The organism is Sinomicrobium soli (genome assembly GCF_003285545.1).
Classification (GTDB): Bacteria; Bacteroidota; Bacteroidia; order Flavobacteriales; family Flavobacteriaceae; genus Sinomicrobium.
The window spans coordinates 115,344-230,686 of record NZ_QLNV01000006.1 but is presented as its reverse complement, the minus strand read 5'-3'; the positions used below and the strand labels follow the sequence as shown (position 1 = coordinate 230,686).

96 protein-coding genes (1 of these 96 only partly in view) are annotated in these 115,343 nt (G+C 44.3%); 39 read left to right on the top strand and 57 right to left on the bottom strand.

Going from position 1 to position 115,343, the window contains the following annotated elements:
- The 6 genes from DN748_RS09875 to DN748_RS18975 form a co-directional block, all read left to right on the top strand.
- Positions 1-136, top strand: the 3' portion of a protein-coding gene (locus DN748_RS09875; protein WP_146746592.1) for a tetratricopeptide repeat-containing sensor histidine kinase. 1,877 nt of this gene lie to the left of the window's left edge; the window shows 136 of its 2,013 coding nt (coding positions 1,878-2,013); its start codon lies beyond the left edge, outside the window; the stop codon is at positions 134-136.
- A 20-nt stretch (positions 137-156) separates the two neighbouring features.
- Complete coding sequence (locus tag DN748_RS09870) at positions 157-837, top strand: response regulator transcription factor (RefSeq protein ID WP_112371623.1); 681 nt, start codon at positions 157-159, stop codon at positions 835-837.
- A 270-nt stretch (positions 838-1,107) separates the two neighbouring features.
- On the top strand, positions 1,108-1,818 hold the full coding sequence (locus DN748_RS09865) for a response regulator (protein WP_112371622.1): 711 nt from the start codon (positions 1,108-1,110) through the stop codon (positions 1,816-1,818).
- A gap of 249 nt (positions 1,819-2,067) precedes the next feature.
- Positions 2,068-2,544 (top strand): MauE/DoxX family redox-associated membrane protein, encoded by a 477-nt coding sequence (locus tag DN748_RS09860; protein ID WP_112371621.1) that lies wholly within the window; start codon positions 2,068-2,070, stop codon positions 2,542-2,544.
- Between the two features lie 7 nt (positions 2,545-2,551).
- Entirely contained in the window at positions 2,552-3,604 is a 1,053-nt protein-coding gene (locus DN748_RS09855) for a hypothetical protein (RefSeq protein WP_112371620.1), read from the top strand.
- 100 nt (positions 3,605-3,704) lie between these two features.
- The gene (locus DN748_RS18975; RefSeq protein ID WP_146746591.1) at positions 3,705-3,983 is read left to right on the top strand and encodes a DUF6520 family protein; all 279 of its coding nucleotides are present in this window, start codon (positions 3,705-3,707) and stop codon (positions 3,981-3,983) included.
- A gap of 93 nt (positions 3,984-4,076) precedes the next feature.
- Here the strand turns inward: DN748_RS18975 and DN748_RS09850 are convergent, their stop codons facing one another.
- The 6 genes from DN748_RS09850 to DN748_RS19425 form a co-directional block, all read right to left on the bottom strand.
- Positions 4,077-6,938 carry a M16 family metallopeptidase gene (locus DN748_RS09850; RefSeq protein WP_112371619.1) on the bottom strand — a complete coding sequence of 954 codons (2,862 nt, stop codon included), beginning with the start codon at positions 6,936-6,938 and terminating at the stop codon, positions 4,077-4,079.
- The gene (locus DN748_RS09845; RefSeq protein WP_112371618.1) at positions 6,928-8,316 is read right to left on the bottom strand and encodes a RagB/SusD family nutrient uptake outer membrane protein; all 1,389 of its coding nucleotides are present in this window, start codon (positions 8,314-8,316) and stop codon (positions 6,928-6,930) included. Before DN748_RS09845 ends, DN748_RS09850 begins: the two co-directional genes overlap by 11 nt.
- 6 nt (positions 8,317-8,322) lie before the next feature.
- The gene (locus tag DN748_RS09840; RefSeq protein WP_236636832.1) at positions 8,323-11,604 is read right to left on the bottom strand and encodes a SusC/RagA family TonB-linked outer membrane protein; all 3,282 of its coding nucleotides are present in this window, start codon (positions 11,602-11,604) and stop codon (positions 8,323-8,325) included.
- 229 nt (positions 11,605-11,833) lie between these two features.
- Positions 11,834-13,075, bottom strand: a complete 1,242-nt coding sequence (locus DN748_RS09835) for a FecR family protein (RefSeq protein ID WP_112371617.1) — start codon at positions 13,073-13,075, stop codon at positions 11,834-11,836.
- Positions 13,076-13,239: 164 nt separating this feature from the next.
- Complete coding sequence (locus DN748_RS09830; protein ID WP_112371616.1) at positions 13,240-13,842, bottom strand: DUF6088 family protein; 603 nt, start codon at positions 13,840-13,842, stop codon at positions 13,240-13,242.
- 105 nt (positions 13,843-13,947) lie between these two features.
- Positions 13,948-14,247: an RNA polymerase sigma factor gene (locus DN748_RS19425; RefSeq protein WP_410528311.1), complete on the bottom strand. Its 300-nt coding sequence runs from the start codon at positions 14,245-14,247 to the stop codon at positions 13,948-13,950.
- On the opposite strand from DN748_RS19425, the gene DN748_RS09820 reads away from it, so the two are divergent.
- Together DN748_RS09820 and DN748_RS09815 are read left to right on the top strand one after the other, a co-directional pair.
- Positions 14,183-14,425, top strand: coding sequence for a hypothetical protein (locus tag DN748_RS09820; protein ID WP_112371614.1), 243 nt, complete (start codon positions 14,183-14,185; stop codon positions 14,423-14,425). The genes DN748_RS19425 and DN748_RS09820 overlap by 65 nt on opposite strands.
- The gene (locus DN748_RS09815) at positions 14,416-14,721 is read left to right on the top strand and encodes a type II toxin-antitoxin system RelE/ParE family toxin (protein WP_112371613.1); all 306 of its coding nucleotides are present in this window, start codon (positions 14,416-14,418) and stop codon (positions 14,719-14,721) included. The genes DN748_RS09820 and DN748_RS09815 overlap by 10 nt, the downstream gene beginning before the upstream one ends.
- Positions 14,722-14,775: 54 nt before the next feature.
- Here DN748_RS09815 and DN748_RS09810 read toward each other — a convergent pair whose 3' ends face one another.
- From DN748_RS09810 to DN748_RS09800, 3 genes are all read right to left on the bottom strand, one after another.
- The gene (locus tag DN748_RS09810; protein ID WP_112371612.1) at positions 14,776-15,390 is read right to left on the bottom strand and encodes an RNA polymerase sigma factor; all 615 of its coding nucleotides are present in this window, start codon (positions 15,388-15,390) and stop codon (positions 14,776-14,778) included.
- A gap of 411 nt (positions 15,391-15,801) precedes the next feature.
- Entirely contained in the window at positions 15,802-16,365 is a 564-nt protein-coding gene (locus DN748_RS09805) for a PIN domain-containing protein (RefSeq protein ID WP_112371611.1), read from the bottom strand.
- Positions 16,355-16,810, bottom strand: a complete 456-nt coding sequence (locus tag DN748_RS09800; RefSeq protein ID WP_112371610.1) for an excisionase family DNA-binding protein — start codon at positions 16,808-16,810, stop codon at positions 16,355-16,357. Before DN748_RS09800 ends, DN748_RS09805 begins: the two co-directional genes overlap by 11 nt.
- A gap of 211 nt (positions 16,811-17,021) precedes the next feature.
- Between DN748_RS09800 and DN748_RS09795 the strand changes: the two genes are divergently transcribed.
- The 7 genes from DN748_RS09795 (at position 17,022) to DN748_RS09765 (ending at position 22,376) form a co-directional block, all read left to right on the top strand.
- The gene (locus tag DN748_RS09795) at positions 17,022-17,231 is read left to right on the top strand and encodes a hypothetical protein (protein ID WP_146746590.1); all 210 of its coding nucleotides are present in this window, start codon (positions 17,022-17,024) and stop codon (positions 17,229-17,231) included.
- Positions 17,232-17,656: 425 nt separating this feature from the next.
- Positions 17,657-18,202, top strand: coding sequence for a sigma-70 family RNA polymerase sigma factor (locus DN748_RS09790; RefSeq protein ID WP_161554531.1), 546 nt, complete (start codon positions 17,657-17,659; stop codon positions 18,200-18,202).
- Positions 18,203-18,601: 399 nt separating this feature from the next.
- A complete protein-coding gene (locus DN748_RS09785; protein WP_161554530.1) occupies positions 18,602-19,483 on the top strand; it encodes a helix-turn-helix domain-containing protein in 882 nt (293 codons plus the stop codon).
- Positions 19,484-19,932: 449 nt separating this feature from the next.
- Positions 19,933-20,409, top strand: a complete 477-nt coding sequence (locus tag DN748_RS09780) for a MauE/DoxX family redox-associated membrane protein (protein WP_112371606.1) — start codon at positions 19,933-19,935, stop codon at positions 20,407-20,409.
- Between the two features lie 37 nt (positions 20,410-20,446).
- Positions 20,447-21,565, top strand: coding sequence for a hypothetical protein (locus DN748_RS09775; RefSeq protein WP_112371605.1), 1,119 nt, complete (start codon positions 20,447-20,449; stop codon positions 21,563-21,565).
- A 38-nt stretch (positions 21,566-21,603) separates the two neighbouring features.
- Complete coding sequence (locus tag DN748_RS09770; protein WP_112371604.1) at positions 21,604-21,933, top strand: hypothetical protein; 330 nt, start codon at positions 21,604-21,606, stop codon at positions 21,931-21,933.
- Positions 21,934-22,043: 110 nt separating this feature from the next.
- Positions 22,044-22,376, top strand: coding sequence for a DUF6520 family protein (locus tag DN748_RS09765; RefSeq protein WP_112371603.1), 333 nt, complete (start codon positions 22,044-22,046; stop codon positions 22,374-22,376).
- 128 nt (positions 22,377-22,504) lie between these two features.
- Here DN748_RS09765 and DN748_RS09760 read toward each other — a convergent pair whose 3' ends face one another.
- The 5 genes from DN748_RS09760 to DN748_RS09740 all read right to left on the bottom strand — a co-directional run bounded on the left by DN748_RS09760 (position 22,505) and on the right by DN748_RS09740 (position 32,281).
- Entirely contained in the window at positions 22,505-25,381 is a 2,877-nt protein-coding gene (locus DN748_RS09760; RefSeq protein WP_112371602.1) for a M16 family metallopeptidase, read from the bottom strand.
- Between the two features lie 37 nt (positions 25,382-25,418).
- On the bottom strand, positions 25,419-26,837 hold the full coding sequence (locus tag DN748_RS09755; protein WP_112371601.1) for a RagB/SusD family nutrient uptake outer membrane protein: 1,419 nt from the start codon (positions 26,835-26,837) through the stop codon (positions 25,419-25,421).
- Positions 26,838-26,847: 10 nt separating this feature from the next.
- Positions 26,848-30,174 (bottom strand): SusC/RagA family TonB-linked outer membrane protein, encoded by a 3,327-nt coding sequence (locus DN748_RS09750; protein ID WP_161554529.1) that lies wholly within the window; start codon positions 30,172-30,174, stop codon positions 26,848-26,850.
- Positions 30,175-30,413: 239 nt separating this feature from the next.
- On the bottom strand, positions 30,414-31,514 hold the full coding sequence (locus DN748_RS09745; protein ID WP_112371599.1) for a FecR family protein: 1,101 nt from the start codon (positions 31,512-31,514) through the stop codon (positions 30,414-30,416).
- 206 nt (positions 31,515-31,720) lie between these two features.
- Positions 31,721-32,281, bottom strand: a complete 561-nt coding sequence (locus DN748_RS09740; protein WP_161554528.1) for an RNA polymerase sigma factor — start codon at positions 32,279-32,281, stop codon at positions 31,721-31,723.
- A gap of 722 nt (positions 32,282-33,003) precedes the next feature.
- On the opposite strand from DN748_RS09740, the gene DN748_RS09735 reads away from it, so the two are divergent.
- Positions 33,004-33,495 carry a hypothetical protein gene (locus DN748_RS09735; RefSeq protein ID WP_112371597.1) on the top strand — a complete coding sequence of 164 codons (492 nt, stop codon included), beginning with the start codon at positions 33,004-33,006 and terminating at the stop codon, positions 33,493-33,495.
- Positions 33,496-33,510: 15 nt separating this feature from the next.
- Here DN748_RS09735 and DN748_RS09730 read toward each other — a convergent pair whose 3' ends face one another.
- The 30 genes from DN748_RS09730 to DN748_RS09580 all read right to left on the bottom strand — a co-directional run bounded on the left by DN748_RS09730 (position 33,511) and on the right by DN748_RS09580 (position 71,422).
- On the bottom strand, positions 33,511-33,906 hold the full coding sequence (locus DN748_RS09730) for a hypothetical protein (protein WP_112371596.1): 396 nt from the start codon (positions 33,904-33,906) through the stop codon (positions 33,511-33,513).
- Positions 33,907-33,909: 3 nt separating this feature from the next.
- A complete protein-coding gene (locus DN748_RS09725; protein ID WP_112371595.1) occupies positions 33,910-35,445 on the bottom strand; it encodes a hypothetical protein in 1,536 nt (511 codons plus the stop codon).
- Between the two features lie 4 nt (positions 35,446-35,449).
- Entirely contained in the window at positions 35,450-35,728 is a 279-nt protein-coding gene (locus tag DN748_RS09720; RefSeq protein WP_112371594.1) for a hypothetical protein, read from the bottom strand.
- A 20-nt stretch (positions 35,729-35,748) separates the two neighbouring features.
- Complete coding sequence (locus DN748_RS09715; RefSeq protein ID WP_112371593.1) at positions 35,749-36,651, bottom strand: hypothetical protein; 903 nt, start codon at positions 36,649-36,651, stop codon at positions 35,749-35,751.
- Positions 36,652-36,661: 10 nt separating this feature from the next.
- Complete coding sequence (locus tag DN748_RS09710; protein WP_112371592.1) at positions 36,662-38,419, bottom strand: type VI secretion system Vgr family protein; 1,758 nt, start codon at positions 38,417-38,419, stop codon at positions 36,662-36,664.
- A gap of 25 nt (positions 38,420-38,444) precedes the next feature.
- Positions 38,445-38,744: a hypothetical protein gene (locus DN748_RS09705; protein ID WP_146746589.1), complete on the bottom strand. Its 300-nt coding sequence runs from the start codon at positions 38,742-38,744 to the stop codon at positions 38,445-38,447.
- A gap of 109 nt (positions 38,745-38,853) precedes the next feature.
- Positions 38,854-39,489, bottom strand: a complete 636-nt coding sequence (locus DN748_RS09700) for an exonuclease/endonuclease/phosphatase family protein (RefSeq protein ID WP_112371590.1) — start codon at positions 39,487-39,489, stop codon at positions 38,854-38,856.
- Positions 39,490-39,512: 23 nt separating this feature from the next.
- Complete coding sequence (tssD, locus tag DN748_RS09695; RefSeq protein ID WP_112371589.1) at positions 39,513-39,908, bottom strand: type VI secretion system tube protein TssD; 396 nt, start codon at positions 39,906-39,908, stop codon at positions 39,513-39,515.
- Between the two features lie 344 nt (positions 39,909-40,252).
- Entirely contained in the window at positions 40,253-40,639 is a 387-nt protein-coding gene (gene tssD, locus DN748_RS09690) for a type VI secretion system tube protein TssD (RefSeq protein WP_112371588.1), read from the bottom strand.
- A gap of 481 nt (positions 40,640-41,120) precedes the next feature.
- Entirely contained in the window at positions 41,121-42,197 is a 1,077-nt protein-coding gene (locus DN748_RS09685) for a CNNM domain-containing protein (RefSeq protein ID WP_112371587.1), read from the bottom strand.
- Between the two features lie 248 nt (positions 42,198-42,445).
- A complete protein-coding gene (locus DN748_RS09680; RefSeq protein WP_112371586.1) occupies positions 42,446-43,912 on the bottom strand; it encodes a potassium/proton antiporter in 1,467 nt (488 codons plus the stop codon).
- A gap of 32 nt (positions 43,913-43,944) precedes the next feature.
- Complete coding sequence (locus DN748_RS09675; RefSeq protein ID WP_112371585.1) at positions 43,945-45,372, bottom strand: MFS transporter; 1,428 nt, start codon at positions 45,370-45,372, stop codon at positions 43,945-43,947.
- 12 nt (positions 45,373-45,384) lie between these two features.
- Positions 45,385-46,050 (bottom strand): VTT domain-containing protein, encoded by a 666-nt coding sequence (locus DN748_RS09670; RefSeq protein WP_112371743.1) that lies wholly within the window; start codon positions 46,048-46,050, stop codon positions 45,385-45,387.
- A gap of 68 nt (positions 46,051-46,118) precedes the next feature.
- The gene (locus DN748_RS09665; protein ID WP_236636830.1) at positions 46,119-47,744 is read right to left on the bottom strand and encodes an alanine/glycine:cation symporter family protein; all 1,626 of its coding nucleotides are present in this window, start codon (positions 47,742-47,744) and stop codon (positions 46,119-46,121) included.
- Positions 47,745-47,904: 160 nt separating this feature from the next.
- Complete coding sequence (locus DN748_RS09660; protein WP_146746588.1) at positions 47,905-48,399, bottom strand: hypothetical protein; 495 nt, start codon at positions 48,397-48,399, stop codon at positions 47,905-47,907.
- A gap of 99 nt (positions 48,400-48,498) precedes the next feature.
- On the bottom strand, positions 48,499-48,888 hold the full coding sequence (locus DN748_RS09655; protein ID WP_112371582.1) for a hypothetical protein: 390 nt from the start codon (positions 48,886-48,888) through the stop codon (positions 48,499-48,501).
- 43 nt (positions 48,889-48,931) lie between these two features.
- Positions 48,932-49,891, bottom strand: coding sequence for a calcium/sodium antiporter (locus tag DN748_RS09650; protein WP_112371581.1), 960 nt, complete (start codon positions 49,889-49,891; stop codon positions 48,932-48,934).
- A 1,103-nt stretch (positions 49,892-50,994) separates the two neighbouring features.
- Positions 50,995-51,906, bottom strand: coding sequence for a helix-turn-helix domain-containing protein (locus DN748_RS09640; RefSeq protein ID WP_112371579.1), 912 nt, complete (start codon positions 51,904-51,906; stop codon positions 50,995-50,997).
- A gap of 11 nt (positions 51,907-51,917) precedes the next feature.
- On the bottom strand, positions 51,918-52,751 hold the full coding sequence (locus tag DN748_RS09635) for an SDR family NAD(P)-dependent oxidoreductase (protein ID WP_236636829.1): 834 nt from the start codon (positions 52,749-52,751) through the stop codon (positions 51,918-51,920).
- Positions 52,752-52,938: 187 nt separating this feature from the next.
- Positions 52,939-55,449 carry a cation-translocating P-type ATPase gene (locus DN748_RS09630; protein ID WP_112371578.1) on the bottom strand — a complete coding sequence of 837 codons (2,511 nt, stop codon included), beginning with the start codon at positions 55,447-55,449 and terminating at the stop codon, positions 52,939-52,941.
- A gap of 28 nt (positions 55,450-55,477) precedes the next feature.
- The gene (cls, locus tag DN748_RS09625) at positions 55,478-56,902 is read right to left on the bottom strand and encodes a cardiolipin synthase (RefSeq protein WP_236636828.1); all 1,425 of its coding nucleotides are present in this window, start codon (positions 56,900-56,902) and stop codon (positions 55,478-55,480) included.
- Between the two features lie 10 nt (positions 56,903-56,912).
- The gene (locus DN748_RS09620; RefSeq protein ID WP_112371577.1) at positions 56,913-58,286 is read right to left on the bottom strand and encodes an MBL fold metallo-hydrolase RNA specificity domain-containing protein; all 1,374 of its coding nucleotides are present in this window, start codon (positions 58,284-58,286) and stop codon (positions 56,913-56,915) included.
- Entirely contained in the window at positions 58,270-59,139 is an 870-nt protein-coding gene (locus DN748_RS09615; protein ID WP_112371576.1) for a restriction endonuclease, read from the bottom strand. Before DN748_RS09615 ends, DN748_RS09620 begins: the two co-directional genes overlap by 17 nt.
- A gap of 43 nt (positions 59,140-59,182) precedes the next feature.
- A complete protein-coding gene (locus DN748_RS09610; protein WP_112371575.1) occupies positions 59,183-59,599 on the bottom strand; it encodes a hypothetical protein in 417 nt (138 codons plus the stop codon).
- Between the two features lie 115 nt (positions 59,600-59,714).
- Complete coding sequence (locus DN748_RS09605) at positions 59,715-60,530, bottom strand: universal stress protein (protein WP_161554527.1); 816 nt, start codon at positions 60,528-60,530, stop codon at positions 59,715-59,717.
- A 337-nt stretch (positions 60,531-60,867) separates the two neighbouring features.
- On the bottom strand, positions 60,868-63,651 hold the full coding sequence (locus DN748_RS09600) for a glycoside hydrolase family 2 TIM barrel-domain containing protein (protein ID WP_201741458.1): 2,784 nt from the start codon (positions 63,649-63,651) through the stop codon (positions 60,868-60,870).
- 94 nt (positions 63,652-63,745) lie between these two features.
- On the bottom strand, positions 63,746-65,734 hold the full coding sequence (locus tag DN748_RS09595; RefSeq protein WP_112371572.1) for a RagB/SusD family nutrient uptake outer membrane protein: 1,989 nt from the start codon (positions 65,732-65,734) through the stop codon (positions 63,746-63,748).
- 17 nt (positions 65,735-65,751) lie between these two features.
- On the bottom strand, positions 65,752-69,243 hold the full coding sequence (locus DN748_RS09590; protein WP_236636827.1) for a SusC/RagA family TonB-linked outer membrane protein: 3,492 nt from the start codon (positions 69,241-69,243) through the stop codon (positions 65,752-65,754).
- 377 nt (positions 69,244-69,620) lie between these two features.
- Positions 69,621-70,784 (bottom strand): FecR domain-containing protein, encoded by a 1,164-nt coding sequence (locus tag DN748_RS09585; RefSeq protein WP_112371571.1) that lies wholly within the window; start codon positions 70,782-70,784, stop codon positions 69,621-69,623.
- Between the two features lie 113 nt (positions 70,785-70,897).
- Positions 70,898-71,422 carry a sigma-70 family RNA polymerase sigma factor gene (locus tag DN748_RS09580; protein WP_112371570.1) on the bottom strand — a complete coding sequence of 175 codons (525 nt, stop codon included), beginning with the start codon at positions 71,420-71,422 and terminating at the stop codon, positions 70,898-70,900.
- Between the two features lie 421 nt (positions 71,423-71,843).
- On the opposite strand from DN748_RS09580, the gene DN748_RS09575 reads away from it, so the two are divergent.
- The 4 genes from DN748_RS09575 (at position 71,844) to DN748_RS09560 (ending at position 77,426) form a co-directional block, all read left to right on the top strand.
- Positions 71,844-72,377, top strand: coding sequence for a sigma-70 family RNA polymerase sigma factor (locus DN748_RS09575; RefSeq protein ID WP_112371569.1), 534 nt, complete (start codon positions 71,844-71,846; stop codon positions 72,375-72,377).
- Positions 72,378-72,496: 119 nt separating this feature from the next.
- A complete protein-coding gene (locus DN748_RS09570) occupies positions 72,497-73,435 on the top strand; it encodes a FecR family protein (protein WP_161554526.1) in 939 nt (312 codons plus the stop codon).
- Between the two features lie 185 nt (positions 73,436-73,620).
- Positions 73,621-76,146 (top strand): TonB-dependent receptor, encoded by a 2,526-nt coding sequence (locus DN748_RS09565; RefSeq protein ID WP_161554525.1) that lies wholly within the window; start codon positions 73,621-73,623, stop codon positions 76,144-76,146.
- Between the two features lie 68 nt (positions 76,147-76,214).
- The gene (locus DN748_RS09560; protein ID WP_112371566.1) at positions 76,215-77,426 is read left to right on the top strand and encodes a PepSY-associated TM helix domain-containing protein; all 1,212 of its coding nucleotides are present in this window, start codon (positions 76,215-76,217) and stop codon (positions 77,424-77,426) included.
- Between the two features lie 23 nt (positions 77,427-77,449).
- Here the strand turns inward: DN748_RS09560 and DN748_RS09555 are convergent, their stop codons facing one another.
- The 3 genes from DN748_RS09555 to DN748_RS09545 form a co-directional block, all read right to left on the bottom strand.
- A complete protein-coding gene (locus DN748_RS09555; RefSeq protein ID WP_112371565.1) occupies positions 77,450-77,830 on the bottom strand; it encodes a hypothetical protein in 381 nt (126 codons plus the stop codon).
- Positions 77,831-77,984: 154 nt separating this feature from the next.
- Entirely contained in the window at positions 77,985-79,265 is a 1,281-nt protein-coding gene (locus tag DN748_RS09550) for a DUF4374 domain-containing protein (RefSeq protein WP_112371564.1), read from the bottom strand.
- 28 nt (positions 79,266-79,293) lie between these two features.
- Positions 79,294-81,456: a TonB-dependent receptor plug domain-containing protein gene (locus DN748_RS09545; protein ID WP_112371563.1), complete on the bottom strand. Its 2,163-nt coding sequence runs from the start codon at positions 81,454-81,456 to the stop codon at positions 79,294-79,296.
- A 229-nt stretch (positions 81,457-81,685) separates the two neighbouring features.
- On the opposite strand from DN748_RS09545, the gene DN748_RS09540 reads away from it, so the two are divergent.
- The 3 genes from DN748_RS09540 to DN748_RS09530 all read left to right on the top strand — a co-directional run bounded on the left by DN748_RS09540 (position 81,686) and on the right by DN748_RS09530 (position 85,274).
- Complete coding sequence (locus DN748_RS09540) at positions 81,686-82,660, top strand: alpha/beta fold hydrolase (protein WP_112371562.1); 975 nt, start codon at positions 81,686-81,688, stop codon at positions 82,658-82,660.
- 66 nt (positions 82,661-82,726) lie between these two features.
- Positions 82,727-83,041 (top strand): hypothetical protein, encoded by a 315-nt coding sequence (locus DN748_RS09535; RefSeq protein ID WP_112371561.1) that lies wholly within the window; start codon positions 82,727-82,729, stop codon positions 83,039-83,041.
- Positions 83,042-83,102: 61 nt separating this feature from the next.
- On the top strand, positions 83,103-85,274 hold the full coding sequence (locus DN748_RS09530) for a TonB-dependent receptor (protein ID WP_112371560.1): 2,172 nt from the start codon (positions 83,103-83,105) through the stop codon (positions 85,272-85,274).
- Positions 85,275-85,375: 101 nt separating this feature from the next.
- On the opposite strand, the gene DN748_RS09525 is transcribed toward DN748_RS09530, so the two are convergent.
- The 4 genes from DN748_RS09525 to DN748_RS09510 all read right to left on the bottom strand — a co-directional run bounded on the left by DN748_RS09525 (position 85,376) and on the right by DN748_RS09510 (position 91,313).
- Positions 85,376-85,852: a thioredoxin fold domain-containing protein gene (locus DN748_RS09525; protein ID WP_112371559.1), complete on the bottom strand. Its 477-nt coding sequence runs from the start codon at positions 85,850-85,852 to the stop codon at positions 85,376-85,378.
- 118 nt (positions 85,853-85,970) lie between these two features.
- Positions 85,971-88,334 carry a TonB-dependent receptor gene (locus DN748_RS09520; RefSeq protein ID WP_112371558.1) on the bottom strand — a complete coding sequence of 788 codons (2,364 nt, stop codon included), beginning with the start codon at positions 88,332-88,334 and terminating at the stop codon, positions 85,971-85,973.
- A gap of 512 nt (positions 88,335-88,846) precedes the next feature.
- Positions 88,847-90,088 (bottom strand): beta-ketoacyl-ACP synthase II, encoded by a 1,242-nt coding sequence (gene fabF / locus DN748_RS09515; protein WP_112371739.1) that lies wholly within the window; start codon positions 90,086-90,088, stop codon positions 88,847-88,849.
- 106 nt (positions 90,089-90,194) lie between these two features.
- Positions 90,195-91,313 (bottom strand): Gfo/Idh/MocA family protein, encoded by a 1,119-nt coding sequence (locus DN748_RS09510; protein WP_112371557.1) that lies wholly within the window; start codon positions 91,311-91,313, stop codon positions 90,195-90,197.
- A 320-nt stretch (positions 91,314-91,633) separates the two neighbouring features.
- Between DN748_RS09510 and DN748_RS09505 the strand changes: the two genes are divergently transcribed.
- The gene (locus DN748_RS09505) at positions 91,634-92,461 is read left to right on the top strand and encodes an OmpA/MotB family protein (RefSeq protein WP_112371738.1); all 828 of its coding nucleotides are present in this window, start codon (positions 91,634-91,636) and stop codon (positions 92,459-92,461) included.
- A gap of 160 nt (positions 92,462-92,621) precedes the next feature.
- Positions 92,622-93,899 (top strand): mechanosensitive ion channel family protein, encoded by a 1,278-nt coding sequence (locus DN748_RS09500; RefSeq protein ID WP_112371737.1) that lies wholly within the window; start codon positions 92,622-92,624, stop codon positions 93,897-93,899.
- 142 nt (positions 93,900-94,041) lie between these two features.
- Here DN748_RS09500 and DN748_RS09495 read toward each other — a convergent pair whose 3' ends face one another.
- The 6 genes from DN748_RS09495 to pdxR form a co-directional block, all read right to left on the bottom strand.
- The gene (locus DN748_RS09495) at positions 94,042-95,595 is read right to left on the bottom strand and encodes a helix-turn-helix domain-containing protein (RefSeq protein WP_161554524.1); all 1,554 of its coding nucleotides are present in this window, start codon (positions 95,593-95,595) and stop codon (positions 94,042-94,044) included.
- 196 nt (positions 95,596-95,791) lie between these two features.
- On the bottom strand, positions 95,792-96,133 hold the full coding sequence (locus DN748_RS09490; RefSeq protein ID WP_112371555.1) for a DUF2853 family protein: 342 nt from the start codon (positions 96,131-96,133) through the stop codon (positions 95,792-95,794).
- A gap of 79 nt (positions 96,134-96,212) precedes the next feature.
- Positions 96,213-97,892, bottom strand: coding sequence for a 2-succinyl-5-enolpyruvyl-6-hydroxy-3-cyclohexene-1-carboxylic-acid synthase (gene menD / locus DN748_RS09485; protein WP_112371554.1), 1,680 nt, complete (start codon positions 97,890-97,892; stop codon positions 96,213-96,215).
- Between the two features lie 153 nt (positions 97,893-98,045).
- Positions 98,046-99,176: an isochorismate synthase gene (locus DN748_RS09480; RefSeq protein WP_236636826.1), complete on the bottom strand. Its 1,131-nt coding sequence runs from the start codon at positions 99,174-99,176 to the stop codon at positions 98,046-98,048.
- Between the two features lie 16 nt (positions 99,177-99,192).
- Positions 99,193-99,615, bottom strand: coding sequence for a hotdog fold thioesterase (locus DN748_RS09475; protein ID WP_112371553.1), 423 nt, complete (start codon positions 99,613-99,615; stop codon positions 99,193-99,195).
- Between the two features lie 467 nt (positions 99,616-100,082).
- Positions 100,083-101,594 carry a MocR-like pyridoxine biosynthesis transcription factor PdxR gene (pdxR, locus tag DN748_RS09470; protein ID WP_161554523.1) on the bottom strand — a complete coding sequence of 504 codons (1,512 nt, stop codon included), beginning with the start codon at positions 101,592-101,594 and terminating at the stop codon, positions 100,083-100,085.
- A 273-nt stretch (positions 101,595-101,867) separates the two neighbouring features.
- On the opposite strand from pdxR, the gene DN748_RS09465 reads away from it, so the two are divergent.
- From DN748_RS09465 to DN748_RS09400, 14 genes are all read left to right on the top strand, one after another.
- A complete protein-coding gene (locus DN748_RS09465) occupies positions 101,868-103,169 on the top strand; it encodes a lamin tail domain-containing protein (protein WP_112371551.1) in 1,302 nt (433 codons plus the stop codon).
- Between the two features lie 10 nt (positions 103,170-103,179).
- On the top strand, positions 103,180-104,544 hold the full coding sequence (gene dcuC, locus DN748_RS09460; protein ID WP_112371550.1) for a C4-dicarboxylate transporter DcuC: 1,365 nt from the start codon (positions 103,180-103,182) through the stop codon (positions 104,542-104,544).
- 11 nt (positions 104,545-104,555) lie between these two features.
- Entirely contained in the window at positions 104,556-105,698 is a 1,143-nt protein-coding gene (gene iadA / locus DN748_RS09455; protein WP_112371549.1) for a beta-aspartyl-peptidase, read from the top strand.
- 16 nt (positions 105,699-105,714) lie between these two features.
- A complete protein-coding gene (locus DN748_RS09450) occupies positions 105,715-107,025 on the top strand; it encodes a porin (protein ID WP_112371548.1) in 1,311 nt (436 codons plus the stop codon).
- Positions 107,026-107,036: 11 nt separating this feature from the next.
- Complete coding sequence (locus tag DN748_RS09445; protein WP_161554522.1) at positions 107,037-108,587, top strand: M14 family metallopeptidase; 1,551 nt, start codon at positions 107,037-107,039, stop codon at positions 108,585-108,587.
- 19 nt (positions 108,588-108,606) lie between these two features.
- Positions 108,607-109,830, top strand: a complete 1,224-nt coding sequence (locus DN748_RS09440) for a porin (RefSeq protein WP_112371546.1) — start codon at positions 108,607-108,609, stop codon at positions 109,828-109,830.
- A 97-nt stretch (positions 109,831-109,927) separates the two neighbouring features.
- Positions 109,928-111,427, top strand: coding sequence for an SLC13 family permease (locus DN748_RS09435; RefSeq protein ID WP_112371545.1), 1,500 nt, complete (start codon positions 109,928-109,930; stop codon positions 111,425-111,427).
- A 359-nt stretch (positions 111,428-111,786) separates the two neighbouring features.
- The gene (locus DN748_RS09430; RefSeq protein WP_112371544.1) at positions 111,787-112,101 is read left to right on the top strand and encodes an ArsR/SmtB family transcription factor; all 315 of its coding nucleotides are present in this window, start codon (positions 111,787-111,789) and stop codon (positions 112,099-112,101) included.
- A 3-nt stretch (positions 112,102-112,104) separates the two neighbouring features.
- On the top strand, positions 112,105-112,551 hold the full coding sequence (locus DN748_RS09425; RefSeq protein ID WP_112371543.1) for an SRPBCC domain-containing protein: 447 nt from the start codon (positions 112,105-112,107) through the stop codon (positions 112,549-112,551).
- Positions 112,548-113,105 carry a dihydrofolate reductase family protein gene (locus DN748_RS09420; RefSeq protein ID WP_112371542.1) on the top strand — a complete coding sequence of 186 codons (558 nt, stop codon included), beginning with the start codon at positions 112,548-112,550 and terminating at the stop codon, positions 113,103-113,105. Before DN748_RS09425 ends, DN748_RS09420 begins: the two co-directional genes overlap by 4 nt.
- Before the next feature lie 4 nt (positions 113,106-113,109).
- Entirely contained in the window at positions 113,110-113,613 is a 504-nt protein-coding gene (locus DN748_RS09415) for an SRPBCC family protein (protein ID WP_112371541.1), read from the top strand.
- A gap of 93 nt (positions 113,614-113,706) precedes the next feature.
- Entirely contained in the window at positions 113,707-114,213 is a 507-nt protein-coding gene (locus DN748_RS09410) for an SRPBCC family protein (RefSeq protein ID WP_112371540.1), read from the top strand.
- A gap of 1 nt (position 114,214) precedes the next feature.
- The gene (locus DN748_RS09405; protein ID WP_112371539.1) at positions 114,215-114,589 is read left to right on the top strand and encodes a DoxX family protein; all 375 of its coding nucleotides are present in this window, start codon (positions 114,215-114,217) and stop codon (positions 114,587-114,589) included.
- Between the two features lie 81 nt (positions 114,590-114,670).
- The gene (locus tag DN748_RS09400) at positions 114,671-115,156 is read left to right on the top strand and encodes a hypothetical protein (RefSeq protein WP_112371538.1); all 486 of its coding nucleotides are present in this window, start codon (positions 114,671-114,673) and stop codon (positions 115,154-115,156) included.
- The last annotated feature ends 187 nt before the right edge of the window (positions 115,157-115,343 follow it).

The window sequence follows — 115,343 nt, the reverse complement described above, 5'->3', positions numbered from 1 at the left end:
CATGCGGAAACATCAAAAAGGCATCGGGTTACAGCAGCTCAAAAACAGGGTCCGGCGATTGAACGGTTCCCTGAAAATCCATTCTTCCCCCGGAAACGGAACTACGATCACCGTCATCACCGAATTAAACAGCTAACCATAATACATGAATATTCTATGAAAGATCTAAAAACACATTTAAGTATTCTGCTGATCGACGACCACCCCATTGTACTTAAAGCTTACCGCGATGCGCTGGACTATACCACCAGGCAAAAGGGATGGACTTTTGATATTACCGAAGCCCGTAACAGCAATGAAGCCCTGCGGCACCTGGAAAGGATCTCGCCCGTGTATCAAATAGACCTCGTGTTCCTCGACATTCAGTTACCACCTTCGGATAATGGCACCGTTATTTCAGGCGATGATCTCGGCCTTAAGATCCGGCAGCGATCACCGCAAACCAGGATTGCCGTGCTTACCACTTATAACGATCCGTATCGCATACATTGTATCCTGCAAAACCTCCAACCCGAAGGGTTTATCGTGAAAAACGATCTCGAAGGGGACGAAATGTTCTTTATTATCCGCAATATCATGTGCAACCCTCCTTACCACAGTGCTACGGTAAGCCAGGCGTTGCGCTCCGTGATCTCGGGGCCCGTACTGGACAAGGTAGATCGCCGGCTGCTTTATGAGCTTTCCCAGGGCGCTACCCTGGAACAAGTGGAAAAGGTGGTCCCCCTGGGACGTTCGGGCATCATTAAGCGTAAAAACAAACTGAAATTTAAATTCGGTATCCCGGACGGTGACGATAAAGCGCTGCTGAAAGTGGCCAGGGAGAAAGGGTTTATCTGATACCCATACGAAAAAAAATTGAAATAACTGTACTATAAAAGTACCCTATGTGGGTACTTTTAGTACCCTCTTTTTTATAGTAATGTAGTTAACTTTACCGCGTGAAAACGGATAACGGGATCATCCTCCCGGCATTTAACCGTATAGCATAAGATTAGAGGTGTGGGTAACCCATTATCCCCGACACGCTGACCCCCGTAACGCCGGTAGAAACACCGGAGTTAAAAAAGAAACGATCGCTGACCAATCCAATAACCTGCTTACCCCGCAATGAAACCATTTACTGTTAAATCTCATGATACCAATCGCAACAATTATGCTGTGATTCTCATTGACGATAATCGATTGGCTACCTGGATGCTTCGCAAGATACTACATCGCATCGGAAAAAGGGAAAATATTTCCTTTCAAATCCGGGAAGCCACAAGCATAGCAATGGCTTTGCTGCTCATTGAGCAGATTTCCTGTTCCCATAATGTCAGCTATATATTTTTAAACCTGCAAATGCCTTCCATTTCAGATGGTACTATAATCTCTGGGGAAAGACTCGCCCGCACCATCCAACAGAAATACCCGGACAGCAAGCTGGTCCTGTCTACCTCATACCATAGTCCCTATCATATCTATGCCCTGCTGGATGAGGTTTCGCCCGAAGGTCTGCTTATTAAAAAGGATATGGACTATTACAGGTCCATATTGATACTGAGAGCTATTCTTCTATGCCCTCCGTACCTAAGCCCTACGGCGGCCAGGATCATAGAAGAAGGTGGAAGAGACCGCTATACCTTGCAAAAATGGGATCGTAACATCCTGTATGAACTCTCGCAAGGGGCTACCTTATCTGACCTGGAGGCCGAAATTCCTATGGGAAGATCTACCATTGTACGGCACAGAAATAATTTGAAACTGCATTTGGGCCTTACCGTTGAAGCCACTGATCGCACCCTGGTCATTGCTGCCCGGAAGAAAGGAATTATTTGAGCGCGACATACACCGTTCTTTACTGCAAAAACTATTTCACAGTATGTTGTGAATACATTGATTACTCCTTAGTCATAACAAAAAAAATTCCAGTTCCGCTTAGCCTGTTACAGATTAGTCATGTTGTGACAAAATGAGCTGAAAATGAACCGATTGTTCCGCAAGATGAACCGATCGTGTTCACTATTTAACATTTGGAACTCCTAATTTTAATTCATCAAAAAAAGTAAAACCAAAAAGCTGCCTGTTATGAAAACATATACAATCCGTTATAAGAAACTTTTGGTAGAGATCATCTGCTTGTTGTTTATTCTGTTGTTTGTGTATGCCGCCTGTACTAAACTCATGGAATACGACAAGTTCCAGGTACAGTTGGGGCAGTCCCCTATACTAACGTCCATCGGTTCATGGTTGGTTTGGACAGTGCCTGCCGCAGAGCTGGTCATTGCCGGGATGCTGGTGGTGTCCCGCCTGCGGCTTATGGCATTGTACGCTGCCTTTAGCCTGATGACCATGTTTACCGCCTATATTTTTATCATCCTTACCTATAGCCCGTTTGTGCCCTGCTCCTGTGGGGGCATCCTGGAAAAAATGGGTTGGGAAGAACACCTGGTGTTTAACAGTGTATTTGTCCTGCTGGCCCTTACCGGTATATTGCTTCTTTCCCGCAAGCAACACGATGATGTTACCAGGCATTCCCAACAATTCATCCCTCACCATAACTAACTTTACCATGAAAACAACCGTCCTGAAAATAAGTAGCTGTTTTATCCTGAGTATACTGGTGGTAGCCGGACTATTTGCTTGGTCGCGGCAAAAAACCCGGAAGGACAATGGCTTTTACCGGCTACTGCCACCTCACCCGGCTATTAAGCTAAAGGCTATGGATTTGGAGTATAATTCCTATTATGTAACCGGAACGGACAAAGAAGTGGTGTACCTGAGTAATTATACCGCTCCGTTACACCTTGTGAAGGTAAGTTTACCTGACCTGGACACCACCCAAATTCAACTTCGGGTGGATACCCCGGACATGAGATTCCGGAAAAATACCGAGGTGGCTGTACGCCCTCCTTATTTTTATCTGATGGACGGGGTAACACCCATGCTTAAAAGAGGAAAACTGGGGGAATGGACGGCCCGTGACTTTATGTATAACGAAGCCTATTTCTCTACAGCCGTACCTTTTGGCAGTGCTTCCCTATTTATTGATGCCCTGAGCAATAAGACCAAAGAGCGCAGCCTGGGCATAGAGACCGATACCGAATCCCATGTACGACTGGTGCCCGAAGTGTTGGAAAAGCAGTTGGATGGGATTTTCTGTACCAACGGAAAAATGCTGTATAACCGGGAGCTGCACCAAATGGTATATGTGTATTATTACCGCAACCAGTATATCGTTACTGACACCACTTTAGCGGTACAGTACCGTGCCCATACCATAGACACCATATCCCGGGTACGGATAAAGACCGGGACTATCAATGACGGCAAGACCAAAAAACTGGCCTCCCCACCGTATGTAGTAAACAACAACGGAGCTACCTCCGGGAACTTTTTATATGTGCAGTCTAACCTGATGGCCAAAAACGAAAAGCCGGAAGACTTTGAACATAAAACGGTTATCGATGTCTATGACCTGGTACGGCAGAGCTATGCCTTTAGCTTTTACCTGCCGCCCTACCGGGAGCAACGGGTCTCCCGCTTTTATGTGACCGGGGAGTACCTGCTGGCAATACATGGACAACACCTGGTGCTTTATAGGCTATACAACGAATTTACATAACAGAACCAACAATATTTGCGCGCGTGAAGACAGGGTTACAGGCCTCTGTATAAATAACTGCCTGTACTCACTGATTTTATTAATTTTAATCTTAATTATTATGAAACATGTTAAGTTTATTTTACCAGTAATGGTATTTGTAATGGCTATTGGAATCTCGTTTGCTTCCATTGGCCTGGAAAAAGAAGTGCAATCCGGTCAATTTGTTGGCTCACCATCATGTCCGGAACTTGCTGAACCGGAATGTAGTGAAACAGGCGAGTTTGATTGTCAAGTTGAATCTCTCTCATTAGAAATGACTTTTGATGTCTACGAAAATGCTACCTGTTCTGGAAATATTCACAAAAACGTTACTCCTGAGCCGATAGAGATTCCTTAAAATTTTTCTTTAAGGGATAGTAAATTAAGGGATTGATTCATAAAGATTCAATCCCTTTCAATATCGAGTAAAACAATGAATTTAAAATAATATTTATTTGATTTTCATAATCTCAGAAACCTGTCTTAGTACGAAAGGAAAGTAATTTTTCTTTTGAAGTGTTCTTTTAGCCAGCTGATCTATCTCATAAGGCTTTATTTCTTTTATGTATTGATTTTGCAGAGCAAAGGTATTTACCACAGCTTCCTTATTTTTATACTGCTGCACCAATTCATCTAAAACACGCTGGTTACTCGTTTCTGTACCCATATAGAAATAACTTTGAGTTAAGTCTACGGCTTGTTCAAATTCAATCTCGGAAATACCCTTATCTCTAAAATGAACCAGTTCTTCCCAAACCATTGCAATTAATCTGTCAATGTTTTCTGCAGCACATTCAAATTTAATATCCAGACGATGCCAATTTGGACCTTTATCTATTGGAGTAACAGTAGTAATGAAAGTATTCGCTTCATCCTGATACCGCAATCTTCTTTGTAAAATATTTTTCAAAGCTCGAGCCATTACAAATTGGATAACCTTGCCACGTGTAGATAAGGGGTAATTATCTACAAAACATAATTTTACGATGGCTCCAGTATAATCCTTTCTTTGAACTATTACTTTTTCATGGGGACCTTTAGACATTTCGTATTCTTTCATTTTAAACTTATCACGCCTTTCGGTATCCGGAAGTGAACCTAAATATTTACTGATTTGTGGCAGTATTTCCTCCAACTTAAAATCACCGGTAAACACAAAAGTAAAATCTCCAGCATTGGCAAAACGCTCTTTATAGATTTGATAAGCCCTTTCAAAATTAGTTTTATCCAGGTATTTTAATCGTTTTAGAAAACTTATATGGTTGCTGTTGCCGAATGTGCTTGCTATAGTATCTGAAAGCCTTTGATAATTATTCAGAAACCTGGAATAATACGCAGGATACCTCAATTTCCAGTCCTCGAAGGCTCTTTTATCTTTGTTGGGTGTAGTAAAATAGAGATGAATTAGTTGTAACACATCCTCTAAACGTTCTTTGTCACACCGCCCTTTTATCCCTTCTTCATGATTGTTAATATAAGGTTGTACTCGGTTTTCCTCCCAAGGGAGAAAACCTTCTATATTAAACTTATTCATCCCGTTTACCCCACTGTGGCTAATAATTTCGCCTGCATTAATGGCGGAATAGTAATCTCCTTTAGCATAAATGGTTGCTCCTCCAGGACTAAAACCGTGAAACATGATCTTGTCCGCATATAATCCTTTAGGCTGAAATTTTTTGAGTACAACTTTTACACCATTATCAAAGGTGACTTCCGTAATTCCTGCCTGTTTTACTTCTTTAAGTTGGTATGGTTGTTCCTTCAAACTATTTTTTTTAACCTCTCCCATCAAGCTGCTAATTTTCTCAGTATGTTTCTTGAAAGGATGTACTTTGGACTGCCAGGCCTCGGCTATCCACTCGTCTACCATGTCCCCGTTATATTGATCCACTTGGCCCGGGCTTAGAAATACAAAATCCAGAGCCTCAGCGGGTGTAAATAACTGGGCAAACTTCTTACGTATAAAGCTCATATCCATTGTGTCTATAATACCTAAAAGCATGCTTGTTTTGTCTTCCGGAAAAGCAGCCCCCGTTAAAAAGTGATTTTTACATTCTTCTATTAGGGTAGCTTGGTGAACCTTCTTCTTCGCTAAGATCTCCTGCTTTAGTTGCTTCTTTACCTGTTCAAATTCTTTTGGTGAAAATCCGTATTGCTGTGCTATTTTTATCTCTTTTATCACCTCCTTTACAGCCACATTCAGCATATTCTGAGTATCAATTTGCATCCCTATTGCAAATACGGGATAATCTTCATGTAATTTGGTGTGAATGCCCCTTGCGATAGGCATATAGCCATCTCCCAATTGCATGATGCGATTATGCAATAATTCTATAATGACACGTTTGTACATGTCTTCCTGAAAATCTGCTTTACTTACGAGTCTATTAGATCGGGGCAGACGAAAATAAAGCCGTACTTCTGGTGTGCTTATGTTGCTACTCCTTATAAAGATTCGCTTTTCTTCCTGGTTCAAATATTCACTGGCAAAATCCCTTTTTTGCCGTAGTGAAAAAACCTTTTCTAAATCAGAAAAATGTGACTTAACTTGCTTTATGATCTCATCTTTGTCCATGAATATGTTTCCAACAATAAAAACAGCCATATTCTCCGGACGGTACCAATCGTTATAAAAACGCTGGAATACCTCCGGGGTATGTTCTTTTAAAGATTTATCTAAATCGGATAATTTCTTTACTCCAGGGAAAATTCTTGACCTATAACTATTCCCACTGGGGGCCATTTTACCTTTGGTACGGTATCGAACTTCTTCAAAGACTTCATCCGTCACATGATTAATAATTTCCAGATCGAACCTTAGGTTAGCGGCAATTTCCCTAAACCATAACAGAGCTTCCTTAAAAGAATCTGTGTTCTCCTTTTGGAAATTAAAATAGTACCGAGTATAATCATATGGAGTATTTGCACTTACATTAGCCTTATTAATTCCCAATTTGCTTTTGTTCTCTGCCTCCCAGATTCCCTTAGGATATTGCTTTGTTTTATAAAATGGAACATGCTCAATGGCATGTGCCACTTGTTTTTGATCTATATCCTCATCACGAGTTCCTCCCTTTACAAGGAACTCCATAAGCACCTCGTCACCATCCGTATCTCTTTTACAGATATAATAGGTAAAGCCATTATCCAGCTTTCCATAGGTGATCTCCGGGTTTAAGGGTAAAGAGTCTAACATGGGAAAGTCTTCTGGACCCTGGGGTACTACTTCCACCCGGAAAAACAGCCCGACCACCAGGGCCAGGATAAGCGATCTTGCATTTTTTTTGATATGTATGCTGAGTTTAATAACCATCGTTATTGGGTTTTAGGTTCGGGTTTCTGATCATTTCGTTTTCCGGGATGGGGAATAAAACATCCGTAGCTTGCCAGGTGGGTTTTAATGTCCCTAAAATGGCATCTGCGGTGTGGGTTCGTTTCAGGTCCAGCCAACGGTGCCCCCATTCGGTAAATAATTCTCTTCGGCGCTCCTGAAGAATGGTGTCGAGTAATGCCGTTTTTCCAATTCCTGGTTGCACATCGGCAATAAGCGGTATTGCTGCCCGTCCCCGTATTTTATCCAAGTCGGCAATGGCCTCTCCCAGCTTATCCTGTTGCGCCCGGGCTTCTGCCTGGATCAGAAATTGTTCGGCATAACGCAACACCATAGAATACTCAGTTGGGGGATCTGTTGAAGTCTTTATTTTATATTTATACGGATAATAGTATCGACGGCCATTTTCATCCTCAAAAAAACTTATCCAATGCTGCGTCCTTTCATCTTCCGGGGAAAAGTCACTTAACAATTGTTCTGTCAGGGCTACCCGGGGTGGAGTCGCTTGTATGATAAAAAGATTTCCTTCATTGGTATTCCCTCCCACATCCGGCATAATTTGCCATAAGGCTTCACGGCTATTGGCCAGAAACACATGATCCAAATCCTGTAATAACTCATATGTCTGTGTTGCTTCAATCACTTCACTGGCCATAGTTTCCGCCTTTTGCCACTCTTCCTGGTATAGGTAAACGCGGGCCAGTAAAGCCGTAGCCGTATAATGATTGGGACGGGTTCTGTCGGAATCGACATATTCTATGGAAAGTAATTCCCTGGCTTCTTCCAAGTCGATTATAATTTGGGTGTATACTTCTGTTTTTGCCTCTCTCGGCAATAGGGCATTTTTTCGGTAATCCGTAGTCAACACCAAGGGCACATCACCATAGAGATTGACCAGGTAGAAGAGCGAAAAAGCCCGGACAAACAGTGCTTCTCCCCGTAATTGTTTTTTAAGTTCCCTGGTGACCCCATCGGAGGTTTCCAAGCCTTCCAGGATAGCATTCGCCATATAGATGGTATTGTAGGCTGAAGACCAGATACTGGCATTCCCGGAGTTGTTTAAGGTGATCTCGTTTTCGTAAAATTCGAAATCCGCCGTTGCAGCAATATTATGAGAAACTAATTCATCAGCCACCAACCCCCCAATAGCCGTTACAGAATATATATGCCCACTGGCAAAATTGTTATTGTCCATACTGTAATACATTCCTTTTAGAGCGGAAATTGCGGTCTGGTCGTCTCCAAAAACAGCTTTATCTACAATCATGGAACTGGGCAGATCGATATCTACAAATTCCCGGCACCCTGCCAAACAAAAACAAAGGGTCAGGACTCCTATTAGTCTATAATGTACTTTCATAATAGCTCAAAATTTAAGTTGAATTCCACCAGTAAACATCCGTAAGGAAGGCAATGCAGTGATACCACTACCTGGATATTGTGGATCTAAACCAAGGTAGTGGGTTAACGTAAAAAGATTTTGGGCATGCAGGTATACTTTACAAGCCTTCATCCCTATTTTCGATATCCATCCCCCAGGAAAGGTATAGGATAATGAAAGTGTTTTTAAACGCATAAATGAAGCATCACTATTATACGCTATGTCACTATTTTTGGCATACGTATATTGTCGGTTGCTGGCGGTTGTTGTTGTATATTTTTGAATTTTGGTGCCATCTCCGGGTGCCTGCCAGCGATTTAATGCCAAGGTAGAGACATTAGCATAGGAAGCCATTGATGCTCTTCCGGGAGTATGGTTAAAGATAAATTGATTGCTTACTCCTGTTTGTCTGACAAATTCCAGTAAAACATCCAACTGGAAATTTTTATAGCGAATACTGTTATTTATGCCCCCGTAGTATTTTCGCCCTAAAGTTTTGGTCAAAATACGATCGTCATAATCATATCGGCCGTCTTCATTCACATCACGAACCTGATATAAGCCGGTTTCCGGGTCTATCCCTGTATATTCATACACTAAGGCAATATTAAGCGGCTTACCCACCCTATATTGATTAGCATAGGAGGATTGTTCTATACCATCATACTTTACGAGAGTATTCTGGGGCCAGGTAATATTAAAGGAAGTATCCCAGCTAAAATTAGCTGTCTTGATGTTTTGGGTATATACTTCCAGTTCCCAGCCTGTATTGCGTACGGTAGCGGGCATATTGGCCTGTACCGAACTAAAGCCCGTAATACCCGGTAAAGCATAGCCGATAAGCTGGTTGGAAGAGCGGTTGTAATACCAGCCCACCCCGGTACGGATACGGTCGTTAAGAAGCCCGATATCCAGGGCCATTTCCAGTTTTTTATTCACCTCCCAGCCATAATCCGGGTTAGCCAATTGAGAGGGATACAATTCCCCTGTCCCTCGATAAGGCTGATAAATCGCATAATAGCCATAATCAGGAATCTGGTCATTACCTGTTGTTCCATAACTTCCCCGCAATTTCCCAAAGTTGATAAAGGGAAGAGATTTTTTAAAGAAATCTTCTTCAGAAAAAATCCATGCCGCACCAACAGCCCCAAAATTCCCGAAACGGTTTTCCGGGCCAAAACGGGACGATCCGTCCCGCCGCCCGGTAAGGTTTATAAAATACTTCTGTTTCCAGTTATAGCCTATTCGTCCAAAAATGGCAGTATAGGCATAATCTGTGTTATCCTGTTGTGAAACATTAACCAAATCCGCCGCTGTTAAATTTCCTATTAAATCCTTGTTTACATATCCAGTTCCTACAAGTAATAAAGTTTCCGAAGTATTTTTTTGGAATGTGGTTCCCAATAAAGCATCCAGTTTTCCTTTTCCTAAGTTTTTAGAATACAGGATTTGTGGCTCTACAATCCAAGAATTTCTTTTAGTTGTACGGTATTGGGATCTATGTTGAAGAGAAGGTCTATAAATAGGGGCATATGAATCTATAGGTTCTTTGATAAAATCCTCTGTATTCATATCGGTATAGCCAGCACTTACCTTTAGATCTAAATCTTTCAACAGATTATAATTTAAAACAGTGTTTACCACCATATTTTTTGAAGAAAGGTCTTGAGGCATTAACTGTCCTGCAAGGGGATTAGCCCAGGCAGAGTTTTCCCACCAACGTAGATCCCCATGTTCGTCATAAAGTGAAGGAGCATTAGGAGGTAACCAAATAGCTTCACTTATAATTTTCGAATTATTAAACAGCTTATGTTTATCGACACCATAATTAATAGAAAGCGTAGCCCGAAAACGATTATCCTTAGACCTATGGTTTAAGTTTAAATTCCCGGTAAGTTTATGATAGCCAAAATCTCCGGGAAATACGGTGGTTTCTTTATGGTACGAACCTCCTAAAAGGAAGGACGTACGGGCACTTCCCCCGGACACACTCCCATCCAGATGAGTAATATTAGCCGTGCCGCCTATAAGTTCCTTTTGCCAATCGGTATACCGGTTTTGATCCCAGGTACCATTGACATCATAAGCGGTTGCCGGGTAATTTTCGATCCCATCATTAGCAAAGGCTTCCCTGCGCATTTCCAGGTACTGCTCCGTATTGAGCATATCCATAGTATTGGATACCTTACCAACTCCCGTATAGAGGTTAAAGTCATACATTGTTTCGTCCGCACCTTTTCCCTTTTTAGTGGTAATAAGTACCACCCCGTTGGCCCCACGAGAACCGTAAATAGCCGTGGCATCGGCATCCTTTAGCACTTCTATACTTTCAATATTGTTAAGGTTTAGCGTGTTTAACGGGTCTAACCCAAGAGGAGTTGGTAAGCTGGAAAGGGTTCCTAATTCTGTAGAAGCCACTGGAACACCATCTATAATATACAATGGGTAGTTACCATCCCCTCTCATACTATTTTGTCCACGTATCCGTATCCGTGTCCATGCTCCCGGAACACCGCTTAATTGGGTAACTTCAACCCCGGCCATACGGCCTTGTAAAGACTGTAATGGTGTAGAAACCGGTTGCATCTCAATGTCTTTGGCGGTAACGCGCACTATACTCCCCGTCCGTTCCCGTTCCTTTACGGAGTAGTACCCTGCGTTTACCACCACTTCCCCGAGGGAGGTAACGTCTTCTTCGAGGGTAACGTTAATCACAGGCGTATTGCCTACGGCACGCTCCAACCGTTTAAAGCCCACATAAGTAAACATCAGCGTATCTACGGCCGTGGCGCGGATGCTGTAGTGGCCCTCTTCGTTGCTAAAGGTGCCTTGTCGTTTGCCTTTGAGCAGGACATTTACCCCCGGCAACGGGAAGCCGTTGCTGTCGCTTACGGTGCCGTTGATGTGTTGCTGGGGTTCAGGGGGCGATGTGGTGGTATCTGGTGGTGATGTTTTCTGTGTAGCCTGGGGTTTGGGTTTTAGCACAATATGGTTACCCGTAATTTCATAGGTCACTGTATCGTCTCCAAACAAAGATTGCATGACTTCACGGATGTCTTTTTTCCGTGCCTTTATGCTTACTTTCCGGCTCAGGTCTATTTCGCGTTTTTGATAATGAAACCTGAAATCGGTAGTGCGTTCTATGGTTTCCAGGACTTCCAATATGGTAGCCCCGTGCATGTCCAGGGTTATTTTGGCTTGTGCGTAGCCGTCATTGGCATGCAGGGTAGAAAGGGCGACCAGGAAAAACAGGATAAAGAGTTTCATCTTCAGGTCAAATTTCAGGGAAAGGGGTATCCTTTCGCCCGGGTTCGTGGTGAATTTCATAACTTTGTCATGATTTAGTTAGTTTGTAATTAAATCGATCCTGTCTTCGGAGCTTGTTTGCCGCATCCTCCGAAGATTTTTTTTGCCCGGTACTTCCCTTTACGGTACAGCCAACCCGGCAGTGCTTCTGGTATTACTGCTTCATAAATCTTATATATTTGGTGTTACACTACGGTGCAGTGTGTTTTTCCTGGGGTGTCTCCAGGGCCTGTATGGTTATTCTACTCCCTTCCCGGTGGTACCGGAACGGTTTTAATTTTGCGAGAATGCGCATTACCAGTTCAAGGGAATCTTCCTCGTGGAAGGAAGATGTTAGTTGTTCGGTGTCCAGCGCGGTGTAAGTGTTCTTTATCGTCACATTATAATGGCGTTCCAGTTTGCGAAGGATAAGGGCAAAAGGATCGTCCATAAAATATAACTCCCCGCTGGTCCAGGCGGTGTACTTATGCACATTCACGGCAGCTATGGTCATACTATCCTTATCCAGGGTGGCCATTTGTCCGGGGGTGATCTTCCGGATATCTTCCGCCCCGCTGCGGTACACTCCTACACTCCCCTCTACGAGTACGGTATACGGGCTGGCTTCGTTATGGTAACTCGTTACATTAAACCGGGTGCCATAGACTACCGTGTTCATATCGCGGGTAGCCACGGTAAAGGTGCGGGTGGTATCGCGGGTTACTTCGAAGAAGGCTTCCCCATCGAGGTAGACTTCGCGGGGCTTTCCGGGCAGAAACTGCCGCGGGTAGCGCAACGTAGAGCCGGCGTTCAAATATACATGAGAACTATCAGACAATACTAATTCAAATTGCCGGCCATAAGGCACCGAAAGCTTATTATACGCCGGCCCCGTTGTTGCATTGCTCACCCTATTGTTATAGACCAAAATATGCTTGTCCTGTTGGCCCACCGTCTTACCGTCTTTGGTGGTGATGGTTCCCGTAGCGTCATTATCAATGACGTGCAGGGTGCCGTCTTCCAGTTGCAGGGTAATTTGTGGTGCTGTTGGTGTCCCCTCCCGTTGCCATAATCCAAACTGGAATACCCCCCATAAAGCAAGCCCGGCAAGACCTGTAAAACCAGCAGCGACCTTTAGCCAGGTACTACCCTCCCATCCCTTTTGGGTAGCTCTTGTACTTACAGGTTTGGCTTCCGTACCGTGTTTGATATTCCGGAAGACTTCTTCAAAATCCTGGTGTACGTACCTACTTGCAGCGTTAGCCTTTTCGTTTATGGCCCTGTTCCATCCCCGGACCATTTCGGCGGCTTCGGCTACCGTCTCTTTCTGCCAGGGATGCTCTCCCAGGAAAGCTTCCCAAAATTGCTGTGAGTCTTCATCGGGGTGTAGCACCCATTGCTGGAAGTACTCGTCCTGGCAAAAATCTACCGTTTTGTAATGCTTGTATTTCATACGAACCGGAAATTGAAGAACCCTTTTTATGGGTCTCTATGATAAGAGAGGAAGAAAATGGCGGTTCGTGTAGGGTAAAATATGAAAAAAAAAAATGAAATTAACACATAAAACACTGTTTTTCAATGTGTTTATCTTCATCAGGGAGTGTGTAAAATCCTATTTTATTCATGGTCCAGAGCCTTTTTCATAACCTTCTGAATCCATACCGGGGCCAAGGCTATATCGTAAAGAAGATGTTTTTTATTTTCTTCTTTGAGCAGGGCTATAATCTTTCTCTCTTCCTTTGCTGTTAATTGTTGTTGTCCTATCTCGCGGAGGGCCTGGATAACCAACCCACTTATTTCGCCTTTAGCAGACAGGTTTTTTGGCGTGGTTTTTTTTAGCTTAATGGTTCGCTTTCCCAATTTTATTTCACGAGGAGCCCCATCAGTTAGAAAAACCAATTTCATGGGTACTTGCGTACTAAGCCCCAGTGCACTCATGGCATATACCCCAGTAGGTACTAACCTGATTTTGTCCCGCTTAGCAATGGCTTTAGCGATTTCTTCTGCCGTTGGTATTACTTCGCCCACATATTTGCTTATTTTGGGACGAACATATATACCTTGCGCTATTCGTCGTATGTATCCTTCTTTTTCCATACGATGCAATGCCAATCGTACGGCATCTGACGACCCGAATTGCCTGAAATCATCGGGAAATAGTAATACCCCCCGACCCTTTCCGGATATATGTTTTTTCATTTTGAATGCTATACTTTCCATTATTAACACTTCTTTATTTGTAACAAATTTAGCAAATATTTGTTACAAAACAAGGAACGGTATACAAATTAAAACAAGATCATGGCATCTACTGGTTTTGGGTTATTACCTTCCCATCACCTGCCTAAGCTTTTCAAAAGCCTGCCGAATATGGTAAGAGACATTATCCTTTTTAAGGTTCAATACTTCGGCAATCTGGCTATAGGATAGCCCGGCATAAAATTTAAGGTGTAATACTTCCTGTTGCCGTTGGCTAAGTTGTGCTCCCGTCTTTGAAAACCGATCATATCCATTATATACCAATGTATTAATTTTGTATCTTTGAAAAAAGGTTACTATTATGGATCTGGAAGCACGTAAAATATCTTTTGTACAGGAATTTTTAAGACTGCAAAATGAAGACATTGTTAGCGGACTTGAAAAACTGTTGCGCAAAAGAAAAGCGGAACTCATAGAAAATAATATGGCTCCTATGACTCAGGAACAGTATGAGGCTGAAATAGACCAGGCTATGGATGATTCTAAAAACGGAAGAATGATTAAGGCCACCGATCTTAAAGCTAAAATCAACAAATGGGGTTAGAAGTTTACTGGTTGCAACTTGCCGAAGATAAACTTAATTATTACAGTGTAAGAGCGGGAAAACGTGTCGCCAGGAAATTGGTAAATGAAATTGTGGATGCTACCATTGGTATCGAAAAACAGCCTGAAATAGGCCAGATAGAGCATATCCTCAAGCACAAAGAAAAAGATTTTCGTTACCTGGTCTGTAAAAACTATAAAATTTTGTATTGGATAAATTATCCATATAACCGGATCGAAGTAGCCAACGTGTTCGACACCCGTCAAAACCCTGCCAAAATGAATGAAACTCTTTGAAGGGATGCTTAAGATGCTTCTTTTCGGTAGCATTACCTCTCCCGGGCAGGGTTATTACGTTCCCATCACCTCCCTAAGCTTTTCAAAAGCCTGCCGAATATGGTAAGACACGTTATCTTTTTTAAGGTTCAATACCTCGGCAATCTGGCTATAGGATAGCCCGGCATGAAATTTAAGGTGCAATACTTCCTGTTGCCGCTGGCTAAGTTGGGATAATGCTGCTTGTAGTTCCCGGTGGGTTTCCCGGGTCTCCCATGCCAGGTGTACATTAGGCTCTTCGGTGGCTATCTCAGGCCATTTATCGTCTTCATCTATGGTGTGAAGCAGCTTTCCCGCTTCCCGGGCTTGTCGGATCATCGTTCTTCGCAAACCCACCAATAGATAGGCTTTTAATACTTGAACTTTACCAAGCCCTTCCCGGTGCTCCCACAGGTAGATAAAAAAATTCTGAATGGCATCTTTCACTAATTCACGATCGCGTACCATTTGTAATCCGTAATGATAAAGCACGGAAAAATGCCGGGCATACATGGCACAAAAAGCCTCCCGGTCCCCGGCCTGGAAACGCTGCCATAATTGCATGTCATCGGTGAATTGGTCCCTGGTTATACGATCCCCGTTCCGGTTGGTATCCGACACATGCTGCCTCAAAATAAAATCGGCTTTCATGTCATACTGTTTTGTGTAAATCACCGGGTATGAATATACCGGGCCAACATTAGCTACCAGGGATGGAAAAGATAGCTACATAAGGTTCTTTTTGTTTATACATGATCCGAATAATAAGATCACTATAACGCTTCTCTGTAGGCCGCACCTTACCGGGCAGCCGGGAACTTGGTTTCCGGGATTTGGGCTTTTTAAGGGGATGGGATGGCTGTTACATACCGTAACAGCTTAGGGCTAAATTATGAATTATTTTTATAAAACAACAATTATTCATTAAAATTCGTTATAGTACGAAGGCCGGAAAGGCTGTTTTATAGTAGCCTACCAGTGTGCCTAAGATTAAAGAATTCCGTAGATGTTCTTCTTATTAATACGCTTTACAACCAATGGGGTATAATCGTCTTTGAAAAATTACAACTGCGAGTGTAGAAAATCAGCAGTATCATTCAACCCTTGTTTCCTTAAAATATCAAGAACTTCAAATTCGTTTAAATCCGGATTTCGCCGATTCAAAACTAATTGTTTGAAAGCCTTAACGGCTTGATCTGTATTTAAATCAATAATATCAGTTAAAAAATCATCAGCCGTTTTAGCCGTTAAACCAAAGGATGCCAGGTAATCCTGGGGGAAATCTTTAGTATTATTAGTGACAATTACATTAGCATTGGTCTTTATGGCGGCTGCTAAAACATGGCAGTCTTTTGGATCTGGTAACCTTAAATGAGTAATCAGTCCCGTATAATTCGTGACCAAAGCATCAGGAAAAGCCAGATTCGCTTTTTCTACTCTTTTTAAAGCCTCTTGTTCACTTACGCCTTTGCGCTGCATCACATCTTTCCATTCATCAAAGATATGCTGACTCCATTTTGGGGTATACATTTCATAGTATGCAAACCAAAAAAGCAGATCTCTTGTCTCTATAGGATAAATAACGTTGGTGTCCAGAACACATTTGAATCTTACACTATGAATCATATAATCCCAATTCTTCGTCAGCCTTCATCATGTCAATGATATGTTGTTTCTGACTCTTTTTCATTTTTCTTTTGTAGCGCATAACATCCTCAAACCTGACTCTCCTGTGCTTACCGACTTTGGTGTACTCAATCGCACCGTCTTCGAGTAGTTTAACTAAATGAGGTCTTGAACATCCCAAAATTTCGGCAGCTTTTTGGGTCGTTACTTCTGTAGCCACCGGAACAAGAGAAAACGGCTTACCCTGGCTCATAGCCTTTAAAATTTCGCCCAGAAGTTTTAATGCACGCAACGGGATTCTGATGCTTTCATGGGTCTCTTCAATTTCAATTTCCGGATTTTCCGACTTTAATTGTTCTATAACAGCGGCTAACGCTTCATAGGACTCTATGGCTAACTTTTGTTCGTCCTTTGAAGGTCTGTTTATTTTTTTTATTGGTTCCATGATGGTTGTGAATTGCTTTCCAGTTTTACAAAAATAAACGAAATAAACGAAACATCGTTGTAAACTAACGTTAATAAAAAAATAATATCTTTAAGTAAACGTTACTGCGATAATATTCATTAGACATTTATTAAGCTGTTCGTCAATTGGCTTTTCTGAGAATTAAGCTGTTTGGGGTTAGATTCTCATAGCTATTACAATTTAAATCACAATGACCCGAATACAAAAAATGATCATCCGGAAAATGGCCCAGGGCTATACACAGGCCGAGGTGTCTGGCTATCTCAAAAACCGGGACATTCGCCCGTGTAGTTTAAGCACTATAGAAAAGGAGCTCAGTAAACTCAAAAAAGAGTTTAAGGCACAGACCATCATACACCTGTTCGTGCTACTGGCCCGAAAGGGCCATATCAAGATATAAACATTGGTTTTTGTTAAAGTACTCATATTCTTTCCGGTAAGAACCGTATTTGGATATCTTTGTCTTTGCTAATCTAACTACCTATTCTAAGAACACCGGCATCCGGATGAGAGTTCCGCACTTCGAAAAATATTCATTTTTTAGGGGAAAGTGACCGGTGTTTTCCCTTTTTCTACACTTTATTACGGCAAGCCTCAAAAGGTTTACAAATCGCGTACAGACCTGATAAGGACCATCGAATTTCTGAAAAACTGCTTGAGCCCCCAAGCAGCATAAAACAATAATTTTAAAAATTAGCAAGGCATTTGAAATATTCTAAAAAGTGTTATCAGATAAGTCTGTCTTCAATTTCACCCTCAATTATTGTCAACAATTCCTACATTTTTTTATCTCTTTTAAAAGTGTGCCATCAATATCTCATAGCCTTGGAAAAATCGCAAAAAATCACCAGTGAGGTGGTGGAAAAACTGTTTGTTAAATACTATACCCCTTTGGTATATTTTGCGCGCACGTTTATGGCAGATACAGCACGGAGTGAAGATATCGTTCAGGAAGCCTTCATTCAATTATGGGAGAAAAGCGATAAAATAGTAATAAAATCCTCACTCAAATCTTATTTGTACATGATGGTCAAAAACGGTTGTCTCCTTGCGCTAAAGAAGGTAAACATCGAGGATATACGCGATATCTCTTCCTTACAAGCGGCCTTATTCCTTGCCGATAAGGATGACTATGTGGCACATGCAGAACATCATAATCGGCTTATTCATCAAATACATAGCGCCATGGAGCGCTTTTCAGATCAGAAAAAAAAGATATTCATTATGCGCTATTTTGAGCAAATGAAATATGAAGAAATTGCAGAAGCCCTGGCCATATCTGTAGGTTCTGTGAAAAAGCAGTTGTACAGAGCGAAAGAAGATATCATAAAGCTCACCATGTATTTTTTCAAACCCTTTCTATCCTTGTAACAACGACATGGTACGACGCTAAACCAGGATTTGGAATTTCCCCTAATGTAACCAGATTAAAGTGTTTTTTTTTAATCCTATTGTACCATGTAGCTCCCTTTTGATATCAGATCAGAAGGGAGTTTTTTATTTCTATATTCTAAAAAATCCCTCTTAGATAAGAATTAATCCCTCTTAGATAAGTTCTATTGCTTCATAATACGTAATTTCCTACTTTAAAGAAATGCGTTCATTTTATAACCCTCAAGATGAAACACCCCTCAACATCGCACCGATCCCCCAAACTATATGTTACAGGGAGTATGCAACACCCCAGTTGAGTAGATTGACAAACAACTCACCCTTAATTTAAACCACCTCAAAATGTACTTACCCAACCAAACCCAAACCTACTATCTGATGCAAATATTGAGTTTGATCTTTACCGGGAATTTCAGTTACCGGCTCAACCTCTCTACAGATGATCCCATATTTAATACCGTAATCCGGAATATTAACCACATGTCTGAGCTTATGGAGCAGAAATTAACTGGCCGCGAAGGCGATATACTTGCCGACACTCCAGGAGACACACTCGCTTTCACGCTTGATCATGCATTTCGTATACAAAAATTTAACCGGTTTGCCGAGTTGTGTTTAGGTACCTCTCCAGGCACATTAACTGGAACCGACTTTTCCTCACTACTTTCCGAAGGCAACCTGGATAACTGGGAATATGCCGTACTACAGCTCACTACCCGTACCCGTCACTTTTTTACCAATTTAATCTACAAAACCCATCACGGCGAGTACCCTACCTTCTCCTTTCTATTTCGGGCCCCCGATGACGGAACCTTATACCTTACCTCACAGCGACATTCCTTTACAGAACAGGAACTCGATCAAAAATTATCCCGGGCCATGAAAGACATAGAACATCATATGCCCTCCTCACCTGGTACACCACAACCACAAAATAGTGAAGAAGAGCTTATCCATAACATCGCGGCCTATATACGAGAACATATACAGGAGCCCTGGCTTACCGTAAAAGGACTTGCTACGAAGTTTGGGATCAACGAGAAAAAACTGAAATCGGGATTTCATACGTATTACGAAACCTCCGTTTATCATTATTATACCAATATAAGAATGGAACAGGCACTACACCTGCTTAAAACCACAGACCAGTCTATAGTGCAAATCGCCGATAGCACCGGGTATAAGGTGCTATCGAGTTTCTACCGCTCCTTTAAACAATACTTTGGTTGCAGCCCGGGAAGCATCAGGAAAAACCGCTAAGCGACCAAGTGAGCAATTTCACACATTATATAGCCTGCTGGTCGTTACTATTTGCAAAAACGACTGGAAGGTTCCCGGAATTAGGAAGAAAAAGTACGGAATTGCGAATAAAATAGTACGGAATTAGGAAAGATTAGTTTATTTATTTACAGAACTTTACATCAGCGAAAAACCTAAAATAAATTTGAACTATCATGATTTTTAAATTTTTCGTTTAAACATGTCAGAAGCCCGGGGCAAAGTGAACGTGCAGACCGGTAAAAAGAAAACCTGCTGCTCCGGGCTTTAAAAATTTAAACTAATTAACCAACACCTATATAATGTTAGGCTTAGGGAGTTATGTGTAGTTTTAAGAACCTGGTCGGAACACGTCATAATTTCTACTACTCCTTAGCTCCCTCAGTCCTGACAAGAATTAATAATGTAAACAACCTAAATCTACCCCAAAGATGAAAAATGTTGTATTAACCCTACCTCGTTTTGTGCTCAGGCATCGAAATATCATTTTGGAAATTATCTGTTACCTCTTTATTTTCCTGTTCCTTTATGCTGCATTCAGTAAACTGATGGACGTACAGAAATTTCAGGTCCAGATGACGAAAAGTCCATTAATTACCAGTTTTGCACCACTTTTAGCCTGGGGTGTTCCTATCCTGGAAATTATTTTAGCCTTTTTTCTTTTTATGCCACGGTTACGTATTTACGGTTTATATGCAGCATTCTCCCTCATGTTCGTGTTTACCGGATACATTTTTATTATCCTAAATTATAGCCCCTATGTACCCTGCTCCTGCGGGGGGATATTAAGTAGTATGGGTTGGGGAGAGCACCTCGTATTTAATAGCGCTTTTACATTACTGGCCATTTTTGGAATATTAATAAATAACAGACCTCAAACCAAAACACAGGCTTATGTTATAGCTTAACCAAAAAAAATATCTATATACCTTAACCACCCCAACCATGAAAAGAACCGACAAAAAATCACTCCTCCTCATAGGGCTTTGCGCCGTCGCAATGATAGCCGTACTGGCGGGATTATATGCACTTTCACCTCTTAGCAGTTATGAAATTTACAGAGGCAGTTTTGATCGTAAATTTTTACCTGAGGGCAGCGTGGAGCGTACCGCTGTCTTAGATTTAGGCCTTAATTCATTCTACTTATCAGGAATTACTGACGATGCCATTTATGTGAGTAATTACACCGCTCCGGCCTATTTAATGCGGGCAGATCATGAACTTAAAGATACTGCGGTGCTACCCATCAATATTCAATTGGAAAAAGTAGATAATCCAAGACAGTTCAGGGCCAGGGTACAACCACCATATATTTATCTTTTTCATGGCATAAAACCCGCTATTTTACGTGCGAACCTAAAAGAAAGAGTTGCACGACAATTTATGCAGGATAGCGCTTATTTTGTGGATGCCATCCCTATTGATACGACCAAATTTGCAATCAAATTTCACAGCAAAATTCAACAAGCTTACCAACTTGCTCTGGAGACGAGTTATGAACCCTATTTCAAACCCAACTACAATATCTTGGAAAAGCAAAAGGACGGTTTGTTTTCTGTAGACGGAATTATGCATTACAGTAAAGAACTACAAAGGCTTGTTTATATCTATCGTTACAGGAATCAATATAATGTTATAGATCAAGACCTTAATCTCGTCAACAGGTTTAACACTCTGGACACTATAAGCTGGGCACGTTTTGAAACGGCGCGAATTGAATCTGACAACTCTTTTACCCTAACCTCACAACCCTCCGTTACTCAGCGCTCCAGTGCACTTGATGGGCAATATTTATATAACATTTCAGGTATTATGTCCAAAAATGAAAATGAAGACAACTTTGCAGCAAACTCTGTCGTAGATGTTTATAATATAACCAATGGTAATTATTTGTATAGTTTTTACATCCCAGCCTACAAAGAGCATAGAATGATAAAATTTAAAGTACTCGGGGATTATCTGGTAGGGATACAAGAACAATATCTGGTAAGTTATCACATCCCCAAACCTGAGAAAAGTTTATCTAATACCTCATACCATAACAACCAGTTGGGGCAAAAATAAATTTTAAAAAAATAGTTGAACCATAAATTACTTAAAAGATGAAAAGAAGAAGAATGCTGTTTGGAATAGTATTCCTGGTTGGTATCACCTATTCCACAACTAAAGAATTGATCCCCGAATATACTCATGTAAAGGCATATATCACCGAAAATGATTATTTCGAAAATGTCCTTTACTGTTTGCCCCTAACGGTGACTTGCGAAAGTGCAGGAGATTATGTCTGTTCTGCCAAATTAAATGTATCAGAAGGAAATGATATTACTAATAGGGTATACCGGGATATTAATTGCACCCTCCAATCAAATCATTCCAATCAAACGGCTATTGTTTCAAATATGCCGGTTTATAAATTGGTGGAACCTGAATAGAAAATAAACTCTTAAGACAATACCCTTATTACCGGTAATATAAGGCCGGGAAGAAGCCATGCCTGGTAAACCAAAGTTGGCCCTAATATTAATCATTAAACCAAATTATCATGAAAACAAAAAAAGTTTTTTTCGGAATGCTGATAGCTGTTTTTGCTATTGGAAGCGCAGTAGCTTCTGCTTTTGCACCAGAACTCGTACGTGTTAAGGTTTATCAAACAGAGTCGGATGCAGACAATAATATTGTTACTTGTCAGCCAGTAAACACTACATGTGAAAGTACTGGTGACCAACCGTGTACTGTTATTCTTGATGTTGAGGAAGGGAATAATACAACCTCTGCAGCTTATCAGGATAACAACTGTACACAGTCTTTGATGAACGATAATGCAATACCTTTTGATAGCGGAGTATCCGTCTATCAGCTGGTTGAACCCAATTAATTTTATTTAATAAGGGTTGTCGAAACATTTCGACAGCCCTTATTTAATTAACATAGGTGAAACCTTATAATAAAGTCCCATCATTAACACAACAATCTCCCTTATACCTTATATCATCCCAACATATTTTACTTAATTTCATGTTCGGGTATTAGCCTTAGTATACTCGCACAATGATCGGCCAGATATCTCCGTGCCGCCTGTTGGATATCTGCGGGGGTAATAGTATCAAGTACTTCCAGTTCTTTCCAGAGCATATCCAGAGGGAGGTTAGTTTGGCTCTGACTCAACAAGTAATCACTCATTAACTTGGGCTCGTTAAGTAATCTCGTCAACTGCATACGAACAGTGTCAACTGCGTTCCGAAAAATCACATCCTCAATATTTCCATCCAGAACAGCCTTAACTTCCTCTTTAACCAACTGTTCCACTACATCCAGATCAGCTACACTGGTCATTCCTCCTGACCGCCCATTGGTGATACTGATACAAAAAGTAGATGGGTCTAAGGTAAGTCGCGTATTGAGCCCCCAATAACTACCCTCATTTCTTGATCTTAAGTAGATTATTCTATCAATCAGTTTTCCCAGGACTTTTATTCTCACACGGTTTGTTGGAGTATCCGAAAAAACCCCCGCATAAATTAGTGCAATCTTATATTGATTTCCAGGGTCCGCAAAAGATTTAAAAATTCCGGATTTCGGATCGGCTGTCTGCGCCTCCGGTCTTTCACCTTTAACCGGCAAGTTCCCCAAGTAGCGACTAACCAAGGGTTCAATAACATCTACATCAAAATCACCACTGATTACAAACGTCAGATCTTTTGCACGCCTAAATATTTCCATATAAAACTCTAATGTCTTTTCTAAAGACATAGCCTCGATATCTGCCATACTAAGGTTATCTTTTTTTTGAGGTGTCTGCCCCATAATTTCACTTTTAACCACGGTATAAATTGAAGAAGATTTTTCCATGTGGTCTGTTTTCACTCGTTTTTTAGCACGGTTCACCCAATCAACAAACGCCATTTTATTTCGATTCGGGGCTGTAGCATATAAATAGACCAGTTGCAACATGCCCTCTATATGAGAAGCACCCGTCTTTCCGTTAATCGAAATACCATCTTCTAAAACTTTGGTAGATACCTGTACCCCGGTGTTTTTTTCGTACCGGGCCAGATCAAATTTATCCCAACCGCCTACACCTCCATGGGCTACAATGCTTCCAGCCTGCAACGCTGTCGTTTTATCCTCCCCATAAAATAAGTCAGCTCCTCCCCACCCCTTTCCATATAAGGTGACTCCCAGATTTTTAGGGTTGGCCACAGGGTATAACAATACCGAAATACCATTATTGAGTAGTAATTGGGTAATACCAGTACTCTTGATACCAGACGATGTATACGAAACTTCATTAAGTGCGGCAAGTTCCTTATCGGATAATAAATTGGATAGTCCTCTTGTTTTGCCTTCGGTATAAGAAGCAAGATCAGATTCTTTTATTGCAGCAATCCAGTCTGAAATTTGTTTATCATTGGGTAGGGTTGACGCATCAATGCCTTCAGGCAGCAAAATAACCACGTCCCGGTCCGGGGCATCCAACCAATGCTGGGCGTACTGTTGTACATCCTTAGCTGTGATAGTATTCAATAATTGAATTGCCACACGCTGTTCATCTTCCGGGTCCAATGGTATTCCCCCAAAAAGAAAATGATTGATGTATTGCTGAGATAATCGTCTATGGGTTTTTAATTCGACCTTCAAATGTTTTATCACCAATTTTTTCGCTTTTTGCAATTCTTCCGGGCTAAAGCCATGTTGATATACCCGTTGAAGTTCTGTCATGATTTGGTCAAATGCCGGCTTAAATAAAGTGATATCTTGAAGCCTCCAGCTTGTTTTCAAGGCTTCAATTTGTATTGTGCGGGGAAATGGCTCTTCATATTGAAATACATTACCGGTGATGGGTGCATTATACTGTTCATGAAGGTGTGCTAACCGGGGTTTTATCATGGTTTCATAGAGCGATGCCAATAGTTTTTCCCGGTATTGTTCCTTATCGGCAATACGATCATTTATTCTATCCGTATTGCGTTTGTAGTAAAGTTCAACCTCCACATCCTGATTTTTTGAGGGTAAAACAACTACCTGGCTGCTGCCAGGAAGTGAAATCCGTCGTTGTTTTTGAAATTTTGGGAGAGACTTTTCCTTTGGTATATTTTTCATAGGAAGGTCACTAAAATAGGCTCGAACCTGCTTTTCTACACTATCTACATCAACATTCCCAACAATAATTAACGCCTCTTGATCCGGACGGTACCAATCCCGGTAAAACTTAACAAGGGATTCTAGTTCGAATGAACGGATATTTTGGATCTCTAACTGTTTTGCTTGGGGATCTATGTTTCGATGTCCCTTTGGTCGATTTAACAGGATAAAACGTTTTTTTTTCGTAAGTGCTCCCGTTATACCCTTCGTTTCTAATTCCTCAAGAACTGTGGTCCGTCCAAGTTTTGCGACCAAAGCAGAATCCATCAGAGCCCGTTCAATTTGATCATATCGGGCATATATCCGAAGTCGTTTCAGGCTTTGCTCAAATAATTCCGAATGCCCTTCGGGTATACACCATTGATATTTTACGCGATAATCTCCTGTATTCATTATCCAACCTGATAATTGATTATCTGAATAATACTGAGCCATGTCTCCAATTTCCGAAATTTCCATCAAAACCAGCATGTGTTCTATAAGATGCGCAAGACCGAGCTGATCCGAATCTTCTAATCGTGATCCAGGTCCTATTAACTGGAACTGGATACCTGGCTTTTCACCCATTGAGATATCCTCAAAATGCCGTATGTAATAGGTGAAACCATTTTCTAACTTCCCCCTTCTTAAATGGGGGTCCATGGGAAGGGTATCCAGGTCATGGTTTTGTCCATTAAGAACTGACACCCCCCATGTAAATATTAAAACCGTATATAATAATAGGCTTATTTTCATCATCTGAATATTTTGTTTGGCAAATTTGCCTGTGACACACCTAATAACCTGGATTTTGATGTCCCCTTAAAGCAGGGTTATTGTTGATCTCCTGTTGAGGAATAGGCCATAACAAATCATCCTGCATAATTTCAGGTTTAATGGAGCTTAAGACCTCCACAGCCCTCCCCGTACGTTTAAGATCATGCCAGCGATGTCCCCATTCAGTAAATAGCTCTACCTGTCTTTCATGCATAATAATTTCCAAGAGGTCAGTTTGTGATATAGTGGGGTTTGTCTCTGAAATCATGGGTAAATTGGCCCGCGACCGAATAACATCTACATCGTCAATAGCCAGTGCTAATTCTCCCAAATGAGTATGGCATTCCGCTCGTATTAAATATTGTTCCGCTAAGCGGAATATGGTTTGGTATTCAATTCTGCTGTTTCCCGTATTATTAACTTTATACTTATAAGGGGCATACAGCCCCGAAGGATCAAGTCTTATCCATTCACTCTCTCTTAAATCTCCGGGTTCAAAATTGTTGAGAAAATCACTTTTCAGTGTGCTGAAATAGTTCAAGTAAAAAGAAGTCCCAAAAAAGATACCTTCACCAGTAGCTAAATTATTTCCACTTCTTGATAACCAAGGGGGTAATTGCCAGATGGATTCCCTATTGTTGGCAACCGTAATATTATTCAGTTCAACTAATTCATATAACTCATCGCTAATGACCTCATTGGCCATTACGACTCCTTTTTCCCATTTTTCCTGATACAGGTATACTCTTGCCAATAGAGCTTTGACTACACTATTATTTGCTCGTATTCGTTGCCCATTCCCGGGATAGACATTCGGTAGTAGATCCAGGGATTTGATAAGGTCGGTCTCGACCTGGATATATATGTCTTCCACAGGTGTCCGGGGTATATTGGCATTTAGGGTATAGTCTGATGTAGTTACCAGGGGAACAGCCCCAAATAAATTCAACAAATCAAAATGTGATTTAGCCCTGATAAAAAGGGCTTCGCCTACCAATTGATTTTTTAAATCATTGGAGAGGGTATTTGAATTTTCTGTGTTTTCCATTAAAACATTCGCTTGATAAATCAAAGAGTATAAACTCTGCCATATCCCTTGGACGTAACTATTATCCGCAAGAATATTGTTTTCTTCATATTGAAGTAGAATGGCATTATTAGCCTGCGGATGGTATAATTCCCCAGAAGCCAACCCCAGTGCGGCTTGAGATCCGTTAAACCCACCTTCGTAGAATAAATTGGACGTGCGTTGCATACTCTCATATACCCCTCTCAATGCAGCCTCAGCTGTCCCTGCATCTTCATAAACTGTTGCTCTATCCATAAATGTGGTTGAAGGCATATCCACATCAACAAGATCTTCACAAGAGAGGGATAAGAATGCTATACTAAAACCCCATAATAGTTTTTTAGTAGTATTATATATATTGTAAATCATAATATCGTATTTAGAAAGTGATATGAAACCCAGTGGTAATCATTCGCAACGGAGGCAATCCATACCTGGTTTCCGGGTCAGGACCGCTGTAACCGGTAAACGTCAAAAGATTTTGCCCCTGAACAAAAAGTCTTAAATTTTTAAGATTAAATTTATTTATCAAGCCTTTGGAAAAGGTATAGGATAAGTTCAAGGATTTTAACCGTATAAAAGAAGCATCTTCCAGGTTGCCAGTACTTGACCTGAATTGTGAAAAGCTAGTTCCCATGGTACCCTGCGTAGAATACCGTTGTACATTGGTCATATCACCAGGCTCCTGCCAACGATCAAGAACGTAATCCGGTTGGTTAAAGTTATAGCCAGGAGTTCTACTCTCAATAAATCGTGCATTCTGTCTCGAAAACTGGAAAAGGAAAGAAAGCCCTAAGCCTTTATAACTTAATTCCTGAGTAATGCCCCCATAAAAGTCGCGGTCTAAAGCATTATTAAACACTTTGTCTTCGTCATTAATAATCCCGTTATCGTCTTTATCCAGGAACTGGTGTTCCCCAGTTTCGGGATCTACCCCTTCCCACACATACAACCGTTGTATAGAGAGTGATTCTCCTACTTTAAAAATGGTGCTATAGGGTGAGTCCTCTATCCCTTCAAAAGAAACCAGCTTATTTCGGTTGACAGATAAATTAAAGGACATGGACCAGGTAAAATCAGGATTTTGAATGAGGGTACCCCTTAGTAAAAATTCCCACCCGGAGTTTTGTATTAGTGCTTCAGAAAAATTATCGGTGATAGAAGTAAAACCAGTAGAATAGGGCAAAACCCGGGCGATCAACTGGTTTTTCGACCGATTCTGATACCAATTGGTCTGTATAGAAACCCTATCTTTAAGAAAGGATAATTCTAAAGCCAGTTCTAACTTGTCGGTTTTTTCCCAGCGGAAATCAGGGTTATATAATCCATTGGGGATTAAGGTCATATTTCCCATAAAAGGGATACTCAAGGTGTATAGATCAAGATATTTATAATTTCCAATCTGGTCGTTCCCTGTAGTGCCATAACTTCCTCTTAGCTTACCAAAACTTATAAAGGAGAGTTTTTCTCGAATAAAAGTTTCATCAGAAAAGATATAGGCTGCCCCAATGGCCCCAAAATTACCAAACCGTTTTCCCGGGCCAAAACGTGACGAACCATCTCGTCTACCGGTTAAATTTAAAAGATACTTATTTTTAAAGGTATACCCTACCCTTCCGAAAAGAGCTGCATACTTATAGATCTCTTCTCGGTCTATTGGGATATTTATTATAGTAGCGCCCTGTAAAGACCCCAAAAAAGCATCTTGGTCATATTCCTCTCCCTCAATCAAAGTTCGTTGATTATTTTCCTTTTGATAGGTAGCTCCTATCAATACGTCAAAATGATGATCCGCAATATCATAAGACCATTCCAACTGCGGCTCTATCAACGTAGATCTTCTCATATTGGTGTGGAAGTTTGCGGATGCTTTTTCCCCCCTACCCGTTTCTATATTAAATCGTCGTTCCGGGGCTATGGAGGTTAATGGACTTTTTCTAATTTCATCTACTTTTAACTCAGTATATCCCGCATTTAACTTGATACGGAACTGGCTAAAAATCTCGTAACTCAGTCCTAGATTACCAACCAGGTTCCTACTATCCGTTTCTGTAGTCACCTTTGTACCCGCCAATGGATTGACCCAACTCGATACACCTGTTAACGGATCAATAGCCCAATTCAGTTCACCATTCTCATCAAAGAGATCCGGCGCATTCGGAGGTAATTCCAAAGCATTTGACACCGAGGAACCACCTGAAATATCATGCATACCAATACCATAGGTTGCCGAGACATTAGCCGTAAAACGATTATCTTTAGATCGGTGGTTTATATTAATATTGCCGGAAGCTCTGTTGTAATTAGATTTTCCGGGGGTTATCAAACTTTCCTTGTGATATGCCCCTCCAAAGCGGTAATAAGTATAACCGTTTCCTCCGGAGATATTACCTTGAATATCCGTAATGTCCGCGGTTCCTCCTAAAAGTACCTTCTGCCAATCGGTATACCTGTCCTGGTCCCAGAAATAGAGGTCGGGATCTCTTCGCCTAAGATCCTCAATAGGGATATTCAAATCAATTTCATCATTGGCCAGGGCTTCACGCCGCATTGCTAAATACTGTTCGGTATTCAATAAATTGGCCCGGGTTGTATATTTTCCAAGCCCCTTGTACATACTCAGTTGAAAATCCGTCCCTTCACGCCCGCCCAATTGGCCTCTCTTTGTTGTAATAAGGATCACCCCATTTGCCCCCCTGGAGCCATATATGGAGGTAGCATCGGCATCTTTTAATACTTCAATACTTTCTATGTTCTCCGGATTAATAGTCGCCAGAGGATCTATGCCTCCTATAAAAGCCGTACCTCCAACGCTGGATATTGATTCGGAACTTACAGGTACACCGTCAATAATATACATAGGTCGTCCTCCCTCAGAGAGCCCGGCCATGAGTTTTCCAGGTACTCTTAAGCTATTTTCACCCCTAACCCTGATTTTTGCAGCTATTCCCGGTGTTCCGCTGGATGGTGAAATCTCTAACCCGGTTACCCTGCCCTGTAATGCCATTAATGGATTGGTTACCGGTTGGTCCTGTATTTCTTTTGAGGTAACCCGCGAAATACTGCCGGTTCTGTTTCTTTCAGATATTTTATAATATCCGGCATTTACAACAACTTCATCTAAAGAAGTAATTTCTTCTTCCATTTGTACATCCAGTATATCCTGACCACTAAAAGTAATTTCAATTTTTCTGAATCCTACATAAGAAAAAACCAATACGTCCTGGGGATTTACCTTTAACTGATAATAACCATCAATATCCGATAAGGTTCCTCTCTGAGAATTCTTAATCATTACGGTTACTCCAACTAAGACTTCTCCTTTGGAACCAGTAATTGTACCGTTTACCTGAAATTGTTGTGGCTTTAAGTCGCCCGAAGTTTTAATATCGGGATTTGAAGGATCTTTAAACAATAGTATCTGATTATTCTCTTTAATCTCATACCTTATTTGTCCTGGGGACAAACTCTTATCTAACAGTAATTTGGCGTTAGTTTTTCCTTTTTTTAATGTTACTTGGGGTAATCCTTTAATAATATCATCTTCAAATAGAAAAAAATAGTCACTCTGGACCATTATCAGGTCAAAAACCTGATGCACCGTCATTGTTGTATCGTTCTCGATAATAATAGTACTCTGGGAAAGTCCGCTTTTTGGAGTCATCCCCATGGATACTATGCAGAATAAGCCTATTAGCCCCCTCATAAGATATCGTATTAGCCATTTTCCACAAGGGAACAGGCCTTTTATACTTAGAAAATTCATAAATTTGAAGTCAGATTAGTTATGTTTTTAGCTATTCGATCTTGTAAAAGGAAGAGTTGATATTGTGAGAGATGGAAACTTTTCCTTTTCTTCTTTAATCCATGATGGGGCTCATGTGAAGTTTTATACTGTTACAGGTGCTTCATATATTGTACGTTTTTTATGGTTAGTTTTCTATTCTATTCTATAATCACGGTCTTTCCTTGTTTTCTAAATTGAATAGAGCTTGAAATCATGCTAAGCACTTCATCTATACTTTGATTTCGGTCTACAACACCACTAAACCGGGTTTTTGGGCTCTTTTCGGTTTTATATATCACATCGATATCATACCACCGTGCCAGGTCTTTCATCACATCCCGGAGCGGTGTACTCCTGAAGGCAAACAGCCCCTTTTTCCAAGCGGTATATGAAAAAGGACTTACCTGGTGTATGGCTATTGGTTTACCCGGGGTTACAATGGCCTGATCTCCGGGGGCGAGCTTCTCACGAATACTTTCGTTGGTGATGGCTATGGCGCCCTCCACTAAGGTGGTTGTAATGTGTTCGGTATCCTGAAATGCCGAAATATTAAACTGTGTTCCCAAAACCTCGATTTCCTGATCTTTAGTTATCACATGAAAAGTACTGCCTCCATACTTAGCAGCCGGTGATACTTCGAAATAGGCTTCTCCATAGACTAACTCTACTTGACGAGGAAGACCTTTTGCAAACTTTTCAGGATATTTTATTTTAGTCTCATTATTAAGCCAGACTTTGGTACCGTCTGCCAATTGAAGAAAATACTCGCCACCTCGTGGCACACTGAGTTCATTATAAGGTATTGCACCATCGGTAGGAGCCTCCGAAGTATACACAATTTGAGATCCGTTACTGTGCGCATGATTTGAATTATACTCATTTCCTTCAGCAAGTGGAACTTGAGACCCGTCTTCCAACGTAAGGATAGCTTTACTGCTTCCGGCAAAAATAATATCCTCTTCAAGATCACTCTTCCTTTGGTCCGCATACCATACCCCTGCGATACCAAGCAGCACTACAACACCGGCCGCAACGCCATAGCTCCAGTACCTATGTCTAAGTTTCTTTTCAGGTGGTGAAATAAGCTGATGCACCTGATTCCACGCCAAATCCTCATCTGCACGGTTATATATTTCTTTTCGCCTCTCAAAGTATACCTCATGTTCAGGATCTTCCTGGAGCCATTGTTTAAACTTCTGTTCTTCGTCGGAAGCCAGAAGTCCTCGTATTTTTTTTATTAAAAGTTGAAAATTGATCATTCTAACTATGCATTAATCTTTTTATACCATCACGCTATTATGTACAGGAGCTTACCACAGATCAACAGTAATACTAACAAAGGATTTTTATACATGATTACAAACATTGCCCTGAGAATGAAAACATAAGCTTAACAGATACCGCTTTTATTAATGTTTTCTTAATAGTAAGACGTACATACTTTAACATCGGGTGTCATAAAAAATCAATTATTTCTGAAATTATTTGGGGGTGTAGACCGAATTATCTTCTCCTTTCCCCTTTTGAGATATCCTTTAACCGTATTTAAGGAAATTCCGAGTTCATCGGCAATTTGCTGATATCCATAGTTTTGAATAAACTTTAACTGAAATACCATTTGCATCTGTGGAGGGAAATCTTTGATAATTTCCATGATGTGCAAATACAGTTTATATTGTTCCTTTTGAAGTGATACGTCTGCACCGGTATCCTCATGAACATGATAAATACCATAAAATTCTGTCCAGCTGGCCATGTTTGTCTTTTTTTGCTTGCGCCAGTAGTCCAAACAGCGATAGCGTACCATTGCATACAGGTATGCTCTCATGGAGGATTTTATATTAATCTTTTCCGCATCATTCCAGATCGTTATAAAGACGTTTTGTACAATATCTTCACTCTCAGGAAAATTGCTGATAATCGTTTCTGCATACACTACCAGTTCTCGATAATGATCAGAAAAAAGTTTCTTAAAGACTATCTGGTTGCGCTTCCGGATCTCGGTAAGAATAAAATTCTCCTCCATAAACATTCTTAAGTAATAATTACAATGACTATCGACATCAGCACTAATCATGAAACATAGCCCATCGCTTCCATGGATTAGCTAATGGAATCAAACGGTTTAGGTTTCTTCAATAAATGATGCATTATCTGTCTGTCTCAAACAATGCCATTTGTAATCATGTATAAAAAATGTTCACAGCGCAGCGAGTTACCCCGCTCTAACCAGCCGTAAATATAGTGTGCAAACCTACACACCTTATAATGCTTACTCGTTAGATCATTCTATGTTAAAAAGCTATAAATGATTTGTGGGGGCAGATTACGGTGGGGTTACCGTAAGAACGTCTAAATTCTTAACTAAGAATTTACTTTAGGGAAGTTGGATTGAATTTTCAAATATAAAAATATCTAACAATATACCATTAAAAACCAAGTTATTTCCTTCTTTTTCACATAAAAATTTAATATAATTTACAATTAACTATTGAATACATACTATGTCATAATTACAAATGTAGCGCTAAAGCTTTGGTTCTTTGGAAACTAAAGTATTTACGTAAAAAGTATAATAAGGGTTTTTCAGGAAGTTGGATTTTTTTAAACCAATGTAAATAATACCGGTTTTAGGGATGTGAAATTTTAATTAAAATACCATATATCAAATATACAAACAACTTTTAAATGACAAAATATGTATTATAGGTTATTTATTGTTCTTAATCTTATTATTCACTTTGGCTTATGGCCAGATATAAAGACACCAGAGCACTAAAAGAAATAGGTAAGCGTCTCAAAGCAAAAAGACTTAAGGAGAATCTTAATATCGAAGATGTGATCGAAATGACTGGATTCACCTATAAGAAAATATCAGATATGGAAAATGGCCATGAAACCTCACTATCCTATTTCATTCAGGTATGTTTGGCCATCAGGATACATCCCTGTGACCTATTAAAATTTGATATAGGAGACCAACCCCGATTTAAACTTTCCCCTACCCGGAGGGAAAAATCCCGGCTTACCCCACGAATCATGGAATATATGGATAAAGGTTACTTTAACCAGCCGAGAACAGCGCGGGACGTAGTAGAAAAATTAGCAGATGACTTTGGCCTGAAAACTGACTCCTCCACAGTATCATCGATTTTAAGAAGAATTGCACTTGAAGAACAACAACTACTACGTATCACGAAATCTGGTAGAAATAATCAATATCAAACGAAATCACTATAGTTTTACGTCAAAAATTTAGAAAATAAGACAATTTCTAACTTCTCCCAAAAACACTCTTTTATTAAGAAACTTTATCCTACTATTCTCTATTTTGTACAACAATCCATAAGAGTAACCTGAATCTTCATCTTCATCATACAATTGAGAAATTATGGCTTTAAAACTACCATCGTTAAGTTTTACTATATCATGAAAAACTAATACAACTGTTTTACTATTCATATTTTCAATCTCATCTTCCGCAATATCAATTGCTTCCTCCAAATTGTTTGAAACGATTCTTTTTATTTTCTTTTCATCATAAAAAATATAGGGAGAAAATTCCGAACCACTCTGGATACTCTCGATGGCCAATTCCTCTGCCTGTTCAATAACCAATTGCAGTCTTTTGTCTAGATTTGTATATTCCATATACTATTTATTTAAACGTTTGATTTTAATTGGCGGCGGGTCATTTAATGCGTCTTCCAAAGGCTTGGAAGGGCCTTTATCCTTAAATACCCATTCAACATCCCATCCTTCTTCAGCCAATTTTTTATCGAAATTCATTTCCGCCTTAATTTCTTTATTTAAAGGTACGTTTTGTCTTGAATAATCCTTTACTTCTACTGCTTTTTTTGCCTCAGTATCTGCAATATCAAGTTTTCTTACAACGTTACCATTTTCATCTTTCATCGGTACTTCTCTTTCTCCCCATCCTATTTCCTTCTGATATTCATCAGCTGCCCTATTACCACGCTTGGCATTTTTCATATTAGCTTCATATCGATTACTCCACTCTTCATAAGACATCTCACTATCGGGCTTTTTCTTTTTATATGCTTCCCATCTGGCGGCTTTGTGCTCTGGTGTTCCTGGTTTGGGTTTAGGATTTTTATCTTTTGCCTCAAAAGCATCATGCTCCCCATCTTTCTTCGTATTTTCAACATCTAAATCCTTTGTTTTTATTGTGGTGTCTTCATCAGCCTTATGGGCATCTGCATCATCCGCCTTATTTCCGGCACCGCCGTCTTCCTTAGGTTTGTTTTTCTGATCCAAAAGATCACGTTTCCCCTGTCCTACCGGGGCCACCATCATGGCCATTCCAACATAGTCCTGCCAGGTTCCGTGCCCCGATAAGATATTACCTGCAGATTCGTAGACTCCTATCTCCATTCCAAAAATTCCCTTCCCCACATCTCCAATACTTGTCGATCCGGTTTCTCCGTAAGTAGCCGCAGCATTCTGAGCGCCCAGGACTCCACGAATTGCCAAACCTACCTTACTTACACTTTCTATCGCATTAACCGCAAAGTTACGGGGCATACTTTTCACGAAATTAAGGCTGACCTGCCCCAAACCTCTGATACCGCCTCCTGCAAGGGCGCTGGCACCACCGCTTAAAGCGGCTCCTCCCATTCCAACAGCCGCTCCAGCCATCATCCCCTCCATAAGTCCGCCAATGTAATTGGCACTTCCCAGAGCTATAGCCTGTCCCCAGTTTTTAATCTGTGGAGCAAACGAAACTGTTCCTCCGGCAGCACAAACCATGGTATGATCTCCGGTAATGGTAGCAGAACCCTGGGAAATAAAATTTGATTTACTCCCGGACCATTCCCTTTTAGAAGCTATCTTCTGACCACACATCAATCCGCCCGCAACAGCCCCAATAGCGGCTCCAACAAGGCCAGCTACAGCTCCTAAAGCAATTAAAGCGGCTCCTCCGGTGGCTACGGTGAGTACACCTATTACTGCCAAAGCTACAACAGCTGCCGCGGCTGCCAAAGCCATTAATAACATTAATTTTTTACATCCGAAATCTATCCAACTGCTCGTAGAGGTATCCTCCACGGTAATGTAAATCTCTCCACTCGCCTTTTTGGTTCCTTTTCGGGTACCCTGCATTTGAGCGGGGACATTCCCCATGGAACACATCCAGAAATCCTTTTCGGTAATGATCTTGTTCCCCATAGCTCTATACCTTTTGCAAGATTTGCTTACGTTTTATGTAACCAATCTTTGTCCCCAAAGGGCTGCGGATCGCTTGTAAACCGAAACTCCATATTTTTATCTTTTGCCCCGCCGTAAACGGAAGCCCTTCCTGGATACGGACAATCAAATTCGTTATGCGGGTACCGTTTTCCGGCGAATGTTTCTCCAAACCAAAAGCGATGCTTTTCTTTCCAAGACGAATGACCCTGACATCTACATCTTTGGGAGCATACTTATATTTTTTAAGTTCCTTATACATCATGGCTTTGGTAACATGTTTTCTTAAACTGTCTGGAATACGGGTTTATTTCGCAGGTTATTTTTTTCGGCTAAGGAGGTATCACTAATGAATCGATAGTGCATTTTGGTGTATAATAAATCGTGATTGGCAATTTCTTCTTTGGACAGAATCGCATCCATTAATTTCCCGGTACGAGGCTGGATCAAATACGTGCTTTCTTCCTTCAAAATGGGGTCCAGGGTAGCTATATCCAACTGATTGGCAAACTGGTTATACGCCCGGTTATTAAAACCCGGGGTTAATGACGAAGGTTCCGCTTTGGAGTATACTTTAATCGTATTACCATCATATTTCATATTCTTCTCTCCAAATATGGAATAGGCCCAGTGTATATTCGCAGTATTGAAAAAATTCGTTTTGGCCACTTTTTTTTGTGTGCTGGGAAGATATTCACCGTAGACTTCGCCAAAATAAATACTGAAAAATTCACTGGCCTGAATACCGGCCTTAAGCTTATCGGTATCCTGAAAGATACTGTCATTTAAACTTATAGCATTCTGAATATCCGGGGAACTTCCCATTGCTTCCTTCATTTCTGCCTTTGTATGCTTCCATTTGCCCAGGATCAAGTCCATGTTTAAAACCTCCAGAATCTTTCCTTTACGGTCTATGATTAAATGTAATTCACTGTACATTTTGCCGAACACCCGGCTCACGGCAGCCATTTCTTTTATCAATGGATTATTGGCTTCCAGCAGAACGTTATCCAACTGGATCAATTCGATTTCCATTTGGTCCTGTACTTCATCTATACGGATAACCCTGAAATCCCAGCGTATCTGTATCTTAGACACCATGTGAACACTCACTCCAAGCATATCAGAATCAATGGTTAATGTATATTTTTCCTGAAAGGGTTCTTTTATTACTATACGGTAATCCATCCCGAATACATTAATTTATAAATACCTCTCCTCCATCCATCTTGGTTTGCCCTGCGATGTGGTTATTCTTTGCAGTTATTAAAGTATTGGCCGTTCCTGTTACCTTAATATCTTTGCCATTAATCTCAATAACTCCATCTTTTTTAAGAATGAGAGAGCTCTCTCCTACCGTAATGGCAAACTGTTCGTTACCAGAAAAATTAATAACGCCATTCTTATCCATATTCAAAGTACTCGCACCTTCACCAATATTTATATTCTTGGAAGTACTCCCATTAATATTAATATTACCGGCTCCATCCATAACCAACAGGGCAGCTCCTTTATCCGTAATGGTTATACTACCATCCTTGTCATTCATAATAATTTTATTCCCGCTTTTACTTTGTATGGCTTTGAGATTATTGTCGGAGTCGGCATAGCCACTCTTGGCCTGGTTGTGCTGTACACTACCGGTTACATAGGGCATCTCGGCATTACCACTTTGGAAATCGACCATCACGCTTTCCCCGATCTCCGGGATAAAGTGAAAACCCTTGCCCGAACCTCCGTTTGGTGTGGAAAGGGGGATCCAGTCTGTGGTGAGTGCGTTTTCCTGCTGCCAGGCCATTTGTACTTTTACCCTGCCCAATCCCTTCGGATCATTATTTTCCTTGACTATGGCAGCCTGGCTTTCGCAGCGGGGGTATTCGCCAGGAATGCTATAGGGGGATACCTGCACCGAGGCCGGAACGGCGCGGAAGGTGTTGTTGTAATCGCCGGTATCCATACAACGGTGTACCACATCAATCACTTTATACAATCCCTGCGAGCTGCCGTCTTCATCCAGAATACGCACTGTTACTCCCGGGCGCAAGGCCGGGTTTTCACTGCTGGCATTCAAAAAGACCATATTGGCCACATGACGCTTAAAGCTCATCTCGGCAAAAGCATCCATATCGGCCTTGCCGGTACCTTCGTTAACGAGCTGGTTGTGCTGCACGGTGGTCTCTTTGGAAAATACCCTTCCTGAGGATTTGACCAGTTCGGCAGCTATTCCATTAGCCGTACTTTCATAATCCCGGGTTGTACTTTTCAAGCGCTCTCCCTCGGAAAGATCATTACCATTGTACTTGAACCGTGTGGGGCGTAGGCTCATTTCGAAGTCGAACCGGCTCAGGTTAAACCCGTAATGCAGGGCTATCTCCTCTCCGATATTTTCCTGCCCTATAATCACTTCTGTCCCGTTGTAGTAAAACCACTCCCCCTGCCGGGAGCAAAGGCGTTTCAGAAAGTGGAAATCACTTTCGTTATACTGTACCACATAAGGATAAGGGGTATCTTTTAAGGGTTGGGTCCTGATTTTCAATAATTGGGTATCGTATTCGCGGGTGCTTTCATGCACCACATCGCTTAAACTTTTTTGCAGAAAGGACATGGATTCCGGACCGTTGTCCATCAGTATGGTGGGGCTATAGGCCCTGAATTGTAACAGCCGGCCAGTGCTGTCGTTGATATTACGGGTCTTTATCCGGGTTACTATTCCTTTAAAATATCCTGTATCGGAAGAGAACATGCCTCCGGTACTCTGCATGGAGACCAGGATGGTTTCCCCGATAAGCTGGTGGTAATTGCCCTTTAATCCCGGATTGCGCAGGTATACTTCCTCTTCCCGGCATTCAATGGTCAGCTCGTGGTGACGGTCTATGCCCTGGCTTAATTCAAAATCGACAAAAGTGGTGATATCCAGCCCTCCGATCTTTACCCTAACATCTGTTTGTAGTGTCATAACACGTATTTTTACCTTTCTTTACTTAGAATTCAGAACCTTTTTTCCATTCCATGGCATGCACCAAAACCCATTGACGGTCTTTCTCCCGGTACCAGGCTGTAATATTGGTCTTATTGTCTTTTTCCCAAACCGTTTCTTTCAGCGTAATGGATGCCTTTTGTCGCTCCTCTTTGGAGAAATGATTAAGGAGCTCTATTCTGGATTCCGGAAGGGCATCATCCAGTATAAAGGTTTCAACATGCAACGGCGCTCCGTATTCGTCCATTGCCACCTTAAGGCTCTTCCTTTTTAATGCTTCTATAGTTACCGGCAAATACTTCATGGGTTTCTCCTGGTTTTGAATAGTTTCACTTTGGGCAGCTTTCTGTACCACAGGTTCCTTACATGCTAATAAAACACAACACCCTATAATAAGACCTATATTTTTCATTTCAGTGTACATTGTAAATACTAAAAGAGGTTTCCGGAACCATTTTGTCCAGTTCCTGTATCAAATAGTCAGCATGCCTTTTTCTTAACTCACTACCTACGTTCATTATACTCGATCTGTCCTCATAATATGGGCTACTACTTCCGTATTCATCTCCGTGAGTAGTAGCATAAATTGAATTGCCTGCTGCATGTCCGAATTCATGGGCTACAGGATATTGATGATAACTATTCCCGTTTTTTGTCCGCGCTACCACTACCAGGTCTTCCGTATCCAATTGAATTTGCCGGGCTCCCCATCGCACACTACTGGTATGAAAATCGCCAGGAGGAATTTTACGCACGAAAACTTCCCAATGCGGATTGGACAGTACCCATTTGATATCAAAATTAACGGTAAAGTCTTTGTGAGTGTAGCTTTGGGCAAAATCAGATTTTCCTTCTACCCTGACCTTAAAATGGCCGCTCCAATTTTGCCAGATCAATTGGTCGGCCTTATTGTGGAAAGTTCTTTTTTCATCATAACTCCAGGAAGTATCTGTATTCCACTGATACATCCAGCGTTGCTGTACCAATATGGTTTGCCGGTAAGGCTCTATGATGATATCCATACGGTCTGTCTTCCTGGTGTAATCCATATTAACAGGGTTTCTGTGAGTGACTATAGCGTTGCAGGCCATTTCTTTTTATAGGGGGTGTTCCCGATCTGTATCTCCTGGGCAGAGATTACAATTTCCGTGGTCATGGGCTCGTCTCCATTGGCACGAAACCTCTCTTTATAACGAATACAATAGCCCTTGGTAAAACCTATAGATTTCATCCTGCTCAATCCGTCCCGTTTATAAAAGGTCAGTTTGCCATCCTTGACCTGGGTACTGCTGATAGCCCAATCGGAAAAGTGGTCTTTCATGTCGGTCTCTACCACCACACGGATTTCCCCACCTTTGGCATTAGTAGCCGGTTTGCTGTTGTGGTCAGTCCCTTTTTCTACTAGAATATCATATTCCAGAATAGTATAGGACATATTGTCAATTTCTAACTTCGCCAGGAAACTCATAGGCTTATAACTATTAAAATATCATACTTTCTCTTGATTATTCCACACCATACTGAATAACTGACTATTAAACAAAATTGTTAATCCATACATGGACCTGACATCAATTAGAATCAGTGAAACATTTAAATACACAACTAATGCTCCCAATCGCTGAACGCAACGTAAGAGCACTATATAAATATGTAGTATCTATCATTTCCCCGTTAAATCTCGGTCAGGGATACTCAGGATAGGTTTAGGCTTATAGGGGAGAACAGTACAGGAAATACAGATATCCCCTGCACTGTTATAAATTTATATCCCGAAGGATTATAGCAATCTCATTTTAATGTTGGGTTATATTATACCCATTCATTTAAATGTTCACCTCCGCCGGTGTTGAGTACACGGCAAGATATGGTAAAGGTCTCCGTAAGGGGATTATTGCCGGAGGCATCAAAATTCTCCTTGTACTTCACCAAATACCCTTCGGTGAAATTGACTTCTTTAAGTTTCGCATCGGTATCGCGCTTCAGATAGGTGATGGTTCCGTTTTTGCGCTCGAAATTGTTGGTCATCCACTCAAAAAAGAAAGAGTCTCCGGTGGATTCTACAGTAAGGTAAATTCTACCTCCACGTGTTACCGAAGAAGGACGCCCAGTGGCATCGACTTCCTGGGCCAGGTCGTAATTTGCGTTCAGAATATTCACTTTCTTCCCGCCAACGATTAATGTTGCTTTAAATGACATAATACTTAAAATTTAAGGTTAACAAATAAAATACCTACTAAAAATTGATTTATATATAGCATGCAAGATATTAAATCTCACCATTATATGCAAAATTTTGAATATTAAGAAAATGTTTTTCTTCTCAAATGGAGAAATAAAATCGAATACATTCATCATTCTTTACTTACATTTAATAGTGAGAATATTAGAGGAAGTGAAAATAAATATAGCAGATATTTACCGTAATCCGGGATTATAAGTACATCTATACGAATTCGTCAATACCTTTAAGTATCTGACGGAAAAAATCCAGTACCTACAACAGTTAATGGAATACTATTCCAAACCGGATGCCAAAAAGGAGCAACTGCAAAAAGTGCTTCTCGGAAGTGATTGTCGGAACCATTCCTCTTTTAAGACATGAACATGCGAGGCGAGATACGGTTGTCATTTCCTGATATCCGGGTTGAACCCAGCGGAATTGTCACGATGGCGGTTTTCACAGTTCGTCGGTATTGTCATTAATGATGCCCAGCCTTTTGGCACGCAACTGCCAGTTGCGCCGTGCCAGCACCTGCAGGTCTTCCACACTGTCGCTTTCGTCTACGATCTCCAGTCCCAGCAGGGTTTCGATAACATCTTCCATGGTCACTACCCCGCTTACCGCCCCGTATTCGTCCACCACCAGAGCGATGTGTTCTTTTTGTACAATAAAACTCTCGAAAAGGTCGGGCATGGGCATACCTCTCTGAATGACCCTAATGTTACGTCGAATGTCAGAAAGCCTATGATCTCCATTGCCGTCTATGATCTCCTCCATCACCTCATCCTTGAGTATAAACCCCGTAACATTGTCAGGATTACCCTTATAAACCGGAATCCGGGAAAAACGCAGTTTAGGGTTGCTCTTAAAGAATTCCTCTATAGTCAGGTCTTCCGAGGCCGTTTTTATGACCACCCGCGGGGTCATGATATCCTTGGCGTGTATTTCTCCGAACTGGAGCAGGTTTTTGATCAACTTGCTCTCACCTTGGTCAAATACCCCTTCCTGCTCGGCAATATCAGCCATGGCGGTAAAGTCTTCACGGCTGAACACTGATCCGTGAGACTGTGATCCGCCGATGAGCCTGGTGGTCAGGCGAAGCAGCCATAACATGCCAGTGTAGTGCAGTGGAAATATCATGACTCTAAGCATTCCGGTAGTAATACCCGTCAGCTGTTTCCAATAGGTGGCCCCTATGGTCTTCGGGATGATCTCTGAAAGAATAAGTATCAGGGCAGTCATTACTGCCGAAACGATACCCACTGCATTATTGCCGCTTCCGTATATCTTTTCGGCCTGGACCCCAACCAGGATAGCCCCTACCGTATGAGCTATGGTGTTAAGCGTCAGGATGGTGATAAGAGGTTTGTCAATATCGCTTTTCAGTTCTTCCAGCCGGTATGCAAAACTCTTTTTTTCTTGTTTCTTAAGGTTTATATAGGTAGGAGAAACACTAAGTAAAACCGCTTCGAGTACAGAGCATACAAATGACAACAGGAGGGCACCCAATCCATAAATGATCAATAATCCCATGAGAGGTTATTAGTATTATAGAGTAAATTTAGCAAATAATAGGGTAAGGTCACCATTTAATTGAGGGGAGACTGTCTTTAAATATTATTGTCAAACCCAAATATTTCACAATATACTCTTTGTTTTTCCTGGTAATTTAAAAGCAATTTTCATCATAAAAACACCGTATTTAACACACTACCTTTGCTGAAATTTTCAATAACTAATGAATCTATTTATCATCTTACCACGAGAACTGCATTCCTTTATTAATGTTTATCCTGAAACAAATCGGATACCGTATTCAACGACGTCTTATTTTCGGCCAATACAACAAGGATATCCCCAACTTTAAGGATGGTACTGCCATCGGGAGTGAAGAATTTATCCTTTCTCATAATCATGGCTATAATGGTTCCTTTAGGAAAACCTATATCTACAATAGCGTGTTCTGCAAAAGGATTACCGGATTTAATTTCGATCTCTTTCATAATAGATTTCATATGTTCGTCCATCAATTCCTGGACAGACAAACGTTCTGTTTCGTTCTGTTGCCTGGATACGCCTAACCAATGTGCCACTATGGATAATGTGGTTCCCTGCATTAATACCGAGATCAGGGAAACAAAAAAAACAATATTAAAAATGAGGTCTGCCTTTTCTATGCCTGCCAGCAAGGGATAGGTGGCAAATACAATAGGAACTGCCCCCCGTAAGCCTACCCAAGAAATATACAACCGCCTTCTAAGCTTCATCTTAAAAAAAGCCAAGCTGATAAAAACCCCAACAGGGCGTGCGATAAAGATCAAAAACAAGGACACCAGAATTCCGATGCCCATAACCGGAATCATCTTCGATGGAGTAACCAAGAGTCCCAAGGTAAGAAACATGGCTATTTGCATTAACCAGGCCAATCCGTCAAACATACTCACAATAGTCTTTTTGTGAATCAGGTTCCGGTTACCGAGATACAAGCCGCAAAGATATACAGCCAGAAAACCGTTACCTCCCAAAAAATCAGTAGCAGAGAAGGTTATAAACACCAAAGCAATGACCAGGACAGGATAAAGCCCTTCGAAATCAAGCCTAATTTTATTAATGGTAATTCGACTGATATATCCGAAGACAAACCCCAGGAGCACGCCAAGAGCTATTTGCTGGAAAAACATCGGTACAATGTTCCACAGGCTTCCCGAAGGTTCCTGTACCATTCCCAGCATGGCCACGGTGAGAAAGTAAGCCATCGGATCATTACTACCGCTCTCCAGCTCCAGGGTGGGTCTTAAATTGCTTTTCAAAGCGAGATTTTTGGAACGCAATATCGAGAAGACCGCAGCGGCATCGGTTGAGGATACTATGGCTCCTAATAACAAGCCTTCGTACAAACCGAAATCTGTAAATATATACACAATGACTCCTGTGGTTACACAAGTAATAAGCACACCGAATGTAGATAACATTATGCCCTGTCCCAAAATAGGTTTAATCGTACTCCAGCGCGTGTCCAGTCCTCCTGAAAACAGAATAAAATTCAGGGCGATAATCCCCACGAACTGAGCGACCTGACTGTTTTCGAACTCAATTTTTCCGAAACCCTCGCTACCGGCAAGCATTCCTACCGACAAAAAAAGCACCAGGGTCGGAACCCCGAAACGGTACGATGTTTTACCTACAAGAATACTGATAAATAGCAGAAGAGATCCGATCAGTAAAATATTTTCTATAGTGATAGACATTTGAAAAAATAATTATTGGATTACGAATACATTCATATCACTGTCACTTCTTTGTACCGTGGCAAGATCATTTTCATCATTGTCCAGGCCAGCAGGTAAGCAACAGCACATATGGCAAACACGATAAAATACCCGGCTTCCTCTCCTTTAAATCCCATAAGCCCAAGTTGCGTTGTCCTGGAATAATCGAAAAGGACCCCGGACCCCTTATTGATCAGAAAAGAACCGACTCCACCGGCCATGCCTCCGATCCCCGTTACCGTAGCAATAGCTTTTCTGGGAAACAGATCACCGACAATGGAAAATATATTTGCGGACCAGGACTGATGTGCAGCACCGGCAATTCCTATGATCACCACCGGAATCCAGTAACTGATGTGCCCGAGTGGCTGTGCAAACAAAGTGAGTAGAGGAAACAGCGCAAATATAAACATGGACTTCAGACGCGCCTTATAAGGATGTATCCCTGTGGAAACAAAATAGCCGGGTAGCCATCCTCCTATTATGGATAATAGTGTTATACTGTACAATACGAAAAGAGGAACCGCAGCTTCTGTGGTATCCATTTGGTATATAGCACTGAGATAGGCCGGTGTCCAGAACAGGAAAAACCACCACACTCCATCGGTCATCAACTTACCCACCACAAAAACCCAGGTTTGTCTGTATCCGAAATACCTTAATATGGTAGTCTTCTTATGCTCCTTCCCGATGTCTTTCTCTTCGGTGGCCTGGTCATTGTCCTGCCGGATATAACGGAGCTCATCTTCGGATATCCTATGATGTTCTTCCGGTTTTTTGTATAAAAACAGCCAGCAGCCCATCCATAAAAAACCCAGAACACCGATAATGATAAAAGACATCTCCCAGCCCCAGGCCTCAGCTATAAAAGGTACAGACAATGGTGCGGCAAGAGCGCCGACAGTAGCCCCGGCATTAAAAATACTGGTAGCCAATGCACGATCCCGTTTGGGGAAAAATTCGGCTGTAGTCTTAATAGCAGCCGGAAAATTACCTGCTTCTCCAAAAGCCAGAACAAGACGGGCGAAAATAAAAAAACTGACACTTACTGATATCACCAGGCCCGTGTTTTCTGCTATGGCAATAGATGCTCGTGCCGCCTCAAAACCAAACACCTTAGTGCCCGTAACCACAAAAGCCGTGAATATCCCGGAAAAGGCATGCAGGCAAGCACCGAGAGACCAGATCCCTATGGCCCATAAAAAACCTCGCCGGGTGTCCAGCCAATCTATCAGGCGACCGGCAAAAAGCATGCTAATCGCATAAAAAATGGAAAAAAGAGCAGTAATATTTCCGTAATCATTATTGGTCCAGTGAAACTCCGGAGCAATAAAATCTTTCCAGGTAAGAGATAATACCTGCCTGTCCAGGTAATTGATCGTCGTGGCCATAAACAGCATCGTACAAATGGTCCATCTGAAATTTGTTTTGGTTTTCATAAATTAAATTAATTACGGATTACGGTTTCCAGTTTTGGTTTTGGTTTTAAAGAAAAAATTAGTGATAAATTTGATAAACAAAGGGGTCATGGACAGTATGCTGATCAGGATGAGCACCAGGCTGTAGTGCTCCTTGACAATAGGAAGGTTTCCAAAAAAATAGCCCAGCAAAAGCAGGGATATTATCCATAATGCCCCTCCGGCCAGGTTATATACCATAAAACGTTTTTTATTCATGGAAGAAGCCCCCGCGACAAAAGGCGCATAAGTACGTATGAAGGGAACAAACCGTGCTATAATAAGTGTTTTCCCCCCGTATTTATCAAAAAAAGCCCGGGTTCTGATCAGGTGTTTTTCATTAAATATCCTGGAATCCTCTCGAAACACTTTCAATCCCAGGTAATTTCCTATCCTGTAATTAATATTATCGCCCAGAACAGCAGCAATAAATAGTAATACCATGAGGTACACCACGTTCATACTTCCTGTTGCACAAAGCATCCCGGAAGTAAACAAAAGGGAATCTCCCGGTAAGAAGGGCATAATCACCAGGCCGGTCTCCACAAAAATGATGACAAAAAGAACAAGGTACACCCATACTCCGTATTCCTCGATAATCCATATCAGATACTGATCAATATGGATGATAATATCTATAATTGTTTCTAATAAATCCATATAATAATAACCTGTCATTTAAAGAGTGTATTCAAAAAATTCCTTCACATAGCCCAAAAGCCCCTCACCTACCTGGCACGATGTCTTTTCAGGTCTTCTTTATCTACTTCAGCATCCATTGCGGACAGACGTATAGCATTCAGGTACCGGGCCAGTTCCTTCCTGACCTGTGGTGACAGGAAAAGCAGTCCGAGGATATTCGGGAACACCATGGCAAAAATCATGGCGTCCGAAAACCCGACGACAGCATCAAGACTTGACGAAGCTCCTATGATCAGAAATATCAGGAATAATACCTTATAAGTACTGTCGGAGAGCTTTCCCTTCCCGAAAAGATATTTCCAGGCTTGTAACCCGTAATACGACCAGGAAATCATGGTGGAGATGGCAAACAGGATCACGGCTATAGCCAATACGATAGAAAAATGAGGAATCGCAGCATCAAAAGCCACGGAAGTCAGGTCTACCCCTCCGATTGCTTCCCCGCTGTTATTCAGAATAACATTGCTGCTGCTGTCCAGATGACCGTAAGTAAATAACTGGTGTTTGGCATTGGTGATAATGATCACTATGGCCGTCATGGTACATATAATGACAGTATCCACGAACGGTCCCAATAGTGCTACCAATCCTTCACTGGCCGGATAGCGCGTTTTTACTGCGGAGTGTGCTATCGCCGAAGATCCGACTCCCGCTTCATTAGAGAATGCTGCCCTTTGAAACCCTACGATCAGCACCCCTATAAAACCTCCGAAAACGGCATCGGGGTCAAAAGCCCCTTCAAATATCTGTCGAGCGGCAAAGGGAATCATATCATAGTTCAACCCGATAATAACAAAACCGGCCCCAACGTAAACCAATGCCATAAACGGCACCAGTTTTTCGGTGACGGCACCGATTCTTTTAATACCTCCTATAATCACCAATCCCACTACTACGGCAAGCCCCATACCGGTATAAAGACCTGCATTGGCAGCATGCCAATCGAAAATATCGATGAGCTGTGCTGCTGCCTGGTTGGACTGAAACATGTTCCCTCCGCCAAAGGAGCCGCCAATACACATCACGGCAAATACGGCAGCTAAAAACTTTCCGAGTCTGGCCCATCCGAGCTCCTTGAATCCTGAGGAGAGATAATACATGGGGCCCCCATAGGTCTTTCCCTGTTCATCTACTTCCCGGTATTTGACTCCGAGTGTACACTCTACGAATTTGGAGGACATACCGAGTATACCGGCCAGGACCATCCAGACCGTTGCTCCCGGACCTCCCAGGGCTATGGCCACGGAAACTCCGGCTATATTCCCAAGGCCTACGGTGGCAGAGAGCGATGCCGCAAGTGCCTGAAAATGGGTGACTTCTCCTGGAACTTCTCCCTCGATCTGTATTACCCCCTTTATCTTGCCATCCTCCACTTCAAAATCACTACCGGGAGGAATATGCTGGTTGAGATGATCATATTTACCGGTGATGGTACGAAAACATGTTTTGAGGTATCTAAAATTAACCCCCTTAAAATATATCGTAAAAAACAGGGCTCCTAAAAGCAATATCATCACCACAACGGGTATTTGCTGCCCCGATAATTCAACGGGATAAAAAATTAAATCTACAATAGGTTGTGTATAACGTTTGAAGGACTCGTTGATAACCTCACCCAAACTGCTGGAAGTTTCGGCTATCGAAAAGTTCATAGACCTAAAAAATATTTCTTTCATAAATAAATCGAATTCCCGGGTTATACCTGAATTTCAGGATACCCACATTAATAATTGATATCGGAATTAGTGAAGAGCGTACAGGACTGCTCCTTCCAATGGAATACACAGCCCCTGCTCCTCCTGATAATTATCCTTATCGCTGTTTTATCTTTTGTATTTGTTTATTGATCAGGGTATTCCATTTTTCAATGGATTGTAATTCACCGATAAGCGGATAACTCACCTCATGATTGTAAAATTCCAGTACAACAGCGGTCTGTTTTACATCAGTGGCTGTAAAATGTAAGTTCAATCCTTCGATAACTAACTTATTCTTTTGTAAATACTTACTAATGTTCTCCACTTCACACTGCTCCATGACAGAAAGATCTATACACTTTGTTTCTATGTCTTCTCCGGTTTTCAACTGGAAAAAAACATGGTTGTTCTTTTCATCCATTCCTATGGCATAATTGCCACAGACCTCGTGCTGTGTGATTTCGCAGTGCTGCTGCTTCGCTGAGTTTTGAAGGGCAAGCAACAAACCTTTTTCTTTTTTTCTCCGGATATTACTGGTCCATATAAAAGGTACTGCGCAGATAAGTACACATATAATCCCGATTAGGGTTGCGCCTAAATTCATTTTCAATAATCTTTAGTATTAACAATAGAGTTCATGCGAGGTGAATATCACAACGCATTATAAACTGATTTTCAACGATATAAAATAGTTACTCTTAAAAATGAATTACCAAAAATTATGAAATGGAAAGATAAGATCAGACTTTCTATGCCTGATCAAAATGGTTTTGAAGTAATTTTGATATTGTCTGAATTCCGAGTGGAATAATAATTCGCATACCAAAGAGATAAAGCCAAAACCGGCAAAAAAAGGTTTAATGCCGGGCACAGGGTATTCGGATACCCCGGCTAACAGGGTTTCAGACGGTGGATTATGAAAATACAGCGTTTTTGATACCGAAGAAAAATAGCCAGACTGCCCGTGATCCCGGTAGGTATGCTGTTTGTCGGAAAGCAGGTGGGCGTGAACCGAAAAACCAATCCCAAAGCCATATACGCACAGGAAGAGTAAGGTACTCCCCAGTAAATAGCTGTATCTGTTTCCTGTTTTTTTCATTCGTTTTTTATAAAACTTTACCCGTTTTTATCAAAGTGCATTCTTACAACTCCTTAGTTACCAAATAAACAGTGTAGAACGTATAGAAGAGAAACAAAAGAGCGGCTTCCCAGCGATCGATCCTCTTTTTCTTCCCGGTAAGCATAAACAACAGTAGCAAAACCGTTCCGCCGATTAAGATATAGATATCCTGGTCAAACCCGGATGTATAGGCCACAGGGGTAACCAGGCTACTTACGGATAAGATCAGGAGTATGTTAAAGATATTTGAACCGATCACATTGCCTATGGCTATATCGCTGTTCTTTTTCCATGCGGCAACAACAGAGGTTACCAGTTCGGGCAGTGAGGTGCCGGCGGCAACTATGGTAAGCCCGATAATCTTTTCACTGACTCCGAGTTCCGTAGCTATGGATACACTATGGGTTACTACGAGTTTTCCACCTGCAACCAATCCCGCCAAACCGATAATAATCAATCCCAGGATCTGCCACATGGGCTTCTGTGTAGAGGTGATATGCTCCGAGGTATGGTCAGACCTGAGCTGTGTAAATACATAATATAGGAACAGCACAAACAGCACCAGCATAATAATCCCATCAATCCTGCTAAGTTGCGGCACCGAATTTTGAACATAGAAATTATTAGCCAATAACAAAAGAAGCACAGCGACGAAGAGCGAAACCGGGATCTCTCTCCATGAGGTCGATGTTTTAACCGTTATAGGCATGATCATTCCGGTAATTCCCAGAATAATAAACAGGTTAAAATTATTGCTCCCGATGATATTACCCAAAATAATATCGGAATACCCGTTCGTTGAGGCTATCAGGTTAACCACCAGTTCAGGTGCGGAAGTACCGAAAGCTATGATCGTCAAACCAATGGCCAGGTCGGAAACCCGGTATTTTTTCGCTAACAGGGAGCCCCCGTCAACCAGCCAGTTTGCGCCAAAGATCAGTAGCACAAATCCCACGGCAACCAATAAAAGAGATAAAACCATAATATAGCGTATCCAAGTAAAGAGTCTTGCCTAAATAAAAAGTGTTCCGTATAGTATTACCACACACCTTAAAACATCAGGTATGGTAGTACTCAAGATCACCAGAAATTGTGGAAGGGAAAAATAATTTTGGATTGTCGGTCGTGGAAAGCAAAACATTCAGGCACATTCGGGCTTTTTCCAAAAACAGCGCTAATAGTATTTCCATCGATAGCCAATAAAGTGGAAAGTCCATCAAATACCTTGAATTTCAAAAAAGAAAAAGAAGTGTGATAACCTCCCGAAACCGAGCTTTTAGTACGGATAAAATGATTTAGGATAGCTCCGGAATTAATTTCGGAATACAGTTCCTGTTTATCCTGGTGTACGCTTTCCGAACACCTCGAATCATCAATTTCCCCCAATGCAAGACTGCAGATGGCGGCAAGAAGAATGATTCCCGAAATTTTAATCATATCTATCACATCACAAATGTAATAAATTAAATGGCTTCTTTCCCGGATGGATATTTTATTCGCTGTTGCGGATAAAAAACTGCACTCTTTACAGATTCTCCTGCTTTTCTACTGGTAATACGTCCTGGCTCCATCTCCTTACCCGAATTATTATAACCTTTATTTTTTCAATGACGAGCTCAATAAACCAAACCCAGGAAAGGGCTGTAGTTAAAAAGACCAACGAAACTACAGCAATCAAAGAAGTGAAAAAATACCCAATCGGTACTAAGAAGCATACCAATACTTTTAAATCCTAATGGAAAAAATCCAGCATTCAGATAGAATTAAGTCTATTTTGTATTTAAATTCCAATGTTTGGAATTATTTCTCTAAATTTAGAGTACAGAAAGCGTAAAACGTTCTCGTTGATGTCTAAATTGATGTCCTATTCTTGAAAATTGGATTTTAAAATACTGGTATGAAGCGGGTTGCATCTGGGGTTCGAATCCTGCTCTCCCCACATAGAACCGTAGGGTTAATGAAGTCACCTACACTATCTACCACATTAACAGGTTCTTATACCTAAACAAAAAACGGGACAAAGAGGAAAAATTCCTTTTTGTCCCGTCAAGTGAACGATATGGTGCAAAATTCGAACCAATTAATTCAATTAAACGAAGCCCTGTATTGCAGCGGAGTTTGCTGCGTCTTTTTCCTGAACATTGTACTGAATGATTGCGGGTATTCAAATCCCAAATCGTAAGCTATTTCCTTTACGCTTAAAGTGGTAGTTGAGAGCAGTTCCTTAGCTCTGGCGATTACAAATTCCTGAATATATGTTTGAGCATTTTTGCCTGTAACATTCTTCAATAGATCACTCAAATAACTGGGAGTTACATTGAGCTTTTCAGCAAAAAACTGAACGGTTGGTAATCCCGAAAGTGTGGCATCGCTATTTAGATACGTATCAATCAATTCTTCCATTTTAGCCACTAAATCATTATTTACAGCGTTTCGTGTAAGAAACTGTCTATTATGAAAACGCTTTGCATAACGAAGAAGCAGATCAATATGTGAAACAATTAGCTCCTGACTATAATGGTCAATATTGTTTTTTAGTTCATCCTGCATTTGATGCATAAGAGACATAACTACGCTGTCTTCTTTTTCAGAAAGGTGAAGAGCTTCCGAAGTGGAATAGGAGAAGAACCCATAATTATTAATGAGCTTTCCCAATTCATAATGCCGAATTAGGTCGGGTTTAAAGATGAGCATATACCCTGATACAGGGTCATCTGTAGGATCCGTGACAGAAAAAACTTGACCTGGTTTTGTAAAACTCATAACTCCCTCGTCGAAATCATAAGTGCCTTGTCCGTATTTAAACTTTCCCGAAGACCCTTTTTTACAGGCAACGCAATAGAAATTGTAGAAAAAGCTGCTCCAAATCTTGTTATTATCAAATTTCAGAAGTTCAAAGTCGATCACACTTATCAACGGATGATCCGGCTTTGTCAGACCGAATAAATGGTGAAGTTCGGAAATAGATTCAATGCTATATGGAGCCGCTTTTTTCATACTATAATTATTTAAAAATCAGTAGATAAAGATAAGGATTTCCATTTTTCCATTTCTTCCTTTTCATTTTTACGAACTTCTATAATAGCATTGTAGCTATCAGAACCTAATGGAAGATGCAATGGCGGATTAGATAGTTCAGTAATTTTGAGTATTACTTCTGCTAATTTTTTAGGATCACCTAATTGTTTACCGTTAAACCCCGTAAACTGTTCAACCTGTTTATCTAAATTATAGGCGTCAATTCTATTTTTCGCAACATTCAGACTGTCCTCATTCATAAAATTTGTACGAAATGTTCCCGGTGCAAGAATGGTTACTTTTATGCCGAAAGGAGCGACTTCCTGAGCAAGTGCTTCTGATAGTCCAATAACCGCATATTTAGATGCACTATAGCTTCCGTTAGCGGGATAACTCATATAACCCATCATAGACGCAGTATTGATGATATGCCCCGATTTTTGCTTGCGTAAATGTGGGAGGACATTTCTAATAATATTGGTCATCGCAAAAACATTGACATTCATCGTTTTTCTAAACTCGGTATCACTTAGTTCTTCGATATTTCCCAATAGGTTATAACCTGCGTTATTAACTACAATATCTATTTTACCGAATTTCTCTATGCCTTTAGAAATAACGCTTTCAATGGCTGTTTCATTCGTGATGTCCAACTTTACAGGTAGTAGATTATCCTTATAATCCACAATTTTTTCTAAAAGCGTTTCCGTATTTCTGGAGGTTGCAATTACTTTCCCTCCATTATTTAATACCGCTTTTGTAATTTCAAGCCCCATTCCTTTAGAGGCTCCGGTAATCAACCAAACTTTCTGTGTACTCATCATATTTGTTTTTTACAAAACTATAGTGTACATAGAGTTACAAAGTTTTCAAATCAAGGATAAACGTATTCAAATAGAAGGTTCCAGTTGATTGTATTATTACCGCTAACCAGTTACCTGGGGTTTGAATCCTGCTCTCTAAACAACAGATCACCCGAAATTTTCTGTAAACCGACAATAAGAAGTTCCCTTAACCCGTTCTATTGATCCTTTTTAACAACTTATAGATCTCAAACCATAACACTGATATGACCGCTATCAGAAAACTTACAGCGATTTCGGTAAGGCTCAACCCTGTTACTTTAAAAAACAAGGAAACCGGTTTGACATACAGGATTGTAAAAAGCATAAGCAGCACCAGAAAAGTAATTCCGGCAAGCAGGGAATTTCGGTTTTTAAAACTGTCGAAGACACTGTAGAAAAAGGAACGGTTGGTGAAACTCAAAAAAATATTTGCCAAAATCAGGGTACAGAAAACCATAGCCCTTGTTTTTTCCTCACTGCCGCCATTCTGAAAAGCAAATTGATAGGCCAGCAGCACTCCGGCAGTAATTATTATTCCCTGAATAATACTGATGGTTAATTCCTTAAAGCTTAAAAACGTATGAGATATTTTCCTGGGAGGTTGCTGCATTACATTTTTTTCAATGGGTTCATTCTCATACACAATGGAACAGGTCGGCCCCATGACCAGCTCGAGAAATATGACATGGACCGGCGTAAATATCTGTGGAAAGGCCCACCCCAGGAACAAGGGTAAGGAAACGGTGAGAATAACCGGAATATGAATGGAAATAATATACTGTATGGCTTTTTTTAAATTCAAATAAATCCTCCTCCCGGCGGCAATTCCCGTGATAAGCTTTCCCAGGTCATCGTTAGTGATCACCAACCCTGCCGCAGATTTGGCTATATCGGTACCTTTATTTCCCATGGCAACACCTATGTGGGCCGCCTTTAAGGCCGGGCCGTCATTTACCCCATCACCCAGCATGGCAACCTCTTCGCCCCTTTTCTTCAAGGCATGAATAACAGCAACTTTGGCATCGGGAAACATCCTTGTAAACAAGGTATTATGTGCTACAACTTCTACCAATTCTTTCTCTTCGTATGTCATTATTTCCGTACCGTTTACGGCAGTATCCGTTTGCCTGATCCCCGCAAGTGATGCAATTGCTTTTGTAGTATCCGCATTATCACCTGTAATTACCTTGACCTTAATTCCCGCTTCATAAATGTGCTGAAAAACTTCCTTAATTCCCTTTTTAGGAGGGTCGTAAAAGACCGTCAATCCCAAAAAATCAAACCTGAATTCCTGTTGCCTGGTAGGAAAATCACTTCCCTCAAACTGGCATCCGGCCACTCCCAGAACGCGGTATCCCTCGTGTCCGAACTTTTCAGTGAGGGTCTGTATCCTGCTTTTCTCACTCTCCGGAAGCGTACAAACCTTCAGAATAGCCTCGGGCGCACCCTTGGCAGCAATGATCCGCTCTTTATTGTGATTTTCAAAGAGATGAGTCATCATGGGAGGTCTTCCTTCCAGCGGGTATTCGTGAAATAACCGATAACTCTTTCTCAGGTCATGAGGCTGTGTCTCCTCATAAATGCGGTGCAGTGTTCTCTCCATGGGATCAAACGGGACAGGTTCACTGCTCCACATGGCATAACTGATCAATAAAGACAGCCGGCTATCGGCAAATTCATCCCTGTCAAATGTTTTGTCGGACCGGTATTCATAGAAATATTCCAGCTGCATGGAGTTCTCGGTAATCGTACCGGTCTTATCAGTACAAATAACAGTGGTACTCCCCAGGGTTTCTACAATGCTGCTGCGTTTAACAATGATCCCTTCCCTCATGAGCTTCCATGCACCCAGTGCCATGAAAGTCGTAAAAGCGACCGGTATTTCTTCAGGAAGCACCGACATGGCCAGGGTGAGCCCGTTCAACAGGCTGTCCACAAAATTCCCCGTATTGTAAAAACTGACAACACACACCAACAGAAAAATAATGATTCCCACTATAGCCATCATCCTTACAAACCTGCCTATTTGAACCTGAAGGGGTGATTTTTCTTCCCGGATATTTAAAACAGATAAGCCTATCTTTCCCATACGGGTGGCTTCTCCTATCCTTTCTACTTTAAAAACAGCTAAACCGGAAACGGCAATGGTGCCGCTGTAAATATAATTATCGACGGAGTCCTTATCTTTGAAGATCGAAAAGCTTTCTCCCGTCAGTGCAGATTCATTCACAGAAAAATCATTGCTGTGCAAGATGCTTCCATCCGCATTGATCATTTCTCCCTCTTCGGTTATACACAGATCGCCAACAGCTATTTCCCGGGTCGGGATTTGTTTTACCTGTGAATTGCGAATGACCTTGCTGAGCGGTTCATTAAGTTTTTTCAATGCCTCCAATGCTTTCCTGCTCCGGTTGTTCTGGTACAATGAAATCCCGGAAACAGCTATAAGGGCTACGAACATAAAGACCGCTTCTCCATAGTTCCCCGTTGCAACATAAATAACGGCAATGAAAATGAGGAGGATCAACATGGGTTCTTTTAAAATGTCCAGAAGCACATCTGCTGAGGTAGCTTTGTGCGCCTTACGGATCTCATTAAAACCAAATTTTTCCCGGGATGTTCTCAGCTCTTCTTCAGTCAGGCCCCTGAGGTCTTCGGGAATATTGAATGGTGACATATAATAGTTTTTCGGGTATTTTATTCGATTATAACAGGGGACTGAATATCCTCGCAATGCCCTCCAGCAGTTTATGGATTAACGGCCTTTTCACAAATTCGCTCAGGACCAGTTTATCAGCCTCCCGGCAGTCCTGTTCAAAATCTTCCCTGAGGGTTACCGCTATGGCAGTATCGAAAATCAGGGTATTCAGTTCAAAATTCTGGTCAAAACTCCGGTTGTCAAAGTTACCGGAACCTACCGAGGATATTTCATCGTCAATAATGATCATTTTGCTGTGCAGGAATTTTACAGGATGTTCGAAGATCATAACCCCGGCAGACAGCAATTCCTCAAAATAAGAGAACATGCCGTACCTTACTACCGACCTGTCCGATTTTTTCGGGACCAGGAGCTTTACCTCCACGCCACTCAGGGCTGCCATTTTCAGATTTTCCAGGATCGTAATACTGGGAATAAAATAGGGATTTGCTATACAGATATATTTTTCAGCGTGGTTGATCAGGGTGGCATACTGGTACATAATAGAAGCGTAATCGGAATCCGGTCCTCCGGATACGATCTGCGCCGTGGTATGTCCTTCCTCTTTGTTTTCAGGAAAATATTCCGGCTGCCATAGATTTTCCCCGTTACTGGCAAAATAATAATCTTTTATAAACACCCGGTGCAGACTTTCCGTAACAGGACCGCGGAGACAGAGGTGCATGTCATCCCATATACCTGAATTTTCAGACGGTTTGATATATTTATCTGAAATATTGACCCCCCCGGTAAAACCTGTCTTTCCGTCAATAACAATGATCTTCCTGTGATTTCTGTAGTTTATGGTAAAGAGAATACTCCCGAACCGCAGTGGCATGGCAGCATAGACTTTTACCCCGATCTCCCTGAAACGCTTTATATGTTTTCTGCCCAGGAAAAAACTCCCTATGGCATCATAAATAACACGTATTTCCACCCCTTCCCTTATCTTTTCCGCAAACAAGCGGTAAAGTCTTTCCATTAGCTCGCCCTCCTCTATGATATAGAACTGTATATGGATGAATTTCTCCGCCCTCTCCAGGGCGGCAAAAATGGCTTCCATGGTCTTCCGCCCGTCATCCAGGATGATAATTTTATTTCCCGTATCGGGAAAAGTACCCGTACTGTTTGCTATCAGGGAGGCAATCTTTTTCTGCTGTTCAGAACCGGATTGTATGGAAAGCGGAGGAGCAGCTTCGGAGTGAAGTAATGCGTATTCCCTCATTTCATCAATCTTTTTAAGCTTAAAGAACTTGATCTTTCTCCGGTTTATTCCAAAAAAGACATACAAAAGAACCCCTGCGAAAGGCAGGGCTGTGATCACCAGTAACCAGCTCAACGACTTGGATGGCCTGGACCCGAAAAGTATAAGGGACACCAGGGCGGTGAGCGTAATTGTAATATAAAAAACAAAAATTACCGTTGCCATCATCCGAAAGTTATTAAAGCCATAAGGTTATACTACCGTTGTATTCCGGAATACAGTTATCCCAGGAATACCTCTCTTTAATCTTTTCTCCGAAAATACGGGCGCTTTCCGGTTCTCCGTGGATCAGGAAGACCTTTTCCGGGACACCCCTGATTTCAGAAAGCCAGTCCAGTAATTCTCTCTGGTCTGCGTGGGCGGAAAGAGAATCCAGGCATTCTATTCTGGCGCGCACCGGATAATATTTCCCGAAAAACTTAATCTCCCCTGCCCCTTCCTTTAAATCTCTTCCCCGGGTACCTTCGGCCTGAAAACCGACCAGAAGTACGGTTGTATTTTCCTCATCTATCAACTGACTCAAATAGGTAAGCACCCTGCCCCCGGATACCATACCGCTTCCGGCGATAACTATTTTGGGCTGTGCATTGTCTATTACATTCCAGGTTTCCCTGTACGAAGCGACGATCTCTACATGGTTCAACGCCGCCCTGAATTCCTCCTGTTTTACCTTCTGCCAGTCCGGATAATCTGAAAAGACCTGTAACACCTGCTCTCCCATAGGGCTGTCTATAAATACCGGGATATGTGGTATCCTGTTTTTTTTATACATCTTCCACAAGAGGTATATCAGCACCTGCGCCCTTTCAACTGCAAAGCTGGGAATAATCAGGTTTCCCCTTTTATGTATGGCTTCCCTGATCAGCTGTGCCAATACCTCCTGAACATCTTCCCCGGGATGGATTCTGTCACCGTATGTAGATTCCACAAACAAATATTCCGCCCGTTCCGGTTTCACGGGATCGAATAAAAGCGGGTCTCCCGGCCTGCCGATATCTCCGGAAAATACAAACCGCTTGCCATAAATATCCATTTCGATAAACACCGCCCCCAGAATATGTCCGTTATACCGGAAACGGAAAGAAATATCTGCCGACAGGGACGTCCACCGGTCGCGGGGCAGTGCTTCTGTATACTGCAAGGTTTGGTCCACATCGTCTCCGGTGTATAACGGCAGGGCCGGATGATGCCGGGAAAACCCTTCCTTATTGGCGCGTTCGGCATCTTCTTCCTGTATTTTGGCACTGTCCCTTAATACGATCCCGGCGATGGCCAGTGTAGGCGCTGTCCCGTATATCTTTCCTTCAAACCCCTGTTTTACCAGCCTGGGCAAATATCCTACGTGATCCAGATGACCATGAGTTAAAAGTACAACATCCAGTGCTGTCACATCAAAGGCCATGTCTTTCCAGTTCTGTTCCCGCCATTCTTTTGCTCCCTGGAATAACCCGCAGTCGATCAGAACCTTCTGGTACGGAGTCTCTATCAGGAATTTAGAACCCGTAACCGTCCCGGAGGCTCCGAGAAAATATATTTTAACCTTTTTTTTCACGTAGATAATTTTCTGAACTGCATAACTGGCCTATCTCCTCAAGTATTCTGGTCTTCCTTTTTTCGGAGACACCAATATGGTCGAGCATAAAGGGTTCTTCGCATAAATCCCGGCAAAGCACGATACCTTTATCCAGTAAAAATTGTTTTTCCCGCTTTGTCATCAGCGTAGAAGACGTTACGGGATGCAGCCCGAGCCGGTCTATCCTTTCCTTCAGGCTGTCTCCTTCGGGATGGTCCCAGCTCAACAGGTAAAGTCCGGCACACCTACCGTATTTCCGGGCATCGGAGGTAAACCGGGTATTGGTCACCACCCAGGGTTCCGACAGATTATTCCCGTAGTTTTTCTTCCATGCACTGCTTATATCCAGGAACCTGGAATGGATATACAAAGGTATTTTGACATCGCATTTCCTCCCCTGTTCACTGTGAAATTTACACTCCACAAGAGTTATTATTCCGTTTTTCCTTGCAAATACATCTATCTCATGGTCTACACAGGTTCCCGGAACCACCTTTCCCGTTTCCTTCTCATAGCCCGAATATTGCAATACACTCCCCACAAACTTTTCAAAAGGAAAGCCTGTAGGTCCCAGTTCGAAGATCGCCTTTTTGAGCTTATATCTGGAGGCAAAGACGGGCGTATCTTTCCGGAGCATCGCAAAAGCCCGGTTGTATATTTCCCTGGTGGAAATACCGGGGTAAAGTTCGTTGCGCACGGTCCGGATGATCTGTTCTATAAGCGGGTCTCCCGCTCCGGTATGTTTCAGGGAGGCGCGGAGTTTTCCATAGGAAAAGGCAGCCTGCTCACCCGAGGCTTTTATAATCGTAAACGGGGAATCATCATTCATCATTCCGCCCGGGTATTTGTTGTCATTCCTCTTTTTAATCATTGTATCAGTCACGATCGATGGAAGTAAAAAAATCACGGATCAATGCCCTGACCTGGTTTTCCGTCATACTGTCTGCCTTTTCTATGCATCTTACCCTCCCTCTCAGAAGCCTGTGATTTTTTTCCAGGTATTCCCCGAATTTTTGCCCGACAGCTGCCGGCCCGTAAATGGCTATGGCCCCTGCATCACCGATCCTGGCCGCCAGGTCTTCGAAATACTTTTTCATCTGGTGCTTTCTCCTTTCCGTATACTTGCTGTCCTGAACCACGTCCTGGGGGCCCCACCTCGTTTTGGACCGCGATCCTCCAACCGGCCTGTAGTCTTCTATCTTTGAGACCACCGTTTCCATTTTTTCATCATCATTTTCCAGAATGACGATGTGCGCTTCTTTCCTGTCCATCCAGATACCGATATTTTTCATAAGACCTCAATTTTGAATTAAACTTTTGTATCCCTGATCCCTGACCGGGTTATATATTTAAGAACGACTGCTCCGGGGTCGTATACCTGCACGCGACATATGGCAGGAATAACCCCTATTCCGGCGGAGTTCCCTGCAGTACCAGGAAAGGTATTTCCAGGTTAAACCCGATATCCTCGATTTTCTGCTTCAGCAACAGCCTCCCCAGGAAGGAGTGTTTTCTGTGCATCATGGCCAACATATCATAATGATGCCGGTGTAAATAATCCTGTATGGCCGCAGGTATGTCCGTATCCCTGACCACCGTAAATTCCATATCGGTCCCCGATAAAAGACCACTTAGTTTTTCCTTGTTTTCCCGCTCATTTTCCATCAGTTCCGGGTCTTCTTCCACATGAAGAACCGTAATTCCCGCCCCGAACTTTTTCGCCATGTTCACCAGGGGTTGCAATTCGTCCTTTCCGAAAGATCCCAGGTAATCCGTGGGAAACAATATCCTTTCCGTTTTCGTATATGCATACCGGTCGGGAATGGCCAGTACCGGAACGGCGGCTTTTCGCATTACCCTGACCGTATTGCTCCCGAACAAAATACGTTTGGCCCCCGTGGCCCCCCTGGTACCCATAATGATCATTTCTATTTCCCTGTCCCTGACAATATTTCCGATCTCATCAGTGAGTGCGGCGATAGCCGAATGCAGATAAAATTTATGCTTTTTATTGTGATGCTCCTGTTGAACCCGGTCCAGTGTTGCTTGTAATTCAGACGAGGTCTTGTCTATCACGCCCTGATAATCTGCTTCATAAAAACCGGGTACCTGAGTATGCAGCATATAAAATTCACATTCCTCATCTGCAAACATTTTTAAGGCATATACAATGGCATTCCAGGAATTATCCGAAAAATCCGTGGGCAAGAGTATTTTTTTCATCGGTGTTGTTTTTTTGCCTGCAGCAAACCCGCAAAACATTTATGGATAAGTAACTTACATAATTTTATTTTAATATCCTCCCTATAACCGCTTTTTGGTCAAAAAAAAATGTATTCCCGTACTGGTTCCGCATGAATAAAGGTAAGCAGCCCCAAGAACAAAAAACATGATATATGTCACCGGCAACTTCCTGTTACAACCGGCAATGGTCGTCCCGCACACGATGGACGCCGTATCATCAACGCAAAATCCCATGAGCGGATGCGTACTCATGGGATTTCTTCCGGTTCCTGAAGGAACTGTTTCGTTTGGGCGGCCCGATGACTTCCTGCTTATACTATCTGAAATCGAAATACAGCGTTATCCCTTCAAGCCGGTCTCCCCAATGGCCTACATTCCGGGGGTTACCGGATTCGGGGCCCATAAATTCCGCGGCGTGGAATTTAGTGCCGATGGGGGGGATTTTCTGGAGAAAGGACAGGTCTCCCGGAGGAAAGGAAACCTTTAAACCATCGGTGATATACGGCGATTCATCCGGGGTAAAGAGACGGAAAAACAGCCCGGAGGTTTCCGTGTATACACTGAAGTCTCCCTTTTGGGTACTCAGCCGGTAAGCATACAGTCCGGCATGATATCCTTTGAATTCCGGATATTCCAGTTTTCCTTTCGTACTATAGCCTGTAATGGTGTTGTTGTAATCCTTTTGCCAGAACCCGAACCTGGCACCCCGCAAACGGTTTTGCCATACCCGGTACGGACCGTTTCCGAACCATTTAATGCCCCTGACCTGTTCTTCCGGAAAATCAAAATGAATCCCTATATAATCTTTTCCGTCCGTTCTGCCGCGAAAGGCTGCAGCCTCCAGTTTGACAATCCCGTTTTTAAATAATGTCCATGTCACGGAATCCGGATACCCGTCATAATTCAGCGCTATCACGTGGTTTCCTGCTTCGTCTTCCCGGATATTCACCTTTTCCAGGCGGAGGTTTTTCATAAAGACAGGACCGGAAAGCGGAAAGACCCAGCCCGCATGCTCTGCTTTTTCGAGTACATAATTATTCTTGTCAAAATACACCTTGACCTCCCCGGTCCGGAATACCAGCTTGTCTCCCTCCGTTCCCATTTCCGGCCGCTCTTCCGGGGCGGGAGCCGTAATATTCCTTTCTGCGAATGCAAATGGAGTATGTACGGGCCAGGACCAGGTATTTACTACCCTGCCATGATGATCGGTAACCTGGACCTCCAGCCAGTCTGCCCGGGCAAAATCTTCCGGCAGGTTCAGCTCAATGCGGGAACTCTCGCCCGGCAGCGTACTCTTGAGCACGATATCTCCGGACTGCATAATATGTTCTTCCCAATCATTCACAGCCTTCAGTTTCCAGTTCAGTTCCATACCTTCGAGATCGGTATAGAGATAATCGTTCCCGAGGATCAGTTGCCCGTCGAAAAGGGAGTTGACCACCAACGGTTTTATCTTCACCGGAGACCAGATATCCCTGATGGTATAAAAGCTGCCCTCTTTCTCCCGGAAAGGTCCCACAATCCCGTCAGGACCGTGATTGCCATCGGCATCCAGGCTATCCGACCGGTCTGTCCGTACCACTGCTTCATCGGCAAAGGCCCATAAGAATCCTCCTGCCGCACGGGGATTTTTCATATAATCTGTCCAGAAATCGTCCAGACCGGCCCCGTGCCCCCCGTCGTATAGGCCATGAATCATTTCTGTGGGCATAAAAACATCCTGCCCGTTCGATAGGCGGTTTATCCCGGCCTTGTAAACAGGATAGTGAAACGTATCTACCCCGTTCCTGTTGAGCCAGGGATAGATTACCGGCCGCTTCTGTATATCCCAGCGGTGGAACCATTTTTCATTGGCGAAAGTCCAACCTCCCTCATTACCGTGGTCCCAGATCACTACCGATGGATGGTTTTCGTCTTTCAGGATGGTTTCCCTGATCAGTTTCGGGCCTGCAATGGTATCGTATCCGTCCTGCCAGCCCGTCACTTCATCCAGGACAAAAAGCCCTAATGAATCGCACAGTTCCAGAAAACGTTCGTCCGGAGGATAATGGCTCATTCTCACCGCATTCATGTTCATTTCCTTGATAAGGCGAATGTCTTCCAGGTGATTGGCCTCACTAAGGGCTCTCCCGGTAGTAGGGTAAAACGAATGCCTGTTCACTCCTTTGAACACCACCCTGGTACCATTGACATAAAACCCGTCGTTTTCCCGAAGCGCTACCGTTCTGAATCCTATATGCTCCACTTTTGTATACACCGGTTTACCATTTGCAAGAAGCGTAAACTCCGCATCGTAGAGTCTGGGGTTTTCCGGGTTCCAGCTTACCGTATGCTCCACATGTTCCTCAATAACCGATGCCGCAGCGTCAAGAGGAGCGGTAAACTCCTTCACCTGCCCGCCTGTATCCCGATCCGTGATCCTGACCCTTACTTCGGCAGATTCCACAGGTTTGCTCAATTCCAACAGAGCCCTGAATTTCCCGGATGCCCGGGCATCGACAGCGATCCGTGAAAAATGGGCTTCAGGCAGTATTTCCAGGTAAACCGGCCTGAAAATACCGCCGAATATCCAGAAATCGGCCTGTCTTTCAGCCCTGTTTACAGAGGCATTTTCCGAATGTTTCGCTACTTTTACCTCGAGAAGGTTTTTCTTTCCGAACTCCAGCAGACTGCTGATATCGTATTTAAATTCATAAAATGCTCCCTGGTGCACCGGGCCCGCCTGCCGGCCATTGATCTTTACCTCCGTATCTGTCATTGACCCGGCAAAAACAATGTTAACAGTCTTGCCCTTCCACTCATCGGGCACCCTGAACCTGTATTTGTAAAATCCTGTTTCCTTGCCCAGTACCCGTTCGTCATTTCCGTGATCGTGACCATAATTGTAGGTCCCGAAACCGTGAAGTTCCCAATTAGACGGGACCGGTATCCTGCTCCACTTCCCCGATTTCCTTCCATCAGAGACCTTAAAATCCCATTCGACCGGGGTTGCGGCATCCCTGCCCGACAGGTAAATACGTTGATACCCGGTATCGTCCTGTGCATAAATAACGGATGTACAGGCCAGGGCCAGTGTAAGGAGCAATAGCATAAATCTCATAATTACATTCTTTTATTGTGACCTTATGAAGATAAAGAATAATTTATTAAACAATTACAAAGAGAAAGGTTGCCTTTCGACAACCTCTTCTTTATTAATCAATATTATCTTCATCGGCTACGGCGTCTTCCCAGTTATCCCAAACCATGATGCCAGGATCGTAACCATCATACCCATAATTCTGGCTTAACTGCCCGTTGGTATTGGCTGTAATGGCACTGTTGGGTATAGGCCAATAGACGTTGCGTTTGTCCATAGTATAATATTTGGTACCATTGGGAACCACAATTCCGGAAGAATGCTTATTGTAAAGCGAATAATGTACTATACGCTGATACCAATAACTTCCTCCGCTTTCATCGGTCCCGGATTGTTGGTCCCATGTATTGATATCGTATATATTCCCCCACTCATCAGGTTTTCCACTCATCGCCAGGCAATGGGAAATCCGCGTCAATTCCACATTTCTCCATTCTTCCAGATAAAGCTCTCTTCCCCTTTCTGCACAAATATCCCCGATAGTAACCGTATTATACATTTGAGATGCTCCGGCCCTTTCCCTGACAATATTAACATCTTGGGTGGCTCCCGCAACATTTCCCTGATAAAATCTCGCTTCTGCACGTAACAGATAGGTTTCTGCCAGACGGTATAAATACCAATGGGCTGTGCTTCCCGTTGTGGCGCCCACAAAATCACTTGAATTCGGATTATCCTCACTTACAACATCGTGCAGAAAAATTTTATACAACGGGAAATCAAACCAATCTCGAATGGTATCTGTGGCCAGCAAATTTCCGGCATCACTATACATTTGAAAGTAGGTGTCATAATCTGCAGAAGATGGATCACTGTATCTGAAATCTTCCATATTCACCCAGTTTCCCACTTCACTGTTATGTCTTAAATCCTGATTGTCCTCAATTCCGTTCACGACCCACATAGTCTCCTGAGAATAATAGGAGGCACTAATGGTTGCAATACCACGCCCAAATGCTCTTGTATAATCATATTCAGAATCATATTCGGCATTATTTAGCGTATAACGATTTGCCCCCCTTTTTCCGTCAGTGGGTGTTTTGATATTTCCGGAATTCCAGAACGGACCAAAAATACGCATAGTATTAAACCCGATAAAAGACTGGGCTCCCCCGTTGGGTAAGATCATTATAGCTTCTGTATTGGCCGGAGTGGCCTTATTCTCGGGTCTGTGTAAATCCCAGATTACGTTTCGTGTTATTTCCCATGTTTCCGGGTTCCCTCCCTGGTCAAAAGTACCAAAAGGATTCTGCACTAAAGAATATCCTGATCCGTTAATCAGCAGGTTCGCTTGTTCCTCAGCTTCGGCAAACCGGCCGGATGCCAGATAACATTTTATCAGCAATTGCCGGCAAGCTCCTTTATTGACCAGGCCATAATAACTTAAACCCGATTGTTCCGGCACCCATTCTACCGCCTTTTCCATGTCGGCTGTAATCATTTTTATGATAGCTTCCTTTCTGGTAGAACTGTAATTTTGCTTTGGTATCTCAAGAATCTTAGTGATCAAAGGGATATCTCCAAACTGATAGACCAGATTAAGATATCTGTAAGCCCTGTGAAAATAGGCCTGACCCTTGTATATATTCTTGACATCCTCACCCAGATCTTCCACATTATCAATATAGGTCAGTACCGTATTGGCATATTTTATACCATTATATCCTTCGTCCCAATAATAGCCCAGATATATCCCGTCATTTGCTCCTGTTGCAAAATCTCCCGTAGGAACAATCGTATTAGCGTAATCTGCAGCCGTGGTGCTGGCATCCGTTTTCCCGTATTTTGCCATATCCGAAAAGACATATTCAGTACCTATCGGAACACTGTTGAAGGCCAGGTCATAATGAGTATAGAATCCTCGTAACGACCTGTCTGCCATGGCAATGGTTGCCTGTAATCCTGATTCTGTGGTAAATGTGGCTGACGGCTCATAAAACGACAGGGGATCGGGATCGAGAAAGTCCTTTGAACAGGAAGTGAGTATTAAGGCTCCTATTACAGGTATTAACCTTAAAACGCTATTTTTATATACCTTTTTCATGGTGATGTATTTTAAAATTAAAGGGTCAGGTTAAGACCAAAATTAAACATGCGTGTAGCCAGACCGCCTGTTTCGGGGTCACCGAAATACTTCCAATCGGCGGCCCAGGTGGCAACATTCCGGACAGAAGCCGAAATTTTAACCCTTTGAAGATTCCATTTTCGGGTAAGTTCCTCAGGCAGGGTATACGCTACCGAGACATTATCCAGACGAATAAAATTTCGGTTGTACAACCTGGTAGCACCTGCTCCTGCAGGTGCTACTGCATCCAGACGGGCCCAATCATTGGTCGGATTATCAATGGTCCAATACGGGTTTATAAACGGGTTGTAATTATAGGTATACAGACTACCCGAATTGAAATTATTCAAATAGTTTCCATCAAGTGATTTGTGTCCCATATAGGAATACATATTTACTGCTACCTCCCAGTTTTTGAAAAGTGTGAATTCATTGCGAAGAGACCAGTTTACAGGAGGATCTGTTTGTCCCATAAATACTTTGTCATTATCGTTATATACCGGTGTTCCGTCGGCTTCATCATCACCGGTGTAATAATTGGCTATTTTGGGGTCTCCCGGGCGCTGTCCGTATCGGGCTGCTTCCTCCCACTCATCTTTTTGCCAGATCCCGGTCACCTTATGTGCCCAGATCGCAGAAATGGGTTCTCCTATAAACCATCCGTTAGTGATATCATCAGCCTCCCGCTGCCCGATTACATTGCCATCGGCATCGAGAATGTCCTCCATGTCTCCGTAGAGTGCATTGATCCGGTTCTTATTGTATGAAAAAGCAAAACTTGTTCTCCACTCAAAGTTCGGCCTCTGCATGTTTATCGAACTAATACTTACTTCAATTCCCTTGTTTTCTACCTCTCCGAGATTGGTAGTAATAGACCCGAACCCTGTAAAAGCAGGCAAACGCTGACCCATAATCATATCGTGCGTGATCATGTCATACATCTCTATGGAGCCATAAATACGATTATCCAGGAAACCGTAATCGAGACCTATATTTACGGAAGTAGTTTTCTCCCATTGCAAAAACGGATTTGCCATCCGGTCAATCCCCAGATACTTCACATCGACAATATCTCCCGAAGCATCAATATATCCCATAGTCGCACCCGTACCAGAACCAAGATTTGCTATAGATACATAGGGGTCGGCAAGCGATCGGTTACCATTTTTCCCCCAGGAAAGACGTAATTTACCCGTATTCATGGCATCCCATCCAAACCAGTTTTCATTGGTAAAATTCCATCCCAGGGCCACGGAGGGGAAAGTGGCATACGGGTTTGATGCCCCGAATGCGGAATAACCATCACGGCGAATAGTCCCGGTAATCATGTAACGATCATCATAGGAATAAAACAGCCTCCCCATTAATGCATCGGCAGTCTGATGAGTATCAGTAGTTGAAAAACTGCTGTTATCAAGCGTAGCGTTAGAAGTATTGTGAAAGCCCAATGCATCAGAAGGCTGAATATTACGCGCAGCAATATAATCGGACCAGTATCTCCGTTCCTCGGCTTCCTGAACAAAAGTTGCAATAATATGATGCCTGTCATTAAAAGTATAATCCCATGTGATATTGTTGTTCAGGTTCCAGTCAAAATTCTTGCTATGGTCTCTATCCACTCCTATATCCGAAGCACTCCAGCCTTCGTGATTTGCCGATTGAAAATAGCGATTGTGGTAAAACTGATAACGAGGGGAAACATTAAAAGAATAAGTAATCCCCCAGGGCAAGGTGACCTTTGCATTAAAAATGGTGTTCAGTACGGTATACCCTCTCTCCATATCCATAAACTGACGGTCATAGTAATAATTGTATCCGCCGATTTCTTCTCCCATGGGCTGTCTTACGTAATCCCTATTTTCATCCGTAAAATTAGCATAAGGACTATTCCTCAGCATATTTGCATCCCAGTAATTGGTGCCTGTCCCCACGCTTATATCACCGTCTGTGCGGTCCTGGAAATTCACATTTGCTCCGACTTCCAGCCAATCGGTAATTTGACTGTTAATTTTCATATTGGCACGAACTGTTGAATAATCATTCCCCACAACAGCTCCTTCCGTATCGAGATAACCAAGTGACATATAATAATTCACTTTATCTCCCGCACCGGAAACACTTATGTTAAGGTCCTTGTTTATACCGGTTCTGAAAGTACTATCATACCAGTCGTGTGTCTTACCTGCGATAAAGTTGTCCAGAATCGTCCCTTCGTATAAACCCAAACGTTGTCCCCAGACCTCCATCAGGCTTCTTCCTTCGGTTTCCGAAGATGGTTGATAAGCTAACCACTGATCCTGGGTAATTCCATACTGATCGAGTTTCTGCGGGTCTGAAAAATACCCTACCTGTCCTACATGGTCGGCAACCCACGCCTCATACTGACCTGTTGATTCGTTATAACCATAGGTTTTGGCCGTTTCCCAGGCTTCCCTGTATTTTATATAATCTTCCGGACCGTATAAATCCCTGTAGGCACTTCTGGTATTGATGGCTATATTCGAATTAACATTGATCACAGGTTTACCTTTTTTACCTTTCTTGGTCGTTAAGATGATGACCCCGGAAGCAGCTTTTGATCCATATACTGCCGTTGCCGAGGCATCTTTCAGAATATCGATCTGTTCAATATCATCAGGGTTGATCTCCGAAAGCTCTCCGTAAAACTGCATCCCGTCAAGAATAATAAGAGGGGAATTATGATTTCCTTCCGAATATACCGACGTTTGTCCGCGAACCTGTAAAGAACCTCCTCCTTTTGCATCTGCAGAATATCCGACTTTCAGGCCCGGGACGCCACGCAATACATCCTGAACTGTTTGCGGATTTTGATTGGCCAGGTCATCCGGTTTTACCTGTATTACTGCACCTGTCAAATCTTTCTTTTTCATTTTACCATATCCGATAACCACCACTTCTTCCAGTCTGGAAATATCCTCCTGTAAAACAACATCAAGCTGTGCCTGCCCTTCTGCAGGGATCTCCCTGGTGGTAAACCCCATATAGCTGAACACGAGAATACCGTCGTCAGGAGCCGATATTTCGTAATTACCGTCAAAATCCGTCACCGTTCCCATGTCGGTGCCCTTAAGCAGGATCGTGACCCCGGGAAGCGGGGCGCCGTTCTCATCGGTCACCGTCCCCCGGACAGGAGATTGCAACAGCGGTGGAGGATTATTCGTTTTTTGCCGTATCACAACGACATTCCGGCCTGAAAGCGTAAATTCGAAATCACGGACGGAAAAAGCCTGTTTTAAAAGTTCATTTGCCCGGATGGTCCCCTTTTTAAGAAAAATTTCCGGGCTGTCCTTAAACAGGTCTTCCTGGTAAATAAACCTGTATTCCGTCTGGTTCCTGATCATGTCGAATATCTCATCGACAGTAACGGTCCTGTCGGTATCAATGACTATTCTGGCATTCTGGGAAAGGATATTTCCGGGAGAAAAACCGAATACTGTGGTAAAGAACAGAAATACAAATGTTTTCATAACACTATTGTCCTGTTAAAACTTGAAACACGACACATATATTACTGATTATAAATACAATATACATATTTTAAAAGTAAACGGACTTAAATTTTTCTTTGATGATTATTTGCCAAAATTCAAAATTCCTATTTTGCAAACCACTTAAAATCAAATACATTTATAAGTCCAATCGACCTGAATATTAATTATCTGATTTTTATGGGACACTAGTGTTTTCATAATACAAAGCAGAAGCGTTTTTCCTATGCGGAAAAACCCTGCGGTTGGTTTAACTTTCATAATTTTGTGAATTGGTTAATTTTAATTGATCAATAATTTCAAAAGGGGAATAAAGTACTACTGTGAGAGGTTGTGGCTTTGTTTCCCTTCTTCTGTTACCTGATAATGACTTTCCTGTTTTTTATTTCATAGGCATGGATAAAATTTGTGTTTTGTATGATCTTTAATATCTCTTCCAGGTCCTGGTCCTTGCTCAGGACACCGTTGAACCTGACCTTTTCCAGGCCGGGATCGGAAAATTCTATTTCCGTATCGTACCACCTGGACAGCACTTTCGCAATTTCCTGCAACGACATGCCCTTAAAACTGAAAACTCCCTTTTTCCAGGATATTTCGTTATAGGCATCCACATCGACAATGTTCATCCGGCTGTTTTCCAGGTCCAGGTCCAGCCGCTGGCTGGGGGCCAGTACCCGTGAGGTCCCTTCGGCATTTACCGTAACTTTTCCTTCCACCAGGGTAGTGTATATACGGGATTCGTCACGATAAGCCTTTATATTAAACTCCGTTCCCAGTACTTCCACTTCCTGTACCTGCGTATGTACCTTAAAACGGGCACCCTTGTGCCGTGTAGCCGGAGACACTTCAAAATAGGCCTCTCCGTACAGGAGTTCGACGGTACGCGGTTTCCCGTCGATAAACGTCACGGGATATTTCAACCGGGATTCCGAATTCAGCCACACTTTAGTGCTGTCGGACAGCTGTATAAAGAACTGCCCTCCCCTGGGCACCGTGAGATAATTGTAACGTATTTCGGAAGTTCCCGGACCCTCCGGATTATAAATGATCTGTTTTCCGTCACTGTGTGTGTTTTTCGCCTTATAGGTGGTTTCCGCCCCCAGGACGACCTCCGAGCCGTCTTCCAGGGTCAGCACCGCCTTGTCCGTACCTTTTTCTATTGCGGTCATGGCCTGAGATACGGCTGGTTCCTCCCCGGGTCTGTCCCGGTAAAACATATAGGAAAGCGGAATGAGTAAGATCAGCGATGCGGCCACGGCATATTTAAACCACCGCCGGCCGGCAGACGGCGCCGGAGGGGGTGACTTGCGGTTTTCAAATTTTTCCAGTACGGTATCCCATGCAGCCTCCCTGTCGATTTCCCCGTATTGGGCCATCCGCTCTTCCAGCTTTTCCGGACGGAGGGTCTTTACAAAAGGATATTTCCCTTCGAATTGTTCCAGGCACGATCTCTCCTTCACAGTCAGGACCCCGAATTTCCTTTTTATGACAAGCAGTGCAATATGAAAAACGTCGTTCATTGTTCGGTATTCTTTATATACAGAACAACTCACCTTAAAAAAGGTACTATACTCTTTTGGTTTTTTTTCAAAAAAACAGGATTATTTACAGTAAATACCTAAAAACAGGGCGGTTATTTTATCATAATAAAACAAGCAATGACATCTGTGTGACTGAAAAGAGCCCTTAATTCCCTGTACGCCGACGATTTTATTGTTTTTACGGTCTGGAGCTGTATTCCCAGGGTCAATGCGATATCGCTGTTTTTCAGCCCCTTGAGGCTTAACATGATTATTTCCCTTTTTCTTCCGGACAGGGATTCCACAGCCTGGTACAGCTGCCTGCTGATCTCCTCTTCCATGACTTCCTGTAAAAACGAAGCTTCCTCTTCTACCTGTTGTATGCGGTGCGAGGCGTATTTGTCCCTTACCTTAAGGTGCTTGAGATGGTTGTAACACCTGTTACGGGTAGATTTATAAAGGTAGGCCCTCAATGAGGTCTCATCAGGGAATACCGGTTTTTTTTCCAGGAGGTCTACAAAAATATCCTGTACCAGGTCCTCACACTCGTTTCTCAGAGGGAGAAAACGGTTGGCGTACAGCACCAGGGCGCTGTAGTATTTATCAAATACCTTATGTATATCACTTCGGGTAAACACGTCTTATCAATACATTTTTTACAATTCCTTGGAACAGGGTATTTTTACAGGTTTTCCAACCGGCTTCTATCCGGGCTTCTTCCATGTGCCGGGAAATTCTCCGGAAAGAACCTCTTCTTTACTACATATGTGTATATATGACACTTAAAAACAGGGGTAAAAAAAATTGCGGTTGTTTTACATCCTTTATTTTTTTGCTCCCGGGTCATAACAAATTTAAGATAAAATACAGATTAACATAATATATTGTCGAATAATGAACCTTTCTCTCCGGAAATCCGATTCCGTAAAAAAGTGAAGCCATAACCTGAGCCCGGCACTTGCCTGTACTTTCGGGTCTTTTGGTTTCTGTATAAAATTATTTAGACTTAATTCAAATAACGTATATTTGCTGTCGCGATGCCCATCACTTCATACCGGAATGAAAGAAAAACGAGAACATATCAGGAACATTACGCGTATCAGGACTCATTCACAGTTCGAGGCGGTATACAAGGCATATGCCCCTGTTCTCTATGAGTACGGATGTTCCAAAATGGAAGATCCGGAAAAGGTTTCCGGTATCGTGCAGGAAGTTTTTATTTCCCTCTGGGAAAGAAGAAAATCCCTGAAAATAGAAACTTCACTTAGAAATTACCTCATACGGGCCGTGAAATTCAAGATCATAGACGTTTACAGAAGTGAGGCCATCAAGGCAAAAAAGCTAAAGGAAATACAGGTTCAGGATTCGACAACAGATCTTGAAAACGACATTGCGTACAAGGCGCTTAAAACAGAGATCGAATGGTATATCCGGGATTTTCCGGAAATCGGTAAAAAGGCATTCCGTATGAGCAGGATAGAAGGTTTTACAAACCGGGAAATTGCCGATATGCTCTCCGTCTCAGAACGCACGGTAGCTTATCACCTGGCAAAGATCAACGATCAGCTGAAAAGGTCTCTGCTCCCCTACTGACCGGGATGCTCTTACGCCACACTTCCCTTATTAAAAAGACCGTTATCATTTTTTCACATTTCCGTTGCATGATTTCTGCCGGTCGTACGACTATATGGGAAAGGACATTTCTCATTGACATGGAAATAGACAAAACGCTTTTAAAACGGTATTCCGCAGGGAATTGCTCTCCCGAAGAGGAAAAAGCCGTTGAAGAATGGCTTTTCGACTCAGGTGATGTACCGGGAATAGCACATCCCGAAAAAAACGAAGCACATCTAAAGGATATATGGAACCATATCGTCCGCAAAACCCGCATACGTGATTCCCCCCTTCCAAAAAACAGGTATGGCCTAAAGGTCGCAGCAACAGCCGCATGCCTGGTCGTTTTGTTATCCGCCGGGTGGCTGAACAGGACCTATTTATACCTGCCCTTCGTAAAACAGGAGCAAATGGCCGTGAATTACGGCAAGCAAGGTAATATGACACTGAAAGATGGCAGTACAATACACCTGCGCGCCGGGACCCTGCTCACCTATCCTTCCTTTTTTGCCGGTAATACGCGGGAAGTCTTCCTGGAAAAGGGAGAAGCATTTTTTCATGTTTCCAAAGACCCCTCACACCCCTTTATCGTCCATACCGACAGTGTGGAAATAAAAGTACTGGGCACCCGCTTTAACGTCTCCAATGTGGAAAACAGCAGCCGGATCTACATATCACTTACAGAAGGCAAAATACAGTTTGACAGCGGCGGAAAAAAAATAATGCTCGCTCCGGGACAACAGTTGATATATGACAAAAGATCAAAAGAAGTAAGCCTGGTCTCAGGTATGGATGCCGATTATGTGACGGCCTGGACCCGGGGCGAATTATGGTTTAAGGACACTCCCCTTTCCGAGGTTTTCAATATCCTGGAACGCCATTACGGCATACCGTTTATCCCGGAAAAGGAATGGGACCTTCCTTTTACCGCCAGGTTCGGGAAACAATCGCTTCAACGCACACTGTACCTGCTGGAAAAAAGTACGAAACTGGATTTTGAAAGAAAAGAAAACCGAGTACTAATCACCGAAAATTAAACACTCCATGAAAACCTGAAAAAATCAACATCACATACACTCAAAAAACGGAACCGGCTGTGCGGCCACACAACCGGTTCGGAAAACAGTTTTACTTATGAGAGATTAATTCAATAAATAAAACCTGAATTAAAATGCAAAATACATTAAAATATCCATATAAAAACCATTGTAAAATATACTTTTTGTTCTGCTGTATACTGATGTCATATACGGTAACCGCACAGGAAAAACTGGACCGGGAAATACAACTTCCCGCAGCTTCACTCACCATAGGCGGGCTCATGTCTGAAATCGAACGCCAGGGCGACCTGCGATTCGTTTACAGTTCCCGCCACGTGGATACGGAAAAAAACATACACCTGTCTTCCGCAATTAACAGTATCAAACATATTCTGGAAGAAACCTCCCTGCAATCCGGGCTCAGGTTCTCATTAAGCGGTGACCAGCTCGTCGTAAACCCTATGGGAAAAGGTGCGGTTACCGGCTATATCAAAGATACCGGGGGAGTTACCCTCGATATGGTCAATATCATCGTCCGTGGAACCACCATGGGAACATTTACAGACACAGCCGGGAAATTCACGATCAGGAACATCCCCGAAGGGCACCGGATACTGCGCATAAGTCTTACCGGGCACGCCACACTCGAAATTCCTGTCAACATCATACCCGGAGAGGTTACGCAAACCGGCGAAATCACACTGGAGGAAAGCGTAGAACAACTGAAAGAAGTGACCATCGAAGGAGACCGGGTCAACCCGTATGCGGACAAAAAAACGGAATATGTGGCACGAATGCCACTGAACAACCTGGAAAACCCGCAGGTATATCATGTGATTACCGGCGATTTGCTCAAGGAACAATTGGAGATCAGTGTCCGGGATGCGCTCAATAATGCTCCTGGAGTAGTGACCACAGCATATCCTGCAGGAGGGTTCGGAATTACCCTGAGAGGGTTTAACAGTGATATCAATGCCAGGAACGGCATGCAGACTTCTATTTCCCGTTCCTCTGTCGACCTTACCAATATAGAGCGGATAGAGGTCCTCAAAGGACCTTCAAGCACACTGTTCCAGGGGCAGAGCTCTTATGGGGGTGTCGTCAATATTGTCACCAAAAAGCCTCACCGGGAAACATCCGGCAGTATAGGGTACTCCTTCGGCAGCTTTGGGCTCAGCAGGGCTACCGTAGACTACAACACTCCCGTAAATGAAGAGAAAACGCTGCTGTTCCGGGTAAACAGTTCCCTCCATCGTATAGGTTCATTTAAGGAAGCCGGGCACAATAATACCTTTTCCATCGCTCCCAGTTTTATATACAATGTAAACGACGACTTATCCATATCCGGGGATATAGAGATCTTTAATTTCGATGAAACCCGTACAGGAAGTTATACGCCGGGGCCTTATAAAAACACAGCCGATATTCCGCTTAACCGGGAACCTTTCGGCGCAGACGATGTAAATGCAGAGGGAACCAACATCAATACCTATTTACAGGCGAAATATACCATTTCTCCGCATTGGAAATCCACGACCAATATTTCCGTTACCAACGTGAATCTCAAGAGCAGTTTACAACCTCACTTTCATTTTATTTCTGCAGATACTATTGTCCGTGAAGGCCGTCTTTACGGACCTATTGTTGAGCGACATCTTCAGTTGCAGCAGAATTTCAACGGTGAATTTGCCGTTGCGGGGATGAAAAACCAGTTATTGGCAGGAGTAGATTACAGAAAGTATAAATATACCAGAAACGACCTGGGAAGAGGACTCATGATCGATACCATTTCCATTCACGATCCTTACCAGGTACTGACCAGGAGAAAAATAGAAAAAGAATATATCAAACAGGATAAGGAAACCGGAAGCTCCTACAGTGAAAATGCACGGTACGGGCTATACGTTTCAAACGTACTGCACCTTACCGACAAAATGGCCCTGATGCTCAGTTTACGGGCAGACCGGTACGAATCGGAAGGAGATGACAGCTGGGGGCAAACCGCGGTCTCTCCCAAACTGGGGTTCGTATATCAGCCTGTGAAAGATCAGATTTCCGTTTTCGGAAATTACATGGACGGATTTTCCAATCGCAATACCGCCACCAGGGAAGACGGCACCCTGGAAAACCTTGATCCGGAACATGCCACCCAGTATGAAGGCGGAGTAAAGATGGAACTGTTTGACCAAAAAATAAGCGCCACCATAAGTTACTATCTTATAAAAATACACAACGCTACCATCAGTGACGACCAGGGCTGGTATATTGCCCAGGACGGAGTACAGGAAAGCAAAGGTTTCGATATTGAGCTCATTGCCAATCCCCTGCCCGGACTTAACGTACTTGCAGGATATGCCCGTAATGAAAACCAGTATCTCAAAGCAACACGTTACGAGGGAAAATACGTTACCGGAATGCCACAAAATGTGGGAAACTTCTGGGTTAGTTACAGGTTCCAACCCGGAAGTGTTATCGAGAATTTCGGAATAGGTGCCGGCGGAAATTTTGTAGACCATTCCTTTTACGACGGAGACAATATAGTTACCAATCCCTCGTATGCCCTGTTCAACGGAAGTATCTTTTACGACAGGTCCAGATGGCGTGCAGGACTCAAAGTAAACAATATCACCGATAGAACTTACTTCAACACCAGGGGCATGCTGGAAAACCCCCTCAATGTAGTAGCAAACCTTATGTTCCGCTTTTAATCCATATCCCCGTACTTTCCGGGATACGCTCCCGAGGTACGGGGTACTTCATAAAATTCTACGCAGAGATGAGAAAAAAAAGGAAAAAGTCCCTTTTCCGGCGTATCAATGACTGGCTTCACTTATGGCTGGGTTTACTCTCCGGTATTGTCGTGTTTGTGGTATGCCTGACCGCGGCGATCTGGGTATTCCGGGACGAGGTGGCCTATTTTACCAAACCCTTTAATCGCATAGAGGCACAAGATATACCCTTTTCCCCTCCTTCAGTATTGAAACGAAAAGCGGGGGAATACCTTGAAAACGAATTTGAAAATAATCCCGTATTATTACTTAACCTTACCTATCGCGGCCCCGACCGTACAGCCTATGCAGGATATATTGACAACACCGCAAACGTCTATATGGGCTATCTACATCTCAACCCCTATACAGGGCAGGTGGTACATAACGAACTGTTTGCCGAAAGCAACACCAGGAAGTTTTTTCTGTTTATCCGTGCCGGGCACCGGTTCTTCTGGTTGCCGCCACATATAGGCAGCCCCATAGTAGGTACTTCCTGTATTATTTTCCTCGTTACCCTTATTACCGGCCTTATCTGGTGGTACCCTAAAAAATGGAACCGTACTACCCGCAATAAAAGCTTTAAAATCAAATGGAATGCCAAATGGAAAAGACTGAATATCGACCTGCACAATGTACTTGGATTTTATGTATTACTGTTTGCATTTATCCTTACCTATACCGGCGTATATTACAGTTTTACATGGTTCAGGGACAGCTATCATTATGTGCTGGGGGCAGAAGACAGAACAGCGTTCAACAATACACGGAAAACTTCTCCCGTTTTACAGAAAAAACAAACCTCCGGAAACCCGATAGATATGATATGGGAAGCCCTCTACTACGACGAGGGAAAACAGGACGGCGATCTCAGCCTTTCATTTCCGGCAGACAGCATATCCCCGATTGCCATAACGTATAACCCTGTCCCCGATAAATATTACAGGGCTCACACACGGTATTTTGATCCATATACCCTGAAAGAAATAAATACAGCCCGGGGTTTTAGCAGCCGGCAAAGCAATATCCCGTTTGAGGAATTAAGTGCAGGAGAAAAAACGGTACGGATGAATTTTGACATTCATGTAGGTACCATCGGAGGCCTGCCCACCAAAATCCTCGCATGTATTGCCTCCCTTATCGGCGCCTCCCTGCCGGTTACGGGTTTTATTATCTGGTACAACCGCAAATGGGGAAAAAGGAGGCATAAGTCCGGATAGCACCGAAAGCAGCCCCTTCTGCCTTATATCCAGCGACGGATATTCAATACCAGGAAAACACTGGCCACAGTAACCAGCACCAGGATAAATATTTCGGAAATATTGGAACCTTCGTAAATAAGGGACAGTACCAGGTGATATATATTATACAGCCCCGAGAGTACGGCCCAGACCAGGGAGGCAACTTTAAACCAGTGCTTTGATACCTCAATGGTAAGCAGCGCAAAGAGCAGGCAGAAGCCTTCAAACAACACGCGGTAAAGGTGATGGTCGAGCGGCACTTCACCGGTAGCGCCTTCCGCGGCCAGTGTTTCGGTATAATAGATGTTCATTACACCGTAAAGGTGGTGTACGATCCAGCCCAGGGCCAGGAATATCCACAGGATGATGATGTTTGTTTTCATAGACAATTGTTTGTTAATGGGTCTCTGCAATGGTTCGGGTTATGTACAGTTATCAGGTTACTAAGTTATCAGGTTACTAAGTTATCAGGGCATTAAGTCGTTTTGACAACAGCATAATAACCCGGTAACTTAGTAACCCCATAACCTGATCCCATTATTCTTCCGTAACAGGGACCCAGTTAATAGCTGTAATCACATTTTCCCCGGTGGTCAACCCCCGGGTTGCGGTAGCGGTAGCGGCATCGAACTTATAGACCGCAGACACGCGTTCTCCTGCTTCATCACTGTAAATGATGCCGAGATAACCTGTTTTTCCGTCCATGGGAGCATAGTTGTCACTGTATTCCGTAGTGCGCAGCACCGAAGCGGCATCGGGCACCCCGGTCACCCACCGGAACGTGGCATCGTAAACATTGGCAATGGCAAACTTTGCAGAATTCGTTGTGGCATAGGGGTTCGGTTTGTCAGACATCGTAAGCAGAAAGTTTCCCTCTCCGAGATACAGTTTTTTGAGTACGAAGGAGCCTCCCGAAGCATCGGTCAGGTTAAAAAAATACGATTTGTCGTATTCGGTAGTCCCGCTTTTGATTTTCATAAAAGCCGCCGGCTTCACATTGTCGTAATTCCCGTCGGAAGTGGCCAGGGAAGTCGCCATAACATAAATGTCTCCCTGTTCGTCTACTTCCACACCATCGGTAAAATAGGCGCCTACAGCCCCGGTGCGGTCGTCCCGGATCACTTTTTCCAGCTCCATTTCAGGATAGCTGAACACCGCGATCAGGGAGCTTCCGGGGTATTGGGTCATAAAGGTACGTCCGGATTCTATACTCCAGAAGGGGGCAAATACCTTATCCCCTACCTGTTCCAGGCTTGTAAAAAGCGCCATTTCCCCGTTCCCGGGCAGTTCGTTGGTATTGATCTCCCCCTGTCCCGTAAACTGCAGGCTTTCCGTATCCAGCCTGTACCACTGGGAGTATTCCTGCGTGGGTTCCCAGGCATTTTTTATCATCAGGATATCATCACCGATAACGGCCCTTGCCGTCATGGTCTCCGACTGGAAATCGGTCAGTTTTATAAGTTCCCCGCCGGCATTCAGCCTGTAACCGGCCACCGCCCCGGGATCGCCCTGCCCGAATAGAAGGCTGAAGAAGACACCGTTGTCGGATACTATATAATTCCTGTAAGTCCCGTCCTGCTCCAGTCCGTCGCCGGGAGACAGTTCGCCCGAATCCAGGCTGTCGACAGTGTAAAGCAGGTCGGCCCCGCTGCCGATAAGAAAATCGATATACGGCAGGGCCGAGACCACAAACTTCCCTTCCTGTGGTTCCTCCACCGGCGGGGTGTCCGGGTCCGTTCCGGGGCCATCGTCATCATTACTACAGGCAGCATAGACCACCGCCAGGATGGTCAGTAAAACGAGTTTAACTTTTTTCATAGGATCTGTTTTGATTTTTTAGAAATAATTAATGGATAAAATACCTCAGCTTTACATAAAAAGCCCTTCCGGGTTTCTGAAGGCTGAAATTGTCGTACAACTTACGGTCGGTAAAATTTTTGCATTCCAGTGAAATATTGTACCGTCCGTCTTGCAGGGTGTAGGTGATACTGGCATCGTGCGCCAGCTGTTCCGGAACACCGAATTTGGAGGCCGTATTCCCCTGGTTCGGCGAATACAGGTAGAAATGATGCATATAAAACAGGTTATACCCCACGGTCAGTTTGTCCCGGGTATCGAATACATCGCCAAAGAACAGGGAAGCATCGGCATTGCCGAAAAAATACGGCAGGTTGGCCAGGGTCTCGTTGTAATTGTCATTTTCGAATACCATTCCCGTCAGAGGGTCTTCTAGATACTTCTGCCTGTCCCTGATACTCTGGTAGGTGACACTGGCCCCGAGGGTAAAGGCCTGTTTATAGGAATACCTCAGTTCGGACTCTATCCCGGTATTGGACACACTGCCCATATTCCTCGCCATGGTACGATTCTGGTTGGGACTAAAGGTATACAGGATAAAATCGTTGGTATGGTAATAGATTCCCGTAGCGCTGAAATAAAGCAGGTGACCGTCTGAGACAGGCCGGGTATAGTGGAACCCGATATTGATATTGTCGCTGGATTCCGGTTTGATATCCCAGTTCGCCTCACGGTTGATAAGATCTCCGAAAATATCCTCGCTTTCGGGCAGCCTGTTGGTCTTTTCGTAAGAAGCTTTCACTTGCAAACGGGGATGAATAAAATAAGAGGCGGCTATTCCGTATCCCAGCTTATTACGCCGTGCCGCAACATCGGTATACAGGGTATCCCGGGGGTTTTCGATAGTGGTTTCTATAAGCGTGGTCCCGGCGTGCTGGTACAGGTATTTCCCGAATACCGAGACGTTCCATATTCCGGAAGGCTTATACTGGTAGCTGAACCCCAGTATGTTCTTGCTGCTCTTCTGCGGAACGGTATAGGCCCTGTCGTAAGGAGATACCTTGTTGTATCCTTTCCGGTCGAAACGGCTGAATACGTTATTAAGGGCAAAATAATGCTTTTCCCCGGCGGCATAGGTCAGCGTTGCAGAAGCATTGGCAGCATTGTTGCGGTACACATAATGCTGGTACCAGCGCTCGCCCCCATGCCCGCGATAGGTGATGGAATCACCGAGCCAGCCATAACGGGCATTGACCGTGTCGATATTCTGTTCTCTCCCGAAGTTGTAATTGGCGTTGACCATTACGTCCAGCCCCTTGGTAAACAAATCCTTTTTCCGGTACTTCAGGGTAGGCATAACGATGTCGCCCCGGCTGTGCCAGGCCCCGTAAACAGCTACCATCCTGGCCCCGGTCTGTATTTCCCTGTAATACTTCCCGAGGGTAATACCCAGCAGGAACTGATCGGCCCATTTCTTATCCGTAAAACCAAATTGGGTAATGGCCGTTTCATTGTGATAGGTATCGTGAAAACGCCGCAGCCTGGTACCGGGGTAGTATTTCCCGGTATGGATATCTGCCGCATCTACGGTAACCTTATAGTTGTTGTCGGAATAATTCTGAAAAGCATTGAGGAGTACGGTAAACCCGTTCTTTGAGGTTATTGCGGCATTGATATTGGTTTTATGTGTATTGAAAGAGCCGTAGGAATAGGATACGTCCAGGTAATTCTTCATCCGGGTTTCGGTAATGATATTCACTGCTCCTCCCAGGGCATCGCTTCCCAGCCATACCGGGACCACCCCTTTGTAGACCTCTACCCTCCGGGCGAGGTTTACCGGAATATTATTGATCTGGAAAGCAGCACCGAAATGGTCCATCGGGATACCGTCGAGAAAGAAACGTACCCTTTTCCCCGAAAATCCGTTCAGGGAAAAACTGAAGTCCGACCCCAGTCCGCCGCTTTCCCGCAAACGGGCTCCCGGGACCCGGTCGAGTACATGGGCGATATCGGAAGCGGAATTGTGCAGTTTTGCAGCATCAATGGCCTTGACATTAAAAGCCTGCCGGTTTGCCGTTTTTACCGGGGAATAGCCGAAAACCGATACTTCGTTCAGGGAAACAGTATCCTTCTGGGCCAGAACCGGCTGTACGCAAAGCCATATCAGAATCCCACATAAACCTATCGCGTTATAAGTCATACTTTTCTTCATATATTGCCGGATACCCGGAAATGTCGTTTTGCGGTTATCTCAACTGGTATTTCTTTAATTCCCCGGGTATATTCCGGTTTCTCCATTTTTTTGCAGAATCCGAACGGCGGTTATCAAAGTTTTTTTATTTTTATTAATTCTAAATAATTACCGGGACGAAAGTATTCCTATTCAGACTATCCCGGATTATGAATATGGAAGTATTTATTATGAAAATGGAAGTTTTGACATGACGGAGCGTATCGTCTTTGCAGCCTGCTGTATCCTGGCCCTGTCCGTTCTCCTGCTGCTGGCGGGAGTATGTTACGAACAGTACTCCAGGTGGCGGCTCGAACGGTCGGCCCTTAAGGGAAAAACCTTTGTAAACATTCACGGCACCCCCCTTCATTACGTAAAAAAGGGCAAAGGCCGGTGTACCGTGGTATTCCAGTCCGGACTGGGAAGCAGTCATTACATCTGGAAGGAGGTACAGGATGCAGTGTCCCGACATGCCGTGACCATTTCCTACGACCGGAACGGGCTGATGTTCAGTCCCCCTTCCGGAAAGCCCGTAACCAATGGTAACGTCACCTCCGAATTGCAGGCTCTCCTCGAAAAAACAGCATGCCCCGAACCCTATATCCTGGTGGGGCATTCCATGGCCGGTATTTACCTGAGGCCCTTTATCGCAAAGCACAAAAACAGTATCGCAGGAATCATTTTTGCAGACGCCGCACATCCGTTACAATTGGAGAAGGCCTCCCCTGCCCTGCTGAAAATACTCCGTATTCCTCCCCGGTGGCTTATCGCGCTGACCGTGCACACGGGAATCTACAGGATACTGTTTTCCTTTATTCCCCTGAACCCGGAAATACCCGTCGGACATCCGTTGCACCGGATGGAAAAAAATCATTTCTACAGATCGTACAAAACCATCCTGGAGGAGCTGAAGAACGACACCCGGAATTTCAGGGATGCCAGGCAGTATGGGCATTTCGGAGACCTCCCGTTAACCGTCATCACCGGTACTTCCGATATCCGTTACGCCAGGATAAAAAACGCGGCCATACGGGAGGAATACCGCCAACTGACTGGTGAACTGCAACACGACCTGCTAAAGCTTTCCCGCAACAGCCGCTTCGTGAAAGCGGAACACAGCGGACATATTATGCAGGTCAATGACGCAGGACTGCTTGTGGAGGAGATCAGGAGATTTATATGTTAATTTGATAATATGCCAATTTGATAATGTGTTAATGTGGCGATACAATAAAATTCATATTTTAGCGCTATGAAGTATCTGGCTGTCATTATGGCTGTATTATGCCTGGTGCTATCCAGTGTTCCCTGCTGTGTATTTACCGACAACTGCAGGGAAGACAATACGCACCAGGATTGCAACGGCACTCATGAAGCGCCTGACGACCATAGTTGTGCAGCCTGCTCTCCTTTTTTTACCTGTAGTACCTGCCCGGGTTTTGTACTGCAGTCGTCAGATTATGAATTCCCTGCCGGGGATACCATACCGGGAAAAAAAATCGTGTTTTACCTGGCCGGTACCTATTCCGCCTTTTTTGCCACCCTGTTTAAACCTCCGCGTATGTAAACACTGTCTTCCGCACAGCCATCTTCTTGTTTTTTTATTAATATCATTCATATTTTAAACCGTGAAACACTATATCACTCTTACGGTTGTGCTGCTATTGGTGAGCAGCATAACCCGTGCCCAGCATATATTTGAAGCAACTGTCAAGGACGAAGCATCGGGAAAACCCCTGTCGGGAGCTTCGGTATATATTCAGGCACTGGACAAGGGCACCTCTACCGACAGCAACGGGCACGCGGGCCTGTCCGGCATTCCGGAGGGCTCGTATACCATCCTTATCCGGTATATCGGCTATGAACCTCTGAAAACCGACCTGTCCTTTCCCCTTCCTCCGGATCAGCAAAACCAGGTCTATTATCTTCATGAAACGCATGAAGAAATGGAGGAGATCATTCTTACTTCTACGCGAAGTACCCGCACCATCGAAGATATCCCTACCCGTATCGAATTTATTGCCGGGGAGGAACTTGCCGAAAAAGGGAATATGAAACCCGGGGATATCCGGATGCTGCTCAATGAAAGTACCGGGATACAGACGCAGCAAACTTCAGCCACAAGTTACAATTCCAGTATCCGTATACAGGGGCTGGACGGAAAGTACACCCAGCTCCTCCGGGATGGTCTGCCTTTATATTCCGGGTATTCCGGGGGGCTGAGCCTGATGCAGATTGCCCCTCTGGACCTCAAGCAGGTAGAAGTCATTAAAGGGTCTTCTTCCACCCTTTACGGTGGCGGGGCCATTGCCGGGCTGGTCAACCTGGTCTCCAGAACCCCCGAAGAAAAACGGCAACTCAACTTTATGGTCAACGGTACTTCGGCCCTCGGGCTGGATATCAGTGGTTTTTATGCTGAAAAATACGGAAAAACCGGGATCACCGTTTTTGCTTCCTATAACAAGGGTACCGCCTATGATCCGGCAGATATAGGCCTTACCGCCATTCCTGATTTTGAACGCTTCACACTGAATCCCAAAGTATTCCTCTACCTCGGAAAGACAGAGGTAGAGCTGGGGCTTAATTACGTGACCGAAGACCGTCTCGGGGGAAATATGGATTACATCGAGGGTAAAAAGGATACGGGATATTTCGAGCAGAACGATACCGACCGGATCTCCACCCAGTTACTGGCCACACATAAACTCTCGGAACACACGAAAATACAGGTCAAAAACAGTATAAGTCTCTTCGACCGGAGCATAGGCATACCCGGATATACTTTCGGAGGAGAACAGATGTCTTCTTTTTCAGAAGTCAATATCTCTTCCTTTGACGAAACCGCGGAATGGGTCGGGGGACTTAATCTGTGGACGGAAAACTTTGTACAATCTGAAAGAGATCCCGGGCAGGACCTGGGTTTTTCCAATACTACGATCGGGGTCTTTGTCCAGAACACCTGGAACATTTCCCGGAAATGGACCCTGGAAACCGGTTTACGGGGAGACTACCAGAGCGATTACGGCAGTTTTCTCCTGCCGAGGTTTTCGCTGATGTACGAGCCCGACGACCGGCTTACCTTCCGTACCGGGGGCGGACTGGGATATAAAACACCAACCATTTTTACCGAGGATACCGAACGTTTGCAGTTCCGAAACGTACTTCCTCCTGACGTCTCCGACAGCAAGGCTGAAAGATCTACCGGAATAAACCTCGATGTCAATTACCGCTGGCCTATAGCGGGTAACTTCAGCCTTTCGACCAATGCCCTGCTGTTCTATACCCGGATCAACGACCCCTTGATGCTCACGCCGGGTGACGACCGGTCTTATCGGTTCACACAACCGGACGGGTATATCGATACCCAGGGTGTCGAGGCCAATATGAAATGGAGTTATAAAGACCTGAAACTCTTTGTAGGATATACCTATGCCGATGTAAAACAGCATTACGGCAGTGGTTCTTCGGCATACCCCCTGGTAGCCAGGCACCGGCTGAACAATGTGCTGATGTATGAGAAGCATGGGGATTTCTGGATCGGGCTGGAAGCCTACTACTACAGTCCCCAGGAGCTCAATGACGGAACTACCGGAAAATCGTACTGGATCGCGGGGATAATGTCTGAAAAGAAGCTGGGTGAACATTTTTCCGTATTTCTCAACCTGGAAAATATGCTCGATACCCGGCAGACCCGGTTCGATACGATCTATACCGGAAATTTAAGTGACCCCCGGTTCCGGGATATTTATGCCCCGGTCGATGGTTTTGTTATCAACGGAGGGTTTAAATTAACCTTATAATGAAATGATCAAAGGCTCCTGAAAAAAGGAGCCTTTATCTCCTTCCGGAGTAGTTCCTTCACCGTATCTTATAATGATCTTTTATTATCCCTATATGGTCTTTACTCCAGGAATTCCAGGAGTTCTCCGGTGGTCATATAGGAAAAACTGCGCCGTATTACCGCAAAATTCTCATCGAGCAGGATCAGTACCGGTACTGAAAAGGCTTCGTTTTCCCTGCTTCCCAGCAGATAGGCAAATTCATGGACGGGACGCCGCCTGGTCTCTGCTTCACGGTTATAAAATTCCCGCTCGCCGAAACGCAGTGTATCGGTAGTCTCTACGTTCATCCCGGCCGTGTATATTCCTCGTTCCCGAAGCCGGGCCAGGACGGCGGGCGACCGGAAAGCGTTGCGCTCCATCTTTTTACAATACGCACACCAGTCTGCATGAAAATAAAGCAGGGTTCCTTTCGGGTGCGTCTGCAGCGAATCTGTCAGCTCCCGGACCGATATCCACGGAATCCCGGAACCGGCCTGGGCAAACCCCGGTGCAGAAAACAGGCAGAAGAAAATGAAAAGGTACCGTATCACAATCATGCAAACTTATTATGGGTTGGTTACCTGGTTATTGGGTTACTAAGTTACTCAGGTAACACCCAATAACCTAATAACCCAATAACTTAATAACCTAATAACCTAAAACACAACCACCCCTCTACAAATTGTGCAGGTTCCCGAGTTTTATCCCGAAGAACACCGTTCTGGGCAGTACAGGTCCGTAAATATAATCGGAATCCCTTTCCGCACCGGTATCGAAGTCGTCCTGGTAACTGTTGAACAGGTTGCGGACACCGGCGTAAAGATCCATCTGGAAATTATCACTGAGGTGAAGGTGATGGCTCAGTTTCAGGTTGATGTCGTAAAAGGCATCGCTTTCGTTCAGCTGTAAAAATCCGCTGTCGCTGATCACCAGTGGTACGGTCATCGGTCCGGTATAGGTTCCGGTTACATCCAGGCTGGTATCTTCAAAGAGCTTCATATTGGTATTCAGGTACCCGTACACGTCGGGGGTCCGTACGAATTCGCGAATGGCGATATCCGATTCCCCGGGAACGTCTCCCTCACTCTCAAACAGGAGCTGGTCTTCCTTATACCTGGATTTCTGTATGGTCCCTCCCAGCTGGAAGGTATACCTGGGCGAAGGAGATACTCCTATCTCTATATTGGCCCCGGTTACATAAGCCCCTTCTCCGTTTCTCACTTCCTCGAGTATGGACCCGTTAGGCAGGCTGGCACCCGTACTTACTGTAGTGAAGGGATTTTCCAGATTCGTGTAGAACCCTTCTACCAGGAAATTGGTCTGTACCTTGTTAAAGTTCCTGGAATAGTTAAAAGAGGCCGTAAACGCATTGGAATATTCGGTTTCCAGCTCATCGGAGAGAATGACAAACTGCGGTTCTCCTCCTACCGAAGATACGTGCAGGTCTTCATTAAAGGCCTGCGGCGCCCGGAACCCCCGGGCATACCCGCCGCGGAACTGCCAGCCTTCGGCAAAGTTGTACAACAGGGTAAGCCTCGGGCTGAACACAGCCTGATCGATCTCCGAAGAACGATCTACATCCTGGACGGAGTAGTCTCCTTCCACATCTACATAATCCAGCCGGCCGCCTACCAATGCAGTAAATTTTTCTGAAGGTTTCCATTCGTATTGGGCAAAAGCGCCAAGACTGTTTACTTTCTGGTCTATAAAACGGTTATATCCCGCTATATCGTCCTGGGTGCTGCTCAGGTTGTATTCGGCCCCTACGGTGAGTATGTCGTCGGTATTCCTGAAATTTCTGGTGTACTGTCCGCCCATAAGCAATGCCAGGTCGTCGGTACCCCCGTAGGCGTTGGCGGCCACATCGTAATCCTCCTGGGTACGTCCGCCTCCCAGTCCGCCGTAATAACTCTTCCTGTCGGTATGCTGCACAGAGGTATACACGGAAAAGGCGTTGCTCTTATCGTCGTTGGTAATGTCATACGTAAGTCCTCCCATAACGGTATTGTGGTCCAGCTGCTCCGTGATATCCGTAAGGTGAGGTGCCAGCTCGAGGTGGTCCCCGCCCCTGCGGAACTCTTCAAGCGCCGTAAAGTCGAAGGTAAGCTTACTGTTGTCCGAAGGCTTGAGAAATGCCTTGGTTCCCAGGGTGGTATTGGTCAGTTCCGTGATCTCCGTAAACCCGTCGTCATTGGCATCATAACTGTCCCGGTCGCGTTTCATCCCGAAAACGGTGATCCCGCTTTTCAGGTCTTCACTCACTACGGTAGCATTGACATTCAGGGTACGGTCTGGCGTCTTGCCGTCTATAAGCCCCAGGCTGCCCTCTACCTGCCAGGAGTTTAATACCGGTTCTTTAGTGATGATATTTATGGTCCCTGCAATGGCATTGGACCCGTACAGCGCCGATCCGCCGCTGCGCACCACTTCTATACGATCGAGAATGGAAGCCGGGATCTGTTCCAGTCCGTACACGCTGTTCAGCGCGCTGAACACCGCACGGCTGTTTACCAGTATCTGGGTATATCCCCCGTCGAGACCGTTGAGCCGTACCTGGGTAAAACCACAGTTCTGGCAATTGGTCTCTACCCGTACCCCAGGCTGGTAATTGAGTCCGTCGGCCAGGGAAACAGACTGGGTGGCATTAAACAATTTTGCATCCAGCACATTGACCACCACCGGGGATTTCTTTACATTTACCCGGTTCCGGGTACCGCTGATCACCACTTCCTCAAGTCCCAGCATATCTTCTTCCAGCTCAAAATCCAGGGCCTTTTCCCTGTAGTCACGGGTAGAAATGGTCCTTTCTGCCGATTTGAACCCTATGGCCTGGATACGCAGGGTGTACTCCCCCGGTGCCAGTTCGAGCACATACCGCCCGCGGTTATCTGCAGCTACTCCCCCGGAACTGCCTACAACGCTGATATTGGCAAAGGGAACAACGCGTTTGCCTTCCCTGACGGTTCCTTCCAGTTTATCTTTTTCCTGTGCGAACAGTGAGACAGGAAAGAACAACATAAAAATGCAGATAGCTCTCATATGAGTTTAGTTTGAATTAATTTAAATTTTAGACAAATCTAAATATATATTTTATAATACTGAAAATATTATTTAAATTTTATTTATTCAAAATTCCGCTTTGATAAAATTCCTTGTTGGTCCATTTTCTTCCCTATCCGGCAAGGCGGTCGCACAAATGTAATTATTTTTTGCAACTATGTCGCATTAAAAATTGCAAGATAATGGTGTCGTAAAGTAGAAGCATTACAGCTCATTCCCGGGTAATGGTTTATTATGGAGAGATATGCCCCGGAGAAGCATTGGAAAGTTCCTGAAGAACTTCGAAGAGCATCGGGTCACAGAAAAGCCAGACAGGCACTGCCGTCGGAATGACCTGTCATTCAGAACGTAGTGAAGAATCTCCATCCCGGCCCGAAGGAATTTCAGCAGCATAACGGCAAAAAAGAGATTCCTCCTATTTGCCGGAATGACAAGTTGGACTACAGTCGGATGATAAACTCCTGTCATTCAGACAACAACTCAGGACGAGTTTATTGTACTTCTTTTAAAACTACGGTAGAATTATGCCCGCCAAAACCGAAAGCATTGCTCATGGCCACCTTAACTTCCTTGTGAAGGGCGTTGTTGGTAACGATCTGAAATTTCGGGTCGATGGCTTCGTCCAGCTGCTCCACATTGATGGTCGGAGGGATAATATTGTGATTGATCGACTTGACACATAGAATGGCCTCTATGGCCCCGGCAGCTCCGAGCAGGTGCCCGGTCATCGATTTGGTTCCGCTGATGTGCAGCTTTCGGGGAAAACCGAATGCTTTCTCCACCCCCCTGAGTTCGGCCAAATCTCCCAGGCCGGTTGAAGTTGCGTGAACATTGAGATAGTCTACATCTTCGGGAGACAGCCCTCCCTCCTGCAGGGCCAGCTGCATGGACTTTGCCGCGCCGATACCTTCGGGATGAGGCGAAGTCATATGATAGGCATCTGCGGTCATGGCGGTGCCCACCACTTCTGCATAGATCCTCGCTCCCCGATTTCTGGCATGCTCATACTCTTCCAGCACCAGGGCGCCGGCGCCTTCTCCCATCAAAAATCCGTCCCGGTCCCTGTCAAACGGCCTGCTCGCCTTTTCAGGCTCGTCGTTACGCCTGGACATGGCCTTTAATGCGGCAAACCCGCCAATGGATGCCGGGGTAATACCTGCTTCCGAACCTCCTGTGATAAAGACTTTAGCCTTGCCCAGCCTGATATAGTTGCAGGCATCCATAATCGCGGTATTGGACGTGGCACAGGCAGAAACCGGGGTATAGCAGATGCCCATCAGTCCCAGTTTCATGGAGATCATCCCGGAAGGCATATTGACCAGCAGTTTCGGAATAAAAAACGGGTTAAAACGGGGCTGGCCGCCTCCTTTCACATAATTGGTCACTTCATTTTCGTAAGTTTCCATGCCTCCCTGCCCGCTGCCCCAGATGACCCCTGCGTCAAAAGGGTCCATATCGTCTATCTTCAGACCGGCATCTTCCCACGATTGCGCAGCGGCATACAAGGCGTATTGCGTAAACAGGTCGCTTCTTTTTATCTCATTGCGGTCCAGGTAGGCCTGTGGTGTAAAGTCACGTACCTCACATGCTATCCGGGTCTTGAATTCCGAAGCATCGAAACGGGTGATCGCCGTGGCGCTGCTTTTTCCGGCCACACTGTTTTTCCAGAATTCCTCCACCGTATTGCCCAGGGGGGTCACGGCGCCCAATCCCGTAATAACGACTCTGTTCATATCGCTTTTAAGCTTTGCAGATTTTCCGGGCAAAGGTAATCGGTAACATCGGAATTTTATACAGATTTATTAAAAAAACATCAATATCTCCGAAGCAGGTAAGTCATTAGAGTTCCAGTTCCAGTTTTCCCCCGGTTTTACACACCTGGTAAATGGCATCGATAATCTTCAGGTCTTTTACCGCTTCTTCCCCGTCAACGGCTACTACAGGCTGCTTATCGTCGAGAATAATCCCTGCCATTTCATCCATCTGTACCGTTTGGTGGGTAACATGGGGCAATGCAAGCCCTCCCCGGTGCGTACGGCCTTTTATGGGGCCGTATCCCGTGGCCGGCTGTAGTTCGGCAAATCCCTTTTCCCCGTTCAGGAAAAAACGGTCCAGGTTGTTCATATTATAGGTAGAGAGGCAGGAAGCTACTGCCCCGCCCGGAAATCCCAGCTGGAACTGTATCGTTTCGTCTACACCTTCCCCGAACTTTGCCGGGTCTGTTTTGGTTTCCTGGGCCGTTACCCAGACGGGATCTTCCCCCACCATATAACGGGCGCCGTTAACGGAATAGATCCCTATGTCCATCAACGCGCCTCCTCCTGCCAGTTTTTTGTCTAACCGCCACTGGTCCGGATTTCCGATCCGGAAACCGCTCAATCCCTGGAAAAACAGGATTTTCCCGAATTCCCCTTCATTCCGCATCTTTATGATCTCCAGTGTATTCGCTTCAAAATGCATACGGTATCCCACCAGCAATTTTACATTGGCTTTCCTGCATGCATCCACCATCTCCTGCCCTTCCCAGGCATTCAGCGCCAAGGGTTTTTCACAGATAACGTGTTTCCCCGCCGCAGCTACCCGAAGCGCCGCATCGTGATGAAGTGCATTCGGCGTGATGATATACACCGCATCGATCTCCGGATTATCCTTAATACGATCGTAAGTATCGTAATTGTAACAGTTTTCCTCCGGGATGCCATATTTTTGCTGCCAGTCCCTGATCTTGGAAGGTGTACCGCTGATCACTCCCGTAAGCCGCGCACGTTTACAGGCCAGCATGGCCTCCGCCACCCTTGTACCGTAGCCCCCCAGCCCCATGATGGCTACCCGCAATACCCGGTCTTGCCGGGAGCGGTTATGGGGTACGGAATGTAACGATGCCCCGTAGAGAGGTAAAAACGGCACTGCAATGGCCGAAGCAGCAAGTTTTTGCAGGAAGTCACGACGTGGATTCATAGGAAAAAGAATTTGATGGTTGCACTAATTTAAGAAAAATAATGGTTTTGTTATTATCCCTGCCGTTCCTCTTTTTTGAATCTCAGGAAATAGCATGCCACATCCCCTTTCTTATACAGGCCGTGCGGGTACCCCTTAAGTCCATAACCCTCCCCCACGGGGAACGGGAACAGGAATAAATCCCATGCTTTTTAAAATATTCTATCGAAAAGTTAAAGAAATGTTAAAATATCTCTTTTCCCATTTGGGCAGTACAAGATACCCCTCCATAACCCGTTATAAAACCGACTAAACTTATAATTCAAATTATCTCGACTATGATGAATAAAGCAATTGCACTAACCGTTCTGGTGGCCGTAGCATCTACTTCATGCGTCTCCAAGAAAAAATATGTGGCTCTTGAAGATGATCTCAACAACACCCGTAGTGTCCTGCAGAAGACCACAGTAGAAAAAGAGGCCCTGGAAGACAAATTTGCCCGGATAGAATCAAGGGTTGCCGACTACAATGCCAAGATCAGCTCACTTACCGCAGAAAATGATGAAAAGATGGTACAGGTAGGCGATCTGGCCGTGATGTCGAACAATACCAAGGAAAAGATGATCGCCACTCTTGCAAAGGTAGACCCCGAAGAGCTGGCCAAGGCCCGTACACTCGAAGATTCCATCAATCTTGCCATCTCCTACAACCTCAAGAAGTCTATTACGGATAATTCGAACAGCGAGGATATCGATATCAATGTAGACCAGACTGTGGTCATGATCTCTGTATCTGACAAACTCTTGTTCCGAAGCGGTAGTTACCAGGTAAACAGCAAGGCCTACAGCCTCCTGCAGAAGCTTGCCGATGTGATCAATTCGGAGCCGAGTATGGAAGTCATGGTAGAAGGTCATACCGATTCGCAAAAGGTAAAGGAAGGCGCCTATATCAGGGATAACTGGGAGCTTAGCGTACAACGTTCTACGGCCATTATCCGCTTGTTGCAGAACAAGTACAAGGTAGACCCGAAACAGCTTATTGCCGCAGGACGCGGAAGTGCCATGCCCGTAGCCTCCAACGATACCGCGGAGAACAGGGCCAGGAACAGGCGGACCCGTATCGTGATCATCCCCAATCTCGACAAGTTTTTTGCCCTTCTCGAATCATAGCATAGCTTTCTATCCTATACAGAAATATCAACCCGGAAAATTCCGGGTTTTTTTGTGCCTGCTGTTTATTAATATTTCATTTTCACGATATGAGGATAAGTTTTTCTTTCCGTTTTTCCACCTTATCTTTGCATTTACAACCGTATTTAAATCATTCTTTATGCAACTGGAATCCGTATCCGAATGGAGCCGTAAATTTTATCATTTTATAGTCCAGCAGGGCGTTTCGGAAGGTCTGGCCAAAAATCTGAACCTGTTGGTCAACATACTGATACTGACCATCGTGGTATTCCTGGTCGACCAATTACTCAAACGTATAATTATCAGGTCTTTTGCCATTTTTTCAACCAAAACCAGGACCACTTTCGACGATTTCCTGGTACAGAGCAATTTTCCCAAATATATCGCGCATATTCTTCCCCTTATCATCATCATACAACTCATCCCTGTCGTATTCACGGATTTCCCGGGATGGGGAGTTTTTTTCCTGAAACTGACCGATCTGTATATAGCTGTCCTTGCCGTATGGCTGTTCCGGAGTTTTCTGCGTTCCATGAAAAACTACCTCCGTACCAAGGATGCGTACAAAGACAAGCCCCTGGACAGTTTTATGCAGGTGTTCATGATCTTCACCTGGATCATAGCCGTCATATATATTTTTACCGTACTTACGGGAAAAGATCCCATTGCCTTTATCACCGCCCTGGGGGCAGCTTCCGCAGTTATCCTGCTTATCTTTAAGGATTCCATACTCGGGTTTGTGGCCAGTATCCAGGTTTCTGCCAACGACATGGTCCGTATAGGCGACTGGATTACCGTAGAAAAATACGGCGCCGACGGCGATGTCATGGAAATCAACCTGGCCACGGTGAAGGTCCGCAATTTCGATATGACCATTACCACCATCCCCACCTATGCACTCATATCCGATTCTTTCAGGAACTGGAGGGGCATGCAGGAAAGCGGTGGCAGGAGGATCAAAAGAGCACTGTATATCGCCGTCAGCAGTATACGGTACCTGAGCGAACAGGAAATCGAGGACCTGAAAAAAATACAGCTCATCGCTTCGTACCTGGACCACAGGCAAAAGGATATAGCCAAATACAATACCGATAACCATGCGGATAAAAGCATACTGGTAAACGGAAGAAACCAGACCAATATGGGCGTTTTCAGAAAATATATAGATGCCTATGTAAAAAGCCACCCGGCCATAAACAAGGATATGACCATGATGGTACGCCACCTCGCTCCCACCCCCGAGGGAATCCCGCTGGAACTCTATATCTTTTCAAGCGACAAGCGATGGGTGAATTACGAACATATCATGGCCGATATTTTCGACCATCTGCTCGCAGCGGTAAAGTATTTCGATCTGGAAATATACGAGGCCCCGAGCAGTACGGACATGAAAAGGCTGTCGTCCGAAGGAAAATAAACCATTTGTATCTCAGACATTCAGAGACCTGATGTTTAAACAACGGCACAACGGAAAGGCCGGAGATCCCCCTCCCGGTCAGGGGCCGGGACAGGCACTGCGGCCGGGATAACACTTCGTGACTTCCGGCTTCATGCCCGCTTCAGACCAGCTGTTCCTCCGTTTTTCTTTTTTCGAGGTATTTGATAAATGACGACGGCGATATTCCCGTGACCTTTTTGAAAATAACCGTAAACCTGCTATGGGATGAAAAACCGCACTGTTCGGCAAGATAGCTTATCTTGTACTGCGAATAGGCCGGGTCGTTCTCCAGGCGGTCGACAATATAGTTAATTCTCAATTCGTTGATATAAGAAGCAAAATCTTTCTGTTTGTGCTTATTGATCACGTACGACAAATACCTGTTGTTTATTTTCAGCCGGGCAGAAACCGCATTGAGCGAAATATCCTTATCCAGGAAATACCCGGACCGCTCAAATTTTCCGAGGCTTTTTAAAATTCCCTCTTCGGTTTCTTCAGACATATAGTTCTTCTCCGTCCCCGCTTCATCGGCCGGAGCTGTTTCGGCACCTTCACCCTTGTTGTATTCATCGATAAATTCCCTGAATTTCCGGTAATCCTTCTTTCTCCTGTAACCATAAATCCCCACGATAATCACAATGAGCAGCACACTGCCCCCGGCAATAAGAATATTCCGGTTGCGGTATCTCATACGGACCGCTTCTTCCCTCGAGTAAAGCGTCTGTACCAATTTATCGGCTATGGCCTTGCGGGTCGCTTCCTCAACGGCGATGATCGCATCTCTTTTTTCGCTGTACACCAGGTGATTATCCTGGTCGTTCACCGTTCTATAGTAACGCACAAGAGTATTGTATACTCTGAGTTTCAGGTTATAGAAATTCGATGTATTTGCTATGTCCAATGCCTTCCGGTAGTTCAGAAGGGCATTCTCATAATCCTTTGTCAACATATAACCATTCCCAAAGTTATTGTAAATAAATCCCTTTAAGGGACTGTCAGGATAAAGCGAATTCTTCAGCTCATTCTCCGCCAGGTCCAGGTGATAGAATGCGGAATCCACATCTCCCCGGGAGATATAATTCTCAGCGATCAACTCATCCGTTGCAGCCAGGTGAAACCGCATACTCTTGCCGGACGCCATTTTTTTAAAAGCAGCTTTCCCCTTTTTTAAATAGTGTATGGCATTTTCATGATTCTCCTCTTCCATTTCATAATACGCCAGTTCCTGCGAAAGGTTTCCCTCAAACCTGTACCGGCTATCCGGGTCTTCTATTTTTTTACTGACCTCAACCGCCTTGTCCAGGGCCTTTTTCCCCGAGGCAATAATCCCGGTTTCCCGGTATAATGTGGAGCGTAGGCCATTTATCCGGGCGAGTTCTGTATAATCCTGGTATAAGGACGCGAGACTATCGGCCTTTCCGATCACCTCAATAGCTTTGTCCTTTAGTCCGTTCTGCCGTAAAAGCGATGCCTGAAGCATCAGTGCCCGGGTCCGCTCCATATCATTGGCTGCAATGGTATAGAGGTGATCCGTAGCCTTCAATGCCTCTTCCGGTTGTGAGATCAGGAGCCGGTGAGACACCTCTCTGTAAATACTGTCATACGCTGAATCCTGGGAAAAACAGAGGATATATGGGAAAATAATAAAAAGAGGGGTAGTAGTCCATTTCATCATACTCATTTAAAGGTTTGGTTGGAAATTATTATGACATAGTGATAAATACGGGTATTATTATCCGGGTAAACAGTGGCATTTGGAGATTATTGTTCGCAGGAGTATTACTCAATGTCATAACCGGAATAAAATTAATCCCTCCAAATGTAATAAATGATAATCACTTAGCTCATGAATTACACTTCAAATAAAACAATTATTTATACACCGCCTCTTTCCCGAAATGCTTTACCAGGAGGTAATACACTACCGCCCTGTATTTGTTCCTGTTCGATTTTCCGTATTGTTCTATAACGGCGTCGATGGCCTTGTCCAGTTTCGCATTGTCCCCGAGCCCCAGTTTACCGATCAGAAAGTTCTTTTTAACACGGGCAATTTCTTCCGGATCGCTTCCCGAAACGGTCGATGCATCGGCGTTATAAACAGACGGCCCCAGGCCTATGGTCACTTTGGTCAGGAGGTCCGTATCGGGTTTCACCCCGCATTTGTCTTTCAGGTCTGCCGCATATCTGGCAATAAGTTCATCTCTTTTACTCATCAGAAAATATGTTTTAGTTATAGCTTTTCTAAAGTTATCAAAAAGAGTGCTGCCAGCCTTCTGAAGTGTCCTGTTGTCTTTAACTATCGGACAAATGCCTGAAATAATCGACTAAAACAACATCATTTGCCGTTCTGGGGGTAAAGATCTCTATCAGCTTCGGTCGTCCCGACGATCCGTAAAACCGGTTGAGTTCTTCCTGTAAACCGGGTTCGTCCCTGACCGCCGTATAGTCGATCCCGTACATCCTGCACAGGTGTTCGGCCGTAAGACCGTGAACCGTTTCAAAGTAGGTATCGAAATTCGGGGTATTCTTATGCCCCGGCAATATGCGAAAAATCCCGCCACCGCCATTATTGACCAGTACAATCCTGAAATCTTCCTTCAGATACCGGTTCCACAACGCATTGCTGTCGTAAAAAAAGCTGAGGTCCCCGGTCACCAGGGTTGTGGGAACAGCGGTGGCTACCGAAGCCCCGATGGCCGTAGACATACTGCCATCGATCCCGCTGGTGCCGCGATTGCAATAGATATCCCAGCCCGGTTTCATCGAAAACAGCTGGGAATACCGGATGGTTGCACTGTTGCTGAAATGCAATACCTGCCTGTCCGGTATGGCCCTGAAAACAGTTCCGTATACCTTCATGTCCGAAAACGGCAGCTGTTGCATAAAGGTTTCATGCCGCTGCTCTCTCCTGTCCCTTTCCGTTTTCCAGTCCCCGGCATATGTCCCTTCCCCCCTTTGCAGCAGGGGAAACATCCTGTTGAAAAAATCCGCCGGAAGCTCCCTGAAATGATGGGTAAGACAAAAATAGGTGTCGTATGCTTTTTTCGGGTCTATATGATAATGCCATTGCGGAGGGTGCTTTCGGAGAAAGGCCTTCACCTTTTTTGAGACGATCAGTCCGCCGAAAGTGAGCAGCATATCAGGACGGAGCTTTTCCAGCTCTTCCTCTGCCTTTTCTATCGGGGCAATGATCTTGTCTATTCCGGGGAAAAACCCGGGGTGATAAAGGTTGGAAGTCGTCTCCGTAAAAACCAGTACGGAAGGGTCTTCTGCCAACCGGTTGAGCAGGTGTTCCGGTATCGCCGCCGGGGCATTGACCCCTACCAGGACCATTTTTCTTCCGGCATTGTTCCAGCGTTCGGCAAAAATTCCGGAAGCGTTCCCCTCTTCCGCCCCTTTTTCAGGCTGTGGTACGGGATGCTCGTCAGCGACTTCCGCTACGGGGACTTCCACCATGTCATACAAGGGTTCTTCAAAAGGGACATTGATATGTACAGGGCCCTTTTCCTTTGCCGCGGTATCCAGTGCCCGTTGTATTTCCCCGGTATTGAAAGCACTTTCCCCTTCACGGAGATTGGCCGAATACAGGATATGATTCGCATAGACATTCTCCTGCCTAATGGTCTGCCCGTCGCCGATATCTATTTTTGATGCCGGGCGGTCGGCAGAGATGACCACAAGGGGGATATCGCTGTAATAAGCCTCGCAAACCGCGGGATAATAGTTGAGCAATGCCGAGCCGGACGTACAGACCAGGGCGGCGGGGCGGCCCGACTGCCGGGCCATGCCCAGTGCAAAAAAGGCGGCACACCTTTCGTCTACAATACTGTAACAGTTAAAAAAATCGTCGTGTGTAAAACCTATGGTCAACGGCGCATTCCTGGACCCCGGAGATATGACGATCTCACGGACATCATTTTTCCTGCACCATTGCAATACATGTTGTGCAAGAGGTATTTTCGGGTATATCATCTGACAGTTATTCGGTAGTACTCTTTTTTACAGGTACGGCAAATGTCTTGTATCCTGCTGTTACAAAAGTAAAACTCGGCCGGAGAAGTCACAAGGAATAAACCATAATATAATTTGAAGTGCAGGACGGTTATCCGTTCTGCGACAACAGATCTATACAAGTACCTTTCTCATGGTTTCCGACTTGTTTACGGTTTCCTGCCACTCGGCTTCCGGATCGGAGTCTGCGGTAATCCCTCCGCCGACATACAAGGTCGCTTCTTCTCCCCTGACCTGCATGCAGCGCAGGTTGACATAAAAAGCAGAATTCCGGCCGACCTCCGTACCGTCCCGGCCACTGTCCATATTCAGCTCACCGAGAAACCCGGAATAGTACGTCCTGGAATACCCTTCGTGTTCCCTGATAAACTGCATGGCCTCTTTCCTGGGAAATCCGCATATTGCAGGGGTCGGATGAAGCTCGCGCAGCAGAGAAGCGATATGCCCGCATTTGAAATCTTTGGCGAGTTCGGCCTCTATATCCGTTTTTATATGCAGTAAATTTCCGGCCCTCTGGGTTTTTGCCGGGGCTATCTTAAGACGGTTCACCTTAAAGCGGAGGCTGTCCACTATGGCATCGGTGACCACCTGCTGTTCCCTGATCTCCTTGCTTCCCCAGACTACATCCTCTTTGCCCCGGAATTTCTGTGTTCCGGCAAGAGCCATCGTATACAGGCGGTTTTCCCGTATACGCAGCAGGATCTCGGGAGTGGCTCCGAACCATATCCCCACTTTCGGATGATACCAGATATAGCAAAAAGCATCGTCGTACAGCCCCAGCAAACGCCTGAATATCCCTATTACGTCCGGTTGATGTAAAGGGACCTGCTGTTTTCTGGAGAGGACCACTTTTTCCAGTTTTCCGTTTTTTATGGCCCTGACCCCTTGCTTTACCAGTTCTATATGCCGTTCCCCGGAAAGCGTATCGCCGGTAGCCTTCCACTCCTTTTCCGTTTCCTCCTTTATCCCCTTACAACGCGTATGTAACACCCCGGAAGATACAGCCCTGCCCGGTACGGGAACGGGAATCAGTACGGTATCCCCGGCCTGGTCAAAAGGAGAAAAGACAAATCCGTGTTCGGTATAATCCTCCACCCGGTACAGGGTGTCGTCTTTCTGCATGATCGCAAACAGATCGCAGTCGTCTTTTTCAGAAACCGCAGGTTTTCTGTACGCTACAAAAGGTAACTGCCCTTCGTACTGTTCCGTAAGCCTGTTAAAAAAATCTTTTTCGGAGATCGTCATAATCCATATTATAAAATTAACGCGACCGGGGCAGCGCTATGGTGGTCAGCTTGCATACCGAAATAAGGTTGTCGTCCTCGTCCCTGAGCATGATCTGCCATAACTGGGTGGTCTTCCCCTTGTGCAGAATCCCGGCACGGGCATATACCCTGCCCGAAGCCATGCTCTTTACATGATTGGCGGCAATTTCCACTCCCCTGACAAAAAAGTCTCGGGTATCCAGAAAGACGAAGCATGCCGCACTTCCCACGCTCTCTGCGAGGGCTACCATGGCTCCTCCGTGCAACACGCCGTCGGGCTGATGCACCCTGCTGTTTACCGGCATACTGGCTTCCAGGTAGTCCTCCCCCACATCCGTATACGTAATATCGAGAGTTTCCATAAGGGTACCGGCACACATGGCATTGCACCGGTCCAGTATATCCTGTTTGTTTTTCATCCCGTAGATATTTCGACTGTAAAAATACGAAAAGATCGGCGCATGGCATTGTCAGAGGTAAGATAAACAACAGGGCAAACGGGAGCAGACAACTCTGCACAGAACTCCGGCGAAAAAAGGTGAATGCTAAAAAACCAGGCGCAATGAACTCGTCTTGGGTTGTTTCATTTAAGCGAAAAGCCACTATTTTGCAGCAAATTATAATAACTCAAGACGAGTTCAATAAGTGCAAATCGAGACTATTATTAAAAATTGTCAAAATTTTTTTCGATTATTCTCGCATATTTAAATATAATTCCATACTTTTATAAAACGATGATGCATGACTTGCATTGTGCACATCATACCATTTTATGGTAATTGGGGTAGAGAGACTCGCTCAAAACAGCATTGTTTTGGGCGTCTCTTTTTTTACAGGGTTTACAGAGGGGGCTTTTTTCAGGCAGAGGACTTCTTCCTTCCTCCTGTTATCCGGAATTCCCGGCTTGTTTTACCAGGGCATTATACAGCACCGCCATTTCTGACAATTTTTTATGTATTAACGGTTTGCGGACCGATGCATAGCCCAGTATAAGGCCATCTACAGGATCTTTTACAAAGCATTTGCTGTAAGCATGGGCTATCAGGTGTTTTTCCCTGAAGGCATGGATGAGCTCCTGGTCTGATACCGGGTGATCGAAGGTAGCCAGCAGGTGCAGGCTGGGTACGTCCCGGTTAACGATACGGAACGAAGGATGAAACTCATTGCGGACTATATCGCAAAAAAGAGCTTTGCGTTCTTCCGCCACCTCAATCAGGGACCTGATATGCTGATAGAGGTAATTCTTCTCAATAAACTGGTTCATGACCACCTGGTTGGAAGGAGATACGAAACGGTGTGAATGTTTCTGCAATGCCTTGACAGTATCGAGCAGGTAATAAGGGACCACCATATACCCCAGCCGGATGGAAGGATGCAACAACCGGTTGAACGTGCCCAGGTATACCGTTCGCTGCTCGTTGTCCAGGCTGAACAGGGAAGGACTGTCTCTGTTGCCCCAATGGCTTATTTCGTGCTCATAGTCATTCTCGATAATCATGCTGCCGTTTTCCGATGCCCATTCCAGCAAGGCCTTCCTGCGGCGGGGTGTCATCCTTACCCCGGTGGGATAGTGTCCTGACGGCGTCACGTGAATGAGCTTCGGCGGAGGTATGGCACCGCTACCGGGGATAACGATCCCCTCATTATCCACCGGAAGGGCATGTATCCTGGCTTCAAGGCTCCGGAATATGGAATGCACATTCGGAAATGCGGGGTTTTCCATCACCATCGAATCTCCTTTATCGATAAGGGCATTGCCCGTCAGATATAACGATTGTAATGAGCCGGAGACAATAATGATCTGTTCGGGATCGCAACGGAGGCCCCGCATCGTAGACAGGTACCGGGCCAGGTTTTCCTTTAATACGGCTACCCCGGAAGCATTCGAGTACGACAGTGAAGACGCTTTTATCGTACGCCAGTAATAGTTGGACAATCTTTTCCAGTGGTTCACGGGAAAAATATCGAGAGGCGGCAAACCCGGACGAAAAGCAATGGCTTCTTCCGAAGTGGAGTTGATAAGATGCACATTTTTCCTGAATGCCAGTCCCTTACCCGATATATCAGGATACGCCGTATGCTGCGGGATCTTCTGCCGGCCAATCCTGCCGGCAGAAGTGTCCTTTCTCACCCTGTATCCCGATCCCTGACGCACTTCTGTCAGTCCCTCGAGCAACAGAATATCATAAGCCTTTATGGCGGTGCTTCGCGAAACGTCCAGGTACTGCGAAAGCACCCGGGTAGAGGGGAGTAATTCGCCCGGGGGAATATCTCCGCGAAGTATACCGTTTTTGAGATATTCCCCGATACGCATATATAGGCTCAGATCCCTGCGATAGGTGTGCAGGTCAAAACTCCCCAGGAGCTTTTCCGTCAACAATTCCAAACTGGTATTCATAATTATCATCAACTGGTATGCTAAAGGTAGTAAAAACTTTAGTCTCTTTGAAATGTGATTTTAATCAAAAAGTCATGCTTATTTTTAAATATTGATATGATACGCATGATTTTTTTACACAAAATAAATTAAACCGTTTTTTTCGCTCCCCTTTAAGCTTAACCACACGATGAAAACTGTCGTTGAATAATCCCGTATCTTTAAAACTGACCGGATTGTCAACAGACAAAGAACCTGTACGACAATATACTGACAACATAACCAGAATCACAGATGAAAACAATTACTCCTTTCCTGTATGTCTTATATACAACAGTACTCCTGCTGGGAGTTGCATCCTGTAAAACAGACGATGTAGAAGAAGGTTCGGCCGTCATCCCTTCCGAACCCGTGCCGATCCCGGACGCAGCATTCGGCGAATACATGGTTTATAACGGTACGCCCGGAGTCTACGAACAAACGGAGGGAAATGAGGTGAAATACTATCTCGACCCGCTGGAAGCTGCCTCGGTAAGCGAACTTGTACTCAGTAAAACGGGCAGTAATATCGAAACACTTCAAAAAGCGGGATTGGCAACGGCAGGTATAAAGATCAGTGATCTCACAGGACTGGAATATTTTATCGGGTTACAGCGCCTGGTACTGACTTCCAATACGGTGAGGAACATCGACCTGTCTGCCCTGATTGCCCTGGAACAGCTGGAGATCAACTTCAACCTTATCGGTCAGCTCGATCTCTCCGGAAATCCCGGGCTTACCACGTTAAGGTACCGCGCCAGCGGAAACGCAAACGAATCGGAAGTACTTACCGAACTGGACCTCGGCACCAACACACAGCTACGCCACCTCTTTTTGCCCGGTCATCAGTTGGTAAACATCGATCTTTCGAACAACCTGCAAATTGACGAACTGCTCGACATGAGTGATAATCCGGGACCTGACGGCGATCCGGAAACCGCCGATATCGTCGTTCCCGCCGCCATATACAACCAGCTCGAAGAAGGTAACCGTATCGGGGTAATTTCCGATGCTCAGGAGGATGACGACAAATCGGTACCCCTGGTTCTGAACGAGATCCTCTACGACCCCTCCAACAACGGGCTGGACGGTGATGCCAACGGAGATGGTACATATGCGCAGAACGAAGATGAATTTATTGAACTGTACAATAATTCGGATGAGCCTCTCGATGTCAGCGGATTCAAAATTTACGATACCGAAGCCCTTGAAAATGACAGTCCGCGTCACCTCATACCCGAAAGTACGGTAATCCCGGCTCACGGTGTCCTGGTCATTTTCGGCGGCGGGACCCCTACGGGGGAATTCGGCGGGGCTATCGTACAGACCTCCACTACCGGCGACCTCAATCTGAATAATGCAGAAGATGTACTTACCGTAACCGATACGGCCGGAAAAGTGATCATCACCTTCGATGTTGAACCACTGTCCGATAACCCCAACGAATCCTATACGAGGAGTCCGGATATTACGGGAGATTTTACAAGACACAGCGATATAAACAGCCTGTTGTTCTCACCCGGTACCAAAGCAGACGGTAGCTCTTTTAACCCTTAAGAAAGTACACATGTCTTATCTCGGACCGCTGACAGCCATAGTTTTTATCGTAATCGTAGCCCGATTACTGCTCAAAAAGTTTTATCCGCATGCGGTATTGCTCATCGCCGGGTTACTCATGCTGGCCGTTTCCCTCTGGTTGCCAGGCCATGAGCCCGCAGTGAACGTCACCGGAGGTCCTTTTGTATTCGATCTTTTTCGTTACATCAACACTTCCTTTGCCGAAACCAATGCAGGTGTAGGGCTCATGATTATGGCTATCGGGGGCTTTGTAGCCTATATCGATGATATCGGAGCCTCGGAGGCCCTGGTCTACCTGGCTCTGAAACCTTTGCGACTATTCCGGAAACAACCGTATCTCCTGGCCGTGCTGGTAATCCCGATAGGACAATTATTATTTGTCTGTATTCCGTCGGCTGCCGGGTTGGGACTGCTGCTTATGGCCTCGGTATTTCCCATACTCATCAACCTCGGGGTAAGCCGGTTATCCGCGGTATCGGTCATTACGTCCTGTACCGCTATGGGTATGGGGCCCGCCTCGGCCATAACGGCAAGTGCGACTTCCATCATCGAAAAGGATACGATATTTTATTTTCTGAAAGACCAGGTCCCGCTGGCCGTTCCGCTCAGTATAACCATGATGGTCGCATACTATTTTGTCAACAGGTACTACGACAGGAAAATGAAACGGGAAGAGGTCCCCATCCCGAAAATTGAAAAGTCCCGTCTGAAAGCACCTTTGTATTACGCCATTATCCCGATATTGCCGTTGATACTGCTCATTCTGTTCTCTCAGTTATTCGATTTTTTTACCGTACCCATCGAGCTCAATACCATAACGGTTATGTTTATCTGCCTGTTCGTAGCCCTTGCGTTCGAGCTGGTACGAAAAAGAAAACCGAGGGAAGTGCTCAAATCCATGTCTGTTTTCTGGAACGGGATGGGAAACATCTTTAAGAGCGTAGTGACCCTGATCATAGCCGCCGATATTTTTTCGAAAGGACTCATAAGCCTCGGGTTTATAGACGGGTTGGTCAGGACATCCCAGAACCTCGGACTGGGCGGTGCCGGTATCGGTATCGTGATGACGGTCATGATCTTCCTGGCATCCGTTCTTATGGGAAGTGGTAATGCCTCTTTCTTTGCTTTCGGTCCGCTGGTCCCCAAAATAGCGGCGCAACTCGGTATGAAAAGCGCTGCGATCATTCTGCCCATGCAGTTTTCTGCTTCCATGGGAAGAACGGTTTCTCCTGTTTCGGGAGTCCTCATCGCCACGGCGGAAGTCGCAGACGTTTCTCCGTTCGATATCGTAAAACGCAATGTCATACCTCTTGGCGCGGCACTCGTTGTCATGATTATTTATCTGTTTATATAATTTTTTATTCTATGTTGACTTTAATCAAAAATGCGAATATATACGCACCCGAACACCTCGGGAAGAAAGATCTCCTCATCGGTAACCATCAGATCCTGGCTATCGAAGATTCCATAGCACCGCATGAATCCTTTACGACCTGGGATGCCCGGGGAAAAACAGTGACTCCCGGTTTTATAGACCAGCACGTACACATTATCGGTGCCGGCGGAAAACACGGATACGCTTCCATGACCCCGGAGATCATGCTGGGCGAATTTATTTCCTGCGGAACGACCACGGTAGTGGGGCTTCTCGGTACCGACGGCACCGCGAGAAGTATTAAAACACTGTATGCCAAAGCCAGGGCACTGACCGACGAAGGCATAAGTGCTTATATGTTTACCAGTTATTTCAGTATCGATCCCGTGACCATAACCGGGTCTATACAGGACGATATGGTATTTATAGATAAGGTCCTGGGGTGCAAGGTCGCTATAAGCGATGAGCGTTCCTCCTACCCTACGGCCACCGAGCTCCTTCGCCATTTGCGCGAGGTACGTGTCGGCGGACAGATTTCGGGGAAAAAGGGAATTCTTCACATCCACCTCGGAAAAATGACCTCACAGATCGATATACTGCTCGAACTCGTTGAAAAATACGAGTTTCCCATAGAAAATATCTCTCCGACCCACGTGGGACGTACCAGAGACTTGTTCGAACAGTCGCTTCAATTTGCGAGACTCGGCGGAATGATAGACATCACTACGGGGGGGACCAAGTACACCGATCCGTACAAATCGGTGCTTTACGCCCTCGAGCAGGGTATCTCCATAGACCAGCTTACCTTCAGCAGCGACGGTAATGCAGGGCTGGGCAGAACAGACGAAAACGGAAAACTTATCGGCTTTACCAAAGCCCCGATCCACCTCAATATGGAACAGACGGCTGCCCTTATCCGTAAAGGCGGCCTACCGGTATCGGAAGCCATAAAACCGGTAACTTCCAACCCTGCCAAAAACCTTGCCCTGAAGCAAAAAGGACATCTCAAAGTGGGTTATGATGCCGATATCTGCTGTTTTGACGATGATTTTAACCTTACCGATGTCTTTGCCATGGGTAAACAAATGATGCGCGATAAAACGGTACTCGTCAAGGGCAACTTTGAGGCGTAGTTAAACACCACCATCCATGAAAACGATAAAAACACTTCTCGTAATTTCCATCCTCATGGTCCCTCTTTTCGGGGAGGCGCAGATATACCTGGACAAATACAATTTCGGCGAAGGGCTGAACTTTTCCGGTGAAAAAGGATATAAAATGAGCCTGGAAGGATTTATTCAGCCCTATATGGAGACCAGGAGATATACGGGGAATAACGACTCCGAACTCTACAACCGCTTCCGAATGCGGCGCCTGCGGATGCAACTCTCGGGAAGCCTTGCAGACGAAAAGCTGAGCTACCGGTTGCGGTTCGACCTCAGCGGAACATCGGAAGCCGACCTGGACGAAGCCAGCAATAACATCCTCCTCGATGCCTATATCCGGTATGACATCGACAACAACCTGTCTGTGACGTTCGGACAGAAATCAACGCCTACCGACAACAGGGAACTGAATATCAATTCACAAACCCTGCAGTTGCCCGAGCGGAGCCGGATCACATCGGTCTTCAGTACGATAAGGGAATTCGGGGTCTTCCTGGACGGAACATATCGCGTTACACCCGGGGGCATATACCTGAAACCTTCGGTGGCCGTAACCAACGGCGACGGGCAAAATGCCTTTAATAAGGATTACGGCGGACTCAAATACGGCGGGCGGCTCGATGTCCTTCCATTCGGCCTGTTCACCAATTTCGGACAGTTCCGGGAAGCTGATATCGCCAGGGAGAGAACACCCAAACTGGTGGTAGGTATGAATTACAGTTATAACGACGGGGCGAGCAGCCGCCGCGGAAGGAACAGCGGCAGTATACGCTATCTCAACGACCGGGATGAAGAAGAATTACCGGATTATATAAAACTCGGGGTGGATTTTATGTTCAAATACCAGGGGTTCTCCATGCTCGGAGAATACGTAAAGGGCTCCGCACGGGTCGGCAAAGCCATCACCCAGAGGGTACGGAATGACGGCTCAGTAACCTCCGGTTTTGAAATAGACGGACAACAGCACGTTGCCAACTACATAAAGAACCGCATGATGCTCGGGGAAGGCTACAACATACAGGCCGGGTACGTCTTTACCAATCTCATTTCCGTAGATGCCCGCTATACCCATCTCAGGGCCGATAAATATTCCTTTATGAACAACGGTACGTTTTACAACAGGCCGAATTACTATACCATCGGGGTAAGCAAGTACCTGAGCAGGAACTACGGAGCCAAGATACAGGCATCGTTTACCTATGTCGATGCCGCACCGGGCTCCAATGATAACGCGGGAAATCCTATCCAGGGGAACGAATGGATAGGACGCCTGGTATTAACCATAGGTTTTTAAACTCGGACGCCATGAAGAAACTCATTATTCTGATATTACTATGTACCGGACCCTCTTGCTCCGCACAGCTGTTTAACCCGCAGAGCAAAAAGATCACCGCACGGTATTTTCCCGAAATGGAAGCGGATATCCACACCCCTGCATTCCGGAAAAAAAGAGGTTTTACGAATTATAAGGAGATGATGTCTTTCCTGGCCCCCCTGGTAAAGCAACATCAAAAAATCATACATTTATCTTATATCGGGAAAAGTCAGAAAGGACACCCCATTCCCCTGCTCCTCATCAGCAACCCGGACAGTAAGGAGGAAAAGACCAGGGTATGGATACAGGCCGGGATACACGGCAACGAGCCTGCAAGTACGGAAGGGGTTTTATTCCTTATCGGACAACTGCTCGAAAACCCGGAATACACAGCTCTACTCGACCGGGTGGAAATAGGGATTATCCCCATGGCCAATATAGACGGCTCGAACAGGCAATTGCGACCTGCTGCCAACGGACTGGACCTCAACAGGGACCAGACCAAGCTCATGGTCCCGGAAAGTGTGGTGCTGAAACAGGCATTTACTGATTTCAATGCACAGGTGGCCCTCGATTTTCACGAATTCAGGCCCTACCGGAGAGATTACCTTCAGATGGGCACCTTCGGGCTTACCAATGCCTATGATGTGATGTTCCTCTACAGCGGTAATCTCAATGTTCCGGAACCCCTCAGGAAATATACGGAGCATACCTTTGTAAAAGGTACCGAAACACTGCTCCGGGAAAAAGGGCTCACCACTCATGCTTATTTTACGTCTTCGGACTACCAGGGGTACACCGTGTTCAACCAGGGGTCTGTCAATGCCCGGTCGAGTGCCACCTCGTATGCGCTGGCAAATTGTATTTCCACCCTGGTGGAAGTCAGGGGCATCGGACTGGGACGTACTTCGTTCAAACGCCGTACCATGACCACTTTCCTCATTGCGCTGTCTTATATAAAAACCGCTGCGGAAAACGGTAACGCCGTCAGGGAAGTACTCGCGGCGAGCGTCTTGCAACGGAAGGAGGGCCGGGCGGTTATAAAATCAAAAAGGACGGTTTCGCGCAGCCCCCTTGCTTTTATAGACCTTCATACGGAAAAAAAGACAGAAGAGACCGTCATACTCCGCGATGCCCTGCAATCTTCTCCCCTGCTGGACCGGCCGTTGCCCAGGGCTTATATCCTGTTACCATCACAGGAAAAAATAGTGGAAAAATTACGGGTGCTCGGGGTTGAAGTTGAAATATCGGACAAGGCAAAAGAAGTTTCCGTGGAAGCCTATCACATCACGGAATATTACAGGGCTGCACAAAAATACGAAGGGACCCGCCGCCAGACCGTAAAAACCCGCCTGTTCCCGAAAACCATAACACTGCCGGAAGGAAGCTTCTTTGTATACACAGACCAGAAGAATATAGGATTAGCCGTAGAAACCCTGGAACCCGAAGCTTCCAACAGCTTTGTATCGTACAACCTGATCCCTGCCGGAAAGGGTGAGGAATTGCCGGTTTACAGGTATAACAGTAACATCAAACCATAACGAGCCAACACGACATAAGATGAAAAAAATATTTGTTTTTACAGCTCTTTTTCTATCCGCACAGGTTATCCTGGCACAGGAAGAAAAAATAAATACCAACAAGGCCGATTTTGAGTTGGGAAAAGGATTACGGTTTTCTTTCGACAACGGTAACTACCAATTTAAAATAGGAGGTTTTATACAACCGTCCTACACCTATTCCAAAATAAAAGATGAGAAGGCCGAAAACAGGTTCCGGTCCCGAAGGTCCTATTTTAATATTTCCGGAAAAGCACTTAAGGAAAAAGTCAGCTTTTTTATCCAGACCGATTTCAGCCTGGACGATCCCCTTCTGGATGCCTGGGTGGCCTATCACCCCACCTCCGGTATTCAGATCACTTTCGGGCAAAGGCGTACCTTTACCAACAGCCGGGAGATGACATATGACGAAGACGTGATGCAGTTTACGGAACGAAGTATGGTCAGTACTGTATTCAGCGACACCGGGCGTGAATTCGGGCTGTATGCCGAGGGCAGGTTTCAGTGGGGCAGGACGGCGATCGTTCCGCAGGTGGCCGTAACTTCCGGCGACGGGAGGAATTCCTTCGGTTCGGATTCCAGGGATACGGACAAAGGCGGATTGAAATACGGAGGGCGCCTCGATATTTACCCGCTCGGTTATTTCAGTGAGGAAAACAGGGGAATGACCGCAGACCTTATCCACGAATCTTCCCTGAAAATGGTTGTGGGTGCGGCGGCCAGTTACAACAACGGTGCCAGTAATGCTACCGGGGAGGGTCATGGTGATTTTGCCCTGTACGACGAAGAAGGAAAGGTTCAGTTACCCGATTATCGCAAGGTCTATACCGACATTCTCTTAAAATACCGGGGATTTTCTCTTCTCGGAGAATATGCCAATACTTCGGCTACCGGGCTCGACGGTATTTATATCAACGAAGCCGCAAGCCTTGCGCTGGCGCCGCAACAGATCAGTTCCTACCTCATTATAGGGGATGCCTGGAATACCCAGCTGGGATACGCCACCCTGTCCGGGTATGCCGTAGACCTGAGATATTCACAACTCCTCCCGGAATTTGACGATTACGGGGCGTCCCTCTTACAAGAGTCAAGAGCCTATACATTAGGGCTGTCAAAATACTTTAAAAACAATGCCTTTAAACTGCAGACCAGTTTTTCCAGGATAGAAAATCCGGGCGGTATTGACGAATTTAGGGGAGAATTACTGTTACAACTGGTTTTTTAATGCGGATAAAAGTATTTTTATGGCCTTGTTCTGTTTGAAGGAGAAGTAAAACACCATTATTAATACGGGATATCCGTTAAAAAACCAGACCGGAAAAATGAAAATATTCAGCTTAAACGGTTCCTCTGCCAAAAAGGCTTTTGTCAAATTCCTGGGGCCTTTCCTGTTCCTCCTGCTGGAGGTCATCGGCAAACCGGAGACCATGTCGCAGGAGGCATTCCACGTACTCTGCATCGCCGTATGGATGGCGGCCTGGTGGGTTACCGAGGCTGTTCCCATAGCCGTTACGGCACTGTTGCCCATAGTGTTGTTCCCGCTTACCGGCGCCCTGCCTATCGGAGATACGACGGCTTCCTTCGGGCATAAATACATCTTTCTGTATATGGGCGGGTTTATGCTCGCCATCGCCATTGAACGGTGGAACCTCCACCGCCGCATAGCCCTGAATATCATAGCGCTGATCGGCACAAAACTCACCCGGATCATCCTCGGGTTTATGGTAGCCAGCGCCTTCCTGTCGATGTGGATATCCAATACTGCCACCTCGGTAATGATGCTGCCTATCGGCATGGCCATCATAGACCAGTTCCCCACAGATAAACCGGAGTATTCTTCAAAGTTCGGCAAGGCACTGATGCTGGGAATAGCCTACAGTTGTTCCATAGGAGGTATAGCTACCCTGATCGGCACCCCTCCCAACCTTGTGCTGGCGGGAATACTGGAAAAACTGTTCCATTTTAAACTGGGCTTTTTCGAATGGGCCAAATTCGGATTTCCCATTTCGGTACTGCTACTGGTCATTTGCTGGAAATACCTGACGCGGTATGCCTTTGATTTCAGGGGCGTATCTTTCCCCGGCGGCAGGGAAGAGATCGTCAGGATGAAACACAAACTGGGAAAGATCAGCTACGAAGAGAAAGCCGTTCTCGCAGTATTCAGCATCACCGCGCTGGCATGGATACTGCGCTCCCCTGTCCAAAAGGTCATTCCCGGGCTGGACGATACGGTGATTGCGATGGTTGCAGGCGTATCCCTTTTCCTCATCCCGGCAAAGAATGAAAAGCGCAGCCTGCTCACCTGGAAAGAAGCCGTTAAACTGCCGTGGGGGATCATCCTGCTCTTCGGGGGCGGAATGGCCCTTGCCGAAGGATTTTCACAAACGGAACTGGCCAACTGGATCGCCGGGCACCTCACCCAGTTTCACAACCTGCCATTCTGGCTGTTGCTGCTTATCCTGGTGACCGCGGTCAACTTCCTTACCGAAGTGACCTCAAATATGGCCACCACGGCCATGTTACTGCCCATACTCGCCCCTATGGCGCTCTCGCTGGACCTGCACCCGTTCGTCATGATGATCGCCGTGACCATGGCGGCCTCCTGTGCCTTCATGCTGCCCGTGGCCACCCCTCCCAATGCCATTGTTTTCGGTTCGGGGCACCTGCGGATACCCGACATGATAAAAACGGGAGTCTCGCTGAATATCCTGTCTATCATCATCATCACCCTGGCCACCTATTTCCTGCTCCCCGTGATCTGGGAAATACACGCCGATTCCTTCCCCGAAGAACTGAGGAGGGCACTGGATATTGCCCCATGATATCCTTCGTCCCGGCGCAGGAAAGTAATTTTTAACCTCATCTGCTCATAGCCAAACCATTGGCAGTCATCCGGATTAATTGCCATATGACAAGTTAAATAATTTATAAAGCCAATAAATTTATCGGAACTGTAATTTGCACCTTCACCAGAGGGACTGACAAGGTATGAAAGGTTGCCATTAATGATGGAACACGCCAACAGACACGGAAAGCAAATTGAAAATATTTACCACAAGTTGAAATAATTGTACTGATGGAATATACCATCTCACCGAAATAATATGGAAAAAAATTTGAGAAACCAATTAGTTGCGCTATATTAGCAACCAATTGGTTTCATTATTTTCAATAAAATAAAATGAGAAGAGACATATTCCAGGCAATCGCCGACCCGACAAGAAGATCCATTATTGCATTGATCGCATTACAGGCAATGACTCCCAATGCACTTGCCGAACATTTTGATACCACACGGCAAGCGGTTTCCAAGCACCTGCGGATTTTGCAGGAATGTAAGGTCGTAAAAGCCGAACAGCAAGGCAGGGAAATCTATTACGCACTTGAAATTGACAAAATGAAGGAAATAGATAAATGGTTAGAACAATTCCGCAAAATATGGGAAGACCGTTTTGACAATCTCGATAAGTTATTGGCAAAAATGCAAAAGAAGTAAGCTATGGGAAACAGAGAACTCAAAATGACCAGAACGCTGAAAGCATCGATTGATCTTGTTTGGAAAGTGTGGACAGAACCCGAATACATCGTACAATGGTGGGGACCTAAAAACCACAGCACCACTATTCATTCAATGGATTTCCGTGAAGGTGGTGTATGGAAACTGACATTGCACAATCATTCCAACGGAAAGGATTACCCGAACAGGAGTGTTTTCAAAGAAATTATTCCGTTGAAGAAAATCGTGTTTGAACATTATAATCCGCATTTTATAGCAACAATTTTGTTTGAAGCTAAAGAAAACGAAACAGAGATTACGTGGAGTTCATTATTCGATACCGAAGAAATGCTGGAAACTGTTATTAATGTATTTAATGCCAAGGAAGGGCAAAAACAAAACTTTGAACGGCTTGAAAAATATCTTGAACAGTTAAAAAAACAAAAATGATGAGAAATCTAAAACTTCAGATGCATATTTCTCTTGATGGTTATGTAACCGTAGAGCAAGGTACTACAACTTTTGTTTGGGACAATAAAGTGATAAAATTCTGTGTGGAGAATCTTGAAAATGTAGATACGATTCTGCTCGGACAATACACCGCTCACGAATTTATTGATTTTTGGGACGGCGTAGCCACAAACCCCGAACATCCTGAATTTGCACTCGGAAAACGAATTTCAGAAACTCCAAAAGTGGTTTTTTCAAATACCATTACCCAACATCAATGGAATAACACCTCAATAATTAGCGGAAATGTCAACGAGGAAATCAATAAACTTAAAGCAGCCAATGGAAAAGATATGCTGGTTTATGGAGGAGCGACACTTGCTGCTTCATTAATAGGTAATGCTTTAGTGGACGAGTTTTATTTTCTGCTAAGCCCTCTTTGTTTCGGTAAAGGTTTAACCATCTTTCAATCGGTTAAAGATGCGATGCCGTTAACGCTTATAAAATCTCACGCTTTTGATTGTGGAACGGTATTGCTTCACTATAAATCTTAAAACTATGAAAACGACATTATTATTCGACTTCACCGTCAACAAAGAAACCAGCACCATTCACATCACTCGTGAATTTAACGCAAACCTCGAATTGGTTTGGCAGGCGTGGACAACAGCCGAGTTGCTCGACCAATGGTGGGGACCACAACCGTGGAGAGCCGAAACCAAAACAATGGATTTTCGGGAAGGCGGACATTGGCTGTATGCGATGGTTAGCCCCGAAGGAGAAAAGCATTGGAACAGATTAGATTATATCACTATCGTGCAAGAAAAATCTTTTACATCAAAAGACGGGTTTTGCGATGAAAACGGAACGATGAATCTTGCATTTCCCCAAAATCTATGGGAAAACAGTTTTATCTCGAAAGAAAACAAAACGCAGGTAGAGATGTTGCTCACATTCGATACGCTTGCCGACCTCGAAAAAATTATCGAAACGGGATTTGAACAGGGAATGACGATAGATTTCTTACAGTTGGACGAATTATTATCGACCTTGATAAAATAACAATTGCAACAATTAGAAAAACCACAAAAAAACGAAGGCACAACGAAAAAACTTAGTGTCTTCATGGCAATTAAAAAATAAAACAATAAAAATATGAAACCGATATTATTATTCGACTTTACCGTCAACAAAGAAACCAGCACCATTCACATCACTCGTGAATTTAATGCAAACCCCGAACTGGTTTGGCAGGCATGGACAACAGCCGAGTTATTAGACCAATGGTGGGCGCCGAAACCTTATCACATCGAAACCAAACAATTGGATTTGAGAGTTGACGGAATGTGGCTTTACGCAATGGTCAGTCCGCAAGATGAAAAAATGTGGTGCAAAGCAGACTACAAAGCTATTGAAACCAATATATTGCTATCCTGGTTAGATGCTTTTTGCGATGAAAACGGAATGGAAAATACCATAAAACCACGTTCGTTATGGACCAATAATTTTACGGAAAATAACGGTATCACACGGGTCAACATTACCTTAAAGCACGACAAATTGGAAGACATTGAGCAGATGATTGAAATGGGCTTTAAAGACGGATTTACAATGGCGCTTGGAAATTTGGACGAACTTTTATTAACCTTAAAAAATCAGTAGAATGAAAAGGAACAAAATTATTTTCTGGACGGCTACCATTATCATTGCTCTTTGGGAAGCCGTGATGCCAATCGGCACCTGGATCTCTGCACCCGAGTATATGACATTCGGGACAAAGGCATTAGGCTATCCCGACTATTTCGCTTACTCATTGGTGATTGCAAAAGTGCTTGGCGTAATAGCCATTACTTATCCGAAAACCCCGAAAATGCTTAAGGAATGGGCGTATGCAGGACTCTCATTTACCTTGATTTTCGCGTTTATCAGCCATGCTTTTGTAGATAAAAACATCGGCTATATGATTATGCCGTTGGTTTTCCTGGGTGTTTTGGCAGTTTCTTATATTTACAAAAACAAAATTCAAAACAGTAACTAAACCACTTCGGACCCGGACATTTACTGGTTATTAGGTTACTCAGTTATTAAGTACTGCCTGAATAACCCGATACATTGAATAATGAATAAAACCACCGCTATAATCCTGAAAGCAGGTTTCGTAACCGGAAGTCTGGACATACTTTTGGCATTTGTCAATGCGTGGTTCAGTTCCGGTATTTCGCCAATGCGTGTTTTGCTGTTTATCGCAAGCGGACTCCTGGGCAACAAAGCGTTTGAACAGTCTTACACTATTGCCTTGCTCGGGCTGGCAATCCATTTTCTTATTGCTTTTTTCTGGACATCATTGTTTTTCGTTATCTATCCTACTCTCAAAAAAGTAGCACGATCAGTAGTACTGCAAGGTATATTGTATGGAACGATTGTTTGGCTCGTAATGAACCTGCTGGTTCTGCCAATTACCAGAGCTCCGAAAATCGAATTCCAGTGGTTAGATGCCACAAAAGGATTGTTTATATTGGTTATTGCCATAGGATTGCCCTTGTCGTATTTTGCAAGAAATCGGTGCAGGTTTTATGCAGCTGCCTTGAAGCGACCATTGAAATAAATGCACCATTAAGCAAAGTTTGGAGTGTGTTTACCAATCCTGACATCACCCAACAAACAGGTCGCGGTAGTTGTGTATATTATGGGTCGAGCCAAAAAAGCAATCAAAAACTTGGAAAATGTTTGTTATCTTTTGAGACAACTTTGTTTCATGAACAGAAAGATCCTCTTTTACGGAAACCATTTTA

Coding starts and splice junctions, on each gene's coding strand:
- DN748_RS09870 (WP_112371623.1), top strand. CDS start 157: ATGAAAGATCTAAAAACACATTTAAGTATTCTGCTGATCGACGACCAC.
- DN748_RS09865 (WP_112371622.1), top strand. CDS start 1,108: ATGAAACCATTTACTGTTAAATCTCATGATACCAATCGCAACAATTAT.
- DN748_RS09860 (WP_112371621.1), top strand. CDS start 2,068: ATGAAAACATATACAATCCGTTATAAGAAACTTTTGGTAGAGATCATC.
- DN748_RS09855 (WP_112371620.1), top strand. CDS start 2,552: ATGAAAACAACCGTCCTGAAAATAAGTAGCTGTTTTATCCTGAGTATA.
- DN748_RS18975 (WP_146746591.1), top strand. CDS start 3,705: ATGAAACATGTTAAGTTTATTTTACCAGTAATGGTATTTGTAATGGCT.
- DN748_RS09850 (WP_112371619.1), bottom strand. CDS start 6,938: ATGGTTATTAAACTCAGCATACATATCAAAAAAAATGCAAGATCGCTT.
- DN748_RS09845 (WP_112371618.1), bottom strand. CDS start 8,316: ATGAAAGTACATTATAGACTAATAGGAGTCCTGACCCTTTGTTTTTGT.
- DN748_RS09840 (WP_236636832.1), bottom strand. CDS start 11,604: ATGAAACTCTTTATCCTGTTTTTCCTGGTCGCCCTTTCTACCCTGCAT.
- DN748_RS09835 (WP_112371617.1), bottom strand. CDS start 13,075: ATGAAATACAAGCATTACAAAACGGTAGATTTTTGCCAGGACGAGTAC.
- DN748_RS09830 (WP_112371616.1), bottom strand. CDS start 13,842: ATGGAAAGTATAGCATTCAAAATGAAAAAACATATATCCGGAAAGGGT.
- DN748_RS09820 (WP_112371614.1), top strand. CDS start 14,183: ATGGATCTGGAAGCACGTAAAATATCTTTTGTACAGGAATTTTTAAGA.
- DN748_RS19425 (WP_410528311.1), bottom strand. CDS start 14,247: ATGTCTTCATTTTGCAGTCTTAAAAATTCCTGTACAAAAGATATTTTA.
- DN748_RS09815 (WP_112371613.1), top strand. CDS start 14,416: ATGGGGTTAGAAGTTTACTGGTTGCAACTTGCCGAAGATAAACTTAAT.
- DN748_RS09810 (WP_112371612.1), bottom strand. CDS start 15,390: ATGAAAGCCGATTTTATTTTGAGGCAGCATGTGTCGGATACCAACCGG.
- DN748_RS09805 (WP_112371611.1), bottom strand. CDS start 16,365: ATGATTCATAGTGTAAGATTCAAATGTGTTCTGGACACCAACGTTATT.
- DN748_RS09800 (WP_112371610.1), bottom strand. CDS start 16,810: ATGGAACCAATAAAAAAAATAAACAGACCTTCAAAGGACGAACAAAAG.
- DN748_RS09795 (WP_146746590.1), top strand. CDS start 17,022: ATGACCCGAATACAAAAAATGATCATCCGGAAAATGGCCCAGGGCTAT.
- DN748_RS09785 (WP_161554530.1), top strand. CDS start 18,602: ATGCAAATATTGAGTTTGATCTTTACCGGGAATTTCAGTTACCGGCTC.
- DN748_RS09780 (WP_112371606.1), top strand. CDS start 19,933: ATGAAAAATGTTGTATTAACCCTACCTCGTTTTGTGCTCAGGCATCGA.
- DN748_RS09775 (WP_112371605.1), top strand. CDS start 20,447: ATGAAAAGAACCGACAAAAAATCACTCCTCCTCATAGGGCTTTGCGCC.
- DN748_RS09770 (WP_112371604.1), top strand. CDS start 21,604: ATGAAAAGAAGAAGAATGCTGTTTGGAATAGTATTCCTGGTTGGTATC.
- DN748_RS09765 (WP_112371603.1), top strand. CDS start 22,044: ATGAAAACAAAAAAAGTTTTTTTCGGAATGCTGATAGCTGTTTTTGCT.
- DN748_RS09760 (WP_112371602.1), bottom strand. CDS start 25,381: ATGATGAAAATAAGCCTATTATTATATACGGTTTTAATATTTACATGG.
- DN748_RS09755 (WP_112371601.1), bottom strand. CDS start 26,837: ATGATTTACAATATATATAATACTACTAAAAAACTATTATGGGGTTTT.
- DN748_RS09750 (WP_161554529.1), bottom strand. CDS start 30,174: ATGAGGGGGCTAATAGGCTTATTCTGCATAGTATCCATGGGGATGACT.
- DN748_RS09745 (WP_112371599.1), bottom strand. CDS start 31,514: ATGATCAATTTTCAACTTTTAATAAAAAAAATACGAGGACTTCTGGCT.
- DN748_RS09740 (WP_161554528.1), bottom strand. CDS start 32,281: ATGGAGGAGAATTTTATTCTTACCGAGATCCGGAAGCGCAACCAGATA.
- DN748_RS09735 (WP_112371597.1), top strand. CDS start 33,004: ATGGCCAGATATAAAGACACCAGAGCACTAAAAGAAATAGGTAAGCGT.
- DN748_RS09730 (WP_112371596.1), bottom strand. CDS start 33,906: ATGGAATATACAAATCTAGACAAAAGACTGCAATTGGTTATTGAACAG.
- DN748_RS09725 (WP_112371595.1), bottom strand. CDS start 35,445: ATGGGGAACAAGATCATTACCGAAAAGGATTTCTGGATGTGTTCCATG.
- DN748_RS09720 (WP_112371594.1), bottom strand. CDS start 35,728: ATGATGTATAAGGAACTTAAAAAATATAAGTATGCTCCCAAAGATGTA.
- DN748_RS09715 (WP_112371593.1), bottom strand. CDS start 36,651: ATGGATTACCGTATAGTAATAAAAGAACCCTTTCAGGAAAAATATACA.
- DN748_RS09710 (WP_112371592.1), bottom strand. CDS start 38,419: ATGACACTACAAACAGATGTTAGGGTAAAGATCGGAGGGCTGGATATC.
- DN748_RS09705 (WP_146746589.1), bottom strand. CDS start 38,744: ATGAAGTATTTGCCGGTAACTATAGAAGCATTAAAAAGGAAGAGCCTT.
- DN748_RS09700 (WP_112371590.1), bottom strand. CDS start 39,489: ATGGATTACACCAGGAAGACAGACCGTATGGATATCATCATAGAGCCT.
- tssD (WP_112371589.1), bottom strand. CDS start 39,908: ATGAGTTTCCTGGCGAAGTTAGAAATTGACAATATGTCCTATACTATT.
- tssD (WP_112371588.1), bottom strand. CDS start 40,639: ATGTCATTTAAAGCAACATTAATCGTTGGCGGGAAGAAAGTGAATATT.
- DN748_RS09685 (WP_112371587.1), bottom strand. CDS start 42,197: ATGGGATTATTGATCATTTATGGATTGGGTGCCCTCCTGTTGTCATTT.
- DN748_RS09680 (WP_112371586.1), bottom strand. CDS start 43,912: ATGTCTATCACTATAGAAAATATTTTACTGATCGGATCTCTTCTGCTA.
- DN748_RS09675 (WP_112371585.1), bottom strand. CDS start 45,372: ATGAAAACCAAAACAAATTTCAGATGGACCATTTGTACGATGCTGTTT.
- DN748_RS09670 (WP_112371743.1), bottom strand. CDS start 46,050: ATGGATTTATTAGAAACAATTATAGATATTATCATCCATATTGATCAG.
- DN748_RS09665 (WP_236636830.1), bottom strand. CDS start 47,744: ATGAACTTTTCGATAGCCGAAACTTCCAGCAGTTTGGGTGAGGTTATC.
- DN748_RS09655 (WP_112371582.1), bottom strand. CDS start 48,888: ATGAAAAAAACAGGAAACAGATACAGCTATTTACTGGGGAGTACCTTA.
- DN748_RS09650 (WP_112371581.1), bottom strand. CDS start 49,891: ATGGTTTTATCTCTTTTATTGGTTGCCGTGGGATTTGTGCTACTGATC.
- DN748_RS09640 (WP_112371579.1), bottom strand. CDS start 51,906: ATGAAAAAAGCGGCTCCATATAGCATTGAATCTATTTCCGAACTTCAC.
- DN748_RS09635 (WP_236636829.1), bottom strand. CDS start 52,751: ATGATGAGTACACAGAAAGTTTGGTTGATTACCGGAGCCTCTAAAGGA.
- DN748_RS09630 (WP_112371578.1), bottom strand. CDS start 55,449: ATGTCACCATTCAATATTCCCGAAGACCTCAGGGGCCTGACTGAAGAA.
- cls (WP_236636828.1), bottom strand. CDS start 56,902: ATGATGGCAACGGTAATTTTTGTTTTTTATATTACAATTACGCTCACC.
- DN748_RS09615 (WP_112371576.1), bottom strand. CDS start 59,139: ATGATGAATGATGATTCCCCGTTTACGATTATAAAAGCCTCGGGTGAG.
- DN748_RS09610 (WP_112371575.1), bottom strand. CDS start 59,599: ATGAAAAATATCGGTATCTGGATGGACAGGAAAGAAGCGCACATCGTC.
- DN748_RS09605 (WP_161554527.1), bottom strand. CDS start 60,530: ATGAAAAAAATACTCTTGCCCACGGATTTTTCGGATAATTCCTGGAAT.
- DN748_RS09600 (WP_201741458.1), bottom strand. CDS start 63,651: ATGAGATTTATGCTATTGCTCCTTACACTGGCCCTGGCCTGTACATCC.
- DN748_RS09595 (WP_112371572.1), bottom strand. CDS start 65,734: ATGAAAAAGGTATATAAAAATAGCGTTTTAAGGTTAATACCTGTAATA.
- DN748_RS09590 (WP_236636827.1), bottom strand. CDS start 69,243: ATGAAAACATTTGTATTTCTGTTCTTTACCACAGTATTCGGTTTTTCT.
- DN748_RS09585 (WP_112371571.1), bottom strand. CDS start 70,784: ATGAACGACGTTTTTCATATTGCACTGCTTGTCATAAAAAGGAAATTC.
- DN748_RS09575 (WP_112371569.1), top strand. CDS start 71,844: ATGAAAGAAAAACGAGAACATATCAGGAACATTACGCGTATCAGGACT.
- DN748_RS09570 (WP_161554526.1), top strand. CDS start 72,497: ATGGAAATAGACAAAACGCTTTTAAAACGGTATTCCGCAGGGAATTGC.
- DN748_RS09560 (WP_112371566.1), top strand. CDS start 76,215: ATGAGAAAAAAAAGGAAAAAGTCCCTTTTCCGGCGTATCAATGACTGG.
- DN748_RS09555 (WP_112371565.1), bottom strand. CDS start 77,830: ATGAAAACAAACATCATCATCCTGTGGATATTCCTGGCCCTGGGCTGG.
- DN748_RS09550 (WP_112371564.1), bottom strand. CDS start 79,265: ATGAAAAAAGTTAAACTCGTTTTACTGACCATCCTGGCGGTGGTCTAT.
- DN748_RS09545 (WP_112371563.1), bottom strand. CDS start 81,456: ATGAAGAAAAGTATGACTTATAACGCGATAGGTTTATGTGGGATTCTG.
- DN748_RS09540 (WP_112371562.1), top strand. CDS start 81,686: ATGACGGAGCGTATCGTCTTTGCAGCCTGCTGTATCCTGGCCCTGTCC.
- DN748_RS09535 (WP_112371561.1), top strand. CDS start 82,727: ATGAAGTATCTGGCTGTCATTATGGCTGTATTATGCCTGGTGCTATCC.
- DN748_RS09525 (WP_112371559.1), bottom strand. CDS start 85,852: ATGATTGTGATACGGTACCTTTTCATTTTCTTCTGCCTGTTTTCTGCA.
- DN748_RS09520 (WP_112371558.1), bottom strand. CDS start 88,334: ATGAGAGCTATCTGCATTTTTATGTTGTTCTTTCCTGTCTCACTGTTC.
- fabF (WP_112371739.1), bottom strand. CDS start 90,088: ATGAACAGAGTCGTTATTACGGGATTGGGCGCCGTGACCCCCCTGGGC.
- DN748_RS09510 (WP_112371557.1), bottom strand. CDS start 91,313: ATGAATCCACGTCGTGACTTCCTGCAAAAACTTGCTGCTTCGGCCATT.
- DN748_RS09505 (WP_112371738.1), top strand. CDS start 91,634: ATGAATAAAGCAATTGCACTAACCGTTCTGGTGGCCGTAGCATCTACT.
- DN748_RS09500 (WP_112371737.1), top strand. CDS start 92,622: ATGCAACTGGAATCCGTATCCGAATGGAGCCGTAAATTTTATCATTTT.
- DN748_RS09495 (WP_161554524.1), bottom strand. CDS start 95,595: ATGATGAAATGGACTACTACCCCTCTTTTTATTATTTTCCCATATATC.
- DN748_RS09490 (WP_112371555.1), bottom strand. CDS start 96,133: ATGAGTAAAAGAGATGAACTTATTGCCAGATATGCGGCAGACCTGAAA.
- menD (WP_112371554.1), bottom strand. CDS start 97,892: ATGATATACCCGAAAATACCTCTTGCACAACATGTATTGCAATGGTGC.
- DN748_RS09480 (WP_236636826.1), bottom strand. CDS start 99,176: ATGACGATCTCCGAAAAAGATTTTTTTAACAGGCTTACGGAACAGTAC.
- DN748_RS09475 (WP_112371553.1), bottom strand. CDS start 99,615: ATGAAAAACAAACAGGATATACTGGACCGGTGCAATGCCATGTGTGCC.
- pdxR (WP_161554523.1), bottom strand. CDS start 101,594: ATGAATACCAGTTTGGAATTGTTGACGGAAAAGCTCCTGGGGAGTTTT.
- DN748_RS09465 (WP_112371551.1), top strand. CDS start 101,868: ATGAAAACAATTACTCCTTTCCTGTATGTCTTATATACAACAGTACTC.
- dcuC (WP_112371550.1), top strand. CDS start 103,180: ATGTCTTATCTCGGACCGCTGACAGCCATAGTTTTTATCGTAATCGTA.
- iadA (WP_112371549.1), top strand. CDS start 104,556: ATGTTGACTTTAATCAAAAATGCGAATATATACGCACCCGAACACCTC.
- DN748_RS09450 (WP_112371548.1), top strand. CDS start 105,715: ATGAAAACGATAAAAACACTTCTCGTAATTTCCATCCTCATGGTCCCT.
- DN748_RS09445 (WP_161554522.1), top strand. CDS start 107,037: ATGAAGAAACTCATTATTCTGATATTACTATGTACCGGACCCTCTTGC.
- DN748_RS09440 (WP_112371546.1), top strand. CDS start 108,607: ATGAAAAAAATATTTGTTTTTACAGCTCTTTTTCTATCCGCACAGGTT.
- DN748_RS09435 (WP_112371545.1), top strand. CDS start 109,928: ATGAAAATATTCAGCTTAAACGGTTCCTCTGCCAAAAAGGCTTTTGTC.
- DN748_RS09430 (WP_112371544.1), top strand. CDS start 111,787: ATGAGAAGAGACATATTCCAGGCAATCGCCGACCCGACAAGAAGATCC.
- DN748_RS09425 (WP_112371543.1), top strand. CDS start 112,105: ATGGGAAACAGAGAACTCAAAATGACCAGAACGCTGAAAGCATCGATT.
- DN748_RS09420 (WP_112371542.1), top strand. CDS start 112,548: ATGATGAGAAATCTAAAACTTCAGATGCATATTTCTCTTGATGGTTAT.
- DN748_RS09415 (WP_112371541.1), top strand. CDS start 113,110: ATGAAAACGACATTATTATTCGACTTCACCGTCAACAAAGAAACCAGC.
- DN748_RS09410 (WP_112371540.1), top strand. CDS start 113,707: ATGAAACCGATATTATTATTCGACTTTACCGTCAACAAAGAAACCAGC.
- DN748_RS09405 (WP_112371539.1), top strand. CDS start 114,215: ATGAAAAGGAACAAAATTATTTTCTGGACGGCTACCATTATCATTGCT.
- DN748_RS09400 (WP_112371538.1), top strand. CDS start 114,671: ATGAATAAAACCACCGCTATAATCCTGAAAGCAGGTTTCGTAACCGGA.